General features: G+C 65.8%; 103 protein-coding genes, 2 tRNA genes and 1 pseudogene (1 of these 106 running past the window's edge). 55 read left to right on the top strand and 51 right to left on the bottom strand.

Annotation, left to right across the window (positions count from 1 at the left end; all coding sequences use genetic code 11):
- On the top strand, positions 1–284 hold a 284-nt coding region (locus C448_RS15700), incomplete at its 5' end, for a zinc ribbon domain-containing protein (RefSeq protein ID WP_004055639.1).
- 133 nt (positions 285–417) lie between these two features.
- Here C448_RS15700 and C448_RS13815 read toward each other — a convergent pair.
- Entirely contained in the window at positions 418–1,095 is a 678-nt protein-coding gene (locus C448_RS13815; RefSeq protein WP_004055636.1) for an ArsR/SmtB family transcription factor, read from the bottom strand.
- Between the two features lie 37 nt (positions 1,096–1,132).
- On the bottom strand, positions 1,133–1,702 hold the full coding sequence (locus C448_RS13810; RefSeq protein WP_004055635.1) for a hypothetical protein: 570 nt from the start codon (positions 1,700–1,702) through the stop codon (positions 1,133–1,135).
- Between the two features lie 117 nt (positions 1,703–1,819).
- Between C448_RS13810 and C448_RS16395 the strand changes: the two genes are divergently transcribed.
- From C448_RS16395 to C448_RS16390, 5 genes are all read left to right on the top strand, one after another.
- A complete protein-coding gene (locus C448_RS16395; RefSeq protein WP_169316353.1) occupies positions 1,820–1,963 on the top strand; it encodes a hypothetical protein in 144 nt (47 codons plus the stop codon).
- A 48-nt stretch (positions 1,964–2,011) separates the two neighbouring features.
- Positions 2,012–2,362, top strand: a complete 351-nt coding sequence (locus C448_RS13800; RefSeq protein ID WP_004055633.1) for a DUF5802 family protein — start codon at positions 2,012–2,014, stop codon at positions 2,360–2,362.
- A 61-nt stretch (positions 2,363–2,423) separates the two neighbouring features.
- On the top strand, positions 2,424–4,349 hold the full coding sequence (gene thrS / locus C448_RS13795; protein ID WP_004055631.1) for a threonine--tRNA ligase: 1,926 nt from the start codon (positions 2,424–2,426) through the stop codon (positions 4,347–4,349).
- A 51-nt stretch (positions 4,350–4,400) separates the two neighbouring features.
- Entirely contained in the window at positions 4,401–4,679 is a 279-nt protein-coding gene (locus tag C448_RS13790) for a hypothetical protein (RefSeq protein ID WP_004055630.1), read from the top strand.
- Between the two features lie 198 nt (positions 4,680–4,877).
- Positions 4,878–5,042: an FmdB family zinc ribbon protein gene (locus C448_RS16390; RefSeq protein ID WP_004055628.1), complete on the top strand. Its 165-nt coding sequence runs from the start codon at positions 4,878–4,880 to the stop codon at positions 5,040–5,042.
- Here the strand turns inward: C448_RS16390 and C448_RS13785 are convergent, their stop codons facing one another.
- Positions 5,043–6,050: a zinc metalloprotease gene (locus C448_RS13785; protein ID WP_239640588.1), complete on the bottom strand. Its 1,008-nt coding sequence runs from the start codon at positions 6,048–6,050 to the stop codon at positions 5,043–5,045.
- Positions 6,051–6,071: 21 nt separating this feature from the next.
- A complete protein-coding gene (locus tag C448_RS13780) occupies positions 6,072–6,338 on the bottom strand; it encodes an HAH_0734 family protein (RefSeq protein ID WP_004055624.1) in 267 nt (88 codons plus the stop codon).
- A gap of 139 nt (positions 6,339–6,477) precedes the next feature.
- Between C448_RS13780 and C448_RS13775 the strand changes: the two genes are divergently transcribed.
- The 5 genes from C448_RS13775 to C448_RS13760 are packed head-to-tail and all read left to right on the top strand — an operon-like array spanning position 6,478 to position 8,716.
- The gene (locus C448_RS13775) at positions 6,478–6,759 is read left to right on the top strand and encodes a 50S ribosomal protein L44e (protein ID WP_004055622.1); all 282 of its coding nucleotides are present in this window, start codon (positions 6,478–6,480) and stop codon (positions 6,757–6,759) included.
- Positions 6,760–6,761: 2 nt separating this feature from the next.
- Entirely contained in the window at positions 6,762–6,974 is a 213-nt protein-coding gene (locus C448_RS13770) for a 30S ribosomal protein S27e (protein ID WP_004055619.1), read from the top strand.
- On the top strand, positions 6,971–7,771 hold the full coding sequence (locus tag C448_RS13765; protein ID WP_004055618.1) for a translation initiation factor IF-2 subunit alpha: 801 nt from the start codon (positions 6,971–6,973) through the stop codon (positions 7,769–7,771). The genes C448_RS13770 and C448_RS13765 overlap by 4 nt, the downstream gene beginning before the upstream one ends.
- Before the next feature lie 9 nt (positions 7,772–7,780).
- Positions 7,781–7,963, top strand: coding sequence for an RNA-protein complex protein Nop10 (locus tag C448_RS15695; protein WP_004055616.1), 183 nt, complete (start codon positions 7,781–7,783; stop codon positions 7,961–7,963).
- A 3-nt stretch (positions 7,964–7,966) separates the two neighbouring features.
- Positions 7,967–8,716 carry a proteasome assembly chaperone family protein gene (locus C448_RS13760; RefSeq protein ID WP_004055614.1) on the top strand — a complete coding sequence of 250 codons (750 nt, stop codon included), beginning with the start codon at positions 7,967–7,969 and terminating at the stop codon, positions 8,714–8,716.
- Here C448_RS13760 and C448_RS13755 read toward each other — a convergent pair.
- The gene (locus C448_RS13755; RefSeq protein WP_004055597.1) at positions 8,713–9,075 is read right to left on the bottom strand and encodes a DUF555 domain-containing protein; all 363 of its coding nucleotides are present in this window, start codon (positions 9,073–9,075) and stop codon (positions 8,713–8,715) included. The genes C448_RS13760 and C448_RS13755 overlap by 4 nt on opposite strands.
- A gap of 254 nt (positions 9,076–9,329) precedes the next feature.
- Here C448_RS13755 and C448_RS16385 point away from each other — a divergent pair, with 254 nt between their 5' ends.
- The 3 genes from C448_RS16385 (at position 9,330) to C448_RS13745 (ending at position 11,223) form a co-directional block, all read left to right on the top strand.
- Entirely contained in the window at positions 9,330–9,503 is a 174-nt protein-coding gene (locus tag C448_RS16385) for a hypothetical protein (protein ID WP_004055595.1), read from the top strand.
- 48 nt (positions 9,504–9,551) lie between these two features.
- On the top strand, positions 9,552–10,265 hold the full coding sequence (gene psmB / locus C448_RS13750; RefSeq protein ID WP_193363141.1) for an archaeal proteasome endopeptidase complex subunit beta: 714 nt from the start codon (positions 9,552–9,554) through the stop codon (positions 10,263–10,265).
- Between the two features lie 415 nt (positions 10,266–10,680).
- The gene (locus C448_RS13745; RefSeq protein ID WP_004055589.1) at positions 10,681–11,223 is read left to right on the top strand and encodes a CBS domain-containing protein; all 543 of its coding nucleotides are present in this window, start codon (positions 10,681–10,683) and stop codon (positions 11,221–11,223) included.
- A gap of 25 nt (positions 11,224–11,248) precedes the next feature.
- Here the strand turns inward: C448_RS13745 and purM are convergent, their stop codons facing one another.
- The 5 genes from purM to C448_RS13720 form a co-directional block, all read right to left on the bottom strand.
- Complete coding sequence (gene purM / locus C448_RS13740; RefSeq protein WP_004055588.1) at positions 11,249–12,220, bottom strand: phosphoribosylformylglycinamidine cyclo-ligase; 972 nt, start codon at positions 12,218–12,220, stop codon at positions 11,249–11,251.
- Positions 12,221–12,282: 62 nt separating this feature from the next.
- The gene (locus C448_RS13735) at positions 12,283–12,909 is read right to left on the bottom strand and encodes a zinc metalloprotease (protein WP_004055587.1); all 627 of its coding nucleotides are present in this window, start codon (positions 12,907–12,909) and stop codon (positions 12,283–12,285) included.
- Positions 12,906–14,399, bottom strand: coding sequence for a TraB/GumN family protein (locus C448_RS13730; RefSeq protein WP_004055586.1), 1,494 nt, complete (start codon positions 14,397–14,399; stop codon positions 12,906–12,908). The genes C448_RS13735 and C448_RS13730 overlap by 4 nt, the downstream gene beginning before the upstream one ends.
- A 60-nt stretch (positions 14,400–14,459) precedes the next feature.
- Positions 14,460–14,900 (bottom strand): acyl-CoA thioesterase, encoded by a 441-nt coding sequence (locus C448_RS13725; RefSeq protein WP_004055585.1) that lies wholly within the window; start codon positions 14,898–14,900, stop codon positions 14,460–14,462.
- 43 nt (positions 14,901–14,943) lie between these two features.
- On the bottom strand, positions 14,944–16,245 hold the full coding sequence (locus C448_RS13720) for a M28 family peptidase (RefSeq protein WP_004055584.1): 1,302 nt from the start codon (positions 16,243–16,245) through the stop codon (positions 14,944–14,946).
- An 88-nt stretch (positions 16,246–16,333) separates the two neighbouring features.
- Here C448_RS13720 and C448_RS13715 point away from each other — a divergent pair, with 88 nt between their 5' ends.
- The gene (locus tag C448_RS13715) at positions 16,334–17,398 is read left to right on the top strand and encodes a polyprenyl synthetase family protein (protein ID WP_004055583.1); all 1,065 of its coding nucleotides are present in this window, start codon (positions 16,334–16,336) and stop codon (positions 17,396–17,398) included.
- Positions 17,399–17,764: 366 nt separating this feature from the next.
- Here C448_RS13715 and C448_RS13710 read toward each other — a convergent pair.
- Positions 17,765–17,849 (bottom strand) — tRNA-Leu (locus C448_RS13710).
- A 123-nt stretch (positions 17,850–17,972) separates the two neighbouring features.
- Here C448_RS13710 and C448_RS13705 point away from each other — a divergent pair.
- Entirely contained in the window at positions 17,973–18,788 is an 816-nt protein-coding gene (locus tag C448_RS13705; RefSeq protein ID WP_004055582.1) for an alpha/beta fold hydrolase, read from the top strand.
- Here the strand turns inward: C448_RS13705 and purF are convergent, their stop codons facing one another.
- From purF to C448_RS13685, 4 genes are read right to left on the bottom strand one after another with little or no spacing between them, the layout of a single operon-like run.
- A complete protein-coding gene (gene purF / locus C448_RS13700; RefSeq protein WP_004055581.1) occupies positions 18,789–20,210 on the bottom strand; it encodes an amidophosphoribosyltransferase in 1,422 nt (473 codons plus the stop codon).
- Positions 20,210–20,383 (bottom strand): 50S ribosomal protein L37e, encoded by a 174-nt coding sequence (locus tag C448_RS13695; protein WP_004055580.1) that lies wholly within the window; start codon positions 20,381–20,383, stop codon positions 20,210–20,212. The genes purF and C448_RS13695 overlap by 1 nt, the downstream gene beginning before the upstream one ends.
- Positions 20,380–20,616: an LSM domain-containing protein gene (locus tag C448_RS13690; RefSeq protein ID WP_004055579.1), complete on the bottom strand. Its 237-nt coding sequence runs from the start codon at positions 20,614–20,616 to the stop codon at positions 20,380–20,382. Before C448_RS13690 ends, C448_RS13695 begins: the two co-directional genes overlap by 4 nt.
- A gap of 51 nt (positions 20,617–20,667) precedes the next feature.
- Positions 20,668–21,726: a M20/M25/M40 family metallo-hydrolase gene (locus C448_RS13685; protein ID WP_004055578.1), complete on the bottom strand. Its 1,059-nt coding sequence runs from the start codon at positions 21,724–21,726 to the stop codon at positions 20,668–20,670.
- A 95-nt stretch (positions 21,727–21,821) separates the two neighbouring features.
- Here C448_RS13685 and C448_RS13680 point away from each other — a divergent pair, with 95 nt between their 5' ends.
- Together C448_RS13680 and C448_RS13675 are read left to right on the top strand one after the other, a co-directional pair.
- Positions 21,822–22,265: a hypothetical protein gene (locus tag C448_RS13680; protein WP_080503209.1), complete on the top strand. Its 444-nt coding sequence runs from the start codon at positions 21,822–21,824 to the stop codon at positions 22,263–22,265.
- A 38-nt stretch (positions 22,266–22,303) separates the two neighbouring features.
- Positions 22,304–23,257 (top strand): zinc-dependent metalloprotease, encoded by a 954-nt coding sequence (locus C448_RS13675; protein WP_004055576.1) that lies wholly within the window; start codon positions 22,304–22,306, stop codon positions 23,255–23,257.
- Here C448_RS13675 and C448_RS13670 read toward each other — a convergent pair.
- From C448_RS13670 to C448_RS13635, 8 genes are all read right to left on the bottom strand, one after another.
- Entirely contained in the window at positions 23,254–23,463 is a 210-nt protein-coding gene (locus C448_RS13670) for a hypothetical protein (RefSeq protein WP_004055575.1), read from the bottom strand. The genes C448_RS13675 and C448_RS13670 overlap by 4 nt on opposite strands.
- The gene (locus tag C448_RS13665) at positions 23,463–23,834 is read right to left on the bottom strand and encodes a nuclear transport factor 2 family protein (RefSeq protein ID WP_004055574.1); all 372 of its coding nucleotides are present in this window, start codon (positions 23,832–23,834) and stop codon (positions 23,463–23,465) included. The genes C448_RS13670 and C448_RS13665 overlap by 1 nt, the downstream gene beginning before the upstream one ends.
- A gap of 229 nt (positions 23,835–24,063) precedes the next feature.
- Positions 24,064–25,152 carry an ABC transporter permease gene (locus tag C448_RS13660; RefSeq protein ID WP_004055573.1) on the bottom strand — a complete coding sequence of 363 codons (1,089 nt, stop codon included), beginning with the start codon at positions 25,150–25,152 and terminating at the stop codon, positions 24,064–24,066.
- Positions 25,149–26,411, bottom strand: a complete 1,263-nt coding sequence (locus C448_RS13655) for an ABC transporter permease (RefSeq protein WP_004055572.1) — start codon at positions 26,409–26,411, stop codon at positions 25,149–25,151. Before C448_RS13655 ends, C448_RS13660 begins: the two co-directional genes overlap by 4 nt.
- Positions 26,408–27,964 (bottom strand): ABC transporter ATP-binding protein, encoded by a 1,557-nt coding sequence (locus C448_RS13650; RefSeq protein ID WP_004055571.1) that lies wholly within the window; start codon positions 27,962–27,964, stop codon positions 26,408–26,410. Before C448_RS13650 ends, C448_RS13655 begins: the two co-directional genes overlap by 4 nt.
- A gap of 66 nt (positions 27,965–28,030) precedes the next feature.
- A complete protein-coding gene (locus tag C448_RS13645; protein ID WP_004055570.1) occupies positions 28,031–29,176 on the bottom strand; it encodes a BMP family lipoprotein in 1,146 nt (381 codons plus the stop codon).
- 46 nt (positions 29,177–29,222) lie between these two features.
- Entirely contained in the window at positions 29,223–30,575 is a 1,353-nt protein-coding gene (locus tag C448_RS13640; protein WP_004055569.1) for a phosphohexomutase domain-containing protein, read from the bottom strand.
- 38 nt (positions 30,576–30,613) lie between these two features.
- Entirely contained in the window at positions 30,614–31,072 is a 459-nt protein-coding gene (locus tag C448_RS13635; RefSeq protein ID WP_004055568.1) for a DUF5793 family protein, read from the bottom strand.
- A gap of 138 nt (positions 31,073–31,210) precedes the next feature.
- Between C448_RS13635 and C448_RS13630 the strand changes: the two genes are divergently transcribed.
- The 9 genes from C448_RS13630 to C448_RS13590 all read left to right on the top strand — a co-directional run bounded on the left by C448_RS13630 (position 31,211) and on the right by C448_RS13590 (position 39,444).
- On the top strand, positions 31,211–31,726 hold the full coding sequence (locus tag C448_RS13630; protein WP_004055567.1) for a DUF7549 family protein: 516 nt from the start codon (positions 31,211–31,213) through the stop codon (positions 31,724–31,726).
- Positions 31,727–31,765: 39 nt separating this feature from the next.
- On the top strand, positions 31,766–32,419 hold the full coding sequence (locus C448_RS13625; protein WP_004055566.1) for a class I SAM-dependent methyltransferase: 654 nt from the start codon (positions 31,766–31,768) through the stop codon (positions 32,417–32,419).
- A 24-nt stretch (positions 32,420–32,443) separates the two neighbouring features.
- Positions 32,444–32,514, top strand: a tRNA-Gly gene (locus C448_RS13620).
- Between the two features lie 159 nt (positions 32,515–32,673).
- The gene (locus tag C448_RS13615) at positions 32,674–34,113 is read left to right on the top strand and encodes a sugar transferase (protein ID WP_004055565.1); all 1,440 of its coding nucleotides are present in this window, start codon (positions 32,674–32,676) and stop codon (positions 34,111–34,113) included.
- A gap of 174 nt (positions 34,114–34,287) precedes the next feature.
- On the top strand, positions 34,288–36,183 hold the full coding sequence (locus C448_RS13610; protein WP_004055564.1) for a 2-oxoacid:acceptor oxidoreductase subunit alpha: 1,896 nt from the start codon (positions 34,288–34,290) through the stop codon (positions 36,181–36,183).
- 3 nt (positions 36,184–36,186) lie between these two features.
- Entirely contained in the window at positions 36,187–37,134 is a 948-nt protein-coding gene (locus C448_RS13605) for a thiamine pyrophosphate-dependent enzyme (protein ID WP_004055563.1), read from the top strand.
- A 58-nt stretch (positions 37,135–37,192) separates the two neighbouring features.
- Positions 37,193–37,621, top strand: coding sequence for an HTH-type transcriptional regulator LrpA1 (lrpA1, locus tag C448_RS13600; protein WP_004055562.1), 429 nt, complete (start codon positions 37,193–37,195; stop codon positions 37,619–37,621).
- A gap of 498 nt (positions 37,622–38,119) precedes the next feature.
- A complete protein-coding gene (locus C448_RS13595; RefSeq protein ID WP_004055561.1) occupies positions 38,120–38,824 on the top strand; it encodes a class I adenylate-forming enzyme family protein in 705 nt (234 codons plus the stop codon).
- A gap of 59 nt (positions 38,825–38,883) precedes the next feature.
- On the top strand, positions 38,884–39,444 hold the full coding sequence (locus C448_RS13590; protein WP_004055560.1) for a GNAT family N-acetyltransferase: 561 nt from the start codon (positions 38,884–38,886) through the stop codon (positions 39,442–39,444).
- A 1-nt stretch (position 39,445) separates the two neighbouring features.
- Here C448_RS13590 and C448_RS13585 read toward each other — a convergent pair whose 3' ends face one another.
- The gene (locus C448_RS13585) at positions 39,446–39,751 is read right to left on the bottom strand and encodes a hypothetical protein (protein WP_004055559.1); all 306 of its coding nucleotides are present in this window, start codon (positions 39,749–39,751) and stop codon (positions 39,446–39,448) included.
- Between the two features lie 262 nt (positions 39,752–40,013).
- Here C448_RS13585 and C448_RS13580 point away from each other — a divergent pair, with 262 nt between their 5' ends.
- From C448_RS13580 to C448_RS13570, 3 genes are all read left to right on the top strand, one after another.
- The gene (locus tag C448_RS13580; RefSeq protein ID WP_004055558.1) at positions 40,014–41,378 is read left to right on the top strand and encodes an adenylosuccinate synthase; all 1,365 of its coding nucleotides are present in this window, start codon (positions 40,014–40,016) and stop codon (positions 41,376–41,378) included.
- A 253-nt stretch (positions 41,379–41,631) separates the two neighbouring features.
- Positions 41,632–41,826: a methytransferase partner Trm112 gene (locus C448_RS13575; protein WP_004055557.1), complete on the top strand. Its 195-nt coding sequence runs from the start codon at positions 41,632–41,634 to the stop codon at positions 41,824–41,826.
- Positions 41,827–41,828: 2 nt separating this feature from the next.
- Entirely contained in the window at positions 41,829–42,482 is a 654-nt protein-coding gene (locus tag C448_RS13570) for a DUF7524 family protein (protein ID WP_004055556.1), read from the top strand.
- Position 42,483: 1 nt separating this feature from the next.
- Here the strand turns inward: C448_RS13570 and C448_RS13565 are convergent, their stop codons facing one another.
- The gene (locus tag C448_RS13565) at positions 42,484–43,542 is read right to left on the bottom strand and encodes a DR2241 family protein (protein WP_004055555.1); all 1,059 of its coding nucleotides are present in this window, start codon (positions 43,540–43,542) and stop codon (positions 42,484–42,486) included.
- Positions 43,542–44,414, bottom strand: coding sequence for a CbiX/SirB N-terminal domain-containing protein (locus tag C448_RS13560; protein WP_004055554.1), 873 nt, complete (start codon positions 44,412–44,414; stop codon positions 43,542–43,544). The genes C448_RS13565 and C448_RS13560 overlap by 1 nt, the downstream gene beginning before the upstream one ends.
- 354 nt (positions 44,415–44,768) lie before the next feature.
- Between C448_RS13560 and C448_RS13555 the strand changes: the two genes are divergently transcribed.
- Genes C448_RS13555 through C448_RS13545 form a run of 3 tightly spaced genes read left to right on the top strand, consistent with a single transcriptional unit; the run spans position 44,769 to position 47,204 of the window.
- On the top strand, positions 44,769–45,290 hold the full coding sequence (locus C448_RS13555) for a DUF7523 family protein (RefSeq protein WP_004055553.1): 522 nt from the start codon (positions 44,769–44,771) through the stop codon (positions 45,288–45,290).
- A gap of 25 nt (positions 45,291–45,315) precedes the next feature.
- On the top strand, positions 45,316–46,803 hold the full coding sequence (gene cysS / locus C448_RS13550) for a cysteine--tRNA ligase (RefSeq protein ID WP_004055552.1): 1,488 nt from the start codon (positions 45,316–45,318) through the stop codon (positions 46,801–46,803).
- Positions 46,800–47,204, top strand: a complete 405-nt coding sequence (locus C448_RS13545) for a hypothetical protein (protein WP_004055551.1) — start codon at positions 46,800–46,802, stop codon at positions 47,202–47,204. The genes cysS and C448_RS13545 overlap by 4 nt, the downstream gene beginning before the upstream one ends.
- Before the next feature lies 1 nt (position 47,205).
- Here the strand turns inward: C448_RS13545 and gyrA are convergent, their stop codons facing one another.
- Together gyrA and gyrB are read right to left on the bottom strand one after the other, a co-directional pair.
- The gene (gyrA, locus tag C448_RS13540; RefSeq protein WP_004055550.1) at positions 47,206–49,644 is read right to left on the bottom strand and encodes a DNA gyrase subunit A; all 2,439 of its coding nucleotides are present in this window, start codon (positions 49,642–49,644) and stop codon (positions 47,206–47,208) included.
- Between the two features lie 295 nt (positions 49,645–49,939).
- The gene (gyrB, locus tag C448_RS13535) at positions 49,940–51,868 is read right to left on the bottom strand and encodes a DNA topoisomerase (ATP-hydrolyzing) subunit B (protein ID WP_049916344.1); all 1,929 of its coding nucleotides are present in this window, start codon (positions 51,866–51,868) and stop codon (positions 49,940–49,942) included.
- A 196-nt stretch (positions 51,869–52,064) separates the two neighbouring features.
- Between gyrB and C448_RS13530 the strand changes: the two genes are divergently transcribed.
- The 5 genes from C448_RS13530 to C448_RS13510 all read left to right on the top strand — a co-directional run bounded on the left by C448_RS13530 (position 52,065) and on the right by C448_RS13510 (position 57,877).
- The gene (locus tag C448_RS13530) at positions 52,065–54,446 is read left to right on the top strand and encodes a DNA topoisomerase VI subunit B (RefSeq protein ID WP_004055548.1); all 2,382 of its coding nucleotides are present in this window, start codon (positions 52,065–52,067) and stop codon (positions 54,444–54,446) included.
- Between the two features lie 10 nt (positions 54,447–54,456).
- Complete coding sequence (locus tag C448_RS13525) at positions 54,457–55,557, top strand: DNA topoisomerase IV subunit A (RefSeq protein WP_004055547.1); 1,101 nt, start codon at positions 54,457–54,459, stop codon at positions 55,555–55,557.
- A 61-nt stretch (positions 55,558–55,618) separates the two neighbouring features.
- On the top strand, positions 55,619–55,897 hold the full coding sequence (locus C448_RS13520) for a DUF433 domain-containing protein (RefSeq protein ID WP_004055546.1): 279 nt from the start codon (positions 55,619–55,621) through the stop codon (positions 55,895–55,897).
- A gap of 3 nt (positions 55,898–55,900) precedes the next feature.
- Positions 55,901–56,239 carry a DUF5615 family PIN-like protein gene (locus C448_RS13515; protein WP_004055545.1) on the top strand — a complete coding sequence of 113 codons (339 nt, stop codon included), beginning with the start codon at positions 55,901–55,903 and terminating at the stop codon, positions 56,237–56,239.
- Positions 56,240–56,353: 114 nt separating this feature from the next.
- A complete protein-coding gene (locus C448_RS13510) occupies positions 56,354–57,877 on the top strand; it encodes a glutamate--cysteine ligase family protein (RefSeq protein ID WP_004055544.1) in 1,524 nt (507 codons plus the stop codon).
- Between the two features lie 45 nt (positions 57,878–57,922).
- On the opposite strand, the gene C448_RS13505 is transcribed toward C448_RS13510, so the two are convergent.
- Positions 57,923–58,357 carry a universal stress protein gene (locus C448_RS13505; protein WP_004055543.1) on the bottom strand — a complete coding sequence of 145 codons (435 nt, stop codon included), beginning with the start codon at positions 58,355–58,357 and terminating at the stop codon, positions 57,923–57,925.
- 87 nt (positions 58,358–58,444) lie between these two features.
- Between C448_RS13505 and C448_RS13500 the strand changes: the two genes are divergently transcribed.
- Positions 58,445–58,786, top strand: coding sequence for a DUF7113 family protein (locus C448_RS13500; protein WP_004055542.1), 342 nt, complete (start codon positions 58,445–58,447; stop codon positions 58,784–58,786).
- Between the two features lie 49 nt (positions 58,787–58,835).
- Positions 58,836–60,353: a 2,3-bisphosphoglycerate-independent phosphoglycerate mutase gene (gpmI, locus tag C448_RS13495; protein ID WP_004055541.1), complete on the top strand. Its 1,518-nt coding sequence runs from the start codon at positions 58,836–58,838 to the stop codon at positions 60,351–60,353.
- Positions 60,354–60,389: 36 nt separating this feature from the next.
- On the opposite strand, the gene nadC is transcribed toward gpmI, so the two are convergent.
- The 4 genes from nadC to C448_RS13475 all read right to left on the bottom strand — a co-directional run bounded on the left by nadC (position 60,390) and on the right by C448_RS13475 (position 65,578).
- The gene (gene nadC / locus C448_RS13490) at positions 60,390–61,250 is read right to left on the bottom strand and encodes a carboxylating nicotinate-nucleotide diphosphorylase (protein ID WP_004055540.1); all 861 of its coding nucleotides are present in this window, start codon (positions 61,248–61,250) and stop codon (positions 60,390–60,392) included.
- Positions 61,240–62,763: an L-aspartate oxidase gene (locus tag C448_RS13485; protein WP_004055539.1), complete on the bottom strand. Its 1,524-nt coding sequence runs from the start codon at positions 62,761–62,763 to the stop codon at positions 61,240–61,242. The genes nadC and C448_RS13485 overlap by 11 nt, the downstream gene beginning before the upstream one ends.
- 1 nt (position 62,764) lies before the next feature.
- Entirely contained in the window at positions 62,765–63,898 is a 1,134-nt protein-coding gene (gene nadA, locus C448_RS13480; RefSeq protein ID WP_004055538.1) for a quinolinate synthase NadA, read from the bottom strand.
- A 150-nt stretch (positions 63,899–64,048) separates the two neighbouring features.
- Positions 64,049–65,578, bottom strand: a complete 1,530-nt coding sequence (locus tag C448_RS13475) for an amidohydrolase (protein WP_004055537.1) — start codon at positions 65,576–65,578, stop codon at positions 64,049–64,051.
- A gap of 79 nt (positions 65,579–65,657) precedes the next feature.
- On the opposite strand from C448_RS13475, the gene hmgA reads away from it, so the two are divergent.
- Both hmgA and C448_RS13465 read left to right on the top strand, forming a co-directional pair.
- On the top strand, positions 65,658–66,869 hold the full coding sequence (gene hmgA, locus C448_RS13470) for a hydroxymethylglutaryl-CoA reductase (NADPH) (RefSeq protein WP_004055536.1): 1,212 nt from the start codon (positions 65,658–65,660) through the stop codon (positions 66,867–66,869).
- A gap of 52 nt (positions 66,870–66,921) precedes the next feature.
- A complete protein-coding gene (locus tag C448_RS13465; RefSeq protein WP_004055535.1) occupies positions 66,922–67,290 on the top strand; it encodes a hypothetical protein in 369 nt (122 codons plus the stop codon).
- On the opposite strand, the gene C448_RS13460 is transcribed toward C448_RS13465, so the two are convergent.
- Together C448_RS13460 and C448_RS13455 are read right to left on the bottom strand one after the other, a co-directional pair.
- Positions 67,291–68,535 carry an ABC transporter permease gene (locus C448_RS13460; protein WP_004055534.1) on the bottom strand — a complete coding sequence of 415 codons (1,245 nt, stop codon included), beginning with the start codon at positions 68,533–68,535 and terminating at the stop codon, positions 67,291–67,293.
- A complete protein-coding gene (locus tag C448_RS13455) occupies positions 68,536–69,267 on the bottom strand; it encodes an ABC transporter ATP-binding protein (RefSeq protein ID WP_004055533.1) in 732 nt (243 codons plus the stop codon).
- Positions 69,268–69,385: 118 nt separating this feature from the next.
- Between C448_RS13455 and C448_RS13450 the strand changes: the two genes are divergently transcribed.
- The gene (locus C448_RS13450) at positions 69,386–70,468 is read left to right on the top strand and encodes a LolA family protein (RefSeq protein ID WP_004055532.1); all 1,083 of its coding nucleotides are present in this window, start codon (positions 69,386–69,388) and stop codon (positions 70,466–70,468) included.
- Positions 70,469–70,471: 3 nt separating this feature from the next.
- Here C448_RS13450 and C448_RS13445 read toward each other — a convergent pair whose 3' ends face one another.
- Positions 70,472–70,996 carry a DUF5817 domain-containing protein gene (locus C448_RS13445; RefSeq protein ID WP_004055531.1) on the bottom strand — a complete coding sequence of 175 codons (525 nt, stop codon included), beginning with the start codon at positions 70,994–70,996 and terminating at the stop codon, positions 70,472–70,474.
- Positions 70,997–71,056: 60 nt separating this feature from the next.
- On the opposite strand from C448_RS13445, the gene C448_RS13440 reads away from it, so the two are divergent.
- Positions 71,057–71,392, top strand: coding sequence for a cupin domain-containing protein (locus C448_RS13440; RefSeq protein ID WP_004055530.1), 336 nt, complete (start codon positions 71,057–71,059; stop codon positions 71,390–71,392).
- 51 nt (positions 71,393–71,443) lie between these two features.
- A complete protein-coding gene (locus tag C448_RS13435) occupies positions 71,444–71,674 on the top strand; it encodes a hypothetical protein (protein ID WP_004055529.1) in 231 nt (76 codons plus the stop codon).
- 7 nt (positions 71,675–71,681) lie between these two features.
- On the opposite strand, the gene icd is transcribed toward C448_RS13435, so the two are convergent.
- Positions 71,682–72,935, bottom strand: coding sequence for an isocitrate dehydrogenase (NADP(+)) (gene icd, locus C448_RS13430; protein ID WP_004055528.1), 1,254 nt, complete (start codon positions 72,933–72,935; stop codon positions 71,682–71,684).
- Positions 72,936–73,036: 101 nt separating this feature from the next.
- Between icd and C448_RS13425 the strand changes: the two genes are divergently transcribed.
- Complete coding sequence (locus C448_RS13425) at positions 73,037–73,885, top strand: isoaspartyl peptidase/L-asparaginase (RefSeq protein WP_004055527.1); 849 nt, start codon at positions 73,037–73,039, stop codon at positions 73,883–73,885.
- Between the two features lie 39 nt (positions 73,886–73,924).
- Positions 73,925–74,818, top strand: a complete 894-nt coding sequence (gene map, locus C448_RS13420) for a type II methionyl aminopeptidase (protein WP_004055526.1) — start codon at positions 73,925–73,927, stop codon at positions 74,816–74,818.
- Positions 74,819–75,120: 302 nt separating this feature from the next.
- On the opposite strand, the gene C448_RS13415 is transcribed toward map, so the two are convergent.
- A complete protein-coding gene (locus C448_RS13415; RefSeq protein ID WP_004055525.1) occupies positions 75,121–75,858 on the bottom strand; it encodes a proteasome assembly chaperone family protein in 738 nt (245 codons plus the stop codon).
- Positions 75,859–75,938: 80 nt separating this feature from the next.
- Between C448_RS13415 and C448_RS13410 the strand changes: the two genes are divergently transcribed.
- The 3 genes from C448_RS13410 to C448_RS13400 all read left to right on the top strand — a co-directional run bounded on the left by C448_RS13410 (position 75,939) and on the right by C448_RS13400 (position 78,344).
- Positions 75,939–76,847 carry an RsmB/NOP family class I SAM-dependent RNA methyltransferase gene (locus tag C448_RS13410; protein WP_004055524.1) on the top strand — a complete coding sequence of 303 codons (909 nt, stop codon included), beginning with the start codon at positions 75,939–75,941 and terminating at the stop codon, positions 76,845–76,847.
- Entirely contained in the window at positions 76,844–77,365 is a 522-nt protein-coding gene (locus tag C448_RS13405) for a DUF7122 family protein (protein WP_004055523.1), read from the top strand. Before C448_RS13410 ends, C448_RS13405 begins: the two co-directional genes overlap by 4 nt.
- A gap of 169 nt (positions 77,366–77,534) precedes the next feature.
- On the top strand, positions 77,535–78,344 hold the full coding sequence (locus tag C448_RS13400) for a DUF7847 domain-containing protein (protein WP_004055522.1): 810 nt from the start codon (positions 77,535–77,537) through the stop codon (positions 78,342–78,344).
- 360 nt (positions 78,345–78,704) lie between these two features.
- Here C448_RS13400 and C448_RS13395 read toward each other — a convergent pair.
- From C448_RS13395 to C448_RS13365, 7 genes and pseudogenes are all read right to left on the bottom strand, one after another.
- Positions 78,705–79,378, bottom strand: a pseudogene (locus tag C448_RS13395) (hypothetical protein); the annotation flags it as partial.
- Positions 79,379–79,496: 118 nt separating this feature from the next.
- Positions 79,497–79,910: a plastocyanin/azurin family copper-binding protein gene (locus tag C448_RS13390; RefSeq protein ID WP_049916342.1), complete on the bottom strand. Its 414-nt coding sequence runs from the start codon at positions 79,908–79,910 to the stop codon at positions 79,497–79,499.
- A 6-nt stretch (positions 79,911–79,916) separates the two neighbouring features.
- Entirely contained in the window at positions 79,917–80,081 is a 165-nt protein-coding gene (locus C448_RS16190; protein ID WP_160162794.1) for a hypothetical protein, read from the bottom strand.
- A 27-nt stretch (positions 80,082–80,108) separates the two neighbouring features.
- Positions 80,109–80,390 (bottom strand): ZIP family metal transporter, encoded by a 282-nt coding sequence (locus C448_RS13385; protein WP_152415583.1) that lies wholly within the window; start codon positions 80,388–80,390, stop codon positions 80,109–80,111.
- A gap of 837 nt (positions 80,391–81,227) precedes the next feature.
- Positions 81,228–82,547 (bottom strand): multicopper oxidase domain-containing protein, encoded by a 1,320-nt coding sequence (locus C448_RS13375; protein WP_049916354.1) that lies wholly within the window; start codon positions 82,545–82,547, stop codon positions 81,228–81,230.
- 201 nt (positions 82,548–82,748) lie between these two features.
- Entirely contained in the window at positions 82,749–84,323 is a 1,575-nt protein-coding gene (locus C448_RS13370) for a DUF790 family protein (RefSeq protein WP_004055518.1), read from the bottom strand.
- 39 nt (positions 84,324–84,362) lie between these two features.
- Positions 84,363–85,751: a DEAD/DEAH box helicase family protein gene (locus C448_RS13365; protein WP_004055517.1), complete on the bottom strand. Its 1,389-nt coding sequence runs from the start codon at positions 85,749–85,751 to the stop codon at positions 84,363–84,365.
- A 100-nt stretch (positions 85,752–85,851) separates the two neighbouring features.
- On the opposite strand from C448_RS13365, the gene grpE reads away from it, so the two are divergent.
- Entirely contained in the window at positions 85,852–86,478 is a 627-nt protein-coding gene (gene grpE / locus C448_RS13360) for a nucleotide exchange factor GrpE (RefSeq protein WP_004055516.1), read from the top strand.
- Here grpE and C448_RS13355 read toward each other — a convergent pair.
- Complete coding sequence (locus C448_RS13355) at positions 86,468–87,175, bottom strand: YqjF family protein (protein ID WP_004055515.1); 708 nt, start codon at positions 87,173–87,175, stop codon at positions 86,468–86,470. The two genes, grpE and C448_RS13355, sit on opposite strands and share 11 nt — an antisense overlap.
- A gap of 196 nt (positions 87,176–87,371) precedes the next feature.
- On the opposite strand from C448_RS13355, the gene dnaK reads away from it, so the two are divergent.
- The 3 genes from dnaK to C448_RS13340 all read left to right on the top strand — a co-directional run bounded on the left by dnaK (position 87,372) and on the right by C448_RS13340 (position 90,275).
- Complete coding sequence (gene dnaK / locus C448_RS13350) at positions 87,372–89,300, top strand: molecular chaperone DnaK (RefSeq protein WP_004055514.1); 1,929 nt, start codon at positions 87,372–87,374, stop codon at positions 89,298–89,300.
- 106 nt (positions 89,301–89,406) lie between these two features.
- Positions 89,407–89,694 carry a DUF211 domain-containing protein gene (locus C448_RS13345; protein ID WP_004055513.1) on the top strand — a complete coding sequence of 96 codons (288 nt, stop codon included), beginning with the start codon at positions 89,407–89,409 and terminating at the stop codon, positions 89,692–89,694.
- A complete protein-coding gene (locus C448_RS13340; RefSeq protein ID WP_004055512.1) occupies positions 89,694–90,275 on the top strand; it encodes a VIT1/CCC1 transporter family protein in 582 nt (193 codons plus the stop codon). The genes C448_RS13345 and C448_RS13340 overlap by 1 nt, the downstream gene beginning before the upstream one ends.
- Before the next feature lie 9 nt (positions 90,276–90,284).
- Here C448_RS13340 and C448_RS13335 read toward each other — a convergent pair whose 3' ends face one another.
- From C448_RS13335 to C448_RS13325, 3 genes are read right to left on the bottom strand one after another with little or no spacing between them, the layout of a single operon-like run.
- Positions 90,285–90,704: a DUF5809 family protein gene (locus tag C448_RS13335; RefSeq protein ID WP_004055511.1), complete on the bottom strand. Its 420-nt coding sequence runs from the start codon at positions 90,702–90,704 to the stop codon at positions 90,285–90,287.
- Positions 90,705–90,728: 24 nt separating this feature from the next.
- On the bottom strand, positions 90,729–91,178 hold the full coding sequence (locus C448_RS13330) for a DUF5810 domain-containing protein (protein WP_004055510.1): 450 nt from the start codon (positions 91,176–91,178) through the stop codon (positions 90,729–90,731).
- A 37-nt stretch (positions 91,179–91,215) separates the two neighbouring features.
- Positions 91,216–91,632 carry a zinc ribbon domain-containing protein gene (locus tag C448_RS13325; protein WP_004055509.1) on the bottom strand — a complete coding sequence of 139 codons (417 nt, stop codon included), beginning with the start codon at positions 91,630–91,632 and terminating at the stop codon, positions 91,216–91,218.
- A gap of 94 nt (positions 91,633–91,726) precedes the next feature.
- Between C448_RS13325 and C448_RS13320 the strand changes: the two genes are divergently transcribed.
- Positions 91,727–92,434, top strand: coding sequence for a diphthine--ammonia ligase (locus C448_RS13320; RefSeq protein ID WP_004055508.1), 708 nt, complete (start codon positions 91,727–91,729; stop codon positions 92,432–92,434).
- A gap of 4 nt (positions 92,435–92,438) precedes the next feature.
- Here C448_RS13320 and C448_RS16950 read toward each other — a convergent pair whose 3' ends face one another.
- Together C448_RS16950 and C448_RS13315 are read right to left on the bottom strand one after the other, a co-directional pair.
- Positions 92,439–92,567: a hypothetical protein gene (locus C448_RS16950; protein WP_275039133.1), complete on the bottom strand. Its 129-nt coding sequence runs from the start codon at positions 92,565–92,567 to the stop codon at positions 92,439–92,441.
- Between the two features lie 62 nt (positions 92,568–92,629).
- Positions 92,630–93,569, bottom strand: partial view of a sugar phosphate nucleotidyltransferase gene (locus C448_RS13315; protein WP_004055507.1) — the 3' portion only. Its footprint extends 26 nt past the window's final position; only the last 940 of its 966 coding nucleotides appear in the window; the start codon falls outside the window, past its right edge — the gene reads right to left on this strand; it ends in the stop codon at positions 92,630–92,632.

Raw genomic sequence — 93,569 nt, 5'->3', positions numbered from 1 at the left:
TATCTGTCTCCGAACGGGATACGTCGAAGTCGTGTTCGGCCTGCGGCCGAACCGACGACCGCCAGCGCGTCGAGCGCGGGCTGTACGTCTGCGATGAGTGTGGGTTGGTTGCGAACGCCGACAGTAACGGAGCCGAGAACATTCGACAAAAGGTACTCCCGAATCCTCGGCGAGAGGATAGGGATAACGGCTGGTTGGCACAGCCAGCGGTTCGCCTGTTCGACCGGAGCGAGGGCGGTTTCGCCCCGCGAGAACAGGTCGCTCAAACGAACCACGAACCCTAATATCCCACCTATGGTCGGGAATCCCCGTCCTCAGCGAGCGCCCGAATGGGCGCGAGCAGGGCGGGGAGGATGTCAAGAATTTGGCCTCCTGTACGCAGCTACTCCTCTATCTGAGGTTCTTCCCATCGATCCGTCATTCGACGGTCCACTGTCCGTCCTCACGCTGGATGAGATCGTTCGACGCCAGCAGATCGAGCGCGTCCTCGACGATCGCCAGCGGGACGCCCAGCCGTTCGGCGATCGCGTCGGCGGTATCGGTGCCGGTCTCGATGGCACCGAGCACCTCCGCACAGAAGCGCGCGTCGCCGTGGTCGGCGATCCCGTCGCTGTTCAGTCGGTCCTGGAGGCGGTCGGTGAGCGTGTCATGCAGCGCCGCCAGCCGGCCTTGGACCCAGCGCTGGGCCAGCGAGAGCTCGTCCTCCAACTGTTCGAACCGACGGAGATCGGCGGCGAGCTCGGCGAGATCGCTCGTTTCCGTCCGCGAGACGTCGATGGAGACGTACCGACAGGTCGTGAGATCGAGGCTCGAACTCGCCGGATAGGCGCTTTTGGCACCGAACTCGTACGGCGAGACGTTCACCTCCAGTCTGAGGTTGCGCGCGATGCGGAAGTATTTCCGACGGCCGTCGTCGACGTGGCTCTCGACCAACCCCGCCTCCTCCAGCTTCCGGAGGTGGTCGATGACGGCCTTCGGGCTCACGCCGAGCGAGTCGCTGATCTCGGTGACGTAGAACGGCCGCTGGGCGAGTAATCGGAGGATGCGTCGGCGGTTCTCGTTGCCGAGAAGGTCGAGCAGCGCCGCGGAATCCATTCACTTACGGTTAGTGCCCGAGGCGTAAAACGTTGTCTTAGCGGTCGGTCCGATCGTTCGTTCGTGTGTCCACCGTTCCGGGGGTTCGTCCGGGGGTTTGCGCGCTCCCGTTGCTCGCCGTCGGAACCGCCGAGAGGTTCTCGACGCGCTGGCCGAGCCGGTCGAGCGACGATGCGTTCACGCCCTCGCTTGTCGCGGTCGTCTTTGCCTCGCTGATGGCGGTGCTGAGGGCGTCGTGATCGGCGGTGAGGCGCGCTCTCCGTGCTCGGTGACTGGCGGAGCCGTTCGCTTGCGTCCGGAACGCCTCGATACGTGTCGCGAGCCTGTCGAGGCGCACACTGAGTGTCGCCGCGCGCTCGGCGACGAGCGCCTCCCTGCGCGATTGGTTCTCGGCGGTCTCGAAGGCTGCAACCCACATGCCCGAATCGACCGAGCCGTTGGCCGTGGCGACGCCGCGCTGCATGAACACCGAGACGTCGCGGCCAACGTCCTCGGTCGCGGTGTGAGTGGTCGTTTCGGTCGCTCCGAGCTGTGGTCCGACACCGACGCCCACGAGTCCACAGAACAGTATCGAAGCGAGAACGACCGCGACGGCGTTCGTGTTCACTGACTGTCGTTCGGGGGTCGAGCAGTAAAAGCGCGCTGGCCGTTCGTGCCTCGGACGACTGTATCCATCGGCTGGGCCGCCCGAAACTACAAGTGGTCTCCTGTGGTACGACAAGACATGGCTCGTTGCCCACACTGTGAGACCGATATCAGCACCTGGACGGAGCGACTCCAGCAGGCCAGCGCCGCGAGCACGCCGAAGGTCTGGACCTGTCCCGAGTGCGACGTCGTGCTCGGCATCTCCGATTGGGGGCACGACTGAGGCCGCGGAAACGCTTATCCCTGGGTGTGTGGTAGTGATACACACAGCATGTTCGAACGGTTCTCGCGCGGCTACTACGTCGGCCGGCTCTCCATCGAACCTACTCCCGACAAGGCTGCGGGCGCGTTCATCCAGCGTGCCACTCACGAGCGGCTCAACGAGCAGCTGTACGCTGCCGGCGGGGGGATCGAACGGACCGACCTGCCGCTGGTGATGAAGCTCGAAACGAGCCACTTCGCCGTCGACGGCGACAGCGGCGTGCCCCAGGACACGCTCTGGGTACCCGAATCGCTGCTCGCCGAGACCCGCATCGAGACGCCGCCCACCCTTCGGGAGGTGTTTCTCGCGAAGGCCGACCGCGCCGCACAGCTGTTGCGCCTCTCCGGGCAAGCGGTCTGAGGCGCTGCGAGGGAGGCGTCGTCTCAACAGGCTTATCCCCCGCGTGGAACCTATCGGTGCCATGAGCGATGTCGTCGTGACGCTGCCGGACGGCTCCGAACTGCAGGTCGAGCGTGGCTCGACGGTCGAAGATGTGGCCCACGAGATCGGTCCCGGACTCGGCCGCGATACGGTCGCGGGCGTGGTCGATGGGGATCTCGTCGCCGCCGCCGAACCGATCGAATCGGATATCGATCTCGAAATCGTCACCGACCAGTCCGACGAGTATCTCGACGTGCTCCGTCACTCGGCGGCACACGTCTTCGCGCAGGCGCTCGGCCGTCTCCATCCCGATGCGAAACTCACCATCGGGCCGTGGACCGACGACGGCTTCTACTACGACATCGCGAACGTCGATCTCGACGAGGACGATCTGGACGCGATCGAGGCCGAAGCCGAGGAGATCATCGCGGAAGACATTCCCATCGAACGTGTCGAGCGCCCGCGCGCGGAGGCGATCGAGATCTACGACGACAACCCGTTCAAGAGTGAAATCCTCGAAACCGAGGCCGCCGGCGAGGATCCCGTGAGCTTCTACGAGCAGGGCGACTTCTTCGATCTCTGTCAGGGGCCACACGTTGAGTCGACGGGTGAAATCGGCGGTTTCTCGTTGCTCGAAACCTCGGCGGCGTACTGGCGCGGCGACGAGGACAACGAGACGCTCACGCGGGTGTATGGGACGGCGTTCCCGACCGAAGAAGGACTGGGGGAATTCCTCGAACGGCGCGAACAGGCCAAGGAGCGCGACCACCGTAAGATCGGTCAGGAGATGGATCTCTTCAGCGTGCCTGAACACTCGCCCGGCTGCGTGCATTTCCATCCGAACGGCATGGCGATGCGCCGTGAACTCGAAGACTACATTCGGACGAAAAACGACGAGTTGGGCTACGAGGAGGTCTGGACGCCCGAACTCAACAAGGCCGAGCTCTGGAAACCGACGGGCCACTACGAGAACTTCACCGAACAGGGTGAGATGTTCAACTGGGAGCAGGACGACACCGAGTACGGCCTGAAGCCGATGAACTGCGCGAACCACGCCTACCTCTACGGCCGCGAGCGCCGTTCCTACCGGGACCTCCCGATCCGCTACTCCGAGTTCGGCACCGTCTATCGCAACGAACAGTCCGGCGAGCTCTCGGGCATGCTTCGCGTGCGCGGGATGACCCAAGACGACGGCCATGCGTTCGTCCGGCCCAACCAACTCGAAGCGGAGATCACCCGCACCCTCCAGATCATCGAGGATATCTACGGCAACGCCGACCTCGACGTGCTCTACAAGATCGAGACCAAGGGCGACAACGCCATCGGGAGCGACGAGATCTGGAACGATGCCACCGACGCGCTGCGCGAAGCGCTCGAATCCAAGGAGTTGGACTACGAGATTGAAGAGGGCGAAGCCGCCTTCTACGGTCCAAAAATCGCCATCAACGCGCTCGATGCGCTCGGGCGCGAGTGGACGATCGGCACCGTCCAGGTCGACTTCAACATTCCCGAACGCCTCGACCTGAGCTACGTCGGCGAGGACAACGACGAGCACAGGCCGGTGGTCGTCCACCGCGCGCTGCTCGGCAGCTTCGAGCGGTTCATGGGCGTACTCATCGAGCACTTCGGCGGCGACTTCCCGCTCTGGCTCGCGCCCGAACAGGTCCGTATCCTCCCGGTGAGCGACGACAACATCGCCTACGCGCAGTCGGTCGCCGACGAACTCGACGGCTTCCGTACCGAGGTCGAGACGCGCTCGTGGACGGTCGGGCGCAAGATCCGTGCGGGCCACGACGACCGAGTGCCGTACATGCTTCTCGTCGGCGACACCGAGGAAGCGGACGGCACGGTGTCGGTCCGCGACCGCGCCGAGCGCGAGCGCGACGGAGTCTCGATCGAGGCGTTCGGCGACCATCTCGAACACGAACGCGACGAGAAACTGACGTCGCCGACGTTTCTCGACTGAGTTCGTTCCCCTTCGCCGAAGGGTCAAGAGCGAGCGCGGCGGAGGATCGACATGGGCGAGTGCGCCATCTGCGAGCGCTCCGTCGAGACGACGCGACACCATCTGACGCCACAGAACCGCAAGGAAAGCCTGGTCGCCAGGATCTGTGCTCCCTGCCACCGCCAGATCCACGCCGTCTTCACCAACCACGAACTGAAACAGCGGTTCAACACCGTTGCCGACCTCAAAGAAAGCGAGGAGATGCAGAAGTTCGCGTCCTGGATTCGGAAGACGAACAAGGACGCCGTCCACGTCGACGAATCGAAACACGTCCGTGACTGGCGCGAGTAGCCATCGTGGCTGCCTCGTGTGAGTGGTGACGGGGAAAGAAAGAGGGTGTAGGGAGCGGGGAGTGGGAAGCCACGATAACGGCCACGAACGGCTCGATGACGAGGGAATGACAATCTATATCAATTGGACGAATGATGTGACGAATCAGACAAAGTATTTACCGCTTGTGGCCGATGATCGAATGGGAGTGGCCTGCGGATGAGCTATTTCGATCGACTCAACCGGTACATCGGACGGGAGGACGGCGAGGCGACCGAATACGTCTGCCGCGACTGTGCTTCGGGCTTCGACGAACGCTGGCAGGTCTGTCCGGAGTGCGGGAGCTACTCGGTTCGCCGGCGCGAGTGGGGCTCATTGCGGTAGCTAGCGCCACCAGTCGCCCCGACGCTCGTCGTGACCCGTCGTCTCGCGCAGCACCGGCGGGTAGGCCGACTCGTTCTCGATGCCGAAGCCGAGTGCGAGCCAGCGCGCGACGTGCCAGCCGACGGCGTCGGCATCGAGACCGCTGTAGACGATCTCCAGGCGCGTGTACGTTTCGAGCGCGCCGTCGCCGTCGCTGTCGCTGCCGAGGACCGAGCCACACGAGCCCGCGCCGGGGCCACAGGGCGAGCGCTCGGCGGGACGGATCACGACGTCGGCGTTCTCGAAGCGAGAGACGACGCGAAAGGAGACGTTTTTCGGGACGTGGCCCTCCGCACCGCGGTCGTAGTAGTCGAGCGCGTGATCGATCTCCTCGCGCTCGGCCGCCGAGACGTCACCGGCGATGAAGACGGAGAGAGTCGAATCGTTCCACGCGAGCGCGCGCTCGCTGGCGTTCGGTTTCGGCAGGCTCGTCAGCGTCGTGTGCGTCGCCATCAGCTCGCGCGGCGGGTCGCCGTGGCCGAGCCCGAGCGCGTGGCCGAACTCGTGTTCGAGCACGCGCACCGTCGAGTTCGCCGAGAGGTTGTCGAGCGCGCGCACCCCGACCGTCTCGCCTGTCTGTGACGGCGACGTGATCTCGGGCGCGCAGCCGGCGGCGCTCTCGACCTCGCCACAGCGGTCGATCCGCGGTACGAACGACACACGGATGTCGGGATCGCTCTCGTTGGCGACGAACGTGACGTTCACCGAGTAGTTCAGATAGCGCTCGCCCCGTGTCTCCCAGTAGTCGGCGGCGTCGGCGACCAGCGGCGCGAACGATCGCCCGGAGTCGGCGGCCGTGACGGCCACGGTGATGTTTCGGTCGCCGTAGGGGTTGTCGGGATCGCCCGCGTAGCCGGCGAGGCCGTCGGGTAGCGAGCGTTCGCTGAGACCGATACAGCCGGCCGAGAGGACGAGCGTGGCGACGACGAGCACCGACAGAACGGTCGTCCGGCGGTTCGTCCCTCTCACGCTTGGTTCACGGGCGCGCGCTCAGATGGTGAGTTCGCCCTTGCGCTGGAGCACCTCGACGGATTCGGCGTCGACGGCCTCGACGTCGAGATGCATCGGGATGAACTGGCGGCGCTCGTAGGCTTCGGTCTCGTCTTCCGTGCCGACGGTACACCACAGCTGCGGGCGGTCGGGGCCGTGCCACTCGCCCTGCTTGCTGATGCCGAAACAGACGAGCTCCTCGCCGTCGTGCTCGATGATGCCTCCTTTCCGGACGTCGGGGTCGCCGTGGATGATGAGCCGCTTCATGGCTGAACGTCAGCCGACACGAACCTAAGCGCTTCGGACGGCCGCGAACGATTTCCTGCGGATGCGACGGCCGTGCGTTCGACCGCCCGCCAGACCAAACGGGTTTTATCCGCCCGCCCGTTACCGACGCGCAGTAGCTATGCAGATACCACGCCGGTTCAACACGTACTGTCCGAACTGTCACGAACATCACGAACACGAGGTCGAGAAGGTTCGCAGTGGTCGCGAGACCGGGATGAAGTGGATCGACCGACAGCGCGAGCGGGGCACGTCGGTCATCGGCAACGCCGGCAAGTTCTCGAAGGTGCCGGGTGGGGACAAACCCACGAAGAAGACGAACCTCAAATACCGCTGTGGCGAGTGCGGCAACGCCCACCTGCGCGAGGGCTGGCGTGCCGGCCGCGTCGAATTTCAGGAGTAATCATGCCCGGGAACTTCTACACCGTCCGCTGTCCGGATTGCGAGAACGAACAGGCCGTCTTCGGCAAGGCCGCGAGCACGGTCCCGTGTGCGGTCTGTGGGACGACGCTCGCCACACCCACGAGCGGCAAGGCCGTCTTCGAGGGCGAGGTCCTCGACATCGTCGAGCGCCGCGAACGGACCGACACCATCGCGGGTGAATCAGAGGCCCAATGAAATACAGCGGCTGGCCGGACCCGAGCGAACTGGTGGTTGGAAAGGTCGACGAGATCGCCGACTTCGGCGTGTTCGTCGATCTCTCCGAATACGAGGACAAACGCGGGCTCGTCCACATCTCCGAGGTCGCCTCGGGCTGGATCAAGAACGTCCGCGATCACGTGAGCGTCGGCCAGACGGTGGTCGCCAAGGTGCTCGACGTCGACGAGGGCTCCCAGCAGATCGATCTCTCGCTAAAGGACGTCAACGATCACCAGCGCTCGGAGAAAGTCCGCGAGTGGAAATCCGAACAGAAGGCCGACAACTGGATGACGATCGCCTTCGGCGAGGAGATCTCCGACGAGCAGTACGCCACCGTGGCCAACGAGTTCCTCGCTGCGTTCGGCTCGCTGTACGACGGGTTCGAGGAGGCCGCCATCCACGGCACGGAGGCGCTCACCGACACCGATCTCTCGGACGAGGAGATCGACGCCATCGTCCAGACCGCCCGCGAGAACGTCTCGGTGCCGTACGTGACGGTCTCGGGCTACGTCGATCTGGAAAGTCCCGACAGCGCCGGCGTCGACGTCATCCGTGACGCGCTCCATGCTGCCGAGGGCAACGGCGATCTCCCCGAGGAGGTCGATCTCGACGTCACCTACGTCGGCTCGCCCGAGTATCGCATCCGCGTGCAGGCACCCGATTACAAGATCGCCGAGCGCGAGCTCGAAGCCAGCGCCGACCGCGCGGCGGCCAACATCGGCGATCACGGTGGCACCGCCGAGTTCCACCGCGAACGCCGTAGCGACGACGAGTAACCCGTCGCGATGAAGGCGGCTATTCGTCTCTGTGAAGCGTGGGAGTCGACCCACGACCGACCGATCTACACCCTCAGTGCTACCTGTCCCGACTGCGGCGGTCCGGCGGTCAACAGCGCGCCAGCGCCCTACAACCCCGAGGACCCGTATGGCGAGTACCGACGCGCTCTTAAGCGCCGCGACGCGGATTGAGCCATGGACGAATTCGACGTCGAGACGCTCGCGGAGCCGGCGCTGACCGATCCGGTGCTCGTCGAGGGGTTGCCCGGCGTGGGTCACGTCGGCAAGCTCGTCGCCGAACACCTTCTGGAGGAGCTCGACAGCGAGCTCGTCGCACGGGTCTATTCGGAACACTTCCCGCCGCAGGTGAACATCGAGGACGGTCGTGCGAAACTGGCGTCGGCCGAGCTCCACGCCGTCGAAGCCGATGGGCGGGACCTGCTCGTGCTCACCGGCGATCATCAGGCCCAGGACGCCGCCGGCCACTACCGGATGACGGATCTCTTCCTCGACCTCGCGACCGATCACGGGGCCGAGCGGCTGTTTGCGCTCGGTGGCGTGCCGACGGGCGAGTTGATCGACGAGTACGGCGTCATCGGGGCCGCGACGACTGACGATCTCGCCGAGGAGCTCGAAGCCGACGGCGTGGAGTTCCGCGAGGGCGAACCCGCCGGTGGGATCGTCGGCGTCTCCGGCCTGCTGCTCGGGCTGGGCGAGCGCCGCGACCTGCCGGCGGCGTGTCTGATGGGCGAGACGAGCGGCTATCTGGTCGATCCCAAGAGCGCGCGGGCGGTGCTCGAAGTCCTCGAGGAACTCGTCGGCTTCGAGGTCGGCTTCGAGTCGCTCGAAGAGCGTGCCGACGAGATGGAGGAGGTCGTCCAGAAGATCCAACAGATGGAACAGGGCCAGCAGGCCACCGACGACGACCTCCGGTATATCGGTTAGTTCTCCTCGTCTTCGACGTCGTGTTCGATGACCTCGACGATATCGAGGGGCACGTCTCTGAGCGCGCCACCGACCTCGCTTTTGGCGATGCGCTGGGCGTGTTCGCGGCCGTCGGCGTTGAACACCTCGATTTCGAGTACCAGACCCACGAGTGCCGTGCCCGCGGCCACGAAGGCTGAATCGAACGGTTCCCCGCAGGCCGGACAGCCGGTCGCGCCGACGTCGACCTCGACGTAGGACTTGTCCTCGTCGTTCAGTCGCTTGCCGGCCTCGCTGACCGCGACGCCGATGGCGTCGTCGATGCTTTCGACGTCACGAACCAACCACGCCGCCTCCATCGCAACGAGATAATCTGCCATGCGTTACGCTGGGTCCCCAACGTGTCGTACCTTGTGGTTTCCCGCGCACGTGAACGCGAACTCATCGATAGGTTATGCCGACGAACGTTCTGGGTCGTCGATCGCCCCACTCTCTATCGGCGCGTTCGCGCTCCGAGTTGCATCCGACTCAAATACGGTTTAATCGCACGACTGCGGCGGGGTGTGTTCGTTTGTCGTTCACGATTCTGGTGCGATACAGTTATATACTCGGTCGGGTACCCCTCGTCGAGGACATGAAAGCACGACTGCACCGCGCGTCCCTGTTCGCCGCGTATCAGACTGTGCTGCTGTTGGGTATCGTCACGTTCCCGCTCGCGCTGGCCGCCGAACGCGCCGGGCTCTCGCTGCCGATCGGCCGGCTCGTCGAGCGTCTCGGCGAGGCGTACGAGCGCGCGAGCGAGGAGTAGGTGTTCTGAAGGACTGGTCTTTTAAGCATCCGGCGAGTACACGGAGCAATGCCTGACCTACCAGACGGTCCGGAGTTGGAGCAACCCGGGCGACAGGCGACCGACGACATCTACGGTCCGGAGCTTGGCTCGCTGCCGAGTCCCGACATGGACGACGCCGAGATCACCAAGACCGGGACGACGACCGTCGGGATCACGACCACCGACGGCGTCGTGCTCGCCACCGATCGTCGGGCGAGCGCGGGCAACCTCGTCGCAAGCAAGCGCGCCAAGAAGATCGCCGAGATCCATCCCCGTGGTGCGCTCACGATCTCGGGGGCGGTGAGCGCGGCACAGGCGCTCATCAGCAACCTCCAGGCGGAGGTCGATCTCTACGAAGCCCGTCGTGGCGAGGAGATGAGCATGCAGGCGCTCTCGACGCTCACCTCGAACTTCCTGCGCAGCGGTGCCTTCTACATCGTCCAGCCGATCCTCGGCGGCGTCGACGACGAGGGGGCTCACATCTACAGCATCGACCCCGCCGGCAGCGTCATGGAAGAAGAGTACGACGCGACCGGCTCCGGCTCGCCGTTCGCCTACGGTGTGCTCGAACAGCAGTACGAGGACGGTCTGAGCAACGACGAGGCCAGAACCGTCGCCGCGCGCGCAGTCAAAAGCGCCGTCGAGCGCGATACCGCCAGCGGCAACGGCATCATCATCTCCGAGATCACCGAGGACGGCGTCGAGATCGAAGAGCACGACGACATCGAGCAGCTTCTCTGAGGCCACAGCTTTTTGCCGGTCGCAACTGCCGAGCGGTCGCTGTAGCGATTGTGGCTGCGGTTGCGGAGCAGTGGCGGTCCGGTTGTGGTTCCTGGCGTCTCGGCGAGTGAAACGAGCCGAGGCTCAGGAGAGCTGCTCTCCTGGCGGATGAAGGGCGAGACTGTGAGCGAAGCGAACAGTCGAGGGCTTCTGCGGTGCTGTGCGGTCCTGCGGAGCGGTCGTGGTAGGAATCGTGTCCGCGCGAACGTAGTGAGCGTGGTTCGCCGCGAACGAGGCCGCAGGCCGAGTGAGCGGGAGCTTTTGGTCCAGATTTTGGACGGGGTTTGAGGCGAGCGAACGAAGTGAGCGAGCCGAGGACCCCATCTAAAAAGGTGGGGTCCGCAATCCTTTTCATTACCCACGGTTATTAGCGTGCATGGAGCTGCCGACGCCGGAGGATCTGCGCGAGCATCGGAATCGCGTCGGACTCACACAGAGTGCGCTCGCCGACCGCGCCGAGGTCTCACAGCCGCTCATCGCGCGCATCGAGAGCGGCGACGTCGATCCGCGGCTGTCGACGCTGCGACGTATCGTGACGTCGCTCGACGCCGCCGAGGGCGGGATTCGGCGTGCGCGCGATCTGATGCACACGTCGGTGATCGCCATCGCGCCCGACGACAGCGTTCGGGAGGCGATCGATCGGATGGGCGAAGAGGGCTATTCGCAGCTGCCGGTGGTCCACGACGGCTATCCGGTGGGGGTCATCTCGAACGGTGACGTCCGGCGAGCGTCCTCGGAGAACGCGGCCGAACTCCCCGTTGCGGACGTGATGCGAGAATCGATCACGACCGTGGCTCCGGAGGCAACACTCGATACGGTCGATACACATCTCGATCACCACGACGCCGTCATCGTCGTCGAGAGTGGGCAGATGCTCGGCATCATCACCGAAGCCGACGTCGCTGCGCACCTGTCCTGACGGTTTCCGATGCCGTGCTGCCTTCTTAATCGAGTTCCAGCCCGTCGGTAGCGACGCCCGTCCCCTCGGTGACGCGACCGACGACCTGCCCGTCCGTTGCGTCGGCGAGCGCGGCGGCGTCGTCGGGGGCGAGCGCCGCGACGAACCCCATCCCCATGTTGAAGGTTCGATAGAGTTCCTCGTCCGCCACTCCTCCCTGGTCGGCGACGAACCCGAAGACCGGCGGGACGGGGAGCGGGTCCGTGATCTCGTAGCGGTGGGGGCCCATTCGCTCGAGATTGGTCCAGCCACCGCCGGTGACGTGAGCAGCGGCGTGCGTGTCGTGGGCGTGCAGCGGGAGCCCGGTGTAGATTCTGGTGGGCTCCAAGAGAATCTCGCCGACCGTCTTCTCCGAATCGGGGAACGGGTCGTCGTAGCTTCCTGCGCGTGTCGCGGCCTCGCGTGCGAGTGTCAGCCCGTTCGAGTGAATGCCCGAGGACGGAAACCCGACGAGTGCGTCGCCAACCTCTGCCTCTGCGAAGAGATCGCTTTCGTCGGCGAGCCCCGCGCACGTCCCGGCGATGTCGAGCCCGCGGATCACCTCCGGCATGACTGCCGTTTCACCGCCGACCAGCGCCACGTCCGCGCGTTCGGCCCCCGTCGCGAGCCCTGCACCGAGTTCGGCGGCGGTCACTTCGTCGGGCTCGTCGACTGCGAGGTAGTCGACGAAGGCTACGGGATCGACCCCGGCGGCCACGAGATCGTTGGCGTTCATCGCGATGCAGTCGATGCCCACCGTGGAATAGTCGCCGACCACCTCGGCGACGAGCAGTTTGGTGCCGACGCCGTCGGTCGCGAGCGCGAGATACTGGCCGCCGATGTCGACCAGTCCGGCGTAGTCACCCTCGCCCGCCTCGTCGTCGACCGCTCCCACGAGCGCCGCCGTCGCGGCCTCGCTCGCGCCGATATCGACGCCCGCACCGGCGTACGTGAGTCCCTCGTCCGCGTCGTCGGTCATGGCGAAAGCGCCGGCGGAGGCGGACAAAAGCCCGTCGGTGGGTGGGCGAGCGGTTCGCCGGTTCAGAGGCCGATACCGAACGTCAGGAAGACCGCGACCGCCGAACCGGCGCTCACGACGAAGGCGATCGCGAAGACGACGACGCTCCAGGAGAGCACCGTGCGCCCGTCGAGCGGGCCGAACGGGAGCATGTTGAACCCCGCTAGGAGGAGATTGATGCCGACGCCGAACGTGCCGACCGTGCCGAGGAATCCGGTGGCGAACAGTGCGAGCGCTGCGAATCCGAGTGCGAGAACGAGGTTCGTCACCGGGCCGGCGAGCGCGATGAGTCCGTTCTGGCGTTTCGTGATGCGTCCGCGGTGGTAGACCGCGCCGGGGGCGGCGAACAGGAAGCCGGCGAAGGCGCTCGCCACGGCCAGAAAGAGCATGCCGTAGTCGGCACGGAACTGGGCGACCTGGCCGAACCGCTGGGCGACGAGTTTGTGCGCGAGCTCGTGGAGGAGAAAGCCAATGCCGGCGGTGAGCATGCTGAGCGCGAACGAGCGGAAGACGGGCCCCGACAGCAGCAGATCGACGTCGCCGGCGAGAAGGATCTGCCGAAGCGGTGGGGTGAAAAAGAGCGCGAACGCTACCCCCAATGCGATCCACGCGATCGCGAGATCGGCGAGTTCGCGCCGGCCGAATCTCACGTGAACGCCCCCCAGATGAGGTCGGCGCTGTTCTCGGCTCCCTGGATCATCAGATCGACGACGCCGTCGACGCCGCCGACACCTGCCGCGAGTATCGGGAGGACGATGGCCGCGAACAGGAAGCTCGCCACGATGGAGCCGACGTTGGTGAGCGCGACGATCGCGATGAGTCGGAAGAGGGCGACCTCACGGAGGCGTTCCCAGAGTTCGCCGAGCGGGCTTTCCTCGTCGCTCAGGATCTCGTTCAGGGTGTTGATGTCGCCGACGTTGACGTCGAGATAGCGGAGTTCGACGTAGCCGGCGAACCAGCCCGGGGCCAGTAGCGGGTTCACGCTCGTGAGCCACGCGACCGCGCCGCCGACGAACGCGCTCGCCCAGTGTGCGCCGCCGAGTCTGGCGAGCACGGTGGCGAAGACGCCGTTGACGAGAAACCACGCGCCGAACAGTTTGAGAAGGAAGCCGTTGCGCGCGCCGGCCATCGCCAGCAGGACGAAGAAGACGAGGAAGCCAAGCGTGAACAGGTAGCCGACGAGTTTGTACGGCGAGAACCGTCGGCCGCTCTCGTGGCCGACCAGCGAATCCATCGGCGGGAGCGTCCCCGGCTCGCGGAGGTAGCGTTCGATGCCCTCGCGATGGCCGGCACCGACGACCGCGACGACCCGATGGCCCTGCTCGCGAAGTGCCACCAGTCTGTGGGCGATGAACGCGTCTCGCTCGTCGATGAGTGCCTCCGCGCCGCCCGGCGAGAAGGCCCGGAACTCCTCCAACATGGTGCTCACGACGTCGGTGTCGGTCATGTCTTCGATGTCGAACTCCTCGGCTTCCTCTTCCTCGGGGACGCTCCAGACGAACGCCGCGGTGAGGATCGTTCCGAGGACGAGCCCGGAGAGGATCGCCACCGCCAGGAAGTCAGCCACCGCGACGACGAGTCCGGGAACGGCAGCCGTCGCCGGCAGTACGAGCGGGCCGACGAACGCCTCGATCGGGATGGCGAGGAAGGCTCCGAGCGCGATCCCGATCCCCATCCCGACCGCAAGCGGCGAGGCGAACCCGAGCGGGAGGCTCAACAGCATGCTGAGCTTTTCGCCGGCGGTCATCCGCGCCCAGAACCGCTGGATCGTCATCTGGATGTCGCGGTCGACGAGCGCGACGTTCGATCCGAACTCCTCCGCGGTTTCGACGGCTGCGAGCATGTCCGCCCCGGGGTTGATGTCGAACTCGTCGCCGAGGCGTGTCTGCACGTACGAGAGCATCCAGTAGGCGAGAAACTGAAAGACCGTGTTGCCGCGGAGGAGATCGCCCGCAGACAGATCGTCGGGCTGTTCGCCCTTGAGCTGGCGAAAGCGCCCCTCGTCGAGTTCGACCGCCACGACGTCCGGGCGCTCCTCGGTGATGGTGCGCTCGACCTCGCCGACGCTCTCGGGGGAGACGTGGGCCGTCCCGACGACGCGGACGCTTCCCTCGTCCGTCGTCGCCGTCGAATCGCTCATTGCGGTGTGGACGAACTGGCCTTCCTTACCCCTGTCGGGATAGAATCCGCGCTACTCGTGCTATCCGTCCTTCTCGTCGAGCGCGGCGTCCTGGAGGCGCTTTCCTTCCTCGGATTCGACGGTGAGTTCGGGCACCGGTGTCGGGTTTCCATCCTTGTCGATGGCGACGTAGACGAAGTACGAGTCGGTGGTCTTCTCGCGCTCCCCGCTGGTGATGTCCTCGCGGTAGGTCTGGAGGCGGACGTGGACGCTCGTCCGGCCGGCCTGATAGACGTAGGATTCGATGAGCGCGACGTCGCCCACACGGATGGGGCGCTCGAAGTCGACCTGATTGATTCGTGCGGTGACACAGGAGTTGCCCGCGAACCGCATCGCGCTCATCGCGCCGATCTCGTCCATCCACTTCATCACGTTGCCACCGTGGACGCTCTGGAGGTTGTTCGCGTGGTTGGGCTGGACCATCTCCCGGTTCTCGATGTAGGTCGATCGCAGATCGGTCATATCGGTCCTTCGCGCGCAGCGGAATGAGCCTGCTGTATCTCCTTCAGTACGGCCACTCGCCGGTGACTTTCATCCCGGCGGCCTCGCCCTCGGCTTCGAGCGCGGCCGCGATCTCGTCGGGGTCGGCGCGGGAAACCGTGAATTCGTCGTCGGCGAGCGAGACGGCGAGTTCGGTGAGGAGGATCGCCTGCTCGCGGAACGTGCGCGAGTCGAGCTTGTCGAGCGTGTCGGCGTGGGTGTGGCCCCAGCCGCGGTCGGGTCCCGTGTCGCTCTTGACGTGGTAGCTCGGTACGCCCCAGCGGACGAACGGCCAGTGATCGCTGTGGGGGCCCTGTTTCGGAACGGTCTTCATCGGGTGATCGAAGCGATCGGCAACCTCCTCCGCGACCGCACCGAGTTCGTCGAAGCCATGCGTCAGCAGCGCCAGCGTGCGCCCGGCGACGACGCCATCGTTGTTGAGGATCGCCTTCATCGAATCGAGATCGGTCTCCGCGGCCAGATACTCCGAGCCACAGAGCCCGACCTCCTCGGCACCGAACGCGACGAATTCCACAGTAATGTCGAGCTCGTCCTCCCGCTCGGCGAGCGCACGGGCGAGTTCGACGACCATCGCCGTGCCCGCGCCGTTGTCCATCGCGCCCTCAGCGATGTCGTGGGCGTCGACGTGGCTCGTCACGAGCACTCGTTCGTCGCTCTGCGGTCCGAGCTCGGCGTGAACGTTCTGACTCGTCGCGTCGTGGATCTCGGCCTCGACCGCGACGCTCACCTGCTTTCCGTCGTATCGCCGTCCGAGGCGTGCGCCGACCTCCTTCGAGACGCCGACGGCCGGTATCTCGCCGATCGGACCGTCGGCACCAGCGACGCTCCCCGTGGGTGGGAGCTGGCCAGGAACGTGATTGCGGAAGACGAACGCACTCGCTCCGCCAGCGACCGCGCGGTGGTACTTCTCGCTGCGATGGACGAACCGGTCGTGGTGGTCGGGTACGTCGCTCGCGACCATCACGATCTCGCCCTCGATGTCGCGATCCGCGAAATCCTCGGGGAGACCGTAGCCGAGATCGACGAGTTCGCCGGTCGCGTCGGCGTTCGGGCTTCGCGGGAGCGCGATGCAGGCGGCGTCGGTGTCGCCCGCGCGGATCGTGCTCTCGCCGCGCGTCCAGCCCTGGATGTCGAACTCCTCCAATCGTGCGTTTCGCGCGCCGGCGTCGGCGAGTGCGTCGCGAGTGGCTGCTGCGGCGCGGCGCTCGCCCTCGCTGCCAGCCATGCGGTTGCCGATGTCGACGAGCGTTTCGAGATGGTTCCAGCCCGCGTCGCTCGTGAACGTCTCGCCGATCCAGTCGTGCATGGGATAGCTGCCGGCGAGCGCGTGCTAAGCGTTTCGTCTTCGCGGGTGAGAGCGAGCCTTTTTAGCTCGTCCCCGACCCGTTCGGTGTATGCGCGACGTGCTCGCGGCGTGGCGGCCGGTCATCGACGAGGAGATCGAGCGGCTGCTGCCACGCGAGACCGGTGCCGACTACGCGACGTCGTTCTTCGGCCCACCGACCTACGACTACGACGCGACGGCGATCCAGCACGCGCTCTCCGATCCCGTCTGGGCGCTGCTCGATCGCGGTGGCAAGCGCTGGCGTGCGGTCGTCTGCTGTCTACTCATCGAGGGGTTCGGTGCCGACCCGCACGAGTATCTGCCCTACGCCTGCATTCCGGAAATTCTCCACAACGGGACGATCATCGTCGACGACGTCGAGGACGGCGCGACGATGCGCCGCGGCGAATCGGCACTCCACCACGAGTTCGGAACCGACGTCGCACTCAACGCTGGCAACGCGATGTACTTCTTCCCGCTCAAGATCGTCTCGCGCGACCCTGCCGACCTCGCGCCCGACACCCGCCTCGCGATCTACGAAATGCTGATGCACGAACTGAATCGGACGCATCTCGGTCAGGGGATGGACATCCACTGGCACAACCAGCAGGCAATCGAGATCTCCGAGCAACAGTATCTCGAAATGTGTGCGTGCAAGACCGGCTGTCTCGGGCGCATCGTCGCCCGGCTGGCCACGATCCTCACCGACCAGCCTGAGGAGGTCGAACACCACGCCGCACGCTACGCCGAACTGATGTCGATCGCCTTCCAGATCGGCGACGACATCCTGGACGTCGAGACCGCCACCGAGGCCGGCGGCGCGTTCGGCAAGGGGATCGGCAACGACGTCCGTGAGGGCAAGAAGACGCTGATGGCGATCCACGCCGCTCGCGAGGCCGATCCAGAACGCGCCGCCAGGCTCGAAGAACTGCTTTGGGCCGACGAGAACAGCACCGAGGAGATCGCCGAGGTCATCACTATCTTCGAGGAAACCGATAGCGTCGCCTACGCCCGCGAGTGTGCCCTCGATATCGCCACCGAAGCACGCGACCATCTCGCCGAACTCGACCTCGCCGACGAACCCGCCGAAAACCTCGCCGATTTCACCCGATTTGTCGTCGAACGCGACGTTTGAGTCGGCTGCTGTGCGGTTGCGGAGTTGCTGTGCGGCCTGCTGACCTTGGTGTCTCGGCGAGTGGAACGAGCCGAGGCTCAGGAGAGTATGCTCTCCTGGTGGATGAAGGGCGAACGAGCGACCGGAGTTCTCGTGAGCCGAAGGCGAACGAGAGCACGGAAGAGCGAAGCTCTTCCGGAGGGAGCGAGTGAGGGCTTCTGTGGTGCTGTGCGGTCTGCGGTTGCTATAGGTATCGAACCGCGAACGAGCGACGCGAGTGAGCGGGCCGAGGAACCCCCGAACGAAGTGAGTGGGGTGACGCTGGCTTTTGGTCCAGATTTTGCCAGCGAAGCGAGCGCTAGCGAGCGAAGCGCAGCAAAAGGTGGATGCGTGGGACCGGATTTGAACCGGCGGACCTCTACAGGACAGCGCCCTCAACGCTGCGCCGTTGGCCTAGCTTGGCTACCCACGCGCGAGTCGTTGGTATCGCCCGGCCCAATAAAAGCGCTTCCATCTCACTGCTCCCTGTCGGACGATTGCACGTTCCCGGAGCACACGCGCCTAGCTATAAGCCGCCCGCAGCCGTGTCATTGTCATGCCTGAATCGAGCGAGACGGCGACCGAGCGGTACCGACTGCGCCCGGAGACGGTCGTGACCGATCGCGGCGAGGGGCCGGCGATCGTCTTCGCGCACGGGACGCTGATGGATCGGACGATGTACGACCCGCAGATCGACGCTCTCAGCGACGACTACCGGGCGGTGGCCTACGATCTCCGGGCGCGCACCGACCAGTACGCGACCGAGTACGATCTCTACGATCTGGCCGACGACGTCGACGCTTTGACCGACGCGCTCGACATCGACACGTTCGTCCTCTGTGGGATGTCGATGGGCGGGTTCATGACGCTGCGCTTCGCCGAGCGCTATCTCGAACAACTGTCAGGTATCGTCCTGATCGACGCCATCGCCGAACCCCACACCGACGAGGAGCGCGAGCAGTACCGACAGATGGCCGCACAGATCCGCGCGGACGGTGCGTTCGCCGATCACCTAATCGACGTCGCGAAAAACCAGCTGTTCGGCGCGACGACGCTGGAGGAGAACCCTGAACTCGTCGAGCACTGGGTCGAGCGCTGGCGGACCTACCCGCCGGAGGGGTTCTATCGGGAGATGCACTCGTGGCTCGATCGGCCGGATTTCACCGACGAACTGTCGGCCATCGACGTGCCCGTGCTCTCGGTCCACGGCGTGGAGGACGTCTCGCTCGAACCCGAGCGCACCGAATCGATGCTCGACGCGCTTCCCGACGCTCGCCAGGAACTGATTCCCGAGGCTGGCCACAGCTCGAACACGGAGAACCCGGAAGCGGCGACCGCGGCCATCCGATCGTTTCTGGAGGATGTCTACTGATCAGTCGCCGATGACCGGTCGGCTGACGGCGCGGTCGGTTTCCTCGCCGTCGATATCGTAGGGGTACTCGCCGGTTACACAGCCCATACAGAGGTCCTCGCGCGCCGTGTCGAGCGCGTCGGCGATCGACGCGGGCGAGAGGTAGCCGAGGCTGTCGGCACCGATCACCTCCCGGACCTCCTCGACGGTCTTCCCGGCGGCGATGAGCTCGTCGCGACTCGCCATGTCGATGCCCATGTAGCAGGGCGCGACGATCGGCGGCGAGCCGATGCGGAGATGGACCTCCGCGGCACCGACGTCGTGGAGCAGTTCGACCAGTTGGGTCGAGGTCGTCCCGCGGACGATCGAGTCGTCGATCAGCGTGACGGTCTTGCCCTCGACGGTCGATTTGATCGGGTTGAGCTTGAGCCGAACGGCGCGCTCGCGCTCGTCCTGGCTCGGCATGATGAACGTGCGGCCCACGTACCGGTTTTTCATCAGTCCCTCGGCGAACTCGACACTGCCGCCGTCCTCGTTGGCGGCTTCGGCGTAGCCCGAGGCAAAGGCCCGTCCCGAGTCGGGGACGGGCATCACGACGTCGGTATCGATGCCGTTCTCGGCCCAGAGCCCGCGGCCGAGCTCGCGGCGCGCCTCGTAGACGAGCTTGCCGTCGACGGTCGAATCGGGTCTGGCAAAGTAGACGTGTTCGAAGAAACAGCGTGCGGTGTTGTCGGGGTCGGTGAGTCGGTGGCTCTCGTAGCCCGTACCGTCGGGGTTGAGCACGATCAGTTCGCCCGGCTCCACGTCCCTGATGAGCTCGCCGTTGAGCGCATCGATGGCGGCGCTCTCGCTGGCGAGCACGTAGCCGTCGTCGAGTTCGCCGAGACAGAGCGGTCGATTACCCTGTGGATCCCTGAGCCCGAGCACGCGGTCGTCGTGCATCACCGCCAGCGAGTACGAGCCGTGGACCGTGGCCATCGTCTCCTCGACGGCGGTCACGAGATCCGCGTCGAGGAGGTTGCGCGCGAGGTCGTGAGCGATGACCTCGGTGTCGCCGTCGGAGGTAAAGGCGTGGCCCATTCCGGCGAGCTCGTCGCGGAGCGCACCCGCATTGACGAGGTTGCCGTTGTGCGAGAGGCCGAGCGAGCCGCTCTTGAACGAGACCGAGAACGGCTGTGCGCAGGCGGTATCGACGCTGCCGGCGGTCGGATAGCGGACGTGACCGATCCCGTTCGAGCCGTTGAGTTCGGCGATGTCGTCGGGATCGAAGGCGTCGCCGACCAGTCCCATCTCGACGTGGGAGTGCTGCTGGAACCCGTCGTGGGTGATGATGCCCGCCGATTCCTGGCCGCGGTGCTGGAGGGCGTACAGCGCGTAGTAAAGGGGGCGGGCGGCGGCGCGGTCGGAAAGTGAGACGCCGACGACGCCGCACTTCTCGTCCATTACTCGCCGGCTTTCTCCTGCCACTCGTAGTCGCGCCGTTTGGCGGACTTCCCGAAGCCACAGGACGAACAGACCTTCTTCGTCTTGTGGTAGGAGGCCTCGCCACAGCGGCGACATTTCACGTGAACGGTCTTGTTCTTCTTCCCTTGGGACGACGTTCCGCCGGATGTCATGGTGTTATCGAGACGACGTTGTCGCCGCGGATAATCGTTGTGCTCTCGACCGTCTCCGTCGCCTCGTCCTCGCCGGCCGACGGCTCGGAATCGCCGCCTGCAGGTTCGAGCACGACGTTCAGATGCTGGTCGTAGCCGCCGAGCTCGCCCGTGTAGGTCGCGCCGTCCTTCAGCCGGACGGCGACGCCGTCGCCGAGGTTCGCTTCGAGTACGTCGAGGGGGCGTCCACTCATACGGCCCACTCGCCGGGTTGCGCTCTTAAACGTACCGACCGGCGTACGGCCCTAGATCTCGACGGCGAACGTATCGTCGGTCTCGACGTCGGCCGCGAACGTGCCGAGCAGGTCGGCGAGCGCGTCGAGATCGTCGGTGTCGATGACCTCGACGGGCGTGTGCATGTAGCGGTTCGGCAAGCCGAGATTGAGCGACGGGATTCCGCCGCGCTCGGTGAAGATGGCGTCGGCGTCGGTGCCCGTCCGCGAGCCCGTCGCCTGGAGCTGGGTCGCGATGTCGGCCGCGTCCGCGCTCTCGCGCAGTGCGTCGACCAGAGCGGGGTGGTTCGCCCCGCCGCGGGCAATGACTGGTCCGTCGCCGAGCTCGACGCCCGTACTGCGGTTGCCGGGCGTCCCTGGATCGTCGGTCGCGTGGGTGACGTCGACGACGATCGCCGCGTCGGGCGCGAGCTCGAAACCGATCATCTTCGCCCCCTGCAGGCCGACCTCCTCCTGGACGGTGCTCACGGCGGAGACCGTCGCGTCGACATCGGCCTCGCTCGCGCGGCGCAGTCCCTCCGCGGCGGCCCACGTGCCGATGCGGTTGTCCATGCCACGGGCGGCGAGCCGGCTGTCGTCGAGCTCGCTGATCGTGCTCTCGATCGTGATCGGATCGCCGACTGCGATCAGCTCCCGTGCGCGTTCCTCGTCCGCGACGCCGATGTCGACGTGTTGGTCCTCGATCTCGGCAGTTTCGTGGTCGTCGCGGAGGTGGATCGCTGTCTGGCCGATGACGCCCTCGATCGGGCCGTCGGCGGCGTGGATCGTGACGTGTTGGCCGCGCGAGACGGTCTTGTCGGCACCGCCGATGGCACCGATCCTGATGAACCCCTCACCGTCGATGTCGCGCACGACGAAGCCGATCTCGTCGGCGTGGCCGGTCAGCGCGACGGTCGGTGCATCGCTCGCTCCTTCCAGGACGGCGATGGCGTTGCCGTACGAATCGGTTCGCACCTCATCCGCGAACTCGCTCACGTAGTCGATCCAGACGCGCTGGCCGCGGGTTTCGAAACCCGACGGGCTCGGCGTCGTGAGCAGTTCGTCCAGAAACGTACGTTGTCGGTCGTTCACGATCGCCGTACTGCTTCGAGGCTGATGAAGTTCCCGCCACGCTGCCGGCACTCGAAGCCCAAACGAATAAGGTGGCTCGCAGCGAACTCGTCGGCATGGCAGACAACTTGACCCTGCTCGAACTCCACCTGCACGCCGAGGACAACGAGTTCACGAGCGATCTGGAGCTCACGTCGGACATCGGCGATCTCGTCCGCGACCGACTCGGCTTCGGCGAAACCGACGACGAGCAGTCGTCGTTCGCCGAGACCGACTTCGGCAGCGAATCGGATTCGTCCGAGGTGGGTTCGACGGCGGCGAGTTCGACAGAGGCCAGCGCCGACGGCGGCAACACGGTACAGGTCGGCGAAGGAGACGAGGACGAGCACGGTGCCGTCGTCGAGATCGACGAGACCGTCGCCGACGAGGACGACGAGTCGGGCGGTCGCAGCAAGACGCGGACGTTGCTCAAACTGCTCGTGCTCGCCGGTGTCGTCATGCTCGTCCGGCGCTATCTCGGCGGTGACGACGAGTTCGAGAACGAGTTCGAAGAGCTGTAAGGCAAAGCGCTTTGACCGGTCGGTACGTCGTTTCTCCCGTGACCCTCTCCGATAGCGTTCGTGCGATCACGACGGCCTCCGGCGACGGCCTCATCGACTGGAGAGCCGTCACCGAGGCGGCGACGGCCGCCGTCGATCCCGGCGAACTCTCGCTTTCGGCGGCGGAACGCGACGGCTACGCGCGGGACGTCCGCGACGCGCGGACACGTGTCAGCGAGGTCGCGGGCGTCGACTTCGACGTGCCCGACACCATCGAGGTGCAGAACCGCCACCACTGGATCGACGCCAACACGGCCACCTTCGAGCGCGTGCTCGGAACGCTCGAAACGACCGGCCCCGGATTGGCCGGGTTCGCACGCGTGCTCAACACCGGTTCGATGAGCGTCGCGCTCGCCTTCCTCGCCAACAACGTGCTCGGCCAGTACGATCCCCTCCTGCTCGCCGAATCGCCGACCGAGTCGCATGCGCTGTATTTCGTCCAGCCGAACATCGCCCGCGTCGCCGACGAACTCGACGTTGCCGAGGAGCGGTTCCGCCGCTGGATCGCCTTCCACGAGGTGACACACGCCGCCGAGTTCGGCGCGGCACCGTGGCTGCCCGATCACCTCGAAGCCAGAATGGAGCAAAGCGTCGACGCGCTCGGCGACGGCCGGGTCGACCGCCAGTCGATGCGCGAGCTGAACGCCGCGATGACCGCCGTCGAGGGCTACGCCGAACTGCTGATGGATCGCGCATTCGACGACGAATACGAGGACCTGCGCGAGAAAGTCGAAGCGCGCCGGCGCGGTCGCGGTCCGATCGCCGCCCTCGTCCGCCGTTTGCTCGGGCTCGGCATGAAGCGCCGCCAGTACGAGCGCGGCAAGGCATTCTTCGAACACGTCGTCGAGGCGCGCGACATCGAGACGGCCAGTCTCGTCTGGGGGGCTCCCGAAAACCTCCCGAGCGACGACGAACTCGATGCGCCCGAGACGTGGCTCGCGCGCGTCGACTAATCCTCGCGAAGACCGGTCGGAAAGGCGAATGCGACCATGACGATCCCGACGACGAGACCGGCGAGCACCGCGAGCAACACGGCGAGAAGCGACCCACCGCCCTGCAACGCGATGAGACCGCCCGAGAGGCCGACGAGGCAGACGAACGCGAGTTTGAACCGGCGCGAAGCCGTCCGTCGCTCCTCGCGCGTGGTCGGCCCGACCATCAGCTGTCCCCGGGCGCGCTGACGTGCATCCCGACGAACCGCCAGTCATCGTCCGTCCGGCGGAGTCCGCCGCTCCACCGCGTTCGATGGTCGTGGTGTTCGTCGCTCTCGATGTCGTCCCACGCCATCCGCACGTCGTCGGCGAACCAGGCCCACTCCCCTTCTTCCATGACTCGCAGATCGTGGCTCTCGACGATCCAGTCCTCGGTCGTGCGCGTCTGCTCGCGGAGTCCCGCGGCGATCCCGTCGGAGCCCTCCAGACGCTCGCCGATACCGAACTTGACGAGTGCGTCGGCGGCGAAGAAGGCTGCGAGCGGCTCGCCGGCACGGAGCGCATCGTAGTACTCCTCGATCGTGGCTTCGGCGCTCATTGTCGGGCGGTGGCGGCGATCCGGTTTACGCTTACTGGAAGCCGCGATCCGTTCCGTCTTCGGCGACGAGCTCGTCGAGTTCGGCGTCGAGTAGGCGTTCTGCCTCGTCCTGACAGTCACGAACGCGCATCGCTCACGTACCGGTGCGGTCGTCATCAACCCGCTGCCCGTGATACTCGTTTTAGAGGAAACTCGGTCGTCGAACGGATCTCGATACTGAAAAGAGGGTTCAGTCCTCGCCGGACTCGTAGTGATCGCCGGCGGCCGAGGGAACGCGCGTGTGGCCGACGAGCGCGAGGACGACGATCACCGTGACGTAGGGGATCGTCTGGACGAGCGAGCTCGGCACCGCGTAGGCCGGGATCTGCTGGAGGCGGAGCTGGAGCGCGTCGAGCCCCGCGAACAGGACGGAGGCCCCGAACGCACCGAGCGGGTTGTAGTTGCCGAACAGGTAGGCGACGATGGCGATGAACCCCTTGCCGTTGACCATCGTCTGGCCGTTGCCGATGAACTGTCCGACCTGGCCGAGCGAGAGGCCGACGCCGCCGATGCCCGAGAGCACGCCCGAGAGCGTGATCGCCAGATAGCGCACCCGCGTCACGTCGACGCCGGCGGTGTCGAGCGCCTTCGGGTTCTCGCCGCTCGCGCGGACGTGCCGGCCGAACGATGTGCGGTTGAGCACGTACCAGCCGCCGCCGACGACCAGGAACATCAGATAGACCGTCGGGCTGGCGTCGAACAGCACCGGGCCGACGAACGGCAGCTCCGAGAGCACGGGGATCGTCCACGTACCGAGCGTGCCCACACTGGAGGTGTTGACGCTGCCGTAGACGACCGTCGCCGCGAACGGTGCGAGCCCGAGCGCGATGAGCCAGACCGCGAGCCCGGCGATGATCTGATCGGCACGGAATTTGATGCAGACCACCGCGAACAACAACGAGAGCAGCGTGCTCGCGAGCACGCCGGCGACGAAACCGACCCAGATGCCCGGAATCGAGAACACCGAGCCGACCGCGTCGGTGACGAACACGCCGGTGAACGCCGAGATGATCAACAGTCCTTCCAGTCCGATGTTGATCACGCCGGCCTTCTCGGCGAAGATACCGCCGACGGCCGCGCAGGCGATCGGCACCGCGAGCCGGAGCGCCGCACCGAGCGTGCTCTCGCTGGTCGCCAGCCGCAGCAGGTCGCCCGCCATCGTCTCCGGGAAGACCAGCCCGTAGAGTGCTGCGAGCACCACCAACGCCGCCAAGCCGTAGGCGAGCCCGCGCCGGAGATCGCCGCCGTCTAGCGCCGATCGCAGCCGTCCGACGCTCATCGTTCACCCCCTGAGTCGCCCGCGTCGCCACCGGTCGATGGTGGCTCTGTGGGGGTCTGCTCGCCGCCGTCCGTGGCGACGGCCGGTTCGCGATCGGTCGTGACGAACCGCTTGCCGAGCAGCCGGAAGAACTCCGGCATCGCCACGAACAGGATGATCAGCCCGCGGAGCACGCCGACCAGCTGGATCGGGACTCCGGTCGAGAGCTGGACGGCCAGCGAGCCGCTCTTGAGCACGCCGAACAGCAGCGCCGCGGGCACCACGCCCAGCGGGTTGTTGCCGGCGAGAATGGAGACGGTGATGCCGTCGAAGCCGAGCGCGGGCACGCCCGTCTGGAACCGACCGAGCACCATCAGCACCCAGACCGCACCGCCGATGCCCGCGAACGCTCCCGACAGTGCCATGCTCGACACGATCGTGCGCTTGGCGTCGACGCCGCCGAACCGTGCGGCCTCGGGCTGGAGCCCGCTGGTCCGGAGATCGAAGCCGAAGGCGGTGTACTTGATCAGGTAGTAGAGGCCGGCGACGAGCACCAGCCCGCCCACGAACGCGACGATCGAGAAGTCGCTGCCGGAGCCGAACAGCGCCGATTCGAGCACCGCGGCCGGCGGAATTTGACTCGTCTCGACCGACTGGCTGTCGGGCGCGGCGAAGTACGCCGACACGACGAAGAAGGCGACCTGTTCGGCGACGAAGTTGAGCATGATCGTCGTGATCACCTCGTTCGCGCCGGCGTAGGCCTTGAGCGCGCCCGGCACCGCCCCGTAGAACGCACCGCCGAGCGCACCGGCGAGGATGCCGAGCGGCACCAGCAGGAACCCGCCGACGCCCGTCAGCAGCGGCCCGGCAGTGAGCACGGTGATGGCGCTCGCCAGCCCGCCGAAGATCAGCTGGCCCTGCGAGCCGATGTTGAACAGTCCGGCCCGGAAGGCCACTGCCACCGACAGCCCGGTGAAGATCAGCAGCGTCGTCTCCTTGAGCGTGAGCGCCACGTTGAAGTTGAACGGGTCGGAGAGAATGCTGCCGAACGCACCCGTCACGAGCACGGAATAGACCGAGATCGGGTTGTAACAGGAGGTGAGTCCGAACACGCCGTAGGCCGGCTCCTGACAGGTCGCGGCCGTCCCCGAGAAGAAGACGATCAGCCCGCCGACGAGCACCGACGCCACGAGCGCCGCGAAACTGAGTCCAAGCCGTTCGGCCCACGACGCCGCCACGAGCCGGCGGAGCCCGCTCTCGATGCGATCGCGCGCGCTCACCGTTCACCCCCGTCGGCGCTGACGCTCTCGGCCGTCGTCGGCTCGTCCGGTCGTTCGCCGGCCATCAACAGGCCGAGTTCCTCTTCGGTCACCGTCTCGGGATCGACGACATCGACGAACTCGCCGTCGTGCATCACCGCGAGCCGATCGGAGAGCCCGCGCACCTCGGCGAGATTCGCCGAGATCAGGAGCACCGCGACGCCGGACTCGCGGAGCGCGAGCAGTCGGTCGTGGACGAACTCCGTCGAGCCGACGTCGACGCCCCGCGTCGGGTGGGTCGCCACAACCATCCCCGGATCGCGCTCCAGTTCACGGCCGACGAGGAACTTCTGCTGGTTCCCGCCCGACAGCGACTTCGCTCCCGCCTCGGGGTCCGGCGGGCGCACGTCGTAGGTCTCGATGACGTCGCTCGCGTGCTCGCGCGCGCTCGGCCAGTCGATACGTGTCCCACCGACGGGCGGGGTGTGCTGACCGCCGAGCACGCCGTTCTCCGTGAGATCGAAATCCATGACGAGCCCGCGCTCCTGGCGATCTTCGGGCACGTAGGCCATCCCGCGCTCGATGTGGCCACGCCGTGAGACGCCGGCTAGATTTTCGCCGTCGAGCGTCACCGTTCCCTCATCCGGCGATCGGAGTCCGGTGAGCGCCTCGACCAGTTCGGCCTGGCCGTTGCCGTCGACGCCGGCGACGCCGAGGATCTCGCCCTCGCGTATCTCGAAGTCGACGTTCCGGACCTGATCGGTTCCCTCTTCGGTGACCGTGAGTTCGTCGACATCGAGCACCGTCCCGCCGGTCTCGACGGATTCGGTTTCGATGTCGAGCACGACCTCGCGGCCGACCATCATCTCGGCGAGCTGCTCGCGATCGGTCCCGTCGGCGTCGACGGTGCCGACGTTCTCGCCGTCGCGGAGGACGGTGATGTCGTCGGCGACCGTCATCGCCTCGCCGAGTTTGTGCGTGATGAACAGGACCGTCTTCCCCTCGGCGGTGAGTTCCTCGAAGACGTCGAACAGCTCCTCGACCTCCTGTGGGGTGAGCACCGCCGTCGGCTCGTCGAGGATCAACAGATCGGCACCGCGGTAGAGCGCCTTCAGGATCTCGACGCGCTGGCGCTCACCGACGCTGATCTCCTCGACGCGCTCGTCGGGATCGACGGCGAAGCCGTAGCGCTCGGAGAGCTCGCGGACCGCCTCACGCGCCCGCGAGCGATCGGTCGCGAGCCCGCCCCATTTGGTGGGTTCGTTGCCGAGGACGACGTTCTCGCCGACGGTCATCGGCGGCACGAGCATGAAGTGCTGGTGGATCATGCCGATACCGGCGTCGATGGCGTCGCGCGGCGCGTCGAACTCCCGAACCTCTCCGTCGAGCTCGATCGTACCCCCCTCGGGCTGGTAGAGCCCGTAGAGGACGTTCATCAGCGTGGATTTTCCTGCACCGTTCTCGCCGAGCAGTGCGTGGACGCTGCCGGTCTCCACGGTCAAGTCGACCGCGTCGTTGGCGACGACGCCCGGAAAGCGCTTGGTGATATCGTCCAGGACGACCGCGTCGGTCATGCGTCACCCACGCCCTGCGGTCCGTCCCTCTCGTGGGTTCTGTCGTGGTCGAACACGGCTTGTCGATTACGAGCCCGAACCGGGTTTCTGCGGCACCTCGATATCGCCCGAGACGATCTTCTTCCGGGACTTCTTGAGTGCGTCTTTGACGTCCTTGGGGATCTCGGGGCCGAGCTGTTTGCCGTAGACGACCTCGACGCCGTCCTTTTCGAGCCCGAGCGTCTTCGTGCTCCCGCCCTTGAAATTCCCGTTGACGACGTTCTCGACGGCAGTGAACACGGCGTTGTCGACCTGTTTGACCATGCTCGCGAGGATCACGTCGGAGAACTTCGGTGAGCTCTTCGACTGGTCGGAGTCGACGCCGATGGCGTAGCGGTTCTGCTCGCTGGCCGCCTGAAACACGCCGATGCCGGTCGCGCCGGCGGAGTGATAGACGATGTCCGCACCGTCGTTGTACATCGAGACCGCCGCCTCCTTGCCCGCACCGGGATCGGAGAACGAACCGGTGTAGGCGACGTTGACGCTTGCGTCGCTGTTCGCGTGCTTGACGCCCTTCTCGAAGCCGGCCTGGAACTTCTTGATCAACGGGGCTTCCTCGCCGCCGACGAAGCCGAGTTTCGCATTGTCGGGGTTGGTCTTGCCGCCGCCGGCGCTCATCTCCTTGGTCGTCAACAGCCCGGCGAGATGACCGACCTGGAAGGAGCCCTCGTGCTCCTTGAACACGTAGTTGGCGACGTTCGACTCCTCGACGACGCCGTCGACCAGCAGGAAGCTCTGATCGGAGAAGTTCGGCGCGACGTCGGAGAGCGCGCTGACCTGTGCGAACCCGATACACGAGACGAGATCGTAGTTCGGATCGGTCGACTGTGCGTAGCGGCGCTGGAACGTCGGGAAATCGGAGTTCTGCTCGGGCTGGGCTTCGTTGTAGCTGATGCCGAGCTCTTTTTTCGCACGCTCGACACCCCGGTGGGCCATGTCGTTGAACGACTTGTCGCCCAGTCCGCCCTTGGCGTAGACCATGCCGATGTTTCCGCCCGAGCCACCGGAGCCGCCCGAGCCACCGCTCGTTCCGTTGCCCGAGCCGGTGCCGTTGCTCCCGCCGCTATCGTTCGATCCACCTGACCCGCCGCCACCGCCGCTCGTACAGCCAGCGAGGCCAGCGATACCTGCCGCACCCGCGACCCGGAGGAACTGCCGTCTGTCAGAGGACATACTCTACCCATATCAATGACGATGATGATTTAAATCTATCGGAGGTTTACGCCGGAAGCGCGGCCTCGATCGCCCCGACCGTCCGCTCGACGAGCGCATCGACCCGCTCGCTCTCGGCGTAGACCCTGACCTTGGGTTCGGTGCCGCTGGGTCGGACGAGCACCCAGCCGTCGTCGAGCTCGATGCGCACCCCGTGAGCGGTCGAGCGCTCGCCGTCGGGGAACGTCTCGCCGAGGCTGTGTGCCAGCTCGTCCATCACCGCCTCTTTGCGTTCGTCGGGGCAATCCACGCTCACCTTTCGGTAGGGACGCTCGGCGACCGGTTCGCGGAGCGTGTCGAGTCCCGATTCGGCGACCAGTCTGGCGAGTGTCGCGGCGCTCGCCACGCCGTCGATCCAGGGCCCGAGTGCGGGATGGATGTGTTTCCAGGGTTCGGCCGCGAAGACGACCGCCGTTTCCTCGTCGCCGGCCGCACGCGCTGCCGCGATCCCCTCGTGGAGTGCGCCGAGTCGGACGCGCTCGACGCGCCCGCCCGCTTCCGCGACGCGCTCGTCGATGCGCGAGGAGGCGTTCGGCGTCGTCACGACGACGGGATCGCCGACGTCGCTCGTGCGGGTGTACCGCTCGGCGAGGATCGCCACGATCGTGTCCTCGTGGACGATCTCGCCGTCGCCGTCGAGCACGACGACCCGGTCGGCGTCGCCGTCGTGGGCGAACCCGAGCTCCGTCTCGCCGTCGGCGACGAACCCCCGAAACTCCGCGAGCGTTTCCGGTGTTGGCTTCGATCCGCGGGCGGGGAAGTGACCGTCGACGTTCGCGTTGACGCCCGTCACGTTGGCCCCGAGCGCCGAGAGCACCTGCGGGGTCGCCCGGCTGGCCATCCCGTTGCCACAGTCCACGCTGATGGTCATCCCGTCGAGGCCGCCGCCGTGTTCGCGAGCGTAGTCCGCAACCTCGGTGCGATAGGCCACGAGCGGTTCGACGTGTTCGGTGTGACCCCACTCGTCCCAGTTCGCCGGCGCGTCCCTGGCGTCGACGCGCTCTTCGATGCGTGCCTCGGCGTCATCGCCGTACTCCTGGCCGTCGGCGAACAGTTTGAGCCCGTTGTCCGTCGGCGGGTTGTGACTCGCTGTGACCATGATGCCGCGCCGCCCGCGCGAGGCGAACGCCAGCGCCGGCGTCGGAAGCACGCCGGCACGGCGAACGTCCACGCCGGCACTTTCCAGACCGGCTTCGAGCGCCGCGAGCAGCGCCGAACCGGTCTCGCGACCGTCGCGCGCGATGACGAACTCGGTGTGCGGGGCGTCCGTGCCGGCTGCACGACCGACCGCAAGCGCGAGGCTCGGCGTGACGCGCTCGGTAGCACTACCGCGGATGCCCGCGGTGCCGAAGAGGTTCATGGACGGTTTTCGGATGGAGGGCTATTTAGTCGGGCGGTTTAGAGTTCGACGCCGCCGGGGATCAGGCTGTGCTGGCGGACGAGGTTGCCGTCCTCGTTGTAGACGAGAAACGTCGATTTCTCGTGGGCGAGCAGCTGCTCGCCGTCATGCTCGACGGTGATGCGATAGCGGCCGTCGTCGTCGGTGTGCTCGCCATAGGCCCGCGCCGCGCGGATGAAATCGAGGACGCCGTCCGCGTCGGCGTTCAGTTCGAGCACGAAATCGCCGGTGATGCGGTTGGTGATCGAGAGCACGCCCTCGTTCTCGTCGGAATGAAAACGGTAGTTGACGTCGGTCTCCTCGGCATCGACGATGGCATCGCCCGCGCCGGCGAGACGCGACTGGAGCACCTCGTTCGGCCCATCGAACTCGATGGCGACCGTCGGCTTGCCGGGTTCGCCCCCGGCCGCAACCCACTCGGTGTTTGTGACGTGAATGTCGAAGTTCTCGCGCCTCATTCGGTTCTGTTCTGCCTATGTCCCCTGTCGTCATGAACGTAACGCCGGATGTCCTCGCTCCCCGCCATGGGTTCGCTCGCCACAACTACCGATGGGTTTTACCCGCCTCCACCGGTAGCATCACTGTGATTCGATATCATGGATCGTGCACCCGAACTCGCGGCGTTCGCGGCCTTCGTCGCCGCGCTGGTCCCGTGGTCGGTGTCGGTTTCCGACGGCGCGTTCGCCCAGTCGATCGTCGTCCGGTTCGTCTTCGGCGCGGTCGAGCTCTCATTCGGCGCGCGTTCGCTCGACATGACGCGGGCCGCGGTCCCCGTCACCGATATCGGCTCGCAATATGGCGGCGATCTCGCCCGGTTGGGGACGCTCTGGCTCGTCGCGGCGGCGTTGCTCGTCATCGCGCTGGCGCTCGCGCTCGCGCTCGTCGTCGCTGGCGACCGCCTGCTCGTGGGGGCGTTCGATCCGGTGCGAGTGATGGGTGCGCTCTGTCTCGGCATGGCGCTCGTCCTCTCGGGCGCGATCTGGCTGCTCTGGCAACAGACATCGCCCGTCCCGATCCCGATCGGCGTGATCGCGCTGTTCCTGTTCGGTGTGGGACTACTCACCGTCGATCGCACGCGTGATACTCGCACGAGCACCGGTGCGAGCGGATAGCGATGGGTTGAACCGCCCAGCGGCGAACTCCGTTCAGCAATGGGCGATCCGAGCCGGCGCGACGTGCGCGAGACCTACGACCGTATCGGCGGCCACTTCGCGAAGACCCGCGCACACGCGTGGCCGGCCGTCGAGCGGTTCGTCGATCGGAGCGACGGCGTCGCGCTCGGCCTCGATCTCGGCTGTGGAAACGCCCGCCACGCCGCGGTGCTCGCCGATCGTGCCGACCGAGTCGTCGGGATCGATGCGAGCCGGACGGTCGTTGAGGCGGCACGCGAACGCCGCGAGCGCGAGGGATTCTCCGTCGATCTCTGTCAGGGCGACGCGACTCGCCTGCCGATCGCGTCCGAGACCGTTGGATTGGCGGTGTACGTCGCCACGATCCATCACCTTCCGACCCACGAAGCGCGTATCGAGAGTCTCGACGAACTCGCGCGTGTTCTCGCTCCTGGCGGGCGTGCACTCGTGAGCGCGTGGAGCACGACACACGACCGGTTCGAAAGGAACGAGGCGTTCGACACGACGGTCGACTGGACACTGCCCGGCGGCGAGACTGTCCCCCGCTACTACCACATCTACGATCCGGCGGCGTTCGCGGACGACCTGCGCGAGAGCACGCTCGCCGTCGAGAGGGTCTTCGAGGAGCGGGGCAACTGCTATGGCGTGGTGCGTGCCGAAGGGAAACGAACTTAATCGGTGCGGCGATACGTCCCGTGAGCGCCAGTGGTCTAATGGTAGGACAAGGGCCTTCCAAGCCCTCGGTCGGGGTTCGATTCCCCGCTGGCGCATCCGAGCCAATCGGATCGGCGCTCGATTCTATCCTCGGGAATCGTGCTCTCTCGGCGCTACGATGGCTTTTTTGACCGATGGCGTTTGCGCTTGCATCAGCCATTCCATAATACTTATGCCCGCTGCTGGCACTCGTTTATTCGATTCGCTCGTTCAGCATGGATCCCAACACCGGATGGCGATATCGCGTCGCGAGCAGTTTCGGCGCAAGCGTTCTCGTCGTCTGTGTGATCGCCGTGGCGAACTATCCGTTCGTCCAGAGACTGGTGACGACGATCCCACTGCTTGATCGGCTCCCTGTGACGGTACTGTCCGGTGGGGCGCTGGTGGTGGCGATGGCGACGGCGCTGGCAGTGTTGGCCGCCGCGCTGTTGACGCTGTTCAAACCCCATCCGCGGCGCATTCTCGATACGATCTCGCTCACGCTTCGGCGGCTTTTCATGGGCGCGCTCGCGCTCGCGGCGATCGGCTACTTCGATTACACCTATCGACTCCCGCGGACGACGTTGGTGGCGACGACGCTGTTGCTTTCGGTCGCGCTGCCGGCGTGGTTCGTGGCCATCCGTCGCCGGCCGGAGCCGACCGCCGAGCGCGCGGTGTTGGTCGGCGACGACCCGGACGCGATGGGTGAACTGCTCGCGACGACCGACCTCCCGATCGTCGGCTACATCGCGCCGGCGATCCGCTACGACGCCGATCGGAACCGCCCGTCGATGGGCGTCGCCGATGGCGGACAAGCACTCGACGGGCGGCTCGACGAGATCGATCATCTGGGTGGTCTCTCGCGACTCGACGATCTGCTGATCGAGCACGACATCGATACGGCGGTGCTCGCCTTCGAGCGCTCGGATCGCGCGGCCTTTTTCGGTGCGCTCGCCACCTGCTACAACCACGGTGTCACCGCAAAGGTCCACCGCAAGCACGCCGATAGCGTGCTCACGAGCGGCACGGGCGTCGGCGATCTCATCGACACCGAGCTCGTCCCGTGGGACTGGCAGGACCGCGTCATCAAGCGCGGGTTCGACATCGCCTTCGCGCTCGCGGGACTGACGGCGCTCTCGCCGGTCATCATCGCCATCGCTGCCGCGATCAAACTCGACGATGGTGGGCCGCTCTTCTACGGCCAGGAACGAACCGCCGAGTTCGGCGAGACGTTTCGCGTCTACAAGTTCCGGAGCATGATCCCCGACGCGGAAGCGGCGACCGGCGCGAAACTCAGCGAGGAGGACGCGGGCGGCGTCGATCCACGCGTCACGCGCATCGGGCGACTGCTCCGGCGGACACATCTCGACGAGATCCCGCAGCTGTGGTCGATTTTCGCCGGCGACATGAGCGTCGTCGGCCCGCGTCCGGAACGTCCCGAGCTCGACGACGACATCGAGACGAACCTCATCGAGTGGCGTCGACGCTGGTTCGTGAAACCGGGACTGACGGGTCTCGCACAGATCAATGAGGTCACAGGTTACGATCCGGAACGAAAACTCCAGTACGACGTGAAATATATCAACGAACAGTCGTTTTGGTTCGATCTCCAGATCGTCGTCAGACAGGTCTGGCTCGTTCTGAGCGACCTCGCCGAGACCGTCAGTAGCCGTTGATCGGCTCCCGATCACGAATTTCGGCGAGGCCGTCAGCGGCCGTCTCGACCACCGGAACGTCATCATCGACTGAGAATATATACCAAACCCACATGATTGATGAGTCTTGATATACCGGAAACCCTTTTATAACGCCCTCGCAAAGGACGAACCAGGAAGTCGGCGAGGGAAACTATGACAGGAGATGAACTCATCTGGCGGATCGCGGGCGGTTCCGGGGACGGGATCGACTCGACGAGCCAGAACTTCACGAAGGCGCTGATGCGCACGGGGCTGGACGTATTCACACACAGACATTACCCATCGCGGATCCGTGGCGGCCACACGTATGTGGAAGTGCGGGCGGCCGATCACGCAGTGAAATCGCGCGGCGACGGCTACGATTTCCTGCTGGCGCTGGGCGACAGTTTCGCCCGGAATCCCCAGGACGGCGAGGCCTACTATGGGAATGAAGAGGTCAAACCGCTCACGGAGAACCTCGACGAGCTCCGTGAGGGTGGCGTGATCGTTTACGACGAGGGGCTGCTCGACACCGACGAGGTCGAGGACTTCGACGAGCGCGTCGAGGAAAACGACTGGCACGTCTACCCGCTCGATCTCCGAAGCCTCGCACGCGAGCACGGCCGTGAGATCATGCGCAACACGGCTGGCGTTGCAGCAACGGCCGCGTTGATCGACATGGACACGGGGATCTTCGAGGAGCTGATGGCCGACACGATGAGCGGCGAGATGCTCGAAACCAACGTGGAAGTGCTCGAAGAGGCCCACGCGGCGGTCAGCGAGATGGAGTTCACGCACGATCTCGAAGTGCCCACCGGAAGCCACGACGAAGAGCAAGTGCTTCTAAACGGGAGTCACGCGGTCGCATACGGCGCGATCGACGAGGGCTGTCGGTTCATCGCGGGTTATCCGATGACACCGTGGACGGACGTGTTCACGATCATGACCCAGCACTTGCCATCGATCGGGGGCATTTCCGAGCAGGTCGAAGACGAGATCGCGGCGGCGTCGCTGGCGATCGGTGCTTCCCACGCCGGCGTCAAAGCCATGAGTGGCTCGTCCGGTGGTGGGTTCGCACTGATGAGCGAACCGCTGGGACTGGCGGAGATGACCGAAACGCCGCTCGTGCTCGTGGAAGCGATGCGTGCGGGCCCCTCGACGGGGATGCCGACCAAACCCGAACAGGGCGATCTCGAGCACATCCTCTACACGAGTCAGGGCGACTCGAACAGAGTGGTCTTCGCACCCGGTACTGTTGCGGAGGCCTACGAGCAGTCCAGAGAAGCGTTCCGGGTGGCCTACGAGTACCAGATTCCGGTGGTGATCGTGATCGATCAGAAGCTTTCGGGTGAACTCGCAAGCGTGCCGGCGAGCCACTTCGATCGCGAGCCCAATCCGGATCTCGGCAGCGTCCTTTCCGAAGAGGAGATCCAAGAGGCACCCCATCACGCATCGGGGACGTTCAACCGGTTCCGCCACGACCCCGAAGACGGCGTGAGCCCGCGAAGCATTCCCGGCCAGAAGGATGGCCGATTCCTGGCGACGGGCAACGAGCACACCCCGCAGGGCCACATCGAGGAGAGTCCGGATAATCGCGTCGCGCAGGTCGACCGGCGCACGCGCAAACTCGAATCCATCCGCAGCGACTTGGACGAACAGGATCACTCGAACCAGACGTACTACGGGCCGGAGGACGCCGAGCATGGCATCATGGTCTGGGGGAGCCAGCAGGGTAGCGTCGAGGAGGCCGTCGACCGGCTGAACGAGCAGGGCGAGTCGGTGAAGATGCTCGGCGTGAGCGACATGATGCCCTACCCCAAAGCAGACGTCACAGAGTTCCTCGAATCGGTCGACGAGTGTCTCGTCGTCGAGATGAACATCACCGCCCAGTTCCGTGGGCTCACCCAGAAGGAGTTGGGGAGATTCGGCGAGAAGATGTCGAGCCTGCTGAAGTACAACGGTAACCCGTTCGAGCCGGCCGAAGTCGTCGAAGGGTTCGACATTCAGGTGAACGGCGGCGACGAGCCGCCGACGGCACAGACGCGGATCGAGCCGGCAGCAGGTGATTAAGACATGAGCAAATCATTCAGCGCGATCGGACAGGCGGAACAGGGCGAGGAGATCGACCGGGAGGCGTTCACGCCGGGCATCGAGCCCCAGGCGACCTGGTGTCCGGGCTGTGGCGACTTCAGCGTGCTGAAGGCGCTCAAGGGCGCGATGCCCGAAGTCGGGCGCACGCCCGACGAGACCCTGTTGGTGACGGGTATCGGCTGCTCGGGCAAGCTGAACAGCTACTTCGAGTCCTACGCGATGCACTCGATCCACGGGCGCTCGCTGCCGATCGCCCGTGCGGCGAAACTCGCGAACCCAGGATTAGAGGTGATCGCGGCGGGTGGCGACGGCGATGGTTACGGCATCGGCGGCAACCACTTCATGCACACCGCCCGCGAGAACCACGACATGACCTACATCGTGTTCAACAACGAGATCTTCGGGCTGACGAAGGGCCAGACCTCCCCGACGAGCCCGAAAGGTCACGAGTCGAAAACCCAGCCCCACGGGTCGGCGAAGGACCCGATCCGGCCGCTGTCGCTGGCGCTGACGTCGGGTGCGTCCTATGTCGCACGCACTGCAGCCGTCAATCCGCGACAGGCGACGGAGATCCTGACGGAGGCGATCGAACACGACGGGTTCGCCCACGTCGACTTCCTGACACAGTGTCCGACCTGGAACAAAGATGCGAAGCAGTACGTTCCGTACACGGACGTTCAGGACTCGGACGATTTCGACTTCGACGTGCACGACCGTCAGGAGGCCGCCGAGATGATGCACGAGACTGAGGACAAACTCTACGAGGGCGAAGTGCTGACGGGTCGGTTCTACATCGACGAGGACCGTCGCTCGTACGGTGAGGAGAAACGCTCGACGGGTGAGATGCCCGAGGAGCCGCTGGCCGAGCGCTACTTCGACGAGGAAGCCGACTGGGAGCGCAGTTACGACCTCCTCGACGCCCACAAGTAAGTCGCCGGCGCGTTTTCTGATTCGGAAGATCTTTTTTCATGGACACCAACTAGTCGACATGAGCGCGGACTCCACCGAGGACCGCATTCTCTCCGTCCTGGAGGAGGATGCGCAGGCCTCGTACGCCGACATCGCGAACCGAGCGGACGTCTCGAAGCCCACCGTTCGCAAGTACATCGACAAACTCGAACGCGACGGCGTTATCACGGGCTATTCGGCCGATATCGACCCGAAGAAGCTCTCCGGGCGCTCGATCGCGCTCGTCGGTATCGAGGTCGAGAGTGGCCGCTACGTCGAGACGACGCGCACTATCACGGAGCTCGACGAGATCGAGACGCTCTACAGCTCCAGCGGCGATCACATGCTGATGGCCGAGATCCGCGCGCCTGACGGCAACGCCGTCGGTAACGTCATCGCTGACGATATCCTCTCGATCGAGGGCGTCACCGCCGCCCATCCCTCCTTCCTGCAGGAACGACTCAAGTAGGAAGTAGGAGTACCGTTCTCCACAGGCGAGATGCACCCTCGCGTTGCTCGGTCGAACTCGCCGTTCACGATCCACTGTATTCGCCAGTTATCAACTGGATTTCGTTCGCGTGGATACTCTGTCGGCATAGTCTTGTATTCGCCTCACTGCACCGTATCGCCCCGCAGAAGCCCTCGCGCTCCCTGCGTTCCCGTGAGCCACAGGCGAACGGGCGCTCGGAGCGCGCGAAGCGTACTCCGGCGATTGCGCTCACCCTTCATCCACCAGGAGAGCATCGTCGTCCGAGAGAGCAAACCCCTTTCCCTGATGTCATCAGAACGTGGGTCTTCTGGCACACGTTGAGCGCTGTTCAAAACGACGAACGTCGCTTCGGGTCTTTCGGACCCGCTGAATCTGGGTCGTGACGCAGCCACAGACGGCAGGGCAACGACTGTAATCGACCACCTCCAGCAGCCATCGGCCGGCGGCGTTTTCACGTCACGAGTACGAAACGACGGCATGGACACGCTGCGCGGACTCCTTGCACGCGAGCGCCGGGGCGAGGGGATCGTCCTTAACGACGCCACCACCGACCGCGAGTACGACGCCCGCCGACTCCTCACGAACGCCTGGAAGACGGGCAACTTCCTGCACCACTGCGGTGTCCGAAGCGGTCACACGGTCGCCGTCGCCGGTCGGACTCCCGAAGCACTCCTCGGCTTTCTCGGTGCGGTGTCGCTCGGGGCCATCACCCGCTTCGAGCCGTCCACGACGACCGACGCGCGTGCGGTGATCGCGCCGACCGACGAGATCGACGGATTCGAACTGCCGCCCGGCGGCACGAAGATCGCCTACGGCGACCCTCCGGACGACGCCCACGTCGAATACTTCGAGCGCGACGTCTGGAGCGAGAATCCGACGCTCGTCCCGGCGACGATCGATCCCACCGATCCGGTTCTCGACACCGATGGAGCACGGGTTACGCACGCCGAGATGCTCACTGCCGCCGAGAGCGCGATCGAATCGGTGGCCATGCAGGAGAGCGAGACGATCGCCGTGCGCGCACCGCTCTCGCGACCCGGGACCGTCGCGGCCGGCATCGTCGCCCCACTGCTCGCCGATGCGATCATCACGCTCCCGAACGGCGATACCGTCGCCGATGTGGCGATCACGAGCGACGACGCACCCGAACCGCGATTGCTCGATCCGGCGGACTGCTTTTGAGTTCTCGACTCGTCGAATCGATTCGAAAGAAACATCCATGTGGCGTTCGCGCATCGGCCATGCCAGGAACGCGCATCGAGCAGGGTGAGCGGGTCACGCTGCGGACCGTCGAGCGCGAGGACAGCGAGTTCCTCCAGCGTGCACACGCAAACCCCGAGATCCGCTACCCGCTCGGCACCGTGACGCACATGAACGACAGCGAGATGGACGACTACTTCGAGGAGTTCATCGAGGACGAACACAACGTCGGTTTCGTCGTCTGTCTCGACGATGCAGGGCCGGACCACCCCGAGGAGGACGACACCGAACCGATCGGCGTCGTCACTGTCAGGCGCGTCGACTGGGATCGACCTAGCCTAGCCTACTGGCTCGTCCCTGACCATCATCAAAAGGGCTACGGCAAAGAGGCGGTCTCGCTCGTCGTCGAGTACGTCTTCCGGACGTTCGACGTCCACAGCCTCGGCGCGCACGCCTTCGATTTCAACGCGGCCTCGCGCGGGCTGCTCGAATCGCTCGGTTTCGTCGAGGAAGGTCGTGCGCGCGAGAATCGATTCATCGATGGCGAGTACCGCGATTCGTTTCAGTACGGACTGTTGCGCCGCGAGTGGCGCGAGCAGTGAGCTACGAGGTGGCTTCGGCCGTATCGCTGATCTTCATCCCCGAGAGTTTCTCGACGATTGCGTCGACCTTCCCGTCGAGCTCGTCGACGAACTCCTCGGTACGTTCGGTCGTGATCGCACCCTGGCTCGACGGCTCGATGAGCGATTCCTCTTCGAGAACGCGCAGCGAGTAGCGCACCTTGTGATGGGGGTAGCCCGTCTCGTTGGACATCTTCACGATGCCGATCGGTTCGCTCTCGATGACCATCCGCAGCACCTGCAGATGGCGTTCCAGCATATCGACCTCTTTCTCAAGTCGGTCTATCATGGCATTTGTTAACTCGTGCGTGAGGGGTTTAAACGTTACTCCTCAGCGTTCCGGTCGGAAAATTTCGTCACGGTGGCACGACACGGACCGATCGCTCTGTCGTCACCGGATTCGCTATCCCGGGTATCGGGGGCCATGTATCATATACTTTCTGGCCCTCGACACCGAATGACGATGAATACCATCGAGTGGTGTTCGACGTCACCGCCGTGGCTGCCGGCACATCGAAATCGGTTTACCCGGAAGGTCGGAACCGAAGGACATGACAGTCACCATCGTCGGCGCACAGCTCGGCGACGAGGGCAAGGGCGGAATGGCCGACCGCTGGAGCGAATCGGCCAGCGTGGTCTGTCGGTATCAGGGCGGCGACAACGCCGGCCACACCGTCGTCCACGACGGCGAGGAGTACAAGCTCTCGCTGGTACCGAGCGGTGCCATCCGCGGGACGACGAACGTACTCGGCAACGGCTGCGTCGTCAATCCCGAGACGCTGTTCGAGGAGCTCGACGCGCTACAGGAGCGTGGCGTCGATCCCGACGTCCGGGTCGCCCGCCGCGCGCACGTCATCTTCCCCTATCATCGCGTTCTCGACGGCATCGAGGAGGACGTCAAAAGCGAGAGCGACTTCGACGTCGCCACCACCGGTCGCGGCATCGGCCCGACCTACGAGGACAAGGCTGGCCGGCGCGGCATCCGGATCGGCGACCTGCTCGACACCGACGTGCTGCGCGAACGCCTCGAATACGTCGTCCCGCAGAAACGCGCACTCGCTGAGGAGGTTTTCGGCGTCGAGACGGGCGAGGCGTTCGACGTCGACACGCTCTACGACCAGTATTCGAGTTTCGGCGAGCGACTCGCCGAGGAGAACATGACCGTCGATGCTGGAACCTTCCTCGCCGATCGCATCGACGATGGCGAGGACGTGCTCTTCGAGGGCGCACAGGGGACGATCCTCGACATCGATCACGGCAACTACCCCTACGTGACCTCCTCGAACCCCACGGCCGGCGGGACCTGCACCGGCACGGGACTCGGACCGGGGATCGTCGGCGACGGCGAGATCGTCGGGATCGCCAAGGCCTACCTCTCGCGGGTCGGCACCGGCCCCCTCCCCACCGAACTCGGTGGCGTGGTCGGCCAGACACCCGACTACGACGAGGACACCGAGCGCGGCGACGAGGCACTCGCCACGGAACTCCGCGAGGCCGGCGGTGAATATGGTACTGTCACGGGTCGACCGCGACGCATCGGCTGGCTCGACATGCCGATGCTCCGCCATTCGACGCGCGCAAACGGGTTCACGGGACTCGTCGTCAACCATATCGACACGCTCGCCGGGCTCGACGAGGTGCGGGTCGGCCACGCCTACACGGTCGAGGATGAGGAGCGACTCACGCTACCGGCAACGACCGAACGATGGGCCGACTGCGAAGCGTCCTTCCGTCGCTTCGACGGCTGGGACGACGCCGACTGGGATGCGATCGCCGACGAGGGCTACGACGCGCTGCCGACAAACGCACGCGCGTATCTGGATTACATCAGCGAGGAACTCGACGTCCCGATCTACGCTGTCGGCGTCGGACCGGGCCGTGAGCAGACGGTCGTCCGCGAGGACCCGCTCGCGTAGACGACACCGCACAGTACCGCCTCCGCCGAAGCCCTCGGCGCGCTCCCTTCGGTCGCGGCACTCGCTTCGCTCGTGCCACGCGCCTCGCCCTTCATCCACCAGGAGAGCATGGCACCGCAGCCGCGGCCACGAGCCGCACCGCGGTGCGGCCACCCCGCAACCACCCCGCGCCACCCCGCGACCGCCGCTGGGCGAGCGCCACGCTTTTATCACCGCCGGTCGTCGTCTCGCGCATGAATTGGGGCGAGCGACGATGAAGGAGTCGCTGATGGAGATCGTGCGCTGTCCGATGGACAAGCAGGAGCTCGAACTCGAAGTCATCCAGCGAACCGACGACGAGGTGCTCGAAGGCCGACTCGTCTGTTCTGAGTGTGGCGAGGAGTATCCGATCGAGGAGGGGATTCCGAACCTGCTCCCACCGGACATGCGCGAGGACGCGCCGGCCTGAATATGGCTGAGTCGACCGCTTCGGGGACGCTCTCGGTCCATCTCAACCGTGCGGAGCTCCACGCCGTCGAGCTGCCGGCGACGTTCGCGAGTTCGGATTCGTTCGTCGTCGAGCTCGATAACCACGGCGAGGCGACCCACGTCCACCTCCGTCTCGACGACGCGCTCTCGGAGATCGCCTCGATCCCGACGAGTAACCACTACGTCCGTCCGGGCGCGACAGTGCGGGTTCCGATCCGCGTCCACGAGAGCGGCCCCGTCACGGGCTATCTCACCGTCGCCACCGCCTACGGCAGCCAGACTGAGGAGGTCGAGGTCGCGATCGAACCGGCCGCCGGAAAGCAGCGCGTCGAGATCGACGAATCGCTCATCGAACGCACCGACGACACCGTCGATGCCGGCCCGACGAGCTCCCCGACACGGTCGTCGGGCGGCGCGACACGATCGCGATCGACCGGGAGAACACGATCGAGCACCGGGGGCATGTCACGATCGAGCAATGCGGGCGGTCTCGACAGTTCGGGACTGCTCGGTGCCACGGCGGTGGTGATCCTGCTGGGGATCGCGCTGCTGTTCGTCGAGGGTGTCGCCATGTATATCGGTGCGGTCGCCGTTCTCGCCGGGCTCGTCGTCGCTGGCTATCTCCTGCTCTCCTGACTCAGCGCTTCTCGCGCAGACCCTCGAACTCGCCGTCGGCGAGTCGCTTCGCCCGGAGGTAGCGCGCCCGATATCGGTTCGCGCCATCGCCGACGTCGGCCTCGCGGATCTCGTCGACGCGTCCGTCGGCGACCGCATCGACCAGGTCCCCCAACTGCGAGCGCTCGCTGGGCGTCAGTTCGAGCTCGTAGGTGCGCGTCTCTTCGCCTTCGAGAACGGCGAACTGTCGGGCGGCGGCGACGACGAGCGAACACGGCTCCCGACAGGGGAACTCGCCGTCGCCACGGGGTGCGTCGAGAGGCGTCTCTTCGTCCTCGTCCCACTCGCGGCGTTTGAGGCACTGCGAGTCGACACAGCAGGCCTCGGCCAGGTTTTCGACGCTATCGACATCGAGGTCGTCGATCACGCCGTAGATCCCCGTCTGGCGCTCGGCGGTCTCCCGGAAGTGGCTGACGTCCAGCTCGCCGGTCCGCTCGCGATACCAGTTCGCGACCGTCGCCGGATAGAAGAACTCCACCGTGCGCACGAGATCGCGAGCGTCGAGATCGGCGAAGCGCCAGCCCGCTCGAAGGGTGGGTGCGGTCTTCAGCGGGCGATAGTCGCCGTCGTCGTCGAGCGTGCTGATCTCCCGTGCTTCGCGCGGGTCGTGGTAGCTGTCGAGCTCCGCGACGGCAGTGGCCGCGTCGGCCGTATGGCGGAGTTCGTAGCTGCGCTCGCCGTCGGTGCCGAGCGTCGCAGTGACGAGCAGTTGGCCCCACTCGCGCGTGAGACCGTCGACGAGCGTCTCGTAGCGTTCGCGCACGCCGAGTTCGCTCGCGTGTTCGACCCAGCGGAGGAACGCCTCGTTCGTCTCGCTCGTCGCGCGCCAGAAGTGCCAGTTCGAGACGAACCAGGGGTTCTCGGTCGCGAGCGCGTCGAACTCGTCCTCGTTCAGACCGTCATGGCTCACCTCCGGCGTCACGAAGGTATAGCCTGCGTCGTCCCGCGAGGCCGATAGCCCATCGCAGGCGACGCCGTCGGCGGCGGCCTCGCGGAGCGCCCGTAGTTGGGAGTCGTTCATCAATCACCGGCCGCCGGCGTGGCGGTCCGTTTGCGGACGATGTCGAGCGCCTCGTCGACGTCCGCACCGGCGTCGGCGGCGCGTTCGAGCAGCACGTCGGCCATGAGCGGTTCGGTCCCGACCGCGCCGGCGTACCAGATGCGGTGGCCCTCGACCTCGGTGGGGGTTTCGTAGCCCTCGCGGTAGTCGTCGGTCAGCCCCATGTCCTCGGGGATGTCCTCCTGGGTGTGGTAGCCATCGGCGACGAACAGCGGCACGACGACGACGTCCTCGCTCTCGAAGTAGTCGGTCACGTCGTCGACCTCGGGCTCCTCGTCCATGAATAGTGCACCGACCTCGTCGAACCGGTCCATCTCGCGGACGCGATCGGCGTGATATTCGATCGCCTTCGCCGAGTTCTCGTTGCGGTTCGTGCCGTGACCGACGACCGCGAGACCGAACCCCTCGCCCACATCCGGATTTTGGGTTACTGACTCGGCACGCTGGACGATGACGTCGGACATGGCGGGATGGGTGCCGACCGGACCGCAGTAGTGAATCGTTTTATCGACGTCGGCGGCCGTGAGAGTGGCCGTGTCGGCGTCCGTCCCGTCGGAATTCCACAGCGAGACGTCCCAGTCCTCCAGGCGGAGCTCGCGCGGGATGACTTCTTCAGTAAAATAGCCCTCGCTCACGAACAGCGGCACGACGTACACCTCCTCGCTCTCGACGGTCCGCAGCACCTCACGGAAGGAGGGTTCCTCCTTCCAGAACGCCTCGCGCACCTCGTCGAAGGCCCCCGCCGCGCGCACGGTGTCGGCGTGGGTGAAGGTCGGGTCGTGCGAGCCGGGGTTCAGGTGCGAGCCGTGGGCGACGATGACCAGTGCCGGCATACCGAAACCGACGGGTGCGACCGGTTTAGTGGCTTCGCCTCCTCGCTCTCGAGATGATCCACTCCGCCATAGAACCGACGAACAGGGCGGTTACGGTCGGCGCGCGGGAGTGCCGAAGGCACGACTCGCGCGAGGTCTGCACGAGCGCAGCGAGTGCAGGCTCGTCAGAGCTTCGCTCTGACGGTGGATGAGCGAGTGAGTGAAACGAACGAGCGAATCGGCTGGGGAGGGTGTGGGCAGTGGCGGTGCGGTTGCGGTCTCTCATTTGAGTTAGGATTTGCAGTTTCGACGCAGGCAGATCGTTCGTGATTTCGGTTCGCTGTTCTTTTCGTTGCCGGTCATTCATTCCGATGCATGACTCTCGCCGCCGACACCAGACGCGCGGTGCGTCGAAACCCATTCGTGTTCGAGGCGCTCCGGGCGGGCGTGCTCAACTACACCGCTGCCGCACGATTCCTCGACGTCGGCGATCTCGATCCAGTGGCCGCTGCGCTGCGGCGCTACGCCGAGGAGTTGCCCGATCACGAATCCGATTCGCACGACGCCCGCGTGACGATGCAGAGCGGTCTCGGTGCGGTGGATATGGCCGAAATGGAAAGCGGGACGAGCGACGAAAACGAGGCACTGCTTGCGGTCGGCGGCCGTGCGCTCGTGCCCGATTTGGGATCGCTGACGGGCGTGCTCGCCACCGGGGAAGTCGATGCCCGAGCGCTCGCGCACGTCCTGGATCGGCTGGCCGTCGAGAGAATCGACGTGACGGCCGCGGGCGTCGCCGGCGACGGACTTCTCGTCGTTGTGGGTCGGCGGGCGGGTCCCGACGCGGTGCGGGTCGTCGAAGAGGCGCTCGGGGGAGTTGTGACGACTCCGACGGATTGAAGCGCTGGCCCGCGTAGATGGGACGATGACGCTGCGCGTGGAGAACACCCTCACCGGCGAGCGCGAACCGTTCGAGCCACAGGACCCCGATTCCGTACTCTTGTACTACTGTGGCCTGACGGTCTCGGACCGCGCTCATCTCGGCCACGCGCGCACGTGGGTCCACGTCGACGTGATGCACCGCTGGCTCGAATTTCTGGGCTACGCGGTGCGCCACGTCGAGAATTTTACCGATGTGAACGAGAAGATCGTCGCCCGAGTAGGAGAGAACGACCTCGGCGACTCCGAGAACGCGGTCGCACGCGGGTTCGTCGAGAAGACGCTCGACGATATGCGCGCGCTCAATCTGAAGCGTGCGGAGGTCTACCCGCGCGTTTCCGAGCATATCCCCGAGATCATCGATCTCGTCGAGCGACTCGTCGAGGGCGGGCACGCCTACGAGTCGAACGGCTCCGTCTATTTCGACGTGGGGAGTTTCGAATCGTATGGCGAACTTTCGAATCAGCGCCTCGACGAAATCGAATCACAGGGCGAACCCGACGAGCGAAGCGAGAAACGCCATCCGGCCGACTTCGCGCTCTGGAAGGCCGGCGGCGTCTCGCCCGAGGCCGTCGCCGAGCATCGCCACGACGAGAGCGTCGAGCCGTCGTCCGGGCAAACCTGGGAATCGCCGTGGGGCGAGGGCCGACCGGGCTGGCATATCGAGTGCTCGGCGATGAGCATGGCCCATCTCGACAAGACCATCGACATCCACGTCGGCGGGCGCGACCTCGTCTTCCCCCACCACGAGAACGAGCGCGCACAGAGCGAGGCCGCGACGGGCGAGACGTTCAGCAACTACTGGCTCCACGCCGACCTCTTCGCGATGGACGACGAGAAGATGAGCTCGAGCCTCGGCAACTTCATCACTGTCGACGAGGCGCTCGCCGACTACGGCCTGAACGCGATCCGCACCTTCCTGCTGTCGGGCAGCTACAACAGCACGCAGACCTACAGTGAATCGGCGATCCAGGAAGCCGTCGAACGCGCCGAACGCCTCGAACGCACTCACGAACGGGCGGTCGCGGCGCTCGACGGGCCCGACGCACGGACGAAAGTCGAGGATGGGCGATTGCGCGATGCCGTCGACGACACGCGCGAGGCCTTCACGACCGCGATGAACGACGATTTCAACACCAGGGGCGCGCTCGCGGCGCTGCTCGAACTCGCGACGGTGATCAACTCCCGGCTCGACGCCGAGGACGAACACGACTATCGGGCGCTCAAGCGGGCGGTCGAGACGTTCGAGGAGTTCGGCGAAGGGGTACTCGGCCTGAGCTTTGCGGAGGGAGCAACGGGCGAGGTCGGCATCGCCGACGAGCTGGTCGAACTCCTGCTCGACGTGCGCGAGTCGGCCCGTGAGGCGGGCGACTACGAGCGCGCCGACGAGCTCCGGACCGAACTGGAGGCGCTCGGCGTCGAGATTCAGGACACCGACGACGGCCCGACCTACCGCCTGGGGGCGGGCGAATGAAATCCGGAGAGCATTTCCTGCTCAGCATCCCCGTCGTTGGGTGGGTTCTCACACGCACCGACGGGCGCTCGCCCCGTCGACTGGCAGCGCTCGCGGCGTATGGTCTGGGACTCGGCGTACTCATCGATCTCGATCACTTCGTGCTCGCCCGACTGCGCGTCGGCGACTGGCACCATCTCACCGACTGTCTCCGGGATCCGAAGCGCGTGTTCGTCGATCAAGAAAACCTCTTCGAGGGAACGGGCGAGATGGCCAGCCTCCGACTGCTGAGTCACGTCCTCATCGGCGGCGCGCTGATCGCGCTCGCGCGGCGGGTGAGCCGTCCGGCCGAGAGACTCACCGAATCCGTTTTCTTCGTACACGTGCTCGCGGACCTGCTGCGAGACAACGAGATCGTCTGAGCTACGTTTCGAGCACGTCGATACAGGCGATACCGTCGCCGTCTTCGAGCGCCATGATCGTCACGCCCATCGTGTTCCGGCCGACGGTCGAGATATCGCCGACGGGCGTGCGCATGATCTGTCCGGTGTCGCTCATCGCCACGAGATCGTCGTCGGCGGTCGCGCTCTCGATGGCGGTGACGCGACCGTTGCGCTCGTTCGTCTTGATGTCCTTCAGTCCCTTACCGTAGCGTGACTGGGTGCTGTACTCGCTCATCGGTGTGCGCTTGCCGTAGCCGTTCTCGGTGACGGTGAGGAGGTCGGCGTCGTCGGTGGCGGTGACGACCCCTGCGACCGCGTCGTCACCCTGGAGATCGACGCCGTTGACGCCGCGGGCGCTCCGCCCCATCTCTCGGGCCTCCTCCTTCGGGAAGCGGATCGCCATCCCCCGTTGGGTGCCGATCAGCAGGTCGCCGTCGTCATCGGTGACTGCGACGTCGACGAGTTCGTCGCCGTCCTCCAGTCGGGTGGCGATCAGCCCGCCCGAGTGGATGTTCTCGAACTCGCTCGCGCAGGTCCGCTTGACGTAGCCATCGCGCGTGACCATCGTGAGACACTCCTCGTCGGTGAGGTCGTCGGTCGCCACGACGGCGGTGATGGCTTCGCCGTCGTCGAGATCGACGAGGTTGATCGCGGATTTCCCGCGGGCGGTCCGGCCCATCTCGGGCACCTCGTAGACCTTGAGGCGGTAGACGTAGCCTTGGTTGGTGAACGTGAGGAGGTAGTCGTGAGTGTTCGCCCGGAACACCGCCGAGACGCGGTCGCCGTCCTTCAGTTTCGTGCCGATGATCCCCTTGCCGCCGCGACCCTGGGGATCGAACTGGCCGGCTGGCATCCGCTTGATGTAGTCGTTCTCGGTCATCACGACGACGACCTCCTCGTCGGGGATGAGGTCCTCGTGCGTGACGGTGCCGTAGTCCTCGACGATCCGCGTCCGGCGGTCGTCGGCGTACTCGTCCTGGACCGCGCGCAGTTCGTCGGTGATGACGCGATCGAGCTCGGCGTCGCTCGCGAGGATGGTTTCGAGGCGGTCGATCTCGCTCTCGACGTTCTCGTACTCGGTTTCGATCTCCTCGGCTTCGAGCGCCGTCAGGCTCCCCAACTGCATCCGGACGATGTGGTCGGCCTGTCGCTCGGAGAACTCGTAGACCTCCCTGAGAGCGCTCTTGGCCCCGTCGCGGTCGTCGGCCTCGCGGATCAGTTCGACGACGTCGTCGGCGTTTTCGAGCGCCGTCAGCCGCCCGGAGAGGATGTGGGCGCGCTCCTCGGCCTCGTCGAGGTCGTGCTGGGAACGTCGCCGAACGACCTCGCGGCGGTGCTTCAGGTAGTGGCTGATGAGTTCTTTCAGATCGAGCACCTGCGGTTCGCCGTCGACCAGCGCGAGATTGATGACGCCGAACGTCTTTTCGAGGCAGTGTTCGAGCAGCTGGTTCTCGACGACGTCCGTGAGTGCGCCGCGCTTGAGTTCGACGACGATGCGGATGCCGTCGCGGTCGGACTCGTCGCGGAGATCGCTCACGCCGTCGAGCGTCCCGTCGTTGACGAGCTCGGCGATGTGCTCGACGAGTTTGGCCTTGTTCTGCTGGTAGGGCAGTTCGGTGATAACGATGCGCTCACGATTGCCCATCTCCTCGATCTCGTAGCTCGCGCGCATCCGCACGCGACCGCGACCGGTGGTGTACGCCGAGTGGATCGCCTCGCGGCCGACGATCTCCGCTCCGGTGGGGAAATCCGGCCCCTTCACGTGCTCCATCAGATCCTCGACAGTGCAGTCGGGGTTCTCGATTAGGTGGATCGTCGCGTCGATTACCTCTCCCAGGTTGTGCGGCGGGACGTTCGTGCTCATCCCGACCGCGATGCCCGAGGAGCCGTTGACGAGCAGGTTCGGGAACGCCGACGGGAGGACGTCCGGCTCTTCGAGGCGGTCGTCGTAGTTCGGCGTGAAATCGACGGTGTCCTTCTCGATATCGGAGAGCAACTTCTCGGCGATGGAGCTCATCCGCGCCTCGGTGTAGCGCATCGCGGCTGGCGGATCGCCGTCGACGGAACCGAAGTTACCCTGCCCGTCGACCAGCGGCGCGCGCATCGAGAAGTCCTGGGCCAGCCTGGCGAGCGCGTCGTAGATCGCCGAATCGCCGTGCGGGTGGTAATCACCCATCGTATCGCCCACGACCGAGGAGGACTTCCGATGGCCCGATCCGCTGGTGACGCCCTCCTCGTGCATCGCGTAGAGGATGCGCCGGTGGACGGGTTTGAGACCGTCACGGACGTCGGGCAGCGCGCGCCCGGCGATGACGCTCATCGCGTAGTCGATATACGACTGTTCCATCTCGTCTTCGATGCGGACCGAATCGACGTTCGCGGCCGCGTTCGATCCTGGTTGGGGGATGTCTGAACTCATGTGGTGTAGCTATCGGTGATACTGAAACGGGGTTACAGCGCGGCTACCGCGCTGTGGCGGTGCGGCTGCGGTGTGGCCGTGTCGATGTGGTTGTGGGACTGTTCCTGGTGGATGAAGGGCGAGGCCCGCGTAGCGGGCCGAGGGCTTCTGGGGTGCTGTGCGGAGTAGTTGCGGCCGCACCAGCAACCGTATCGCGAGCGACCGCAGGGAGCGAGCGGGTGTTCTTGGCGTCGCTTTTTGTGAGTAGCGCGAGAGCGAAGCGTTTCCGAGCAGCCCGAACTGGAACGGTACACGGTTAGATGTCTACCCAATCGGCATCGGTCGCGTGGCTCTTGATGAACTCCCGGCGGGGTTCGACGGCGTCACCCATCAGGACGTTGAACATCTTGTCCGCGGCGGCGGCGTCCTCCAGGGTGATCTGCTTCAGGATACGGTTTTCGGGGTTCATCGTCGTCTCCCAGAGCTGCTCGGGGTTCATCTCACCCAGTCCTTTGAACCGCTGGACCTGATCGGGCGTGCCACCGCATTGCTCCTCGACGATCTCGTCGCGTTCTGCTTCGGTCATCGCATCGTAGGTTTCGCCGCCGTTGCGAACCCGGTAGAGCGGTGGTTGGGCGGCATAGACGTAGCCAGCCTCGATCAGCGGCGTGAGATACCGATAGAGCAGGGTGAGATAGAGCGTGCGGATGTGCGCGCCGTCGACGTCCGCATCGGTCATGATGATGATCTTGTGATAGCGCGTCTCCTCGACGTCGAACTCCTCGTCGACGCCCGCGCCGATGGCGGTGATGAGGTTGCGAATCTTCTCGTTTTCGAGAATGCGATCCAACCGGTGTTTCTCGACGTTCAGCACCTTGCCGAACAGGGGAAGGATGGCCTGGAACTCGCGGTCGCGGCCCTGTTTGGCGCTGCCGCCGGCCGAGTCGCCCTCGACGATGAACAGTTCGGAGTCCTTCGGATCGCGGCTCTGACAGTCGGCGAGCTTGCCCGGGAGCGCCGTGGATTCGAGCGCCGACTTCCGGCGGGTGAGCTCCTCGGCCTTCTTGGCCGCGCGGCGGGCTTTGGCGGCCTCGACTGCTTTACCGATGACCGCCTCGGCGGTGTCGGGATGTTCCTCGAAGTAGGTGTTCAGCTGTTCGTGGACGGCGCTCTCGACGACGCCACGGACCTCGCTGTTGCCGAGTTTGGTCTTGGTCTGGCCCTCGAACTGCGGGTCGGGGTGTTTGATCGAGATCACCGCCGTGAGCCCCTCGCGGATGTCGCTGCCCGTGAGGTTCTCGTCGTCGAGCGGTTTCAGGAGCCCGTGCTCGCTCGCGTAATCGTTGACGACCCGCGTGAGCGCGGTCTTGAACCCGGTGAGATGGGTGCCGCCCTCGCGGGTGTTGATGTTGTTGGCGAAGGCGTGGATCGAGCCCTGAAGCTCGTCGGTCGCCTGGAGTGCGATCTCGACGGATATCTCGCCGTCCTCGACGGTGGCGGCGTCGTCGAAGTAGATGACGTCCTCGTGGAGGGCGCTCTTGGTCTCGTTGAGATAGACGACGAACTCGCGGATGCCGCCGTCGTAGCGGAACCGTTCGCGGCTCCCGTCGCGTTCGTCGTCGAGTTCGATCTCGACGCCGGAGTTGAGGAAGGCGAGTTCGCGCAGCCGGTTGGCGAGCGTCGAGGCGTCGAACGTCGTATCGGTGAAGACCGCCTCGTCGGGCCAGAACTGGAGTTTCGTGCCGGTCGATTCGTCCTCGCGGAGATCACGAACCCGTTCGAGATCGCCGTCGGGCTCGCCGTGGTCGAAGCGTTGCTCCCAGACCGCGCCGTCGCGCTTGACGGTCACCTCGACCCACTTCGAGAGCGCGTTCACCACGGAGATGCCGACGCCGTGAAGCCCACCCGAAACCTGGTAGGACTCCTTGTCGAACTTCCCGCCGGCGTGGAGCACGGTCATGATCACTTCGAGGGCGGATTTGCCGTCCTCGTGCTCGTCGACCGGGATCCCACGGCCATCGTCGGTCACGCTCACCGAGGGGTGCTCGTCGTCGTGGACCGTGACCGAGATCGAATCGCAGTGGCCGGCGAGCGCCTCGTCGATGGCGTTGTCGACGACCTCGTACACCAGATGATGGAGACCACGCGCGTCCGTCGAACCGATATACATCGCCGGGCGTTTTCGTACCGCCTGTAGCCCTTCTAAGACCTGTATCTGACCGGCTCCGTACTCGTCCTGGGGCATATATAAGCTATCGATTGCTAGCGGTCCCGCGGTGATAAGTCTCCCGCACGCGCGCGGCCGAGAGCACGGTGGAGGCGAACGGATTCGTCCAATACGATGGCCGACGGGCACGTATTCGGTTCGACTCCCCCAGCGACACCTCCACTTCCACCCTGCTACCGCGGTCGTTTTAACCGTCGCTCGAATACGCCGGGTAATGCCATCCCTCCAGTCGACGCTTGACGACGAGGGGGTCGCCGACGAGCTGGCGGCGAGCCAGCGTTCGATCTCCATCGCCGAGTTCTTCGAGAAGAACAAGCATATGCTCGGGTTCGACAGCGGGGCCCGAGGGCTCGTCACCGCCGTCAAGGAGGCCGTCGACAACGCGCTCGACGCCGCCGAGGAAGCCGGCCATCTCCCCGACATCTACATCGAGATCGAGGAGGTCGGCGACTACTACCGCCTCGTTGTCGAGGACAACGGCCCCGGCATCACGACCGAGGAACTCCCCAAGGTGTTCGGGAAACTGCTCTATGGCTCGCGCTTTCACAAACGCGAGCAGGCCCGCGGTCAGCAGGGGATCGGTATCTCGGCGGCGGTGCTCTACTCACAGCTCACCAGCGGCAAACCCGCGAAGATCACCAGCCGGACGCAGGGTGGCGAGGCGAAATATTTCGAACTCATCATCGACACCGACTCGAACGAGCCCGAGGTCTCCGTCGACGAGACGACGACCTGGGATCGGACCCACGGCACGCGCATCGAACTGGAGATGGAGGCAAACATGCGCGCACGCGGTCAGCTCAGGGACTACGTGAAACACACCGCGGTCGTCAATCCTCATGCTCGCATCGAGCTCCGCGAGCCAAACGGCGAGTTCAAGGCCGAGCGCGCGACCGATCAGCTCCCCGCCGAAACCGAGGAGATCCGTCCCCATCCCCACGGTGTCGAGCTCGGCACGCTGCTCAAGATGCTCGAAGCGACCGACTCCTACAGCGTCTCGGGGTTCCTCCAGGGGGAGTTCACCCGCGTCGGCACGAAGACGGCGACCAACGTCATCGCGGCGTTCACCGACCGCCACTACGGCCGCGAGATGGCGTGGCGGACGCCGGCGACCCACGAGGCGGACATCGAGGCGGCTGTCACGGAAGCAGTGGCGAACAAGGGACAAGCGGCCACCGACGAGTTCGCCGGCCGCGTCGCCGACGCCATCCGTGACCACGACCGGCTCGCGCATCACGAACTCGCGACGCTCGTCGAGCACGCTGCCGTGGCGACGACCGACGAGACGGGAACGACGTTCGGCGACACAGTACAGGAGAAGGCCGTCGCCGCGGCCTGGACGATCGTCCGCGACGATCGGACGGCCGATCTCTACACGCTAACTGACGAGGCGACGAGCACGCGCAAGGACGACGGCGTCATCGAGTCGTTCGCCGAGCGACTGGCGGCGAAGTTCGACGGCGAGGGTCAAGTGCGCGACCGACTGCGACGGGAGACGCTCGAAGAATACGTCGAGCGCGCCGCCGCGATGACCGCCGAGCGCGAGGACGTCTCCTTCGGCGAGACCGCACGCGAGAACGTCGCGGACGCGCTCTGGAGCGTCGCGCGGACGGTACCCGACGATCCGCCGAACGTCGCCGCCGTCGCCGACGATCGTGATACCGCGAGTGCTCTCCTGAGCGCGATGAGCGAGACGGACATCATCGCACCGCCGACGGACTGTCTCTCGCCGATCACGGCCGATCTCGTGCGCTCGGGGCTGGAAAAGGAATTCGACGCCGACTTCTACGCCTCGGCGACGCGCGACGCGGGCGTCCACGGCGGTGATCCGTTCATCGTCGAGGCCGGCATCGCCTACGGCGGCGATCTCCCCGCCGAGGGGAGCGTCGAGCTGCTCCGCTTTGCGAACCGGGTTCCACTGGTCTACCAGCGAGGGGCCTGTGCGACCACCGACGTTCTCAAGGGGATCGGCTGGCGCAACTACGGGCTCGACCAGCCCGGCGGCTCGGGCATGCCCAACGGACCGGCGGTGATCATGATCCACGTCGCCTCGACGAACGTGCCCTTCACGAGCGAGTCGAAGGACGCCATCGCCAACATCCCGGCGATCGAGGACGAGATCGAACTCGCCGTCCGCGAGGCCGCCCGCGAGCTGAAGAGCTATCTGAACAAGCGTCGCTCGATGCAACAGCGTCAGGAGAAACAGGACGTCCTCGGCTCGATCCTCCCCGAGATGGCCGACAAGCTCGCGACCGTCACCGAGCGCGAGGAGCTGAAGATCGACGACTCGCTCGCGCGCATCATGAACAACGTCCTCGTCGAGCGCCGCATCGAGAACTCCCACGTCGAGCTCGTCGTCGAGAACAACAGCGGGACCAGCGCATCGCCCGAACTGACCGAGATCGTCTCGGCCGAACCGACGAGCGTCTCCGACGGCGCACGCGTCGTCGAGATGGACGGCGAGTGGTTCATCAAGTGGTCGCCGGAGGTCGGCAGCGACGACGACAGCGTCCTGCAGTACGAGCTCGCCGACGAGAGCGACTACGATCTCGACGTGACCGGCATCGAGAGCGCGAAACTCACCGTCAACACATAGCTGCACAACAATGAGCACCGACAGATCCGACAGCGACGATTCGGCACGCGAGCGACTCATCGATCTCGCCGCCGACTTCTACGACCAGTTCGCCGCCGGCCAGATCCCGGAGATGGAGCTGCCGACGCGGACGAAATCCAACATCGAGTACGACGAGAACAGTGACGTCTGGGTCTACGGCGATCGCACGAGCACGCGCAGCGCGAACTCGGTTCGCGGCGCGCGCAAGCTCCTCAAGGCGATCTACACGATCGACTTCCTCGCCGACCAGCTCGGCGAGGATCGCTCGTCGACGCTGCGTGAGCTCTACTATCTCTCGGAGAGCTGGGACAACGAGGAGGCACAGTTCTCGGATCAGGACGAGTCGAACCAGCTCGTCGAGGACCTCGAAATCGTCTCGGAGGTGACCCGTGAGGACTTCCACATGCGCCCGGAGGAGTCGGGGGCCACGCTGATGGGCCCGCTCTATCTCCGCGAACAGACGCGCCGCGGCGAGCGCGAGATCCATTGCCAGAAGGACGTCGGCGAGGGTGGCTACCAGATCCCGAACAACCCGGACACGATCGAGTTCCTGGATCACGACGCCGAGTTCATCCTCTGCGTCGAGACGGGTGGGATGCGCGACAGACTCGTCGAGAACGGGTTCGACGACGACTACGGCACGATCGTCGTCCACCTCAAGGGCCAGCCCGCCCGCGCGACCCGGCGGATCACCAAACGCCTCCACAACGAGCTCGATCTCCCCGTCGTGGTGTTCACTGACGGCGACCCGTGGTCCTATCGGATCTACGGTTCGGTGGCCTACGGTTCGATCAAGTCAGCCCACCTCTCGGACTATCTCGCCACGCCCGAAGCGAAGTTCGTCGGGATCCAACCCACGGATATCGTCGAGTACGATCTCCCGACCGATCCGCTGGCGGATTCGGATATCAACGCCCTCGAAAGCGAGCTCAGCGATCCCCGCTTCCAGACCGACTACTGGCGCGAGCAGATCGAGCTCCAGCTCGACATCGGGAAGAAGGCCGAACAGCAGGCGCTCGCCTCCCGGGGGCTGGACTTCGTCACCGACACGTATCTCCCGGAGCGACTGACCGAGATGGGCGTGCTGTAACGGGCGAACCAACGGAACGTCGGGCCCGGAGGCTTATCTCCCGGGAGCGATGAAGGGTGACATGGCCGAGATCGTGAAGACCGAGGGCGTGCTCGGCGGGAAGGCTCGCCTCGATGGTCGTCGGATCGCGGTGCTCGACATCGCCGAGCGAGTGCTCGATCACGGTCGGACGCCCGAACACGTCGTCGATCAGCTCGACATCACGCTCGCGGAGGTGTACGCCGCGCTCGCGTACTACTACGAGCACATCGACGAGATGAACGCCGCGCGCGAGCGCCGACGCGAGCGCGACGAACAGCTGCGCCGCGAGTCGAAAGCGCCCGAAACGATCGAGCAGTGACGAATGAGTCTCTCCTTTCGCGCCGACGAACACGTCGATAGCGCGATCGTCACGGCACTCGAAGCCGAGGGCTACGCCGTCGAGACAGTGGGCGACGAGTACGAACGAGGGCTCGCCGACGAAGCACATCTCGCGGAGTGTCGCCAGCGGGGACGAATCATCCTGACGAACGACGACGATTTCGCCGTGTTGGGTCGTGAGATGGAACACGCCGGAATTATCAGATACAGCAACCAGGGCCGATCGCCGGGCGAGTTCGTCCGGGCAATCAGGCGCATCGACACGTATCTCTCCACCCGGGAGATGGCCGATCACGTCGAGTGGCTGGGTCAATGGCTCTGACGGGTCGACACGGTTCGAGCCGAGGTTCGGCTCGATAGTCGGAAGGCAGTAGTCGAGGGCGATCGTTTTCCCTCAGTCGCGAAGTTAAAGTCGTTCGCTCGCACACGGCGAGGCATGTCTGGCTCGGATCTCGCGGGGCGGGTCGAGGACGTGCTCGCCGTCGATGGCGAGGAGTTCCACGCTCGCGCCGAGGACGAAGCCGAGGTGATCAAGCGCGAACTCGACGCCGGCACGTTCGACAACCCGCAGGCGATCATCGGGCTCGAATACGAGTTCTATGGGGTGGATCGCGAGACGAGCGCGCTGGCGCGGGTGCCACGTCGCCTGCTCGAATACATCGGGTTCGAGAAGGAGCTCGGGCTGCACAACGCCGAGATGCGCACGAGTCCGCAGCCGCTCAACCCACACGGGCTCGCCGCCCAGGAGGCCGAAGTCAGCGCCCGCCTCCGCACGGCCCTCGACTGCGTCGCATCGGCGGACCTGCGACTCGTCAGCGACGGCATGTGGACGATCCCCTCGGAGGGCGAGCAGGCACGCGACTATCTCACCGGCTCGATCACCGACCGCGAGGTGCGCATCGCCTCGAACATGAGCGACTCGGTCCGCTATCACGCGATGGCCAACACCGCCGGCGCGGATGCTGTCGGGATGAACGTCGACGCGCCACACGTCTCGTTGTCGGCGAACACGGTGATGCCCGAAAGTCTGATCACCTCGATCCAGCCCCACTATCAGGTCGCCCACGCCGCGGACCTGCCCGAATATTTCACCTACGCGCTGCGGATCGCGGGACCGCTGCTCGCCCTTGGCGTCAACTCGCCGTTTTTCCCGCCGAGTCTCTACGACGACGCCGCCCCCGAGGCGATCCTCGACGACGGCTGGATGAGCCACCGCATCCACGTCTTCGAGGCCATTCTCAACCCCGACGGCGGCACCGGAAAGGTTCGCTTCCCGCACGACTTCGATTCGGCCGAAGAGGCCGTCGATCGCATCGCGGCCGACGACACGATCGTGCCGATGCCGATCGAGGAGTCGAACCGGTTCGACGACGCCTTCGCCACCTTCCGCCAGAAACACGGCACCTACTGGCGCTGGGTGCGACCGGTCTTCGAGGGTGCGAGCAAGTCCTCGGCGAACGCCCGCATCGAGTTCCGACCGATCGGCGGCCAGCCAACGGTGCGAGACACCATCGCCTTTCAGGCGATCTTCGCCGGGCTGATGGAGAGTCTGACCCGGCGCGAGCATCCGGTGGCGAACCTCGACTGGCAGGACGCCCACGGCAACTTCTACGCGGCGATGCACGACGGGCTCGACGCCGATCTCGTCTGGATCACCAACGACGGCCGCGAGACGCGGTCGTACGACGAACTCTATTCCGACCTATTTGCCCACGCGAAGGACGGGCTCGAATCGCGCGGTCTCTCCGAGAGCGAGGCCGCGAAATACCTCTGGCCGTTGCGCCAGCGCGCCCGCCACGAGGTGACGCCAGCGCGCTGGAAGCGCCACGAGGTCAGGGAACGCCTCGACGACGGCGACGATTTCGAAGCGGCCGTCCACGGCATGCAGCGGGCGTACATCGACCGCCAATCCGAGACGATCATCGGCGACAGCAGCTTCGCCGACTGGCTCGCCGACTGACGAGCCGGACGGGTGGCTCGCGGTCGCCGATGGAAGACAGGAAAGTCAGCGGACGACCGTCACCGGTACCGGCGAGCGCCGGACGACGGTCTCGGCGACGCTCCCGAGGACGATCCGCGAGACGCCGTCGCGGCCGTGGCTCCCCATCACGATCGCGTCGATGGGGTTCTCCTCGGCGAACGCGGCGATGGCGCGGGCGGGCCGACCGACAGTCGTCTCGGTCTCGATCTCGCGCTTGCCGATGCATTCGCGGGCACGCTCGAACAGGGCTTCGGCGCGCTGTTCCGCGGCCTCGTACCACTCCTCGCCGTGGCCCACGTCGGCGATCTGTGCGCCCGCGCTCACGCCGGCGGTGCCGCCGACGGGGTTGATGACGTAGAGCAGCGTGAGTGCTGCCCCAGGATGCTCGGTCGTGGCGTGGTCGAGCGCGGTCCACGCCTGCTCGGAGCCGTCGATCGGGACGAGCAGCCGTTTTTCCATGTGAAATGGTACCACGGGTAAGTTGTTAAGTGCTCCGCCGCGGGCGGTGAACACCGAGGTTTTGGTCGCCGGGCGGGTAGCGACAGTATGCTCTTGATCCGGGGCCGTGCCGGCGGCACGGCACTCACCGGCACGCTCTACGAGCGCGGGGAGGAAGCCCCCGCCTTCAGCGGCGCGCCCGACGAGGACGCGCCGTACGTCTGGGTTTGTGACTCCTTCTACGAGGTCGAATCCGGCGGCCAGCGCCAGCAGATCAACGATTCGACCGTGAACGTCGCCTTCGAGTCGCCCGTCGCCCACGGCTTCGAGACGCGCGAGCAGGCCGTCGATGGCGCGAAAGAGCACCTCCGGACGCAGTTCGCCCGTGTCGGTGTCGCCGAATCGGACGTGGACGTCGAGATGCAGAAGGCCGATTCGGCGGCCGAATGAAACCGACAAGTGCGAAGGGTAGTTACGCATCGCCGGCGAAAATCGGGGTATGCAGGCGGCACTCGTCGTGCTCGACGGCTGGGGACTCGGCGATCACGACCGACTCGACGCAGTTCGTGAGGCCGACACGCCGACGATGGACGATCTCACCGACCGCGGCGCGAGCGGCACCCTCGACACCTCGGGGCGGGCGGTCGGCCTCCCAGCGGGACAGATGGGCAACAGCGAGGTCGGCCATCTCACGATCGGCGCGGGTCGGGTCATCGACCAGAGCTACACCCGCATCACGCGGGCGGTCGAGAACGGCGAACTCAGTGGTAATGACGCCATCGAGGAGGCGTTCGGCCACGCCGCGGCGAACGACGGGCGCGTCCACCTGATGGGACTGGTGAGCGACGGCGGCGTCCACTCCGACCAGCGCCATCTCCACGCGCTCATCGAGATCGCCGCCGAGCGGGGTGTCGAGGCGATCACGCACGCCTTTACCGACGGACGGGACACACCCCCCAAAAGCGCCGTCGAGTATCTCACGGATCTGGAGGGTGTGATCGAGCGGTGCGGGACGGGCGACGTGGCCACCGTCTCTGGGCGCTACTACGCGATGGATCGGGACGAGAACTGGGCGCGCACGAAGCGAGCCTACGACGCCATCGTCGAGCGCGAGGCCGATCACACGGCTCCGACGGCCGTCGAAGCGGTCGAAGAGTCCTACGAGCGCGGCGACACCGACGAGTTCGTCGAGCCGACGCTGATCGAGGGCGCAGCACAACGCATGGTTCGAGACGGCGACAGCGTCCTCTTCTTCAACTTCCGCGCCGACCGCGCGCGCCAACTCGTCCGCATGCTCACCGATACGCGGCCGGAGTGGGGTGCCGAAACTACTCCACCCGAAGTCGAGCTCGTGACGCTGACGGAGTACGACGAGACCTTCTTGTTCCCGGTCGCGTTCGCACCCCACGAGCCCGCCGACACGCTCGGTGAGGTGCTCGCGGCACACGGGAAGACCCAACTGCGAATCGCCGAATCCGAGAAGTACCCCCACGTGACCTACTTCCTGAACGGCGGGCGCGAGGTCGAGTTCGACGGCGAGCACCGGGAGATCATCGCGAGCCCCGACGTGCCGACCTACGACCAGCAGCCGTCGATGAGCGCCGTCGAAGTGACCGACACGGCCATCAGCGTTATCGAATCGGAGGACCCGGACGTGCTCGTGCTCAACTACGCGAACGCGGACATGGTGGGCCACACGGGCGATTTCGCGGCGGCCGTCGAGGCCGTCGAGACCGTCGACACGCAGCTGGCCAGACTGGTCGAAACCTGCCGCGAGGCGGGGGCCGGCGTGCTCATGACCGCCGATCACGGCAACGCCGACGACATGGGTACGCCCGACGATCCGGACACGACGCACACGACGAACCCCGTGCCGATCGTCTTCCTCGCCGCCGACGGCGGCGGCGGGAAGCACATTCGGGACGGCGGCGAACTGTCCGATCTCGCACCGACCGTGCTCGAACGCTGCGGGATCGAGGTTCCCGCGGCGATGACTGGTCATTCACTTCTCGACTGAGGCCCGTCCTGCTCTCGCTCAGCGAGAGAAACGGCCTCAGCCCGTCCGAAACGAGTAATCGAGCGCCGGGGCCGAGTGGGTGAGCGAGCCCAGTGAAATGACGTCGACGCCGGTAGCAGCGTACTCGGGCACCGTTTCGATCGTGATGCCGCCGCTGGCCTCCGCGAGCGTGTCGTCGGGCAGTTTCGCGACACCCTCGGCGACCGCGTCCGGTGCGAGGTTATCGAAGAGAACGATGTCAGCGCCGGCATCTGCGGCCCGGCGACCGTCCGCGGGGCGTTCGACCTCGACTTCGATCTTCGTGGCGAACGACGCGCGCTCGCGGAAGTGTGCGATGGCGCTCTCGAAGCCCATCTCGGCGATGTGATTCTCCTTCACCATCACCATCTGCGAGCAGTCGAGGCGGTGCGTGTCGCCGCCGCCCGCGACGATGGCGCGCTTTTCGATCCCTCTGAGACCGGGCGTCGTCTTGCGCGTGCCGGCGATCCGTACCCCGTCGCCGATCTCCCGGCTGTTCGCCGTTCCATCGTCCACAACTCGTCGAGCCTCGCTTGCCTCGCGGGCAGCGTCGACGGCCGCATGCGTTCGGGTCGCGATCCCCGAGGCGTGGCCCGCGACGTTGACCGCGACGCGCTCGCCGCGGAGGATTTCCCGTGCTGGCCCGTCAACCGCCAGCACTCGCTGGCCCGCCTCGACACGTTCGCCAGTGTCGACAAGCGTCTCCGTCTCGACGCCGAGATGGTCGAAGACGGCCGCGGCCGTTTCGATGCCCGCGGCGACGCCGTCCTCCGTGACGACCAATCTCCCAGCGGTCTCGCCCGGGACGTGGTTTGTCACGTCGTGATGGCTGAGATCCTCGCGCAGCCAGCGCTCGATGCGGCTGCGATCAATCGGCATGGACCTCGGGTTCGTCGGCAGTGTCGACGAGATGATGACAGCCACGGGAATCGGTGTTCTCGCGTGCGGCCCGGACGATCAGCAGCGCCGTCACGGTCGCCGCACGGAGTTCGTAGAGCTCACGCGAGGTACGGGTGCGGACGTAGGCATCGACCTCGCCCTTGAGCCGCCGGATGGCCGCGCTCGCTCGGCGGAGCCCATCGGGGGTCCGAGAGAGACCGACGAATTCGTCTATCACCTCACGAAGGCGGGTGAACTTCTCCGCCGCGAACGCCGCCGGAAGCGCGGGATCGCTATCGCGCAGGTCGGGCGCATCGACGATCTCGGGGTCGGTCCCGCTCGCGGCGGCGGTCCGTCCGGCGCGCAGCCCCCAGACCAGCCCTTCGAGCAGGCTCGTCGAGGCCAGCCGGTTCGCCCCGTGGATGCCCGTTCGGGAGCACTCACCGACGGCGAACAGTCGGTCGAGGCTCGTCCGCCCACGGGAGTCGACCGTGATGCCGCCACAGAGAAAGTGCTCGGCCGGCGCGACCGGGATCCCCGTTCGGTAGTCGACGTCGCGCTCGTCGCAGTTCGCCGCGAGATCCGGAAATTCGGTTTCGAAATCGAGCGGCGAAACGTCGAGCAGAACTTCGCCCGTCCGCTCGCGTTCGGCAGCGACGGCGCGGGCGACCACGTCGCGCGGTGCGAGCTCGGCGTCGGGATGGTGCTCGGGCATGAACCGTCCCCCGTCGGCGTTTCTCAGGACCGCACCCTCACCGCGGAGCGCCTCGCTCAACAGGAATGGCTCGTCGCCGGCGTAGACCGTCGGATGGAACTGGACGTACTCCATGTCCGCCACGTCCGCGCCGGCGAGCGCGCCCATCGCGATCCCGTCGCCGGTCGCCCCGCTGGGATTGGTCGATCGTCCGTAGAGCGCGCCGATACCGCCCGTCGCGAGCACGGTCGATCCGGCGTAGATCGGCTCGCAATCGCCATCGTGTTCGCAGAGCGCGCCGTGGACGCGGCCCTCGCGCGTGAGGAGATCGAGCGCCGCGGTGTCCTCACGGAGGGTGACGTTCGGGTGGTCGTCGAGATGGGAGAGGAAGGGACCGAGGACGTGCCGGCCGGTGCTCGCGTTCACGTGGAGGATACGGCGCTCGCCGTGGGCGGCCTCCCGGCCGTAGTCGAACGCGTCGGGATCGTCTCCGGTGGTGTCGAACGGCACGTCGAGCGTCTCGATCAGCACGTCGCGCACTGCCTCGTTCGCGTTCTCGACCAAGACGTCGACCGCGTCGGGGTCGGCCGTGTCGTCGCTCGCCGCGATGATATCCTGTTTGAACCCCTCGGCATCACTCCGCGAGACGGCGACGCCGCCCTGCGCCCACCAGCTCGTCGCGTCCTTCGGCCGTTCGGCCTTCGTCGCCACCAGCACGTCCTTGCCCGCACGCGCCGCCCCGAGCGCCGCCGCACAGCCCGCGACGCCGCTGCCGACCACCAGCACGTCGGCCGTCGTCGGATCGGATTCGTCAGCCATCTCAGATCTCCAGCATCCTATCGAGCGCCACGGCGGCGCGCTCTTTCTCCCCGGGAGCGACCTCGATGACGTTTCGCTCCTGGCCCTCGCGGAGCCCGTCGAGCACCCACGTCAGGTAGTTGGGGTCGATCTGGCGCATCGCGTTGCAGTCCATGCACGCGTCGCCACAGAGCGGGATCACCTCGACCGCGGGATGCCACCGTGCGAGGTGGTTCGCGAGGTGGATCTCGGTGCCGATGGCCCACGTCTCGCCCGCGTCGGCGTCGGCCACCGTGTCGGTGATCGTACTCGTCGAGCCCACCACGTCGGCGGCCTCGACCACCCCGCGCCGGCACTCGGGATGGACGACCACGTTCGCGTCGGGATGCTCGTCGCGGACCTGTGTGACGTGGTCTTTGCGGAATCGCTCGTGAACCTGGCAGTACCCCTCCCAGAGCACGATGTCGGCGTCGGCTACTTCGTCGGCGTCCTTTCCTTCGGGGTCCCACGGGTCCCAGACGGCCGTGTCGTCCGCCATCCCGAGTCTGTGGGCGGTGTTCTCGCCGAGGTGTTTGTCCGGGAGGAAGAGCACTTTGTCGCCGCGCTCGAAGGCCCACTCGAAGGCGCGGTGGGCGTTCGAGGAGGTACAGACCAGCCCGCCCTGATCGGCGCAGAACGCCTTCAGGTCGGCATATGAGTTCATGTACGTCACCGGGATAATTGTCTCGTCGGGCGCGGCCGCGGTGATCTCGGCCCACGCGGCGTCGACCTGGAGCGCCTCGGCCATTCCGGCCATCGGGCACGACGCCTCCATCGACGGGAGCAACACGGTCTGGTCGTCGTCGGTGATGATGTCCGCGGACTCGGCCATGAAGGTCACGCCACAGAAGACGACGTAGTCGGCATCCGATTCGGCGGCGCGCTGCGAGAGCGCGTAGGAATCGCCGATGAAATCGGCGTGCTCGACGATCTCCCGGCGCTGATAGTTGTGACCGAGCACCAGCACGTCGTCGCCGAGCTCGTCGCGGGCCGCGGCGATCCGTTTCGAGCGCTCGGATTCGGCAAGATCGCGGTACTGTGACGGCAGCCGCTCCAGATTGTCATATTTGAAGAGGCTGAGTTCTGTTTCGAGGGATGTGGTTTCGAGTTCTGGCATGGTTCCCGTTCTCCGTCAGCGCTAGCCACCAGTACCCGTCTTTGAAAAGATTTTCACTTCAAACAGCGTTCAGCATACTTTTGACTGTCCGGCAGGACACACAATCGAAAATAGTTAGTTAATCGATAATCGATGACCGGCGATCGACGATCAGCGCGCGTCGTGAACGATCGCACCGTCGACGACCGTCATCGCCACGTCGATGGCCGCGATGTCCGAAGCTTCCCACGGCGAGCGATCGAGAACGACGAAGTCGGCCCTCCTGCCCGGTTCGATCGTTCCAAGCCGCTCCTCGTCGAAGCCGGCGTACGCGGCACCCGCGGTGTACGCGCGCAACGCCTCGGTCACGGTGAGGCGCTGGCGCTCGTCCGGCGCGGCGACGACCTGCTCGATGCCGAACAGCGGGTCGAGCGGCATGCAGTCGCTGCCGAAGGCGAGGGGGATGCCGGCGTCGAGCAGGTCCCGAATGGGATTCGAGCGCGCCCGCCGCTCGGTGCCGAGGCGGGCGTCGTAGAGGCCATCCTCACCGGCCCATTTCAGGAAGTTCGGCTGGACCGACGCGACGGCACCCAGCTCGGCGAGGCGTTCGATCGCCTTCTCCGAGGGGAGTTCGAGGTGTTCGATGCGGTGGCGCGCCTCGTCGGCGTCGATCCGTTCGTAGGCGTCGAGTACGGCGTCGATGGCCGCGTCGCCGATGGCGTGGGCGGTCATCTGGAAACCGGCGTCGTCGACGCGCTCGGTGAGATCGTCGAGATCGGTGGGCGGGACGACCCACTGGCCCGTCGTGTCGGGCGCGTCGGCGTATGGTTCGGCGAGTTTCGCCGTCCGGCCGCCGAAGCTGCCGTCGGTGAACGTCTTGATCGCGCCCGTGCGGACGAACTCGCTGCCGTGATCGGTCGCCAGTCCGACCTCGCCGAGCGCGTCGAGGTGATCCGACCAGTAGTTGAGGCGCACGCGCACGGCGAGTTCGTCCTCCAGATCGAGATCGCGGTAGGCCCGCGGTGCGTGTGACTGCCGAACCATGTCATGCACCCCCGTGACGCCGCGTTCGTTGGCGTATTCCTGGGCTGCGAGCAGCAGTTCGCGCGTCTCCGCTCGATCGGGAGCGATGGCGTCACGGACTGGGCCGAGCGCATCCTCGACGATCACGCCCGTGGGATCGCCGTTCTCGATTCGGACATCCCCGTCGGGCAGTCGTCTTCCGAGTCGGTCCAGGACGACACTGTTAACACCGGCGGTGTGCATGTCCTCGCGGAACGCCACCACCGGCCGATCGGTGCTCACGTCGTCCAAATCCGGCCGATCGAGATAGCGTGAACTCCCCCAGTCGCTCTCGTCGTAGCCGTAGCCGAGGATCCACTCGCGATCGGTCGCGTCGGCGCGCTCGGCGAGCAGCGAGACCGCTTCATCGCGGGAATCGGCGTCCGCGAGATCGGTGTGGACGAGACGCTTGCCGACCGCCGTCATGTGGGTGTGGGCGTCGATGAATCCCGGAAGGAGGACACGGCCGTCGAGGTCGATCGTGGTCGTATCGACGCCGTCGAGGAAGTCGATCTCGTAGGCCGAGTCCACGCGGACGATCTCGCCGTCGCGCACCGCGAGCGCCTCGGCGGTCGTGTCGGGGGTGGCGAGCGTGTGGATCTCCGCGTTCGTGAGCACGAGATCGGCAGGGTCGGTCATGGTTTTGGGAGGCACGGCGGGCGCGAAAACGCTTCGGGATAGCGGAACTGGTTAGAACCGTCCAGCCGAGGGGTGAGCCATGAGCGACGCCGCGGAGCTCGTCGACCGCGTCAGGGACGGCGAGATCGCCCTGCACGAACTGGAAGCGCACGCCGATGCCGACACCGCCGCCACCGCACGCCGGCAACTGGTGGCGGACGACGCGGGAACGACCCTCGATACGGTCGGCGAGTACGCCATCGACGCCGCCGACGCCGAGCCGAACATCGAGAACATGATCGGCACGGTACAGATCCCGCTCGGCGTCGCCGGCCCGCTACCGGTCGCTGGCGAGCGCGCGGACAGCGAGAAATACCTCCCGCTCGCGACCACCGAGGGCGCGCTCGTCGCCTCGGTCAACCGCGGCTGTGCGGTGCTCCGGGCGGCCGACGGTGCGAACGCCAGAGTCACCAAGCGGGCGATGACGCGCGCACCGGTCTTTCGAGTGACCGACATCGTCGAGGCCGAGGCGGTCGTCGAGTGGGTGCGCGACAACCGCGACGCGCTCGCCAACGCCGCCGAATCGACGACGAGCCACGGCGAACTCGTCGACGTCACGCCCTACGCGGTCGGCGACTCGGTCTTCCTCCGATTCGGCTACGACACGAAGGACGCGATGGGGATGAACATGGCGACGATCGCCACCGGCGAGGCCTGTGAGGTCGTCGAGAGCGAGACGACCGCCGAGCTCGTCGCGCTCTCCGGAAACCTCTGTACCGACAAGAAACCCGCCGCGATCAACGCCGTCGAAGGGCGGGGTAGGAGCGTGACTGCCGACGTCCGAATTCCGAACGACGTCGTCGAGGAGCACCTGCACGCCACTCCCGAGGCGATCACGGAACTCAACACCAGGAAGAACCTCATTGGATCGGCCAAGGCGGGGAGTCTGGGCTTCAACGCCCACGCCGCGAACGTCGTCGCCGCCGCGTTCCTGGCGACCGGCCAGGACGCCGCGCAGGTCGTCGAGGGGGCGAACGCCATCACGACCGTCGAGGCCCGCGAGGACGAACTGTACGCGAGCGTCTCGCTCGCGAGCCTGGAGGTCGGCACCGTGGGCGGCGGGACGAAACTGCCGACCCAGTCCGAGGGACTCTCCGTGCTCGGCCTGCGCGGCAGCGGCGACCCGCCGGGTGCGAACGCCGACCGTCTCGCCGAGGTGATCGCTGCGGGCGCGCTCGCGGGCGAACTGTCCCTCATGGGGGCGCTCGCCTCCCGGCATCTCTCCAGCGCGCACGCTGAACTCGGGCGGTAGGTCGGGCCGCGGCCGGTGACGACATAAATCAGGAGCGAGAAACGGGGACGCCATGACCGAGATCGAACGCGTCGTCCTCGACCCGGATCTGGTCGTCACGGCGCTCCAGCAGAAGTACGTCGATTCGATTCCCGGCGAGCCAGCGATCCGCGTCACGCCGGACGGCGAGACGGAGATGGTCATCTACGACGACGCATTCACACAGCCCGAATCGGGCGTCGCGCTGCGGCCCGAGCGGTTCGTCGGCGACCTCGACCTGCCCGATCCCGACGCGGAACTCGACGACGAAGAGATCGAGAAACTCGCCGAACGTCTCGGCTCCGAGGTGCGTCCGGAACTGAAAGACGAGGTCGATCTGAACGCCGACCACGAGGGCGACGAGGACGTCGTCCCGGTCGAGTACCACAAAAACGATCCCTGATTACTCGTAGCGAAGCGCGTCGATCGGATCGACGCGTGCCGCGCGCCACGCCGGATAGAGGCCAGCGACGACGCCGACGAGGATCCCAACGGCCACGGCGATCGCGAACCAGCCGTAGGCCGGCGTGAACGCTACCTCGGCGTAGATCGTCGCGCCGTAGCTCACCGCGATCCCGAGCGGGAGTCCGACGACGGCCCCCACAGCGCCCAGAATCGTGGCCTCGGCGAGAAAGAGTCCCATCACGTCGCGGTTGCGCGCGCCGACGGCTTTCATGATCCCGATCTCGCGGGTGCGCTCGGCGACGCTGACGAGCATGATGTTGGCGATGCCGATGGCGGCGACGACGAGCGCGATCACCGCGATCGCCGTGACGAACCGCGTGACCTGGCCGACGATCTTCTGGATCTCCTCGACGAAGTCGCCGCTCGTCTGCGCCGTCAGCTCGACCGATTCGGGCTTCAGTTCGGCAGCATCCGACCCGTCGAGATAGTTCTGGACGCTTCCCTTCACGGTGCTCACCCGTGCGGGGTCGGCGACGACCGTGAGCTGGGGATAGGCGCGCTGGCTCGCGCCGACGGCCGGGCTTTCCAGGGTGCGCTCGTAGAACGGGTCGGTCGGCACGTAGAACCGCGGCTGGCCGGCGAAGGAGGCAAAGGGCAGCTGGCCGGCCGTCCGGTTGACGACGCCGACGACGTCGACGGTCGTCTCGTTACCGTCCTCCGATTCGATCGAGAGTCGATCGCCGACCGAGAGGTTCTCCTCGAAGGCCTGTCTGGCCGAGCGGCTGACGACGGCCTCCTCAGCACCCGAGCGAAAGGCCCGGCCGTCGACGATCGCGTCCTGGGGGAACGAGGCGGGCGTCGTGGCAGTGATCTGGTTTCTCGAAATCGTGTCGTTGGCGTGAGTGAGTGCGCTCACGCGAACGTTTCCGCGCGGTAGGACCTGCCGCACACCCAGTGTGTTCTCCAACTGATCGATGTCGTGTTCGGTGAACACGGGCTGGCTGACCCCGCCGAAGCCCGGTCCGCCGTCGTCATCGCCGGCGGGCGTCGGGAGCACGTAGACGTTGCTCGCGCTCGACGAACCGACCTCGCTCACGATGTCGGCCTCGACGCTCGCGCCGACCGAGGCGAAGGTCACGACCGACGCGATCCCGATGACCACGCCGATCACCGTGAGCGCCGAGCGGAGTTTGTGCGAGCGGATCGACCGTCCGGCCATCCGCAGCGTCTCGCTGGCGTCCATCTACGCGTTCCGTCCCGCCCCGTCGAGCTGTTCGATCGACTCGATGAGCCCATCACGGATGTGAACGATCCGGTCTGCGTGCTCGGCGATCGTTCGTTCGTGAGTCACCAGGAGAACGGTGTTGCCGCGGGCGTTCACGTCGTCGAGCAGCCCCATGATCTCCGCTCCGGTCTCGGTGTCGATGTTGCCGGTCGGTTCGTCGGCGAGCACGACCGCAGGATCGGGTGCGAGCGCTCTGGCGATGGCGACACGCTGGCGCTGTCCTCCGGAGAGTTCGTTCGGGCGGTGGTCGCGACGGTCGCCGAGTCCCACGAGTGAGAGAAGTTCGCGGGTGCGCTCGCGGCGGCGCTCGCGTGGCCAGTCGTCGAACAGGAGGGGGAGGGCGACGTTCTCGATCGCGTCCAGGCGCGGCATGAGGTTGAACGTCTGGAAGACGAAGCCGATCTCCGTTCCCCGGATCCCGGCGCGTTCGGCCTCCGAATCCCTCCCGACGTCGTGGCCGGCGACCGTGACCCGGCCCTCGGTCGGTGTGTCGAGTGCGCCGACGAGATTGAGGAGTGTGCTCTTTCCGGAGCCGCTCGGCCCCATCACCGCCGTGTACGAGCCCGCAGCGAGCGCGAGCGAGACGCCGGCGAGCGCCTCGACCGTGCCGCCGAGGTCGTAGGTCTTCCGTACGTCCGCGAGTCGGACCACCCGGTCGTCGGCCGACGGCGTCTCGGCTGTGGAACTCACTGGCGAACGTTAGCGGACTCGGCCCAATGAAGATGTCGTCGCTCGACATCGGGGCGGACGAACGGGTGATTTGGGCCGCGACCGTGGGTATTTACTCGTCCAGTGCCAAAGATTGGCAATGGACGATTCCGGAACCCGTGGGCGCGTCTCGCCCGCCATCGCCCTCGTGCTGCTCTGCGTCGTGGGGGCAGTCGTCGGCGGCGTGGCGTTCGCCCAGTCGACCGACGGTCCGTCCGGTGAAGCGATTCTCGAGGATACTCACGAGAAGTACGAAAGCGCCGAAACGCTCACCGGTAGCGCCGACGTCACGGTGTCGAACGCGAGCGCGAACCACACCGGTACCGTCGAGTACGCGCTCGCCGACGACGAGGGCGCACGCGTCGCGATCACGACGGACGGCCGAACGGTAGCGATGGGCACCAACGGCAGCGTCGCGTGGGTCGATTCGCCCACGCTCCAGCGTGCGTGGACCGTCGAGAACGGCTCGGAAAATGCGAGCGAGCTCTGTGAGGCGGCCCGGGAGCGCGCGGCGACGTTCGACGCCAACGACTCGGCTCCAGGAGCCGAGAAGATGGAGGCGGCCGCGGCGAACCTCAGCGCGACCCGGACCGGCACCGAAACCGTCGACGGAACCGAGGCGTACGTCGTTTCGCTCAGCCACGACAACGAGAGCGTCGACGCCGAGGGGACGATGTGGGTCGCGACGAACGACTCGCGACTGCTCAAAGCGCGCGTCACCGACGGGGTGAACACGACGACCGTGCGCTACGACGATCAGCGCTTCAACGCGAGCGTCCACGAGAGCACGTTCGCGCCGCCGGCCGACCGCACCGCGAGCACGACCGAGAGCTACGACGGTTTCGACGCCACGAACGAGGCCGTCGACGGTGATCTCCCGACGCTCGCCGCCGACGGGTTCGAGTTTCAGGAAGCGACCGTCGCGGGGACCGGCGACGGAACGATCGTCGCCCAGCAGTACGCGGACGGCGCGACGAACGCCACGCTCGTCACGACCGACGGCGAGCAGGTTCCCTACGAGCGGTTGAACGGAACGAGCGTCGCAGTCGACGGAACGGACGCGACCGCGGCGACGATGGACGACCGGACGGTGGTCGTCTGGACCGACGGGGCAACCACCCACGCGCTCGTGACCGAGGGTTCGACCGATGAAGCGGTCGCACTCGCCGAAGCGGTCGAATAATTATCAGAGCGAGCGATATCGTCCCTGATGTTCGCTCGCCGCACCCCGACGAACGAGTTTTTCGAGTGCACGTTCAGTGAACTCCGTGGGAACGCCATGTTCGCGCGCATATGTGACGATCTCCTCTTCGGTCGGGCGATCGAGATCGGCGAGCGCCGCACGAACGATATCCATTCGGCTCTGGCTTCCACTCCCCTCGCCACCTTCGGTCGCGCGCTCGCCCGCCTCGCGCACCGTTTCGGCGTCGAGCCCCGATCGTTCGAGATATTCGTCGTCGCTCATTCCACCGCTCTCGGCACGCGATTCGAGCGCGGTGAACGAGTCCAGATCGTCGGGCGCGTACTCGCTGCGATCGGCCAGCAGTGCGGTCCGGGCCTGGCGGGCCGCGTCGGCAGTGTCGGTCTCGGCGAACTTCGTGAGGCGCTCGAAGCGGTGGCGCGTGCGACAGCCGGGACAGCTCGTCGTCTCCGGGCGACCCTCGACGACCCAGAAGCTCCCACAGTCACTGCAGCCGACGACCGCGTACATGCTCGAATTTGCATATCGACCCTGTTGAACCTTTAGGTAGCCACGGAACGAGTAGCGGTCATGGAACTCATCGGCACCGAACGCGAATCGACCGAGGCGATCGACGGCGTCCACCTCGCGATGCTGGCCAGCGGCGAGGCAATGAGCGTTCAGCGGTTCGCGGTCGAACCAGGTGCGAGCGTCCCGCCACACAGCCATCCCCACGAACAGACCGGCTATCTCGTCGCGGGAACCCTGACTTTCCTCCTGGACGGCGAGGAGCGCGAACTCGGCCCGGGCGACAGCTACGTGCTCGCCGGCGGGGAGTCCCACGGCGTCGAGAACCGTGGCGAGGACATCGTCCGCGGCATCGATGTCTTCAGTCCGCCAAGGGAGAACCCCGACTGGGCGGAGTGAGAAACGACGGCTCTACGAAACGATTATTTCGGTCGTTCTCCGGTGGGACGTATGAACCGAACGCTCAGGCGCACCGGTACGAAGATGGCTCTCGCGCTCTACGCCATCTGGCTGCTCGCCGTCGTCGTACTGATCGTCACACAGCTCCTTCCCGGAGCGGTCCCGACGACCGTCGAGTGGGTGGTCGTTGCAGGAGCGGTGGTGGGGTTCGTCGTCGGGCTCGGACGAATCATCTATCGAACGCCGCAGTACGTCGCAAAAATCCGGGGATGGCTGTCGTAGCGCCGATTCAGGCGTTGTCTTCGATGCTGTCGACGACGACATCGGCGAACTCGCTGGTGGCGAGTTTCTCGCCGCCGTCGATCTGGCGGTGGATGTCGTAGGTGACCTTCTTCGAGGAGATTGCGTCCTCGACGCCGTCGTAGATCAGGTCGGCGGCGTCGTTCCAGCCGAGCTGGTCGAGCATGATGCGCCCCGAGAGGATCATCGCGGTCGGGTTGACCTTGTCCTGACCGGCGTATTTCGGCGCGCTGCCGTGGACGGGTTCGGCGAGCAGGCGGCCGTCGCCGATGTTCGCGCCGGGAGCGATGCCGAGACCACCGATCTGTGCGCCGGCGGCGTCAGAGAGGTAGTCCCCGTTGAGGTTCGGCATCGCGAGGACGTCGTACTCGCCCGTTCGGGTGAGGATCTGCTGGAGCATGTTGTCGGCGATGCGGTCGTTGACGACCACGTCGGCGTCGGGCGCTTCGCCGTCGCGCTCGTCCCAGAGCGTGTCCTCGGTGATCACGTTCTCGCCGTACTCCTCGCGGGCGACCTCGTAGCCCCAGTCGCGGAAGGTGCCCTCGGTGAACTTCATGATGTTACCCTTGTGGACCAGCGTCACCGATTCGCGGCTGTTTTCGAGCGCGTAGTCGATGGCCTGGCGGACGAGCCGTTTCGTGCCGAACTCCGAGATGGGCTTGATGCCGATACCGACGGGTCCCTCGTGGATCGATTCGGTGAAGCCCATCTCCTCTTCGACGAACTCGCGCACTCGCTCGGCCTCGTCGGTGCCGGCCTCCCACTCGATGCCGGCGTAGACGTCCTCGGTGTTCTCCCGGAAGTTGACCATGTCCATCGCGTCGGGGTCCTTCACGGGGGAGGGGACGCCCTTGATGTGGTAGGTCGGCCGCATGTTCGTGTAGAGCTCGAGTCGTTTGCGCAGGGCGACGTTGAGGCTTCGGTAGCCTGCGCCGACGGGCGTCGTCAACGGGCCCTTGATGCCGACCTTGAACTCGCGCAGCGCGTCGAGCGTGTCGTCGGGAAGGTTCTCGTCGTAGCGCTCGCGGGCGGATTCGCCGGCGTAGATGCGCATCCAGTGGATATCACGGCCGGTGGCTTCGGCGGCTGCGCCGAGTACCCGCTGGGCGGCCGGGGCGACGTCGGTCCCGATGCCGTCGCCGTGGATGATGGGAACGACGGGATCGTCGGGTACGTTGAGCTCGCTGTCGTCGCTGGTTATCTGCTCGCCCGCGCTCGGAACGTCGACCCGTTCATAAGACATACTGAAGATTCGCCCGGCCGTACCAAAAGGCCTGTCTTTCGCAAACGTCCGTTGAGGATGGGTTCGGGAGCGTTATGCCGGTTGCTGCCGCGTCACGGACCATGCAGCTCATCGTTCACGGCGGTGCGGGCGACGAACCGGACGAACCCGATCGACGACAGTCGGTTCTCGACGAGGCCGCCGCCATCGGGGCGGACGCGACGACGCCGGTCGACGCCGTCGTGAGCGCGATCGATATCCTCGAAGCGGACCCACGATTCAACGCCGGGATCGGCGGGGCGATCCAGGCCGACGGGGTCGTCAGAACCGATGCCGGGATCATGACCGACGAGCGGGAGGCGGGTGCGGCCTGTTCGATGCCCGGGGTTCGCCACGCGGTCGGCGTCGCTCGCCACATCATGGAGGAGACGCCGCACGTGCTTCTCGCGGGCGAGCACGCCGTCTCGTTCGCCGAGGGGTTCGGCATTGTGCCGGAAGAGCTCACGACCGAGCGCACGCGCGAGCGCTTTAGGGCTGCCGACCCGCCCGAGACGGACGAGATCGGAGAGCGCGTCGAGTGGGTGCGCGAGCGGTTCGGCGGGGCGGACACGGTCGGTGCGGTCGCCGTCGACGAGGGGCACGTCGCGGCCGCGACCTCGACTGGCGGGCGGTGGTTCGCCCTCGCCGGCAGGGTCGGCGACGTGCCACAGATCGGCTGTGGGTTCTACGCCTCGCCGGCCGGCGGGGCGAGCGCGACCGGTGCCGGCGAGGACATCGCCCGGACGACGCTCGCGCGGGAGGCGGTGCGACGGCTCGAAGACGGCGAACACCCCACGGACGCCGCGGCGAACGCCATCGACGAGTTCGAGAGGCTGACGGGCTCCACGGCCGGCGTCATCGTTCTCGACGAGTCAGGGCAGACGGGGAGCGCGTACAACTCGGCGGCGATGCAGACGAGCACCGATTTCTGAGAACGGCAGACCTTTGGCCCGAACGCCCCACCAGACGGTATGAGCGACGTGGACCTCTCGGACGAGGAGCACGAGAAATGTCGCGAGGCGGGCGAGATCCTCGCACAGGTGCGCGACGAGGCCGCAGAGCGCGTCGAGGTCGGCGTGAGCCACCTCGAAATCGCCCGGTGGGCCGAGGAGCGCACGCGGGAACTGGGTGGCGAGCCGGCCTTCCCGGTCAACATCTCGATCGACGAGGAGGCCGCCCACGCGACGCCGAGCATCGACGAGGATACCACATTCGGCGAGGAGATGGTGAACCTCGACATCGGCGTCCACGTCGATGGCTGGCTCGCCGATACGGCCGTCACCGTCGATCTCTCGGGCAATTCCGACCTCGCCGAAGCGCCAGAAGCCGCGCTGGAGGCCGCGCTCGAACTCGTCGAGGACGGTGTTAGCACGGGCGAGATCGGTGCACGCATCGAGGAGGTCATCGACGACTACGGCTATAACCCGGTCGTCAATCTCACCGGGCACGGGCTCGCCCACTGGGAACAGCACACGCCGCCGAACATCCCGAACCGCGCGGTGAGCCAGAGCGTCGAGCTCGAAGCCGGCGACGTGGTCGCCATCGAGCCGTTCGCCACCGACGGCAGCGGCAAGGTCGGCGAGGGTAACGAGGCGGAGATCTTCGCGCTCGAAAACGAACGCTCGGTCAGGAACCGCGACGCACGCGAGGCGCTCGATCAGATTACCGACCAGTTCCGAACGCTCCCGTTCGCGACGCGCTGGCTCGACGTCGATCGGCCGGAGATGGCGCTGCGCCGGCTCGAACGCCAGAACGTCGTCCACAGCTATCCCGTACTCAAGGAGAGCGCGGGCAATCTCGTCAGTCAGAAAGAGCACACCGTCATCGTCACCGAGGACGGCTGCGAAGTGACGACCGAGCGCTGAAACGGCCGCCAGCCGCCGGCGGTGCGGTCGGTGCGGTCGGTGCGGTTGCGGTGCGGTCCTGGCGGATGAAGGGCGAGGCACGCGAGCGACCGAAGGGAGCGAGTAGCGAACGTAGTGAGCGCGCCGAGGGCTTCAGCGGTGCTGTGCGGTACGGTTTGCGGAGAACAAAGTGTCCGCGCGAGCGTAGCGAGCGCGGTTCACCGCGAGTGAGCGAAGCGAACGAGCGGGTGTTTTTAGCGTAGCTTTTTGCAAGCGGGGGTCAAGCGAGCGAAGCGAGCGCGACCCCCCGCAGTAAAAAGGTACTATTGGAACATCCGGATCGGCTCGGCCTGTGAGCTCTCCTCGTCGGCCTGGTGCATTCGTTCGGCGAGGCGTTCGCGGGCTTCCTGGATCTCCTCAGCCTGTTCGACGAGATCGGACGTGTCGATCCCGATGCCGGTGAGCGGTTCGATGCCGTGTTCGAGGATCGCGCGGGCGGCTTCGGGATCGGGGAACTGCGGGTTGGTCTCGGCGATGAGGCCGACGCTCGTGAGGTCGGTTTGCTCGGCGTGATAGAGCAGCGCGCCGGTCGGGCCGCTCACGAGACCGCCCTCGGCGGGCGGGACGATGCCGGCGTCGTCGAGCAGGTCGTTGCCCGCGCCGGTCGATATCCCGTAGACTTCGGGTACCTCGTCGGACTGGTCGGGCAGGCCGCTGAGGTAGAGCGGGGTGACGTCGTTGTCGGCGAGCCAGCCGGTGATGCAGGTGGCAAACTCGGTCGCCTCGCTCGGTGAGACCGGGACGTCGCTCTGGAGCACGAGGAGGTCTCGTTCGGCGTCGGCGTGGAGGCGCACGGGCGGTCTGAGGGCGGAGCGCTCGCCGCGATAGACGCCGACCTCCGGGACGCCGCTGCAGTGGATGCCGGCGTAGTAGTCCATCTCGAAGGCATCGACGAGGTGGTCGGCGACGATCTTGCCAACCAGCCCGACGCCAGGCAGCCCCTCGACGAGCGTCGGTTCGTCGAGTTCGATATCGTCCGCTGCAACGTCGACATGTGCCATGCTGGCATCTTCATCACGGGGCACCTTAAGGCTCCCCCGACTCCGAAATCGACAAGCGACCCCGGACGGATGGTTCCCTAATGGACGTTCTCGAACGGTACGAATCGCTCGTCGACGATTTCTCGGCGTTCCGTGCGGCCTGCGAGCGCCCGCTCCCGTCGGTCGTCCGGGTGAATGGGATCAAGGCGACGCCCGAGCGAGCGATGGACGCACTCGACGACGAGGGTGTGGAGTACGAGCCCGTCGAGTGGCATCCGGGACTTCTCAGACTCGATTCGACCAGCCCGGGGCGGACGTGGGGGGCCTATCACGGCTGGCTGCACGGTCAGGAGGAGGTCTCGACCCTGCCGGCGCTCGTCTGTGATCCCGATCCCGGTGAGCGCGTCTGGGCGGCCTGTGCAGCCCCCGGCGGGAAGGCAACCCAGCTCGCCGCACTCGCCGGCGACGAGGGGACGATCGTCGCGAACGATCGGAGTTTGGGCCGGCTCTCGGCACTCCGATTCAACGCTGAACGCCTCGGCGTCACCTCGATGGCGGTGACGAACCGCGATGCACGGAACTACTCGCTCAAGCCGTTCGACTTCGACGCGTTCGATCGCGCGCTCGTGGACGCGCCGTGTTCGTGCGAGGGGACGATCCGGAAGAACCCGGACGCGCTCGACGAGTGGTCGCTCGAATATATCGACTCCATCGCCGCAACGCAGGAATCGATCCTCCGGCGGGCGGTGCAGGCGACCCGTTCCGGAGGGAGCGTGGTGTACTCGACCTGTACGTTCGCGCCCGAGGAGAACGAGGCCGTGCTCGACAGCGTTCTTTCGGCCGAGGACTGCCGACTCGTCGAGTTCTCCTGTGATCTCGAAACCCGCCCCGGCGTCACCGAGTGGCAGGGCGAAGCGTTCGACGAGAGCGTGCGGAAGGCCAAACGGATCTACCCCCACCTGAACGATACGGGCGGCTTTTTCTGCGCGAAGGTGGAGGTCGGCGGATGAGCGACCGAACGAACGACGGTTCGCAGCTTGACCGCCTGCCCGCTACCGCCGACGAGCGCGTCGTCGAGGGCCGAGCCACGCGCCAGGAAGTCCTCGATTTCTGGGACGAACGCTACGCGGTCGCCCCCGAAATCTTTGAGAACTACTCGTTCTGGGAGAAAGGTGGGGGAAAGCTCTGGGCGTTTCGTGGCGCAGTAGCGAGCCCGCTCGAAGCCGAGGCGCTCGGGATGACGTTTCTCCGCACGCGCCAGGAGCACTGGAAACCGACCACGAACGCAGTCCAGCGCTTCGGGCGACACGCCGAGAAAAACGTCGTCGAGTTGGCCGATGCCGAAGCGCGGCGGTTCGTCGCCGGCGAGGACCAACCCATCGACTGGGACGGCGACTGGGGCTATCTGATCGCGGCCCACGACCTCGCCGGCGAGCGCGAACCGCTCGGTGTCGGTCTGTTCATCGACGGCGAGCTCCGCTCACAGGTGCCGAAGGGTCGACGTCGTGAACTGATCGATGGAGAGTGACCGGACCGCCCCACTAGAACCATGCTGCTGACGAGCGAGACGACGATGAGCAGGCTCGGCAGGAGTTTCGAGATAGAGGTGTTCGAGGTCGATGACTCAGCAGCGACTTTCTGTCGTTGCTCGGTGTCGGTAACAAAGTATTTGGCGGCCCTCGACATTCGATGCTGACATGGGTGCGATATCCGCAGGACGTCGGTCGATCGCCGCAGTGATCCGCAATCCGATCCTCATCGTCGTCGCGTTGGTGCTCGGACTCGTCCAACTGCCACAGATATTCATGCAGTCGGTCGATTCACCCGCCATCGTGATCGCTTCCGGACTGCTCTCGTTGCTCTTGCTACTGCTCTATCCGTTCTTTTTCGGCGGCATCATCGGCATGGGCAACGAAGCCGTCACGGGAACGACGAGCCTCGGGACGTTCGTGCGTGCCGGCAAAGCGAACTACGTCTCCATGCTCGGTGCCCTTCTCATCATGATGGGGCTGGGTGTGGTGTACGTCATCGCGCTGTTCGTCATCGGCGCTATCGGCGGTTTTGCCGTCGTTTCCGCAAGCGGTGATGCAGTCGGTGGAGCCGCGGTCCTCGTCATCGCCGCCATCGTCCTGGTGGCGTTCCTGCTGTACTTCGTGCTGTTCTTCTTCATCCAGTTCTTCGGCCAGGCGATCGTGATCGACGATCTCGGCGCTGTGGATGGGTTCAAGCGTAGCGTGGGGGCGGTTCGCAGTCACAAACTCAGTACGCTCGGCTACATGCTCGTCGTCATGCTCATCAGCGGTGTTTTCGGCGCGTTCGGGGCAGTGCTTGGTCTGGTCGGGACGTTCCCGGCGACCGGTGGCGTGCAGACGCCCTCGCTCGGCGTCATCGCCGTGGCCGCAGTGGTGTTCCTCGTGCTCACCGGCGTCGTCGGCGCGTTCTCGATGACCTACGGGGTCGCGTTCTATCGTGATATCCGTCCCGCCGAATCGAACGCGTCGCCGTAGCTGGTACTCCTGACGATATTGGTGCGATAGCCCGATCGAGGTGATCGTGATTCGAGGAACCATCGCTCACATCGGTGTCCCGCTACGGTTCGATGTCCGACGTCGGGTAACTGCCGGCTACTCCTCGACGACGACCGTGCCGACCATCTTCGAGTGCTCTGTTGATCGCCGGTTCCGTCCGGCGATTCTACCGCTGAGTTCAGGGGAATTGGACGCCTTCTTGCGGTATGGAACGTTTGCGACNTATCGAGAACTTGCCAAAGAACACGTGGAGGATCCAGACGCGCCTGCCGTCGCCGACGAAGACGGCGACGGCGAGCACGCTGAGTGGAATAGCCCGTTGCACGGTTTCGAAATCAGTTCGTCCTGACTGTAACAGTTGGTTCCGTCAGGGATGACCGTTTCAGCTTCAGACCCGGCAATGCGGCTGGAAACGAACTCTGTGAGTTTCCTGCCGCACTCGGTCACGCGATCGCGGATGGTGTCCTTCGAGGGCGTCCTTTCGAGGTCCTCGGCATGTGTGGCTGCATCACGGTAGGAGAGAGCCGTCGCAAGATCGACTGTTCGCGCAGCGATATCCTGCTGATATCGCTTCTTTCCGTTGAAATCGACGAATTGNGAGCCGTCGCAAGATCGACTGTTCGCGCAGCGATATCCTGCTGATATCGCTTCTTTCCGTTGAAATCGACGAATTGTTCGATGGGGCGGAAGTGAGCGTTCTCGTCGTCAGTTGCCGCAGTGTCTTCGACGTAGCTAAGGGAGAACTCGTGCTCGCCGACGGTAGTAACCGCCGTGCGAATCTTCGTTGTCGAGCGTTGGAATCGGTTGGTTCCGTTTCCCTGTGCGTGTTTTTCGCCACAATACGCCTCAACGAGTACGTCGTTGAGGCTTTCGATGATCGCTTCGAGCAGCGTCGATTCGAGACGCTGCTCGGTCAGAAACTCCGCGAAGGCAGCAAGTGGGTACTGTTCAGTTGGATCAATAGTCAGAACGAAGTGTATCGTGACCGTAACCTCAATCGGGGACTCGTTCACGTTCATCAATCAGTCCCCATTCCTTCAAGGAGTCAGCTACGACTTCGTTTCAGCGACTGCCCAGACGGTTCTGAACGATTTTCCGACGCGACCAATCAATCACGCTATCCAACTACGATCAACAGAGCATCTTCGAGCGTTCGTGCGGGATACAGAAGTAGCCGTACTGACCTGCCTGCTCGAACGTGTGTTTGTACTGCTCGTCGGGACGGAGCAACCCGTCGTCGACGTTCTCCCGCGCTGCTTGCTCGGAGTCCGCGCCGCCGCTGGCGAAGTACGCAGTATCGTCTGGAATTTCGTCCTCGTAGGCCGTCACGGTGTGGCTCGCGTCGGTCGAGTTCTTCCAGACGACCGTCGTCCCGACGGAGACGTGTACCGTCTCCGGGTCGAACTTCAGTTCATCAGTCATTCCGACCGATTTCGTGTTCGAGTCGCCCTGACTGGAACTTCCGACACAACCGGCCATCGCAACGGCAAGGATTCCTCCACTGCCGCGGAGGAACGCCCGTCGTGTGGAACCGTCCTCGGTCATGGTGGATCAGCCTGCGAACAGGCTCGTCCCGTACATGAACACGAGGCCGATGGCGAATCCCAGCATGTTCGGTGCGGAGCGGATCGATCCCGAACGACGGACCATGTCGACGATGTCGACGACGACCTGCAACAGCGCGCCGATCCCGATCGCGAGGAACAGCGTGCTCAACAGCGGCGATTGGGAGAGACTCCCGATTCACCCGCCGAGGATGGCGGGTGCGCCTGCGAGCAGTCCGAGCGCCACGAAGTGTCTCATTGGCGGCCGTTCGCCGTCCGCAAGCGGCGCGACGACCACCGGCCCCTCCGAGACGTTGTGGATCATGAACCCGATGATGAGGAACACGCCCAGCGCGGAGCGGCCCGTGGCGAACGCGGTGCCGATGGCCAGCCCCTCCGCGAGGTTGTGCAGTCCGATCGCGAGCCCCGCCGAGTACGCGATCGAGAGCCGTGACTCCTCACCGTCGTTTCGCCAGTCCATGATCGCCTGCAGCACCAGCCACGACCCGGCGATCCCGAGGACGGCGATCATCGATCCCGAGAAGACCGATGGCACGTCCCCGGCGCTTTCGAACACGTCGAAGCCGGCGTCGAAGATGAGGAAGANCCAGCCACGACCCGGCGATCCCGAGGACGGCGATCATCGATCCCGAGAAGACCGATGGCACGTCCCCGGCGCTTTCGAACACGTCGAAGCCGGCGTCGAAGATGAGGAAGCCGAGCACGCCGGCTGAGAACGCGAGCACGGCGTTGAGCCACTTCTCGCTCATCGACTGCATGAACGGGAACCACAACATTCCGAGCGCGATGGGAACGACGCCGATCAGGAACCCGACGAACGCGAGCGTCCCGACGACCTGTCCGGTCAGCCCGGTCGTCAGTTGGGCCGCTTCGATGGTTACCGGGAACGTCGTCCCGTCAGCCGCTATCAGCCCCACGTCGTAGTCGTATCCCTCCATCCAGTTGTAGGGAATGTCGATCGTGGCGCTTTCGCGCGGGGCGAGCGTGTTGTCACCCCCGCTCATCGAGAAGCCCCAGTTGGCCTCGTCGATCCGAACCTGTGAGATCGTTATCGGTTCGGGGGCGTTGTTCGTCACTTGGAGACGGATCGTGTGGTCGTTCGGCAGCGACGTCTGGCTGATTCCCACGTCCGGAAGAGGCTCACCGGTTTGAAGCCCGGCCAACGGTGTCGTCATCACGAACCCGCCGACGAGCAGCACGAGCAACACGATCGGGATGACTCCCATGACCCACCGTGGAAGGCCGAAGGGCTGTTTCTGCCGTCGTGCAACGCCGCCGTCGGATTTCGGTGCGCCCGTCATTCGGTCACCTCGAAGAAACTCATCCAGCCCTGCTCGGCGAACTCGGACTGGTGGCCGTGGAACATGAACAGTCCCGGCTGGTGGTCGCTGTAGTCGATCTCGAACAGGCCGCGCTGGGCCTGACACATCATCACGGTGTCGATGGTGCTCCGGTTCGGGAACAGCGTCGTCCCGGCGTCGTAGTAATCGAAGAACTGTGAGTGGGTGTGGAACGAGTTGATGAAGTCGTATTCGAGCGTCTGAATCACGTGCACTCGCTGGAGGTTGTTCTTCTTGATCTCGATGGGATGTTTCGTCTTGCCGCCTTCCCACTCGCCGTTGTACTTTTCCGTCTTCGCCGGTGCGTAGGCGAACGCGCGGGTGTTGGCCGCGTAGACTTCGTTGTCGGCATCGAAGTTGGTATCGAAGCCGTTCATCATTATCACCATCTCGTCGATATCGTCGTAGCCGTCGGGAACGTAGTCGGCGTGTGAGATCATGTTCCGACTCTTCGCGCGCTCGACGGCCATCTCACGCACCTCGTCGGTGATCGGTCCGTGATAATCGATGTAATCCCGAGGGTTCTCCCGGACGTTCTCGGGTTTCGGGTCGATGATGATCGTACCGTACATGCCCCGGTGAATGTGCGCCTTCAGCGGGAGCATGTGGCAGTGGTAGAGATGGGTGCCGGCGGGTCGGGCCTGCCACTCGTAGGTGAACGTCTCGCCGGGTTTGATCGCCCCGGGTCCGTTCTGTGGCACCCCGTCCATTGCCGGGTTGAGGTTCTGGACGTGTGGGTGGATCGTGTGCGCCATATCGGCGAACCCGTTCGTGAAATTGATCCGAATGAGATCGCCCTCTTCGACACGGAGCGTCGGCGCAGGAACCTGCCCGTTGTACATCCACGAGGGGAAGGTGACGCCGGGGGCGATCTCGATCTCTTCGGGGACCGCGGTGAGGTTGAACTCGCGAACGGTCTGTCCGTTCTCCTGTGAGACCCCGGCGTTCAGATCGTCCTTCTTGCCGAAGATCGCGTCACGCTTGTTTGTCGAGTCGCCGGTGTTGAACTCACGGAGATAGCCGTGTGGATCGAAATTCTTCTCGGTGTATTTCCCGGGCGTCCCGAAGCTGGCATCGTGGCCGGCGGTCGCGTTGCCGCCGCTTTCGTTGCCCGATTGCGCGGCTCCGATGCCCGTGATGGCCGAGCCACCGGCGAGAGCGAGACCGCCAAGCACCGTGCGGCGCGAGACGCCCTCGTGGTCTTCGATGGAATCGACCAGCCTGGTTTCGAGCTGCTCGGTCATCGACGCCGCGTCGTCTTCGTTCATCGATGGCATGATACCCCTCGCAGTGACGCCCACGCCGCGGTGTGGGCAGCCGATCGTTCGTCGACCATTTCGATTGGACACGAGCTATCCATCCATTTAGTTGTTTCTGTCTAAGTATAGGATTAGTACTATCTAAAAAACGGCGAGGGAGCGGGACAGTGCTATCGAGACGATCGGTCCAATGCATCGACACGGAACGAAACGGATGACTCAGTCCTTCTCGCGCACCGTCCCACCGCTCAATCCTTCCCACTCCACGCGATAGCCGAGCCATGAAAGCACCGCGCTCGCGTCGTCGATCCCCGCCTCGGCGATCCGTTCTTCGACCGTCGAGAACGCCATCTCCGGTTCGATATCGGCGTCGAGCGCCGAGAGAACGGACGGGCGAACGAGCGTTCGGCCGACCAGTTCGTGTTCGGGAAACCGTTTCTCCTCGATAGCGCTCTCGCTCACGCCATGCTCGGCGGCGAGCGCCGCCAGCGAGATCGCGTCGTCCTCCGGGACGAGCTCGTCGGGCAGCGCCGCCGCACTCTCCGCGTTCAATCGGTTCTCGTACTCTCGGAGTGCATCGCGGACGTCACGCACCCGCACCGATCCGGTGTACGGGATCGCACGGGCATCACGGGCTTCGAGCTCCTCGCCGACGCCGAGCGACTCGTCGACCGCGACGACGAGCTCGACCGCCTCCAGGCCCTCGATCTGGCCGAGCTTCTTCTGGACGTAGTCTGGCGTCCAGAACCCCATGATCTCGAAGAAGACACGAAAATCACGGGAAGTCGTCGTCTTCCCTGCTTCCGAGTCACTGGCGGCGACATCGGGAACCCCATGCTGCCACTCGAAGGCGAAATCAGGGATCATCACCCGCGCGCCGGTTTCGAGCGGCTCGGGCTCGCGGGTGAGCTCCCAGTCGAGATCGAGCGCGTCGAACCGCGCGGCGAAGTCGGCCTCCACCTGGCTGTCGTAGTCGATTTCGACCACCGGCTCGGTTCCCGGCGGCTGGAGATCGGCCTGTGTGAGCCGGAGTTCGCGCTCGGTCCCGCGGTCGTCGATCGTCGCCGCGAGCTCCCACTCGCCCGCTTTCGTGACGCTCCTGAGCAGTCGGGCGAATCGAGTGCCGTAGCGCCTCGTCCGGCGAAAGAGGCTATCGGGGCCCGTCACGTGGACTTCCCGCTCGGAGAGTGCCGCCCCCGACTCGCCCGTCTTCCGGATCTCGTAGAGCAGTCGCAGCCGTTTGACCGCCGAGACGAGCGCCTTCGGATCGGAACTCCGCACGCGCAGCTCGGTCGCGTCGAACAGAGCTGTCTGTGCCAGCGAGAGGTCGTACTGGGCGCAGAGCTCCTCGGGATCCCAGGGAACGTCGAGGTCGACGAGAATCTGTCGCTCGTCGAGATCGGCGTACAGCGAGCCCGCAACCGTCCCCGACGTGGCATCGAGCCGATCGGCGGCCCGCGACAGCGCGCGCTCGCGGTCGTCTTCGGTCACGACGCCAACGGATTCGGCAGCCGCGAACGCCGTGCTCCGGGCACGCTCGGGGGCCAGCTCGCTGCGCGTCTCGAAGGTCGCCTCGCGCTCCAGGAGTTTGGCGAACCCGCGAACGAGTTTGAAATCGTCGGCCTCCCCTTCGAGAGCCGCGAGCGCGTCGTCGAGATCGGCGCGCGACCGGCCGACGTGGCCCTGATAGACCCCGATGACCCGTGCCGCGAGCGGGCGATCTTCCCTGGCTGTGAACTGCGGGTGGTAGCCACCGCCCGCCCGCGACACCCGGAGGAGGTCCTTCGTGAGCACAGGGTCGTTCGGGCGGCGATGGCCAAAACGCCCTCGTCCTCAGTGTCGGCGCTCGGCGACGCGCTCCTCGGCGGTCGCTTCGGTGACGACCTCGTAGAGCAGCGCCCGCCCGCCGTCCTCGGTCGGGCGTAACACCCGGCCGAGGCGCTGAGTGAACTCCCGTTCGGAACCGCTACCCGAGAGGACGATCGCGACGTTCGCGTCCGGCACGTCGACGCCCTCGTCCAGGACGTTCGCCGTGACGACCCGCGAGTAGCTCCCGCTTCGGAACTTTTCGAGTATCTCGCGGCGCTCGCTCGCCCCCGTCTGGTGGGTGATCGCCGGCAGGAGGAACCGTTCCGAGAGGCGATAGACCAAGTCGTTGTGCGCGGTGAAGACGATGATCCGATCCCCCTGGTGGCGATCGAGCAGGTCGGCGAGGGTTGCGACCTTGGCGTCGGCGTTCATCATCACCTCACGGGCGCGCTGGTTCGCGAGCAGCGCCTCGCGCGCCGCCGGATCGGAGCCCGAACGCATGACGAGCTTTCGGTAGTCGCTGCCGCTTCGCATGTCGAGGTTCGACTGTGCGAGATAGTTCGTGAACGTCTCGCGATGTTCGTCGTACTCCGCCCGTTCCTCGTCGGAGAGCGCGACGTCGAGTCGCTTGATGTCGTAGGCCGCGAGGTGGTCGCCGGCGAGCTCGTCGGGCGCGATGCGGTGGACGAGCGGGCCACAGAGTGCCTCGATGGCCTCGTGTGCGCCGTCGGGTCGCTCGAAGGTCGCCGTCAGACCCAGTCTGGCGGGTGCGGCGAGCAGGCGAGCGATGTCGCGATATCCTTCACTGCCGAGGTGGTGGACTTCGTCGAAGACGACGAGCCCGAAGCGATCGCCGATGTCCTCGGCACGCAGGTACGCCGAATCGTAGGTCGCGACGGTGAGCGCCTCGACACGCTGCTCGCCGCCGCCGAGCTGGCCGATCGGGATCCCGAACTCGGTTTCGAGCTCGCGTCGCCACTGCTCCAGAAGATCGATCGTGGGGACGACGACCAGCGCCGCGGTCCTCAATTTCTCGATGGCTTCGATGCCGATGACGGTCTTCCCGCTGCCCGTCGGGAGTTCGAGACAGCCCCGGTCGTCGTTCGCCCGCCACGCGTCGAGCGCCGTCTGCTGATATTCTCGGAGTTCGTACGCCGAGGCGACGTCGAGCGCCGGCGCAGCCAGCACACGGTCATCGTAGTCGACGTCGCGACCGTCGAGCGCCGGCGCAGCCAGCACACGGTCATCGTAGTCGACGTCGCGACCGTCGAGCGCCGCGACCAGCGCCGCGTAGCGCACGGCGGGCGCACGACCGGTCTTCGATCGCGGATCGCGTTCGACGGGGAGATCGAGATCGGCACCGCCCGCGACGCGGATGGTGCCGTCCTCGAAGCTGAGCGTGACGTCCGCCACGGCCGCCGTACGGGTGCGCGTCGTTAATCGCTGTCCATCCGCTCGCCGCTGCGCAGCGGCTTTCTGAATCCTTTTGTCCGTGTATCGACTCGGTTCGAGCATGAGCGACAACGACGTCGGGGTCGACGAGTCGGCCGCCGAAGCGCCAGTCGACGACGAGGACGCGGGCACCGACGGCGTGACCGAGGACGAAGAGGGGTTCGAGAGCCTCGAAGCGCGCATCGAGGAGGCGACGACCGACGAACTCGCAGACGAGGTGCGTACGCTGCGCGCGCGCGCCGCGGACGCCGAGCGGAGCGTCGAGGAACGGGACGAAGAGATCGACGAGCTCGAATCGAAACTGACGCGCAAACAGGCGGACTTCCAGAACTACAAGCAGCGCACCGAGCGCCAGCAGGAGGAACTGCGCGAGCGCGCCACCGAGGACCTCGTCGGGCGTCTGCTCGACGTGCGCGACAATCTCTCGCGGGCGCTCTCGCAGGACGAGGACGCGGACATCCGCCCGGGCGTCGAGAGCACGCTGGAGGAGTTCGACCGGATCCTCGACGAGGAGAACGTCACGGCGATCGAACCCGACGCGGGCGATGCGGTCGATCCGCAGCGCCACGAGGTCATGCTGCGCGTCGACAGCGACCAGCCCGAAGACACGATCGCCGAGCTCTATCGTCCGGGCTACGAGATGGGTGAGAAGGTGCTCCGCCCGGCACAGATCACCGTCAGCGAGTAGCGTCGTCCCGTGCTCGACTCGGCGACGCGGTGATGTCGACGCCGGGGCTGTAGTAACAGACCGGCTCCCCGGGCGGATCGGCGAACCCGTTCGCGCGAAAGAGAAAATTTTCCTCGATCGTCACGTCGGCGGGATACAGCGACCAGGGATCGTGGTTCACGTTCGAGTAGCGAACGCTCCCGTCCGGCGCTTCGGTGTCGAACCGGTAGCGCTTGGTGAGGAACGTCGCCAGCGAGTCGGGTGATGGATCGAGTCGTTCGCCGGCAGGCTCGTAGCTCGCCTGGAACTCCACGGGTCTGGCTCCGGGATGCAGGCGTCGGCTCTCGAAGCGGTTGCGGCCGTTTCCGTCGCGCCCGTGGCGCATGCGTGCGTAGTAGTACGGGAGGTGATGGAACAGTCGTGCGCCGATCACGCCGAGGAGTCCCTCGGCGTCGAGGCTGAAGAAGTAGACGCTGGGCGTGCCATCGACGGTGACGTAGGTGCGGAGGTTGAGTTCGGGGAGGTCGATCCCGAGTCGGCTCGGCAGCCGGCGCGGGCGGACGGCGGCGTTGGTGAACGGCACGACCGAGAGCCAGGCGCTGCCGTCGTGGCTATCGACGGCGAGCGCGTCGGGGAGGTGTGCCGAGACGATGTCAGGATCCACGGGCCAGTTGGCGAACAGGAGCTCTCGCCACTCCATCGCGAGCGCGACAACCATACCCGATCGAGGGCGGCGAGCGGCTTGGCCCTTTCCGCTGGGTCGGACGAGCGGTCGTGTTGCGGTCCGATTTATACGCCGTGGGTCGCAAGCAGGGATGGCCCGAAAACCGCAGCAGGGGAGACCAGCGCGCGGTGGGATGAGTCGGCGTATCTAGCAACTTTTAACCGGCCCAAAGCGATAGTTGGGGCCAACAATGGCGAGCAACAAGATCCTCGGTATCGACCTCGGGACGACGAACTCGGCGTTCGCAGTGATGGAAGGCAGCGATCCTGAGATCATCGTCAACGGCGAGGGCGACCGCACCACACCCTCCGTGGTGGCGTTCACCGACGACGAGCGTCTCGTCGGCAAACCCGCGAAGAACCAGGCGATCCAGAACCCCGATCGAACTGTGGAGTCGATCAAACGGTTCATCGGCGAGGACCACACCGTCGAGATCGACGGCGAGGACTACACGCCCGAAGAGATCTCGGCGCTCATCCTCGGCAAGATCAAGCGCGACGCCGAGGAGTATCTCGGCGACGAGATCGAGAAAGCCGTGATCACCGTCCCCGCCTACTTCTCCGACAGCCAGCGCCAGGCGACGAAGGACGCCGGCGAGATCGCCGGTTTCGACGTCGAGCGCATCATCAACGAGCCGACCGCGGCGTCGATGGCCTACGGGCTCGACGACGACTCCGACCAGACCGTCATGGTCTACGATCTCGGTGGGGGGACCTTCGACGTCTCCGTTCTCGATCTCGGTGGCGGCGTCTACGAGGTCGTCGCCACGAACGGCGACAACGACCTCGGTGGCGACGACTGGGACGAGGCCATCATCGACCACCTCGCCGAGGAGTTCGAGTCAGAGCACGGCTTCGATCTCCGCGAGGACCGCCAGGCGCTCCAGCGGCTGAAGGACGCCGCCGAGGAGGCCAAGATCGAACTCTCCAACCGGAAGGAGACGACGATCAACCTCCCGTTCATCACCGCGACGGATTCGGGACCAGTCCATCTGGAGGAGAAACTCACTCGCGCGACGTTCGAGTCGCTTACCTCCGACCTGATCGACAGAACTGTCGACCCGACCCAGCAAGCGCTCGACGACGCGGACTACGACGCCGACGACATCGACGAGGTGATCCTCGTCGGCGGGTCGACGCGGATGCCTCAGGTCCAAGAACAGGTCTCGGAGATCGTCGGTCAGGACCCCCAGAAGAACGTCAACCCCGACGAGGCCGTCGCCCTCGGCGCGGCCATCCAGGGCGGCGTGCTCGCGGGCGACGTCGACGATATCGTGCTGCTCGACGTGACGCCGCTTTCGCTGGGCATCGAGGTCAAGGGTGGCCTCTTCGAGCGTCTCATCGACAAGAACACGACGATCCCGACCGAGGAGTCGAAGGTGTTCACGACCGCGGCCGCGAATCAGACCCAGGTTCAGGTACGCGTGTTCCAGGGTGAGCGCGAGATCGCCGACGAGAACGAACTCCTCGGCGAGTTCCAGCTCTCGGGTATCCCGCCCGCGCCCGCCGGAACGCCCCAGATCGAGGTGACGTTCAACATCGACGAGAACGGCATCGTCAACGTCGAGGCCCACGACCAGGGCTCGGGCAACTCCGAGGAGATCACCATCGAGGGCGGTGCGGGGCTCTCGGACGACGAGATCGACCGCATGCAGGAGGAGGCCGAGGAGTACGCCGAGGAGGACGAGCAGCGCCGCGAGCGCATCGAGGCGCGCAACGAGGCCGAGAGCTCGGTCCAGCGCGCGAACTCGCTCCTAGAGGAGAACGAGGAGGAAGTCGAAGACGACCTCCGGGCTGACATCGAGGATGCCATCGAGGACGTCGAAGCAGTTCTGGAGGACGAGGACGCGACGACCGAGGAGCTCCAGGACGCCACCGAGGAGCTCTCGACGGAGCTTCAGGAGATCGGCAAGCAGATGTACGAACAGCAGGAGGCCGCACAGCAGGCCGCCGGCGGTGCGGGCGGCGCTGGCGGGGCAGGCACGGCGGGTGCCGGCCCCGGTGGCATGGGCGACATGGGTGGCGCTGGCGGCGACGGTGACGACGAGGAGTACGTTGACGCCGACTTCGAGGACGTCGATATCGACGGCGAGGACGAGGCCGACGACTCGTCGGCCTAAGCGACCGCCCCTCTTCGATCGAATCCTCGACTGAATCGAACCGATCGTTGACCGGACGGACGACATACCAACACACCCTTACCGCCCTGCATCGTACGAATGCGGGATGGCCACCATTCGCCAACTCGTCATCGACGTTCTCAAGCCCCACGAGCCGACCATGCTTGCGGTCGCCGACGAGATCGCCGATCTGGATGGCGTCGATGGCGTCAACGCCGTGCTCCTGGAGATGGACGAGGAGGTCCGTAACATCAAGTTCACCATCGAAGGCACGGATATCGATTTCGAGACGGTGAACGCGACGGTCGAGGACACCGGCGCACGAATCCACTCGGTCGATCGGGTCGCCTGCGGCGAGTACATCGTCGAAGACAGCCCGACGGCACAGGACTGATGGCCGACGACGAAACGTCGTTGACCGACCGGATCGACACCGACATGGTGGGCCCGATCGCCCGCCGGTATTTCGTTTCAAATGGTTTCGACGGCGCGCTCACCGGCGTCGGCGTCACCGTCGGAGCCTATCTCTCGGGCATCTCCGACGGACTCACGGTGATCAGCCTCGGTCTCGCAGCGGCCGTCGGTCTCACCACCTCCGGGGTCTGGAGCGTCTGGGAGATCGAGCGCGCGGAGATGCGCGCCGAGATCCAGGAGACCGAGGAGGCGATGCTCGCCGATCTGAGCGATACCCGCATCGAACGCGACAAGATGAGCAATCAGGTCGTCAACGCACTCATGAGCGGTCTCGGCCCACTACTCGGGCTCATCGTCCCGCTCACGCCGTTCCTGTTCGAGGGCACGGCTTTCTCGCTGCTCCAGGCGACGCTCGTCTCCGTCGCGATGGCCGTCGGGATCCTCTTCTCGTTCGGGGCGTACATGGCCTCGATCTCCCGCCAGCGCTGGTATATCGCCGGCATCCGGATGGGGCTCGCCGGCATCGTCGTCGCCGTTCTCAACGTCTTCCTCCCTGGCTGATCCGGAATTCTATTCGACGAGATCGCGATAGAGCCGGCCGAACGCCTGCCGGCGCAGGGTTTCGATGGCCGCGCGCTCCTCGTTTGCGAACGTCGCTGCGACGGCCTGTTCCGAAAAGGGTGCGGCGTGCCAGGCGATCCGGGGGACGTTCTCGTTGCCGATGACGTGGATCTCGTATTCGGAATGTTCAGTCTGCCAGTCGTCGAAGGCCTCGCGCTGGCTGACCGAGACTTCGAGCCCGGACGCGAATAGTGCGTTGCGCGCCCGCTCGACGACCGTGCTCGTCACGCGCTCGTCGTATTCCGGTTTGTCGAACTCCATCGCGGTCGCGACCTCCCGAACGACGGTCTGAGCCGTCGGACCGAGCGCCTCGTAGCGCTCGCGGGCGGCTTCCTCGGTACTGGGCGCGAACCGTCCAACCGTGTGCATACGAGCGGTTCGCCCGGCGGACGGTTACTCGTTTTCGTCCGCGTTGCCATCGTTGCTTTCATCGCTCTCGTCGCCCGCTGCATTCCCACCAGCCGTCTCGTTCTCGTCACGTGTGTCCTCGGTCATCGCGCGCGCTTGCTCGACCGCGGCGGCGGTCTCGGCGTCGAGGCTCCCCTCCTTCGACGGCCCGCGCGTTGGTCGATCGTCGAACAGTTCGCCCGATCGCGGCTCGTCGCCGTGGTGATGGTCGTGACCGGTCGTGTCCTCGAAGACCTGGGGGAACTCGACCTCCGCAGCACCCTCCTCGACTCGTTCGGCGAGCTCGTCCTCGCCGGATTGCTCCCAGCCCGGTGCGTGCTCGTCGAGCCATGACTCGTGCTCGTCGTCGCCGAGCAGCGCGGTGAACGCGAGGTGGTTAGCGAGGTGGCGTGCGTCGGCCTGCGGCGTCTCACAGACGGGACAGGCATAGCCCATATCTTTTCTTGACTCTCGACGCGCTTCTATCCCGCGCTCATTCGTCGGCCGCGAGCGGCTCGGTACACCACTGGCAGAACTCGAGATCGGCGTCGGTCTCGCGCCCGCAGTTCGGACAGCGCTGCTTGCCGTCGGCGACGGTCGATTGCTTGGTTCGGGAGCCCCGGGCGATGCGGTAGGCGTCGATCGTGTTGAGCACGAAGAGGACGAAGATCGCGATCTCGGCCTCCATCGGGAGCGCCTCGCTCGCCTGCATGACCGCATCGAGGCTGAACCCCGCACTGGTCTCGGGGATCGCCGAGGCCGGCAGTGCGATCGCGACGGTCGCGAACGTCAGCCCGAACCAGGTGAGCGCACGCAGCCACTCGCGCAGGTAGAGATGGCCGAGTCCCGGGTAGAGCAGCGCCAGCGCGGCGGCGAGCAGCGGGCGTTTCCCCGAACGATGTCCGTTCATCGCCCCCACGTAACTCGTGCGGGCTCCTGAACGTTCGGGTCCACGACGCCGCCCGGATCGGAGCGCGTTTAGCCGACGGCACGATACCTCTGGCATGGCGTGGGTGAGCCTGTTCTCCGGCGGGAAGGACTCGGCGTGGGCGCTCCATCGCGCGCTCGACGACGGACTGTCGGTCGCTCGGCTTGTCACCGTCCATCCCGACGAGGACTCGTTTCTCTATCACGTCCCGGCGACCGAGCTCGCGGGGCTGGCCGCCGAGAGCATCGGCATCGAACTGCTCGAAGTCGAGTCGAGCGGCCACGAGGGAACCGATTCCAGTGCGCGCGGCGATGCCGAGCTCGAACCGCTCGAACGCGCACTGCGTGAGCTCGACGCCGACATCGATGGCGGACTCACGGGCGTCGTCGCGGGTGCAATCGAGAGCGAGTTCCAGACCAGCCGGATCGAGGCGATGTGTGAACGCCTCGACATCGACCTGTTCGCCCCGCTCTGGCAGCGCGATCCCCGAGCGCTCGCCGACGCGATGCTCGCTGCCGGCTTCGAGATCCGTGTGATCGCCGTGGCGGCTGCCGGCCTCGACGAGTCCTGGCTCGGACGCACGCTCGACGCCGAGGCCTTCGACGAACTCGAAGGGCTCAACGACGACTACGGCGTCCACCTCCTCGGCGAGGGTGGCGGGTTCGAGACGCTCGTGACCGATGGCCCGCAGATGGAGCGGCCGCTGAAGCTCGAGTACGAAACCGAATGGGACGGCGTGCGCGGGCGGTTGCGCATCACCGATGCGTGGCTCGGCGATTCCTGACGAGCTATTCGTCGCTGTCGAGCAGCGCGGGCTTGCCGACCGGGAGCGACCCGAACAGCGCGTAGTGGACGGCGAACGAGACGGCGATCAGCAGTGCGATACCCGTGACGAGTTTCGTCGAACGCGATGCCATACCCGTGCGAGGACGGCGGTGCAAAAGAGGGCTACGGTCAGCCGTGTCCGTATCGGCGAGCGTCAGTCGCCGTCGGGCAGTTTCGTGTGCGCGCCGACGAGCGCGTCCGTGAGGTCGGTGCCGGCGACATCGACTTCCTCGTCCAGGATCGAGTCCCGTACCGTGCAGTCCTCGACGGTGGTATTCGGGAAGACGACCGAGCGCTCGATCGTCGAATTCCGCACGACTGCACCGCCCATGACGTGGACGCCGCTGCCGATCTCGCTGTTTTCGACCGTGGCCTCGGCGTCGATCGCGGCATCGCCGTCGAGCGCCCACGCGACGGTTTCGAGATAGCTCTCGGGCGTGCCGATGTCGAACCACGCGCCGTCGAAGGTGTAGGCGTAGACCGCGCGGGTCGCCTGGAGCCACTGGATGAACCAGCCCGGCTCGTCGGGGTTGTTGTCGCCCGCGAGATACTCATCGAAGGCGAGCGCTTCGGCGGGGAAGGCGTAGCAGGCGATCGAGACGAGGGTGCTGTTCGGTTCGTCGGGTTTTTCCTGGAAGTCGACGACCTGATCGCCGTCGAGCTCGACCAGGCCATAGGAGCTCGCGCGCTCCTTCGAGCCGACGTCGTAGGCCGCGATCGTCGGCGCGCCGCGGGATTCGAACTCGTCGACGAAGTCGCTGAGCGGGAAGCTGATGAGGTTGTCGCCGGCGATCACCAGCAGGTCGTCGTCGATCCCCTCGCGCTCGACGAGCTGGGCGAGCGCACCGACGACGCCGAACTTCTCGTCCTCGTCGGTGGTCTCCTCGACGCTGAGGCGCGGTTTCGTGAACCCGCTCTCCGCGATGTGGCGCTCGAACTCCGGGGCGAAGCGCTCGTTCGTGCTCACGTAGACGTCCTCGATACGGTCGTCGGTCTCCAGTTCGTCGAAGATCCGGTCGATGACGTCAGCCCCGCCGACCGGCAGGAACATCTTCGGGCGGTGTTTCGTAATCGGCCAGAGACGTGTCGCGTAG

Origin of the sequence: Halococcus morrhuae DSM 1307, assembly GCF_000336695.1 — an archaeon.
GTDB lineage: Archaea > Halobacteriota > Halobacteria > Halobacteriales > Halococcaceae > Halococcus > Halococcus morrhuae.
The sequence above is the reverse complement of the archived record's forward strand: the minus strand, read 5'-3'. Positions and strand labels throughout refer to the sequence as shown.

Excerpts from the sequence above, each read along its gene's own strand:
- C448_RS13450 (WP_004055532.1), top strand. The coding sequence starts at position 69,386 with ATGGACGATTCCGGAACCCGTGGGCGCGTCTCGCCCGCCATCGCCCTC.
- C448_RS13435 (WP_004055529.1), top strand. The coding sequence starts at position 71,444 with ATGAACCGAACGCTCAGGCGCACCGGTACGAAGATGGCTCTCGCGCTC.
- hmgA (WP_004055536.1), top strand. The coding sequence starts at position 65,658 with ATGAGCGACGCCGCGGAGCTCGTCGACCGCGTCAGGGACGGCGAGATC.
- C448_RS13695 (WP_004055580.1), bottom strand. The coding sequence starts at position 20,383 with ATGACATCCGGCGGAACGTCGTCCCAAGGGAAGAAGAACAAGACCGTT.
- C448_RS13400 (WP_004055522.1), top strand. The coding sequence starts at position 77,535 with ATGGGTGCGATATCCGCAGGACGTCGGTCGATCGCCGCAGTGATCCGC.
- C448_RS13690 (WP_004055579.1), bottom strand. The coding sequence starts at position 20,616 with ATGAGTGGACGCCCCCTCGACGTACTCGAAGCGAACCTCGGCGACGGC.
- cysS (WP_004055552.1), top strand. The coding sequence starts at position 45,316 with ATGACGCTGCGCGTGGAGAACACCCTCACCGGCGAGCGCGAACCGTTC.
- icd (WP_004055528.1), bottom strand. The coding sequence starts at position 72,935 with ATGTCTTATGAACGGGTCGACGTTCCGAGCGCGGGCGAGCAGATAACC.
- purM (WP_004055588.1), bottom strand. The coding sequence starts at position 12,220 with ATGACCGACGACGCGGACGAGGGACTCACGTACGCCGGTGCGGGCGTC.
- C448_RS13460 (WP_004055534.1), bottom strand. The coding sequence starts at position 68,535 with ATGGACGCCAGCGAGACGCTGCGGATGGCCGGACGGTCGATCCGCTCG.
- C448_RS16390 (WP_004055628.1), top strand. The coding sequence starts at position 4,878 with ATGAGCTATTTCGATCGACTCAACCGGTACATCGGACGGGAGGACGGC.
- C448_RS13625 (WP_004055566.1), top strand. The coding sequence starts at position 31,766 with ATGGGCGATCCGAGCCGGCGCGACGTGCGCGAGACCTACGACCGTATC.
- C448_RS16385 (WP_004055595.1), top strand. The coding sequence starts at position 9,330 with ATGAAAGCACGACTGCACCGCGCGTCCCTGTTCGCCGCGTATCAGACT.
- C448_RS13580 (WP_004055558.1), top strand. The coding sequence starts at position 40,014 with ATGACAGTCACCATCGTCGGCGCACAGCTCGGCGACGAGGGCAAGGGC.
- C448_RS13790 (WP_004055630.1), top strand. The coding sequence starts at position 4,401 with ATGGGCGAGTGCGCCATCTGCGAGCGCTCCGTCGAGACGACGCGACAC.
- C448_RS13605 (WP_004055563.1), top strand. The coding sequence starts at position 36,187 with ATGAGCAAATCATTCAGCGCGATCGGACAGGCGGAACAGGGCGAGGAG.
- C448_RS13575 (WP_004055557.1), top strand. The coding sequence starts at position 41,632 with ATGAAGGAGTCGCTGATGGAGATCGTGCGCTGTCCGATGGACAAGCAG.
- C448_RS13640 (WP_004055569.1), bottom strand. The coding sequence starts at position 30,575 with ATGAACCTCTTCGGCACCGCGGGCATCCGCGGTAGTGCTACCGAGCGC.
- C448_RS13335 (WP_004055511.1), bottom strand. The coding sequence starts at position 90,704 with ATGCACACGGTTGGACGGTTCGCGCCCAGTACCGAGGAAGCCGCCCGC.
- C448_RS13485 (WP_004055539.1), bottom strand. The coding sequence starts at position 62,763 with ATGGCTGACGAATCCGATCCGACGACGGCCGACGTGCTGGTGGTCGGC.
- C448_RS13375 (WP_049916354.1), bottom strand. The coding sequence starts at position 82,547 with ATGCCATCGATGAACGAAGACGACGCGGCGTCGATGACCGAGCAGCTC.
- C448_RS13525 (WP_004055547.1), top strand. The coding sequence starts at position 54,457 with ATGAGCACCGACAGATCCGACAGCGACGATTCGGCACGCGAGCGACTC.
- C448_RS13510 (WP_004055544.1), top strand. The coding sequence starts at position 56,354 with ATGTCTGGCTCGGATCTCGCGGGGCGGGTCGAGGACGTGCTCGCCGTC.
- C448_RS13445 (WP_004055531.1), bottom strand. The coding sequence starts at position 70,996 with ATGTACGCGGTCGTCGGCTGCAGTGACTGTGGGAGCTTCTGGGTCGTC.
- C448_RS13590 (WP_004055560.1), top strand. The coding sequence starts at position 38,884 with ATGCCAGGAACGCGCATCGAGCAGGGTGAGCGGGTCACGCTGCGGACC.
- C448_RS13680 (WP_080503209.1), top strand. The coding sequence starts at position 21,822 with ATGGCAGACAACTTGACCCTGCTCGAACTCCACCTGCACGCCGAGGAC.
- C448_RS13355 (WP_004055515.1), bottom strand. The coding sequence starts at position 87,175 with ATGGTTGTCGCGCTCGCGATGGAGTGGCGAGAGCTCCTGTTCGCCAAC.
- C448_RS13520 (WP_004055546.1), top strand. The coding sequence starts at position 55,619 with ATGGCCGAGATCGTGAAGACCGAGGGCGTGCTCGGCGGGAAGGCTCGC.
- dnaK (WP_004055514.1), top strand. The coding sequence starts at position 87,372 with ATGGCGAGCAACAAGATCCTCGGTATCGACCTCGGGACGACGAACTCG.
- C448_RS13755 (WP_004055597.1), bottom strand. The coding sequence starts at position 9,075 with ATGGCAGATTATCTCGTTGCGATGGAGGCGGCGTGGTTGGTTCGTGAC.
- C448_RS13570 (WP_004055556.1), top strand. The coding sequence starts at position 41,829 with ATGGCTGAGTCGACCGCTTCGGGGACGCTCTCGGTCCATCTCAACCGT.
- nadA (WP_004055538.1), bottom strand. The coding sequence starts at position 63,898 with ATGCCAGAACTCGAAACCACATCCCTCGAAACAGAACTCAGCCTCTTC.
- C448_RS13340 (WP_004055512.1), top strand. The coding sequence starts at position 89,694 with ATGGCCGACGACGAAACGTCGTTGACCGACCGGATCGACACCGACATG.
- C448_RS13800 (WP_004055633.1), top strand. The coding sequence starts at position 2,012 with ATGTTCGAACGGTTCTCGCGCGGCTACTACGTCGGCCGGCTCTCCATC.
- psmB (WP_193363141.1), top strand. The coding sequence starts at position 9,552 with ATGCCTGACCTACCAGACGGTCCGGAGTTGGAGCAACCCGGGCGACAG.
- C448_RS13765 (WP_004055618.1), top strand. The coding sequence starts at position 6,971 with ATGAAATACAGCGGCTGGCCGGACCCGAGCGAACTGGTGGTTGGAAAG.
- C448_RS13415 (WP_004055525.1), bottom strand. The coding sequence starts at position 75,858 with ATGGCACATGTCGACGTTGCAGCGGACGATATCGAACTCGACGAACCG.
- C448_RS13630 (WP_004055567.1), top strand. The coding sequence starts at position 31,211 with ATGGATCGTGCACCCGAACTCGCGGCGTTCGCGGCCTTCGTCGCCGCG.
- C448_RS13555 (WP_004055553.1), top strand. The coding sequence starts at position 44,769 with ATGACTCTCGCCGCCGACACCAGACGCGCGGTGCGTCGAAACCCATTC.
- C448_RS13715 (WP_004055583.1), top strand. The coding sequence starts at position 16,334 with ATGCGCGACGTGCTCGCGGCGTGGCGGCCGGTCATCGACGAGGAGATC.
- C448_RS13745 (WP_004055589.1), top strand. The coding sequence starts at position 10,681 with ATGGAGCTGCCGACGCCGGAGGATCTGCGCGAGCATCGGAATCGCGTC.
- C448_RS13770 (WP_004055619.1), top strand. The coding sequence starts at position 6,762 with ATGCCCGGGAACTTCTACACCGTCCGCTGTCCGGATTGCGAGAACGAA.
- C448_RS13670 (WP_004055575.1), bottom strand. The coding sequence starts at position 23,463 with ATGGTCGGGCCGACCACGCGCGAGGAGCGACGGACGGCTTCGCGCCGG.
- C448_RS13325 (WP_004055509.1), bottom strand. The coding sequence starts at position 91,632 with ATGAACGGACATCGTTCGGGGAAACGCCCGCTGCTCGCCGCCGCGCTG.
- C448_RS13465 (WP_004055535.1), top strand. The coding sequence starts at position 66,922 with ATGACCGAGATCGAACGCGTCGTCCTCGACCCGGATCTGGTCGTCACG.
- gyrA (WP_004055550.1), bottom strand. The coding sequence starts at position 49,644 with ATGAGTTCAGACATCCCCCAACCAGGATCGAACGCGGCCGCGAACGTC.
- thrS (WP_004055631.1), top strand. The coding sequence starts at position 2,424 with ATGAGCGATGTCGTCGTGACGCTGCCGGACGGCTCCGAACTGCAGGTC.
- C448_RS13440 (WP_004055530.1), top strand. The coding sequence starts at position 71,057 with ATGGAACTCATCGGCACCGAACGCGAATCGACCGAGGCGATCGACGGC.
- C448_RS13345 (WP_004055513.1), top strand. The coding sequence starts at position 89,407 with ATGGCCACCATTCGCCAACTCGTCATCGACGTTCTCAAGCCCCACGAG.
- C448_RS13650 (WP_004055571.1), bottom strand. The coding sequence starts at position 27,964 with ATGACCGACGCGGTCGTCCTGGACGATATCACCAAGCGCTTTCCGGGC.
- C448_RS13385 (WP_152415583.1), bottom strand. The coding sequence starts at position 80,390 with ATGGACTGGCGAAACGACGGTGAGGAGTCACGGCTCTCGATCGCGTAC.
- C448_RS13320 (WP_004055508.1), top strand. The coding sequence starts at position 91,727 with ATGGCGTGGGTGAGCCTGTTCTCCGGCGGGAAGGACTCGGCGTGGGCG.
- C448_RS13405 (WP_004055523.1), top strand. The coding sequence starts at position 76,844 with ATGAGCGACCGAACGAACGACGGTTCGCAGCTTGACCGCCTGCCCGCT.
- C448_RS13645 (WP_004055570.1), bottom strand. The coding sequence starts at position 29,176 with ATGTCCTCTGACAGACGGCAGTTCCTCCGGGTCGCGGGTGCGGCAGGT.
- C448_RS13595 (WP_004055561.1), top strand. The coding sequence starts at position 38,120 with ATGGACACGCTGCGCGGACTCCTTGCACGCGAGCGCCGGGGCGAGGGG.
- C448_RS13515 (WP_004055545.1), top strand. The coding sequence starts at position 55,901 with ATGAGTCTCTCCTTTCGCGCCGACGAACACGTCGATAGCGCGATCGTC.
- C448_RS13410 (WP_004055524.1), top strand. The coding sequence starts at position 75,939 with ATGGACGTTCTCGAACGGTACGAATCGCTCGTCGACGATTTCTCGGCG.
- C448_RS13665 (WP_004055574.1), bottom strand. The coding sequence starts at position 23,834 with ATGAGCGCCGAAGCCACGATCGAGGAGTACTACGATGCGCTCCGTGCC.
- C448_RS13585 (WP_004055559.1), bottom strand. The coding sequence starts at position 39,751 with ATGATAGACCGACTTGAGAAAGAGGTCGATATGCTGGAACGCCATCTG.
- C448_RS13615 (WP_004055565.1), top strand. The coding sequence starts at position 32,674 with ATGGATCCCAACACCGGATGGCGATATCGCGTCGCGAGCAGTTTCGGC.
- grpE (WP_004055516.1), top strand. The coding sequence starts at position 85,852 with ATGAGCGACAACGACGTCGGGGTCGACGAGTCGGCCGCCGAAGCGCCA.
- C448_RS13780 (WP_004055624.1), bottom strand. The coding sequence starts at position 6,338 with ATGAAGCGGCTCATCATCCACGGCGACCCCGACGTCCGGAAAGGAGGC.
- purF (WP_004055581.1), bottom strand. The coding sequence starts at position 20,210 with ATGGACGAGAAGTGCGGCGTCGTCGGCGTCTCACTTTCCGACCGCGCC.
- C448_RS13505 (WP_004055543.1), bottom strand. The coding sequence starts at position 58,357 with ATGGAAAAACGGCTGCTCGTCCCGATCGACGGCTCCGAGCAGGCGTGG.
- C448_RS13425 (WP_004055527.1), top strand. The coding sequence starts at position 73,037 with ATGCAGCTCATCGTTCACGGCGGTGCGGGCGACGAACCGGACGAACCC.
- C448_RS13730 (WP_004055586.1), bottom strand. The coding sequence starts at position 14,399 with ATGAGCGATTCGACGGCGACGACGGACGAGGGAAGCGTCCGCGTCGTC.
- C448_RS13760 (WP_004055614.1), top strand. The coding sequence starts at position 7,967 with ATGGACGAATTCGACGTCGAGACGCTCGCGGAGCCGGCGCTGACCGAT.
- C448_RS13725 (WP_004055585.1), bottom strand. The coding sequence starts at position 14,900 with ATGACCGATCTGCGATCGACCTACATCGAGAACCGGGAGATGGTCCAG.
- C448_RS16950 (WP_275039133.1), bottom strand. The coding sequence starts at position 92,567 with ATGGCATCGCGTTCGACGAAACTCGTCACGGGTATCGCACTGCTGATC.
- C448_RS13660 (WP_004055573.1), bottom strand. The coding sequence starts at position 25,152 with ATGAGCGTCGGACGGCTGCGATCGGCGCTAGACGGCGGCGATCTCCGG.
- C448_RS13530 (WP_004055548.1), top strand. The coding sequence starts at position 52,065 with ATGCCATCCCTCCAGTCGACGCTTGACGACGAGGGGGTCGCCGACGAG.
- C448_RS13475 (WP_004055537.1), bottom strand. The coding sequence starts at position 65,578 with ATGACCGACCCTGCCGATCTCGTGCTCACGAACGCGGAGATCCACACG.
- nadC (WP_004055540.1), bottom strand. The coding sequence starts at position 61,250 with ATGCCGATTGATCGCAGCCGCATCGAGCGCTGGCTGCGCGAGGATCTC.
- C448_RS13635 (WP_004055568.1), bottom strand. The coding sequence starts at position 31,072 with ATGAGGCGCGAGAACTTCGACATTCACGTCACAAACACCGAGTGGGTT.
- C448_RS16395 (WP_169316353.1), top strand. The coding sequence starts at position 1,820 with ATGGCTCGTTGCCCACACTGTGAGACCGATATCAGCACCTGGACGGAG.
- C448_RS13500 (WP_004055542.1), top strand. The coding sequence starts at position 58,445 with ATGCTCTTGATCCGGGGCCGTGCCGGCGGCACGGCACTCACCGGCACG.
- C448_RS15695 (WP_004055616.1), top strand. The coding sequence starts at position 7,781 with ATGAAGGCGGCTATTCGTCTCTGTGAAGCGTGGGAGTCGACCCACGAC.
- map (WP_004055526.1), top strand. The coding sequence starts at position 73,925 with ATGAGCGACGTGGACCTCTCGGACGAGGAGCACGAGAAATGTCGCGAG.
- C448_RS13815 (WP_004055636.1), bottom strand. The coding sequence starts at position 1,095 with ATGGATTCCGCGGCGCTGCTCGACCTTCTCGGCAACGAGAACCGCCGA.
- C448_RS13390 (WP_049916342.1), bottom strand. The coding sequence starts at position 79,910 with ATGACCGAGGACGGTTCCACACGACGGGCGTTCCTCCGCGGCAGTGGA.
- C448_RS13330 (WP_004055510.1), bottom strand. The coding sequence starts at position 91,178 with ATGGGCTATGCCTGTCCCGTCTGTGAGACGCCGCAGGCCGACGCACGC.
- C448_RS13720 (WP_004055584.1), bottom strand. The coding sequence starts at position 16,245 with ATGCACGACTGGATCGGCGAGACGTTCACGAGCGACGCGGGCTGGAAC.
- C448_RS13545 (WP_004055551.1), top strand. The coding sequence starts at position 46,800 with ATGAAATCCGGAGAGCATTTCCTGCTCAGCATCCCCGTCGTTGGGTGG.
- lrpA1 (WP_004055562.1), top strand. The coding sequence starts at position 37,193 with ATGAGCGCGGACTCCACCGAGGACCGCATTCTCTCCGTCCTGGAGGAG.
- gpmI (WP_004055541.1), top strand. The coding sequence starts at position 58,836 with ATGCAGGCGGCACTCGTCGTGCTCGACGGCTGGGGACTCGGCGATCAC.
- C448_RS13705 (WP_004055582.1), top strand. The coding sequence starts at position 17,973 with ATGCCTGAATCGAGCGAGACGGCGACCGAGCGGTACCGACTGCGCCCG.
- C448_RS13565 (WP_004055555.1), bottom strand. The coding sequence starts at position 43,542 with ATGAACGACTCCCAACTACGGGCGCTCCGCGAGGCCGCCGCCGACGGC.
- gyrB (WP_049916344.1), bottom strand. The coding sequence starts at position 51,868 with ATGCCCCAGGACGAGTACGGAGCCGGTCAGATACAGGTCTTAGAAGGG.
- C448_RS13775 (WP_004055622.1), top strand. The coding sequence starts at position 6,478 with ATGCAGATACCACGCCGGTTCAACACGTACTGTCCGAACTGTCACGAA.
- C448_RS13560 (WP_004055554.1), bottom strand. The coding sequence starts at position 44,414 with ATGCCGGCACTGGTCATCGTCGCCCACGGCTCGCACCTGAACCCCGGC.
- C448_RS13610 (WP_004055564.1), top strand. The coding sequence starts at position 34,288 with ATGACAGGAGATGAACTCATCTGGCGGATCGCGGGCGGTTCCGGGGAC.